The following is a 115,343-nucleotide window of genomic DNA, read 5'->3' on the forward strand; positions in this document are numbered from 1 at the left end:
ATACCAAGAAATACGCTGAAACTTAAGAGAGTCTCTCCACGGCTCACCACCGGCAGTTCCACCCTTGATGTAGGCATCCCCTTTCTTAACGAAATTCTTTGTCATATTACCGCATGAGAAAAGCAGAGCAATTAATATCAGATTTAAAAATTTAATTTTCATATAACCAATTATAAGTTTCTTTAAAAATAATGTCTTGTTTTTTTATCATTTTAATTGAATTCATCTCTGGAACCTCCACTTCATCGTGGAATTCGCTCATTAATGTCTCAAATATAATACTATTTCGATCACTGCTAAATATAAGATTTCGACATTTCATAAAGTAAATGTCTAATTGTACTTTCTTTAATAGCTTATTTAACGTGATTAACGACTTTTTTGTAATAAATCCATTTGCTGTTAAGTCACTACTTTGTTTGCGTAAATTCAGCTGAAGTTTAGAAATTGGAAGCGGTATGCTCTTGAATAAATCAGTTGAAAACTTCTTATCTAACTCAACTCTTAAGCGTGGATTGATAAATATATTTCCTGCAACATTTTCAAATAAAGTTGCATAATACAAGGCCACTAATGCTCCCTGATTAATTGATAAAGTATAAACTTCTTCTGACTGAGCAATCTGACTAGATGTGTGTAATTCTGTTAAGAAGCCTTTAATTTGCTCGATACTTTCAAAATGTCCACGTGTACCAGAACTTAATCCATGCCCAAGGTAATCGAATGTAACGACATTAATTCCTTCATCATTCATTAATGGAATTAGATTTTCAAAAGTATAATGGCCACCACCAATATCGTGAAAGAGAATGATATTTTTTTTCGATTTATTATTACGAGGCTCTTTAGTCGCGTAATATTCTCGAATATAAATCGAACTCTTCATAAAGGATTAGCCTACATACTTTTGAATCGAATCTTCAGCTTCATCTGAAAGATTAACAAATCGTAAAGCAAAGCCTTGATTATCTCTTAAATGTCTTACAACTAGTCCTGAAGCAACAAAGTGGTAATTTGAATTTTCTGGATGCACATTTAAAGTAATTTCATCACCAACATTAAACGGAAAATTAGAGACAAGAACTTGCATTCCACCAACTGAAATATCGCGGCAAACACCTTCAAATACTTGTTGAGAATCATGAAAGAACATTCTTGCAACAAATGGTTTACGACGGCTTTCTCTTCTTTCATCATCACTTTCAGTAATTAAAGGAGGTGCTTTACCAAAGATTTTTTTTGCAATTGGAGTATTTGCAATATAAGACCATTCGTTTTCACCAGGAATATAAGCAAGAGTTTTTTCATTAATACGATTTTGCTGATAGGCCCTTTGAAGATCAATTATACTAAATGGGCCATATTCGACTTCTTCATCAACGCCACGGTCTTGGCCAATTTTAATTGTAATAATCTTTTCGTCTTCTTTCAGATCATCCCAACTATAAAGCACGACATTTCGATCATCAATGACTGGCGGCATATCTAATTCTGGAGGTAGCGCATCTTCTACTTTTTCATTCAAAAGATAACCAAGCTCAGTTGCTTCTGAGATATGCTTCCAATTATCATAACCTTTTGTCCAAACATAACTTTCAGCATTAAGCTTTCCACTATTGAAAAGGTTTTCAATTTCGCTATTTTCAACGGGGCCTACCCTCTCACCTTTTTCAACGTAATACCATTGCGCCATTTAAATCTCCATTTTATTAGACTTTTCTATTTTAACCTCTTGATATCATTAACTAAATTCATGACAAATATTGCCGTTTTCCCACCATTAAATGCTTTTGAATACTTAAGTAAAAGGGGCCGAAATTTTCTTTAAGTTTTCTTAAACTAAAACCGATAAGTTAGTTGATGAAAAAGTTATTAATGGTTGTAACATTTATTTTAATGGCCTCATGTGCAAAAGAAGAATTCGCTACACCAAAGAATTCTAATGGTTTTAGCACTCCACAAACAGAGACTGGAGCTGGCACAGTTGGAACAAGCTTTACTTACGTTCAACCACCTGTTGACCTACTCTTCGTATGGGACAACACATCTAGTTCAACATTCATTAATAACAATACAAAAGCGGCCCTAAATAATGTCGTAAATAATATTTCAGAAAGATTTGATTATCATGTCATGCTTGCCCCGCTTGTCTCAAGTGGTGGAGTTAATGCCGGGACATATTTCTTTTCAAAAGATGGAACCTCACCAGGTGGCGGTGTTCAAAATATTTCGAAAGATCAAGCCTCTACAGTGATTGGTCAATTTCCACCAGCAGGTGGAACAGGAGAGGCCGGTCTCCAAAGAATCAATGACCTTATTAAGAATAATCAATCAAATGGTGTCTTTAGAGACGAAGCCTATACATTAATTATTCTCATGTCTAATGAAGATAGTAGTAATTGGAATACGACAGGTTATAGCCTTCCAGGAAATCATCCTGTTGCAGAAGAATATATGAAAGGTAAAGTACACGACCTACTTTGTATGCGTGGAAATTATGATGGCTCTTTTCATTCAGGGGCAAAAAATCCAACTTATAATGCTAGCTGTAGTGGAGTTGGAAGCTACCGTCTAAATTCAACAATGATGAGATTAATTTCAATTACAGCAGCTGCTGAGCCTGGTTCATCATCTTGTCCACAAGTTGGAGATGGAGAAAAGAATTGGATTTACCGAAAAGCAAGTCAATCTGTCTTAAGTACGGCCTATACAAACTTAACGGGTGGATATCCGTTTATTCCTGCTTCAGTAACAAATGGTGATCAAGTAGATATTTGTAATACTAGCTTTAGATCGTTATTTAGCTCTGTTAATAGCGCTATTGATGATGCCATTATTGCCCATAAGTATAACTTCATTAAAATTGCAGATCCTAATAAATTAGTTGATCCTGATACAATTGTTCTGACAAAATCAGGTGTAAATATTCCTGAGTACACAGGTTCCGGAAGTGGTTTTACATATCGCGGTGTTATGACGAATAAAGATACTCGTTATGAACCAACAGCGGGAGAGCCTCAGACAGGACATATGATTCAACTACATGGAAATGCTAGACTTACTTACCCAGAATCAATTCAATACTACTATGAAGCACCTAAGAAATTTTATGGTTATGTTCACTTGGATGCAAAACCACAATTAGGTTCGATATCATTAAAGATTAATGGCAGTACAATTTCAGAGAGTTCCTCAAATGGTTGGAAGCTTATGATGAATGGTTCAGAGCCTCAATACTTCTCAAACTTTAATATTAGAGTCGTTTCTGAATCAGATACAACTCCAGCATACCCTTCTGTAATCAAATCGGGTTACTTCCTAAAACTCTACGGAAGTGCAGTTTATAGTGATGGTGCTAATGTTGAAGTTAACTTCTACCCAACTGGAGAATAGTTTTAGTAACTATTGCCTGACTTCTCTTCATTAATTCTTTGCCAAGCATCTTGAAAAACAAGACCAGGAAGTATCTTAAAAAGTGAATCAACATTTACCATATTTGTCATATTACCTTGATCATCAACAAGAATATCTTCCACAATACCAGAGACAATGGCAGGTTTTAGATCACCTGAATTTACAATGGCCTGTCCTTCTTTTAATTCATCAATGATGGCACTCAAATTTACAGAAGCTTTTCCGCTTGTCACATTCTTAGCAAGAAGCTGGGCTTTCATACGAGAAAGGATCATATTACACTTACGTGTGGTTTTAGTTTTCTTATCATCTGTTTTAACTTTTTCACCATTAACATAAGCAACAATAAGCCTTAATGAATCAAGATCAGGAATTTTCACCAATTTTTCTTGGCCATCTTTATCAGCTTCCATCACTATAATTCCCTCACGCTTTAGAAGCTCTATCATTTCTTCAAACTTAATCTCAGCAACACCAAAAATATCAAATAGGTAGTAGCGAATCGAATTCATATGAATTCGATGTGCACCGTCTTCACCCTTTTGTGCATGTACTTTAGAAGAAAGATAAATTCCCGCAAGAATTCTCAATACATCAGTTGTATGAAAGAAAACATACTCACCGACTTTTCCATCTTTTCCAAAACCGACAGAATTAGTTTCAAGTTGCTTAACACGATCATTTGTTTTTCTTAATCGATCTGCAAGAGTATTAACGATTGTTTTAAACCAAGGATTTAGGCCTTGCATTGTTTTATCAAATGCTGCAAAGGTTACACGAACAACATCTGTAGGTACTATCGCAGCAGCAGAACAACTACGACGAGAACCCTTTTCATCAAAGTATGCCATCTCACCAATAACTTCACCTGCGCGAAGAATGGCAATTTCAACAAAACCCTGTCCCTTTGGGATATAGAGTCTAATTTGACCTTTTTGAATAATGTAGAGTGAGTCTGCTGGATCGTTTTGGTTGAAGAGAACTTCACCTGCTTTGAAACGTACGATACCAGATTTATGTTGCTTTTGCGTTTGGGCCATCCATAGTCCTACTTAAAAAGCAGGACTATGAAAGTCCTGCAAATTTATTTAATTTTTTCTAGTATTAATGATAAGGCTTCACCGCCCCCAATGCAAATAGAAGCTAGTCCGTATTTTGCATCTTTATTTTTCATTGCTGTCATAAGTGTCACAACAATACGTGTTCCAGAAGTTCCAATTGGGTGTCCAAGAGAAACACCTGAACCATAAATATTAAGTTTGTCGTGTGGAATCTTCAGCTCTTCCATTGCGGCCATTGGAACTGCAGCAAATGCTTCATTGATTTCAAATACATCAATATCAGAGATATTTAATCCAGTTTTTTCAAGATTCTTCTTCATTGCTTCAATTGGAGCAGTTGTAAACCAAGTTGGTGCTTGAGCGTGTGATGCCCAACCTACGATTTTAAAATCAGCTTGGTCCTTATATTCTTCACCAGCAAGAACAACAGCGGCAGCTCCATCATTAATTGTTGAAGCATTAGCAGCAGTGATTGTTCCATCTTTTTTGAATGCTGGCCTAAGAGCAGGAATCTTATCGAATTTTGCTTTAAATGGCCCTTCATCTTCAGAAACAACAGTATCACCTTTACGGCCCTTAATTGTTACTGGAGCGATCTCATCTTTAAAGATTCCAGCTTCGATTGCAGCTTGTGCTCTTTTAAAAGATTCAATTGAGTAAGCATCTTGAGCTTCTCTTGAAAGGTTATACTTTTCTGTACACTCTTCAGCACAACTTCCCATTGGTTGGTCAGAGTAAACATCCCAAAGTCCATCCCACTGCATAGCATCTTTAACTTCTGCAGCACCAAACTTTGCAACACCAGTTCTAGAGTTCATTAATAAGTGAGGAGCTTGTGACATATTTTCCATACCACCAGCAACAACAACTTGGTTATCACCTGTCATAATTGATTGAGCACCAGAGATGATTGTCTTCATTCCCGATCCGCATACTTTATTAATTGTCGTACATGGAGTTGCTTCACTTAGTCCTGCAAAAATAGCAGCTTGGCGAGCAGGAGCTTGACCCACACCGGCCTGAACAACGTTACCCATAAATACTTCATCAACTTTATCTTTTGCGATACCAGCTTTCTCAACTGCTGATTCAATTGCAGTTGCACCTAGCTGAGTCGCTTTTACTTGTGCTAGCGAACTTAAAAAGCTTCCACTTGGAGTTCTTGCTCCAGAAAGGATATAAACACTCATTATTGTCTCCTTTGATTTAATCTTATTTAAAGTCCAGATATATTGACACACAAATAGTGCGTTGTTAATTATCTTCTATTGATTTAATACTTATTAGCACCCTACTCAAAGGATATACGAATGCTTTCAAGAACAAATGGGCCGTTTTTAATTGATCTACCAAATGAATGGGCAGATTCAGTACTTGAACTTCTTCAGGATACATATCGCAATGAGTTAGTCGACGCCAGTAAGGTTTTTGAAATATATGGCCAATTATACAAAGGTGAAGTTCTTGTTATCGCTTCCCTTGTTGATGCTACAAATGAAGCGGCACCTGCAACAACATATTTTGCGTCGATGGATCTAGCTGATGACGCAGATCATACAAAGCTACTAGAAGGCCTTGTGGATTCTATCGGTGCATTCTTTGACCAATTCTTTGCAGATAGTGAATGGAATGACTACCAAGACATGTGGAAAGAAGAGCAATTTAAAGGCACAAAAATATACTGCAAGGTGACAAGAGAAAACGTTGGTCTAACAATCAAGGCCGATCGACTTCTTAATCAGTAAGGTATGCGTCATAGAGTTAACTCAGGTTTACTTGCCATAGTTTTAAAACTCTCCTAGCATTTTTATATAAGTTATTTTGAATAAAGAGGGACTTTTATGAAAAAGCTACTTTGCCTAGCACTACTACTTTTTCTCACACAAAAAATCTGGGCCCAAGAAGAGCGCCATCGCGTAATTGATGGACAAATTAATTGGGGACCATTTGTAAATTGTGAGATTTATAACGATTCACATAGACGTATGTCTGTTATCGACTATCAATACACAATTACATACACGAATGGATTTCAAAGAGTATTCAATTATAAGTGTCAGTTCGGATGTGAAGTTCCAAGCTTTGATTTTCAACGATTCTCAGGACCTAGGAATCATCCAAATATCATGCATGCAAGTTGTCTTGCACATGTCTTTAAAGAAAGACGCCATCGTAGAAACTAATTATTCACAAATAAAAAAGGCCCTCAATCGAGGGCCTTTCTTTTCTTAGCATTAGGAAGTATTTTGAGTATTATTAGCCTTTGATTCTGAAGATCTCTTGCATCATTTTGTCTGCAGTTGAGATCGTCTTCGCATTAGCTTGGAAGTTTCTTTGAGAAGTCATTAAATTAACGAATTCACTTGCGATATCAACGTTTGAAAGCTCAATCGACTTTGAAAGAACTTGTCCACGTCCCGCTTCACCTGGTTTCCCCATTGCTGGTTGACCAGAGTTTTTAGATTCTTTGAAAAGGTTTTTCCCCATTTTGAAAAGACCTTCATTATTATCAAATTTTGCAATAGCGATTTGAGCAATATCTCTTGTTTCACCATTATCATAAACTGCTGTAAGGATACCATCATCGTTGAATGATAGAGATCCAAGAGTTGCTGCTGAAGCACCATCTTGAGTGTGTCTTGCAACAGCTGAACCAGAACCATACTGAGTAGAAGCATCTGTACCATCTCCACCTTCAGAGATTGATTCACCCCATGAAAATGAAATTTTCTGATCTTGTCTTGCACCTTTATTAAAGTTGAAAGAGTTAGATGTTTCGATTTCTTCTTGTAATTGCCCTTTGTCATTGAATACAAGTTGACCTTCTGCCATTTGTACCATTGTTCCAGCAACACCACCTTGAGCATCCGCACCGTCTGCCATAATTCTATATGTCCAGTTGTTATCTGCTGTTTTATTATAGTATGCAGTTACAAGACGAGCTGTACCTACATTATCGTATACTGTAATTGAAGAAGAAAAGTTTGAAGTTTCCTCTGGATTATTTGGATCGAATTCTTTTACTGAAGCTCTTGAGTCTAGGTTCATTGAAAGCTTAACCTTCTCTGTTGCTTGAGCTGGGATCGTTGTATTTCCAAGCTTGATCTCACCTTCTTTGTTTGTTAGAACACCATCTTCATTAGATTTGAAACCAAGAACTTTATAACCATCACTATTAACAAGCTCACCGTCTTTGTTAAAGTGCATTGATCCATCTCTTGTAAACCCATTTCCAAATGGAGCTTTAACTTTAAAGAAACCATCACCTTGAATTGCAAGGTCAGTAATTGACTCAGTTCTTGCAACATCACCTTGAGTCATCATTGGCTTAATGTGAGCTAGTTTTGTACCAGCACCAAATTGGTCACCACCCTCAATACCTTTAAGAGAAACGGCAAGTACATCTTGGAATTCTGCACGTGAAGCTTTGAAACCATTTGTTCCAGCGTTTGAAATGTTATCTGAAACAACGTTCATTCCCGCTCCTGAAGCGCTTAAACCAGATACACCAATGTTAAAAGATCGTAAAATACTCATTCGTCCCTCCTAGACTAAAAACAAAATCTAAATGTTTAGATCTTAAGACGACTAAATGGAGTGAAGATTTTTTGATGTGCTTACAACGACAGGCAAACACTAAGCTTCCGTTAGGACCAGCTAATTAAATCTTAAACCAATACAGTCGAATCAATTTTTGTAAAAACGTTACTCTCTATACTTCCTTTATCGATAGCCGTAACAACCTTCTTGCCTGGTACGTCAACGATATAAGCTGCTTTATCTGTAATCACTAAAGAATCTTTTCCACCCTTACTTTGAAGTTTCTGGAAAGCATCCTTTAGCTTAAAAAATTCATTTGAATCAACGTGAATATTTCTCTCTTGTAGTCTCTTGGCTGCATGAGTAGATAACTTGATTCCATGTTCAGCTTGAGTTTGTGCAAGCTGATCAATTTGGTGGGCCCTATTAATCTTTTCGTTTGAGATCTGATCGTTTAATAAGTTCTTAAACTCAGATTGAGCCGCTTCGTTTCCACCAACATTACCAAGACGGTTACGAAGATCAACTTTCTTCGAACCAGGGACCTGGCTTACATTTGGAATATGAAAATTTGAAATGTCTTTAGTTCCCATTTATTTCCAATTATTGGTTAGTGGATTCGTTAATATTATTATAATTTTTTAACATTTGTTTTTGCAACGCGGCAGAATTTGTAGCACTTTTACCAAGCTGCCCATTATTAGGGAGCTTAAAGCTATCTACGTCACGAAGAAAAACTTTATTTCCATTTTGTAATGTAAAAACAGTCTCACCATTTTCAAAATCAACACCGTTTACAATACCAGTCGATTTAGTTTCAGCTTTAAATTTATTCATGTCCTTATCAAAGGCCCAAACTTCAAGACGATAGTCGCCTTTAGCTGCTCTGGTATTATCAAGTTGACGGCCATTCCATGCAAGAGTGTGTTGTCCTCTTCCAAGATTTTCAGCTTCAACTTTTCCAATGAGTTGTTTATTTTTATCGTAAATATTTACGATTACATTCTTTGCTTCTTTGTCGATAAAGAAAGGGATATCTTTTGAAAAAGACTGCCCATCATAACTAACAGAGGAACCTCTTGTTAAAACTTCTTTACCAAGAAAACTTGCACCAAAAAACTTTAGCTCCTGTGGGTCATTCTTACCCATATTATCAAGCTTTTGATTCATATTTGTCATCTGCTCTAATTGAGAGAATTGTGCAAGGTCAGCTGAAAGTTGTTTTTGATCCATCGGCTTCATCGGATCTTGATGTGTTAACTGATGAGAAAGAAGTTTTAGGAAACCTTCTTGTCCCATTTTATTGTGTTCTTTTGCATCAACGAATTTTTGTTCACCAACATCATTTCCGGCTATGCGGTTAAGACGCTCACCTACATTTGCGTTGGCATTTGTATTACCAGAAGTCTGGCGTGGGGCCATTCGCACCTGTGAAAATGAATTTCTCTGTTGTGGTTTTCCAATTTCTGGCATTATGCACCTATTCGTTGACTATATTCTTGCCATCTTTGTTGACGGCGCTCTCTAGCATTCTTATCAAATGTTAAAGAATCTTCACTATCTAATTGTCTCGCAGAATCAAACTCATTTCCACTATTTTCTAAAGTGGAGATTTTGTCCGCTTGTGCATCAAATCTTCTTTCAGAGTCTTTTTTCTCTTTATTGAAAGAATCAGATTGTGAAGCTGTGTCACTCATTTGTCCTGATGTTGCTGTTTGAATTTTAAAATCTGCAACACGGATACCTTTCATATCTAGGTTTTTAAGAAGCTTTACTTCATTCTCTTTAAAGAACTCTTTTGCTTCTACTGATTGCGCTTCAATATTTAGGGCAACCATTCCATTCATCTCTTTATTTGCTGTGATATTAAAGTGACCTAATTGATCATGCTTAACTAACATTTGAAGAGACTTTCCATTTTCAATGCGATTCATTTCAATGTAATTTGTCACTTCTTGAATAATTTGATCCGAGTTTGTTACTGCTGATAAATCAAGGACCTCTGGAGCTTTTGCAAGATTAATCTGGGCCTTAAAGTTTGAAGCTGAATTATCTGCTCCAAGTGCTCCTATTAGATTATTTTGAAGAGAACTAGAGCGGTTTTCAGACTTTGGTGTTTCTTGGCCTAGAATATCCTCAAGAGAAACAGAATTTTGTGAAGACTTCATTGTTTCAGGTTTTACTTTGATTAATGAGTCATTCTTAAGGTTCGCTTCTTTTGAAAACTTATTTAAGCCAATATTATTGGCCATATTCTTAACTTGATTATTTCCAGCAAAAGAGCGGTTTGCAACAAATGCATCTGATGTTTGATGACTAAGGTTAAGCTTTGATGCTTTTCCCTTTTCAAGGCTCTTATTTGGCATTCTTAAAAGTACATCATTTTTAACAGATGAATCCGTTTTTGAAATATCATCTAAGACGGCCTTAGTATTTGTTCCAAGCTCAGCCTGAGACTTGATCCCTTTTGAAGCAACTCTAGGTAAATCTTTATCTGTCAGTAATGTTTCTTTCTGGCTTCCCTGTGTTTTGCGATTTGCTAAAACAGTTTTGGCCTTTTGTAATGAAACAATATTCTTAGTATCAAGAACGCTATCAATATCACTTTTTGAAGCATTTGCCTGATTACTTATAGTAGAAAATAAAGACTTTGGTGTTGATTTTAGAGCAGAATTAGCCTTTTTAGAAAGCTGATTAAGTGATTCAGATTCTATGCCCTGTTTAGCATTTTGAGCTAAATTGGCCTTACTTGAATCTTTTAAATTAGGACGAATTTCTTTTGCTACATTCGTGGCCAAAAAGTTATTTTGTCCTTTATTTTTTCCCCTAGGTTGACCCTCGTTAAGAAGTTTAGAGAACTCCTTATTCAACCCTTTTTTCTCTTGTGCTGTTAGTCCCTTACCTGACTTATCCAATAAGTTAGACGCTTTCAGAGAGTTTGCATCATTAGCACCCTTTCCTTTGCTGGCCTTAACCTGTGAATTTTGTCCTAGTAAGTTTTTAAGCATTATATTCCTTTTTCAATTAACGCTTTGCAATATCTTTACACAAAATTAGAAAAAAATTAACCAAGGAAAGTTTTACCCTACTTCTTCATGGTCATGTATTGCTTTTGAAGACGTGCCGAGATCTCTTTATCCATCATATTAAAGATTTTCGATACCTTAACTGGATCAAGTTCACCTAAAATCTTTATCGAAATCGATGGGTCTTGTTGTGACAATAGATCAGCTGCTGTTTGTGGTCTCATATTTGAAACAACATCAACCATATGGATAACACGCTTACTCTCATCTGAGTCTTTCTTATCAAGACAAGATAAGAAGTTTGTTTGGTATTTTTTAAACTCTTGAATACGCCCTTCAAGCTCCTTCTGATTAACAGCAATTTGATTCTGTTGATTCTTTAAGGCCTTTTCTCTTTGTTCAAGATCCTGTTCTTTTTTGAGAAGTTCTTGAGAAAACTCAACGAGCTTACCACGTCCAATTCTTTTCATTTTCTTTTCAATAGCTGCATCAAGAGCTTTATCGAACTCTTCTTGAGTGTAGATCTTTTTATCTTCAGCTTTTGTATTTAATGAAAAAACTAATAAAGTACTTAGTAATAATGCTTTCATTTATAGTTCTCCGGCCAATTTCTTAGAGTGTCTTTTGGCCATCATTAATTCATCAATGGCCTCTTGGCGTTTCTTTTCGATTTCTTTATTTTGTTTTGTTTCAAAGTCTTGTTTTAAATTATCAATAACTTTAACTTCACCTTTTGCAACTGATAGCTCTTTAATCTTTTCTTGGTAAGCTCTATCAACAGCGTGAAGCTGGTTTTCTAACACTTTAATTTCTTCTCTTTTTGACTGAATAAACATTGGGAAGAATTGTGCATTTCTACCAGGAGTATATGTTTCTAAAAAAGCTTCTTGAGCTTTATAGGTTTCTTCAATATCCTGCTTACATTTAGCAATCTTTTCAAGAAGTCTTCCTTTTTCACTATTAATCTGCCCTAGTTCAAGCTTAACTCTTTGCTCGTTGAACTCTCGTAGTTTTAATAGTCCATCTAATTTAAACTTCTTACGACGCATTTATTTATTCCTCATCATCTGACTGATAGGCTTCTTCAGCGTATTTAGCTAAACCTACCATCGAATCATAAAGTTCTTCGATCGTTTGATAATGATCCTCACCCTGCATTTGTTTAAGTAGATCATTTAATTGTTCAATTATGATCATTGCCTTATCCACTTTAGGGTTTGAACCTCTAGCGTAGGCACCAACATTAATAAGGTCTTCATTATCACGGTATGCAGACATTAGATCACGCATATGACCCGCAACAACTCGATGCTCACTTGTCACAACTTTATTCATTACCCTTGATAATGATTGGAGAACATCAATTGCCGGGAATTGGTTCTTGGAGGCAAGTTCTCGAGAGAGAATAATGTGTCCATCACTAATACCACGAACAGCATCAGCAATTGGCTCATCCATATCTCCACCTTCAACAAGTACCGTATAAATACCAGTGATTGATCCTGCATTAGCTTTCGTTCCCGCACGCTCCATTAGTTTTGGTAATTGAGCAAATACTGTTGGAGTATAACCTTTCTGACCTGGAGGATCTCCAGCACTTAAAGAGATTTCACGAGAAGCCATCGCAAAACGTGTAATTGAATCCATCATTAATAGTACATCTTGATTCTGATCTCTAAAGTATTCAGCAAATGTTGTAGCGACATATGCAGCTTTCATACGAATAAGAGCTGAGGTATCTGATGTTGCAACAACAACAATTGATTTTTTAAGACCTTCCTCTCCTAAATCATGTTCAATGAATTCACGTACCTCACGGCCACGTTCTCCAATTAGAGCAATGACATTAACATCGGCCGAAGACTTTTGTGCAACCATACCAAGTGTTACAGACTTACCAACACCTGAACCGGCCATAATGGCAAGGCGTTGTCCTTTTCCAGCTGTCATAAATGCATTAATTGCATTAACACCTGTATCAAGAACTTGACTAATAGGTGGCCTCTCTAACGGATTTATTGGTTTCCCAAAGATTGACCTTACTTCATTTGATTTCTTAATTGGCCCTTTTCCGTCAATAGGATTTCCTTGAAAATCAATAACGCGACCAAGATATTGCTCACCGACATTTACTTTAGTCACAAGCTCTTTTAAAAATACTTTTGTTTCAGAATTGATACCTGAGATTTCAGAATAAGGCATTGTTAGACACTTTGGCCCATCAATAGAGACAACTTCTCCTAAACAACGATCACCAAACTCTGTTACGAATTCGACATTAGAACCAATAACAGCACGAGAAAGGTTCACTTCGTATAGCATACCTTTTGATGCACAAACCTTCCCTACCTTTTGGTAAGGTGTGGCATATTCATAGGCCTTGTGAATGGCCTCTAAATCTAACGATTCAAATGGACTATTCTGATTCATCTGAGTCAACCTCTTCGCTTGCAAGCCCTACGGCTTCAAACAACTTATCAAGACTCTCTAATTGAGTTTTGAGACTTCCATTAACAATTCCATTAGAAGACTCGACAATGATCCCCGGTGCTTCAATATCAAAGTCAATTTCAACACGGGCATTTTTAAGCTCTCCTACTTTTTCCTGAACAACTTCTAATACCTCAGGCATTTGCTCAAAGTGTTTTTCATTAACACGTATAAGTAGGTTATCTCGAGTTTGGGCCTCGACAATAAGCTTCTCAAGTAAACGGACAATATATTCTCCATCATCCTTGAGTTCTTTTAAAACAACCCATTTTGCAATTGTTCTTAATAGATTATAAGTTTGCATCTTTTGGGCAGATAGTAACTTAATTCGAGAACTTAAGACTTCAGAAACCATATCATTTAAAAGCAAGATTTTTTCTTCAGCACTAGCTGATAATTCTTCTCTTACTTCTTTGCGACCTTCTTCCTTTCCTAGCTCAAGTCCTTCTCTATATGCTTCTTCTTTTACTTGTTGAATACGTTTTTCAACTTCTTCTCTAACGGCCTGCTCAAAGTCACTATCTTCTTGCGCTCTAATACCACGTGCTTCATGAACAATAGGATTAAGGTCGAAACCTGTCTCTCTTGCTTGCTGTCTTTCAACGCGAATGACCTTTTGCTTCTCTTCGATCTCACGTACAGACATTCCCTCAAAATCTTGGAACTCAAAGTCCTCAACTTCCGAATTCATCGGTTTCTGAGAAAATGATTGAAATTGATAGTCTTTTACTTCTGTGGTCATTAAGCCGCCATTCTAATTAAATTATTATTAAACAAGTGCGTCGCCGTCTCCACCACGAGAGATGAACGCTTTTCCTTGTTGTTCAAGTTCTTTACATTTATGTACGATTTCTGCTTGAGCTTTTTCAACATCTGAAAGTTTTGTTGGACCAAGAGCATCAAGGTCTTCTTGTAGAAGAGTTGCTGCACGATTTGACATATTTCTAAATAGCTTTGAACGTATTTCTTCTGGTGCAGTTTTAAGTGCAATAACAAGCTTTTGTTGATCAACTTCCTTAAGAAGCGCCTGAATACCACGATCATCAACGTAGACAAGGTCTTCGAAAACGAACATAAGCTTACGAATCTCTTCAGCAAGTTCAGGATCTTTTTCTTCAACTCGACCCATGATGTTCTTCTCAGAATTCTTATCCATAAGGTTAAGCATATCAGCGATAGGCTCAACACCACCAAGTTGATTTGTATCAATTGTTCCAAGAGTAGAAAGTTCAGTCTTAAGAACATCATCAAGTTGTGCAATAAGCTCAGGAGAAACGAAGTCTAGGTTTGCAACCCTTAATACAACTTCGGCTTGAAGTCCTTCTGGTAGACGTCTTAGAACATCAACCTTTCTCTCGGCCGATAAGTGAGCGATGATAAGAGCAATCGTTTGCGGATGCTCATTAATTAAGAAGTTTGCAAGTGTTCTTGTATCAACTAGCTCAAGAGATTCAAGAGTTTGATTTGCACCAACATCAATAATCTGTCCAAGTAGTTGCTTTGCTCTATCTTCACCAAGAGCATTTACGATAAAGTCACGAGAAGAGTTATCAGAGAATAGTAGATCATTTTCTTCATTAAGTTCTGAGTAGAATTCCTCTAGAACTCTCTTGATCATCCAAATAGGAGCTTTCTTAACATTAGACATTGCATTGATAAGACGCTTTACATCGTTATCACGCATATGTGAGAAAATTAGTTGTGTTGTACTTACACCAAGAGAACTAAGCAGAAGTGCTGCTTTGTCTTGTCCTGATAGTAGCGAGTACTCTACATCTGGGTCTAATGATTGATCGGCCACTTTTCTCTCCTCTTCCTTAAAGGGCTCTTTTCCTATTAATTAACATCATACTAAGCAATCGACTTATCCGATTCCTGTGCATGAATCATATCATGTACAATCTGTGCTGCTTTTCCAGGATTAGTCTCAACAAGTGAGATAATCTTTTCACGTAGCATATTTCCTTCAATCTTCTCAGGATTGAGCTTTTCTTCAATTTGTGGAAGAGCATCCTCAAGTCCAGGAAGTTTTTGGTTCGCTTGAACCTTCTCTAATTCTTCAAGAGTTCTTGGTAAGAAATCCTCTACTGTTTCAACTGCGTTATCTGTAACCCACTGAATAAATGGTCTAACAACAACGAAGAAGAAAAGAGAGATCGTTAAACCAATTGCAAGATACTTAAAGATATTCTTGATTAGCTCTCTGTTTTCACGCTCACGCATTAAAGCATCAATTGCTTCAAGATCTTCTTGTTGGAACTCCATATTCTTAATCGTAATCACATCTCCACGACGATCATCGATTCCTAGAGTTGAAGCAACGATTGCTTGAAAGTTTGCAATATCAGCTTCTGACCACGGCTCATACTTTGTAACAGTCTTACCATCAACAGTTTGTGTAACTCTCTTTCCATCTAACATAACTGCAGCTGAAATTTTTCTAACACTTGCTGTTGGCGATTTAGAACGCGTTACCTTCTTAGGTACATTGTAATTACGTGTCGCTAACTCTTTTTTCACGTCATTTCTTGTTTCAGGAACACCTGGCTGAGGCTGTTCACCTGGAAGGTTTGATCTCGCTCCAGGAATCCCCTGTGGAGAAGGACGAGAACCTTGTAAATTCTGTGTATTTGTTACTTCAGAAAGAACGGCCTTATTTTCAGAATCATAACTTGTTTGTGTTGATACACTTTCAGTAAAGTCCATATCAACAGATACTTTAGCGATAACCTTACCGGCACCAACTACTTTTGTTAAGATATCCTCAATTTGGGCTTCATACTTTCTATTAAGTTTTGATTCAAGAGCAAGACGATTTGCTGTATTTGCCGTCATTGCATCTCCGATATTCTCAGATAGCTTCTTTCCTCTATGGTCAAGGATTACAACACCAGTCGGTCTCATCCCTTCAACAGATGAAGCGACAAGAGAAGAGATCCCCTTGATTTCTTGTTCCGTCAGAGTAACACCACGATTTAATTCAAGTACAACAGAGGCACTTGGTGGTTTCTTCTCAGATACAAATGGTGATGATTCAGGAATATTTAAGTGAACACGAGCTCTTTTAACACCTCTAAGGTGCTTAATTGTTTTAATGAGCTCACCTTCTAGTGCTCTTTGCTTATTAACTTTTTGAACAAATGAAGTTGTTCCAAACGATTGGTTATCAAAGACTTCGTAACCAACTGTACCAGAGAACGAAAAACCAGAAGTCATCATTTTTAGACGAACAGTTTCGATCATATCCTCAGGAATACTAACCGTTCTTCCATCTGCTGATGTTTTCTTTTCTACATTATTTTGACTTAAGAAGACCTCAACCTTTGTCATATCCTCTTTATTTAAGTCTGAATAAAGTACCTTATAATTTGTATGTGTGGCCCAAAGGACAACACCTAGTAGGAAGACTAGAATAACTCCAGTTACAGCAAAGAGAGAGATCTTCTTTCCTGCATCGAGCTCACCATAGAACTCTTTGAAGTTTCTTAGCATTTTGTCGAAAAAATCTTTCACGTATCCTCCTGACACCTGAAGCTCTTAATTCATCCTAAATTAAGAGATCATTAACTAGTTATCAACTAGACTTGCATTCTCATTACTTCTTTATATGCATCAATTACTTTACTTCGAACTTGATTCATCGTCTTAAAAGCAATTTCAGCTTTCTCTACGGCCAGCATCGTTTCGTGGATATTCTTACTTTCACCACTAACTAATTTCTCAATTGCCGTATTAGCTTCTTTTTGTAGTTTATTTACATCCATGATCTGATTAGCAAGAAGTTCAGAAAAACTCTGACTCTTTTCAGAAGGAGCAACCTTTGCAATTTCATCAAATCCTTCTAGCTTAAAATCTCCACCTGGCTTCTCTGCTCCACCAGCTGGGTTTGTCCAATCACGCATTTTCTGTGAGTTAAAGACGTCATTCATTGTTGTTATATTATTGATCGCCATGGTTTAACCCCTATTCCTAGTTTCCACTACCAATTTCAAGCGCTTTCATCGCCATACTCTTAGTTGTATTCATTACATTAATATTAGCTTCATAACTTCTTGAAGCTGAAATCATATCTGCCATCTCTTCCATCACATTGATATTCGGATAGGCAACATACCCTTGCTCATTAGCATCTGGGTGATTTGGTTCATACTTTAAAATTGGAGGTCTATCACTTGAGATAACCTCTGTTGCATGAACTGCTTGGGCCTGCTCTTCAAGCTCACCCTCTAGTACATCTGAAAAGCTATCGCGTGCAGGCTCACTACCAAAAGCAACTTCTTTCTTACGATATGGGCCACCTTCAGCAGTTCTAGTCGTTTGAGCATTAGCAATATTTGAAGAAATCGCGGCCATGCGCTTCTTATTTGCAGCAACTCCTGATGAACTAATTTTTAGGCTGGTTAATAAATCCATTTATTCCCCCTACTTCTCAGAGTTAATTGTATATTTCAGCATCCCAAGTTTCTTATTAAGTAACTTTACAGATGCATCGTATAAGATTTTATTTTCGGCCATTTTGGCCATTTCAGCGTCTCTGTCGACAGTATTTCCATCTTCAGAGACGATTCCATTTGGATCTTCATAAATTTCAGGTTGAAGATTATCAAACCCACCATTGCCAACGTCAAAGTGTTTCTCGTCAGAGGTCAACATCTCAAGATTCCCATCAACGTCTAAAGCTCTTTGTAGTGCTTCTTCGAAGTCTACACGTTTTGCTTTATAACCTGGTGTATCCGCGTTAGCGATATTTGAAGTTAAGATCTCATGTCGGATCTGTCTTAAATTCAAAGAAGATGCTAATGCTTTTAATGTTTTGTCCTCAACCCTCATGAATCACCTTATCTTAAGTTAACAAAGTATGAGTTACCATCACCGCGGTACTCATTGATTTTATTTCTAAGAGTTCTAATTGAAACACCTAGAATCTTTGCAGCTTGTGTTCTGTTTTCTGAAGTATGAATAAGTGCCTTCTTGATAAGTAACTTTTCAGCTTCTTTAAGAGACATTAATCTGATCCCTTCTGAATCGTCTTCAGAGATAACATTAACTGCTTTCTTCTCACCGATTTCTAAATGCTCAGCTGAAACTTCATCACCTTCAAAGTTTGCAAGAGCATTTTCAAGAACTGCTTTAAGTTCTTTAACATTATGAGTCCAGTAGTGAGAAAGAATCTTATTCATTGCTTCTTCTTGAACTGAAACTTCTTGACCATCAAGAGTCGTCTTAATAATGTTTCTTGCGATATACTCAAGATCACCAACTCTTTCTCTTAGTGGAGTTAGAGTGATTGAGTTAGACGAGATGAATGTATAAAGGCCACGGTAGAAACGTCCTGCTCCTACTAGCTTTGATAAATTCTTAGTTGTTGTAGCAACCATTCTTACGTCAATTTCGTAATCTTGTAATTCACCTAGAATTTTGTGTAATTTCTTTTGAAATGTATCTTCAAGACCATCTACGTTTACTAGAACTACTGTTCCACCATTAGCATTTTCAAATGCACCTTTGATAAAACGTCCAGTTTCTGGATCTCTGTAACCTAAGATTTCATTTTCAACTTGGTTTGACTCATTTGAACAATCAACTGTTACAAATGGCTTACCTTGTCTTGTCGAGTTTTCGTGAATGAAACCCGCTAGAGTCTTCTTTCCAACACCTGCCTCACCTACAATAAGCACTGGTGCTTTTGTAACAGCAACATTGTTTGCAACTTTTAAAGCTTTAACAATTTTAGGATCCTGTCCAAAAAGTTCTGCTGTAAACGTATTCATTTGACCTCCTGTCTGTCATGCCCGATCCGTGGGCAAAAATTAAAGTGTACGTTTCTTTAAATTAATAAGTGTTAATTCACTTCTAACTAATTCTTTTAAATATTCCTTCGCATCTTTGTCATTTAAGATCTCATTTAAAAGCTTCTCACCAAGTGTGAAGTTGTTCTTCTTTAGGCTTTCCTTTCCTAATAAGAACTTTACGCGATTCTTATATAATGACTTATCGAACTCAGTAAGAAAGCTTTCTGCTTCTGCTGTTGCCCACTTACTATTCTTATTAAATAAAATTTCAACTCTTTGATAATTAACCTGCTCTCTTAGACCTTTTGCAACGCTTTCCGGAACATGAAATTCACTAGCATCTTTAAGAAGGGCCTGTGAAACCTTTAGGTACTTATCATACTTCTTGCTTTCATAGATTGATTCGAGATAGAACTCGATTGAGTCGATTAAGTCTTTTGCATCAATAGTGTTCGCATTTGCACCACTTGCATAAAACTTTTCATATTCTTTTTCTGCCTTTGCATACTCACCCTTTTTGTAGTGAGCTAGGGCCTTATAGAAAGTGATTTTTTCAAAGTTTGGATATGATTTTTGAGTACTAGCAATTATACGATCAACAGATGCATAATTTTTTAACTTCAAATTTCTTAGGATTTGTAATTCGTTCTTGTATAAGTCCAATTTCTTAACTTCCTTGCGTGGAACCCATAGTGGAAATGTGTGAGCAGTTTCCTTTTTGCTCGCTAACATTTTCTCATACATTTTTTGAAATCCATCCCAGAGTGTAAGATTTATATACGATTTTGCGATAATAAATTGTATTTCTGGATCAGCACCTATCTTTTTGAAATATGTATTCTTATAGATCTCCCAAGCACGGATTGCACGAGCAAATTTCCCCTCTGCAAAATTTGATTTAATGATCCCGTACACAATTTCTGCACCATCTGCTTCAAATACTTTCTTTTCACTAATCTTCATTGCTGCAACTGGAAGAGCTGTCAGAAATGTCAGAGCTTCCTCATACTTACCGTCAACGATGTAGCTACGAAGACGTGTTTGCCATAAGAGCCTCTCTAAGTTAGCGTTAAGCTTCTTATCTGTTCCCTTATCTAGGAATACTCTCGTTTCATTATCCTGTTCACTTCTCTTGTTCTTTCTAATTGTACGAAGACCAACATAGCGAATACGGGCCTCAAGACTAACATCTTGATTCTGTGCTCGATTAATTGCATTCTTGTAAAGCTCAAGGACTTCATTTTTTGGACGGTCCTGAAGGTCTGCAATCAAGGCCATACGTAACCTTGCCTGTGCTGACTCGCTCATGAAAGAATATTTAGAGATAAACGTGTCATAAATTCTAAATGCTTTACTATAATTTGCTTGTCTAAAGTATGCTTCAGCAGCGTTATAGTAAATAGAACCTAAGTACTCTCCCTTAGTAGACTGTTCAAATGATTCAAAAGCCTCAATAGCCTTTTCTTCATCATTTTGTCTTAGGTATGTATAAATCTCATAAGCCTTAAGCTTTTGTTTAGAGATTATCTTAATTAGAGTTTTGTCATTAATAAGGTTTTTTACTTTATCAACTTGGTTTAAATTGGCCAATGAAGCTAAGATGAACTCACCCATATATTCAAGTTCTTCATAGTCAAAGTTTTCTTTTGCATCACTAAAGAAGCGCTTAGCGTATTTTAAAGCCTTTACGTAATCTTTTCTTTCACGATAGAAAGTAACAAGATACTTATAAAGACCTTTTCTCATTTCATAATTATCAGTACGATCGACAATATTCGTATACATTGAAACAGCTGTATCAACAGGCTTTAGATCACCTTTTTCTAAAGTTTCACGTAATAGAGCATTTGCCTTCATATAATCATTGTAGGCATTGTAATTATTTGGAAACTTCTTCTCGTAAAGCTTAATTGATTTATACATCAATCCCCATTTAGCTTTTCTGTACAAGTTCAAAGTAAGTTGCATATGGGCCTGAGAATCACTTTTTTCATAATCAAAGTTCTTGATTGGAAAGAAGTATTCTGCAGTTTTTCTATCGAGTCTAATTTGATTTTTCAACTTTGGAGCTAAAGGCTCATAATTCCAAATGAAAGAAGCTCCATATCTGAAGTCTTTATATTCTTTTTCTTTCTTAGGAGCCTTCTTAACAATTTTCTTTCTTACTTTCTTCTTAGGCTTTTTCTTTACCTGTGTTGAAGCCTTTTTAACGAACTTAGGTGTCGACATCTTCGCTTCATTAGTATCTCTTTTTACTAGTTTAGGAAGTGTCTTTATGGCAGCTTGTTTATTACTAACTTGGCCATCTTTCCAAAAGTCTACGTAGTAAGCACGATCACGATTTTTATAAAAAGAGAAAACTTCAACATTCTTCTTTAGAGAGAGAGTAATTGTAAAAACATTATTTCCAGAAGTTGGCTCTGTGTAAGAAACTCTCTTTATATACTTAGATGAAGAAAAGTTCTTAAGCCCTTCTCTTACTTGCGTATAGACATCTCCATCAAGAGTTGAAAACGATACTTCAGTACTAGACTTAGTTACATTTACAAGCTTCTTATCTAGAAAGAACTTAACTCTTAGAAAATCATTATGAATTTCAGGTGTAACAACATTTGCGGAAGCTGTACTAAGGATAGCAACACTAAAAAAGAGTGCTATAAAAGATAAGAAATTTTTGAAATTAAAATCTTTCTTCATGATGGTAGAAACTTCCTGTTTCAAATTTAATAACGTCAATTATTTGGCAATTTCTTCTTCCTGAAGCATGCCCTAACCTATTTTACTATATTTTGAGTTATTTCAAAGGAAAATTTTTCTCATGGGACAATTTTTCCGTGTCAAAGTAATGTCATGACAGATAATCAGTGATTTAAAAAGCCGACTATGAAAGTCGGCTAAAGTATTGGTGTCAATTTGGCATTGAAACAATGTGATTTATTGTTGAATTGAAAAATCTAAATTTCGCTTCTTCATTTTTTCGATTAATGTCGTTCGATTCATCTGAAGAAGTTTAGATGCTTGATTCTTATTCCCATTAGTCTTTGTAAGGGCCTGACGAATTAAGGACTCTTCTACTTCACTCATGAAGTCTTTAAGATTAAGTCCATTATCAGGAAGATTAACAAGATCTTCTGTATCTATTGCACTACGGTTTGTTAATGCAAGGATCTTAGGAGGTAAGTCTTGTGGACGTATTTTATTTCCACCTCTTAAGATTACTAAACGCTCAATAAGGTTTTCTAGCTCTCTTACGTTTCCTGGCCATTCATAAGACATAAGAATTTCAAATGTCTCATCATCGAGCTCAATATCATTTCTCCCATCTGCACTTACAAAGCGAGATAAGAAATAAGAAATTAATAATGGGATATCTTCTCTTCTATCTTTAAGAGCTGGAATCTTTATAGGAATTACATTTAAACGGTAATAAAGGTCTTCTCTGAAGTTACCTTGCTGTACAGAATCTTCAAGGTCTCTGTGTGTCGCTGTAATAATACGAACGTCCACAGGAGTCGTTACAGTAGATCCAACACGTTCAATTTCTCTTTGTTGTAAAACTCTTAATAATTTAACTTGTAAAAGGAGTGGCATATCCCCAATTTCATCTAAGAAAATTGAGCCTTCATTGGCCGCTTCAAAACGTCCCATTCGACTTGAAACTGCACCTGTAAATGCTCCCTTTTCGTGGCCAAATAGCTCACTTTCAAGAAGCTCACCAGGAATGGCCCCACAATTAACGTTAACAATCTTCTTAGACTGGCGTTTAGAGCATTGGTGAATGGCCCGTGCAACAAGCTCCTTCCCAGTACCAGAAGGACCACCAATTAAGACAGTAGAGTTTGAGGCTGCAACCTTCTTAATACGCTCAAAGATCTTTTGCATAGGTTTAGAGCGTCCAATCATACCGCAGAAAACATCTTCTTCAGTTGGCATCTCTAACTTATAGCGTTTACCTAGCGATCGTTTTTCATTCTTTTGCTGAATATTATTACTAACCTCAAGGCTTTCACGATATTCAAGCTTATTCATCAGTGCCTTCACAACAAGATCCTTAAGATCTTCTAGTTCAAATGGCTTTGTTAAATAATGAAATACACCCTTCTTAGTTGCAGCAATGGCCGTTTCAATAGAAGCGAAGCCTGTCATTGCAATTGATGCAAATGTCAGTCCTCTCTCCTTGAGAAGGTCTATCAGATATAAACCATCTGAAGAACTATCTTCAAAACTTATATCCGTAATCAAGCAGAAACGATTTACAGAGTTTGCTGTAATATGCTCTATTGCTGAATTTGGAGAGCTGAAGCTAAAGACTTCAAGATTGATTTTTTTACTAAGATATTTTGTAATCATCGCAGAGAGAGTTTGATCATCCTCTACGACAATAATGACCGGTTTTAGTGATTGGTCGATTTTTACTTCATTTGCTGACTCTTCGTTCGTGAATGTATCAGTCAAAAAATTAAAATCATTTTTCATGTGTTGTTGCCTCTCATCTTGAGCGGTTAAAAATTGTCCCAACAAAATGGTATCGAACAATCTGTAGACGTGTCAATTTTTTAACACCACAACATTTCTGCCACACAACGGTTAAGTGCCTAATTTTATTGATTTTTGTATCTAAAAGTTTCTTACAGTCCGTGAATAAGTTCTAAAAAGTAGTGAACTATTTTATCAGGACCTCCTGCCATCACCCAAAGAAAGAGAAAGAATGTTGAGATAGCTGAGAGCATAGCAAAGAATAGCGGCGGAATGGTATAGCCTCTTAGCCAGTAGTAATAGGCAAAACGGCCACCTATGATCATAATAGGTATCGACCAAAATGGTGTGTATCGTAATGTGAACATGAAGAATTCATTCATAGGATAAGTATAATCGCATTTGAAAAAAAAGAAAGGCTCCTTTCGGAGCCTTCTATACTATAAGCAAAGTGCTTTAAATTTTTCGACATAAGATAATTCTTCCCAAGGGACATCCTGCGGCAAAAGTGCCCCAAAGGGCAGTTTTGAAGCTGAGATGGATGTGACTCGAGAAAGCTAGCCTAGCGAAGCGATGGCGCGGCTTTCGGTTAAAGGCAAAGAGCTTTTAACTTCTCCACATAGCTTAATTCTTCCCAAGGAAAGAAACCATCTTTACTTCTACCAAAGTGCCCGTAAGCAGCAGTTGGAGAATAGATTGGTCTTAGAAGATCAAGTCTTTCGATAATCGCCGCTGGCTTCATATCAAAAATTTGATTAACAGCATTGTTGATCTTAGCAACATCAACTTTTTCTGTACCAAAAGTATCTACTAGAAGTGACATTGGCTCAGCTACACCAATTGCATATGCAACTTGAACTAGAGCTCTCTCAGCAAGACCTGCGGCAACGATATGCTTTGCGATTTGTCTTGTTGCGTATGCCGCTGAACGGTCAACTTTTGTTGGATCTTTACCAGAGAATGCTCCACCACCGTGTGCACCGTGACCACCGTATGTATCAACGATAATCTTTCTACCTGTTAGACCACAGTCACCCATTGGCCCACCAATAACAAATTTACCAGTTGGGTTGATGAAGTATTTTGTGTTGTTATCAACAAGTGATGCTGGAACAACTTTATTAACAACTTCTTCTCTAACTGCTTCTTGAACTTGTGCAAGAGTCATTTTGTCAGAGTGTTGAGTTGAAACAACAATTGCATCAATACGAGAAAGTTTTCCATCTTCATACTGAGCAGAAACTTGTGTCTTACCGTCAGCTCTTAGTTCACCAAGAGTACCATCTTTTCTAACTTCAGAAAGTCTCTGAGCAAGTTTGTGAGATAGATCAATAGTCATTGGCATGTAGTTATCTGTTTCATCACATGCGTAACCAAACATTAGACCTTGGTCACCTGCACCAAGCTCAGTATAAGTTCCTTCACCTTCGTTTACACCTTGAGCGATATCTGGTGACTGCTTATCAAGAGCAACCATTACACCACAAGTGTTAGCGTCAAAACCTTTATCTGAGTGATCATAACCAATCTCTCTAATTTTATTTCTTACTGTTTCTTGAAAGTCTACGTTTGCTTTAGAAGTAATTTCTCCAGCAAGTACGACTAGTCCAGTTGTTACCATAGTCTCACATGCAACACGTGATTTTGGATCTTGTTCTAACATTGCGTCTAGAACAGCATCACTAACTTGGTCAGCAATTTTGTCAGGGTGCCCTTCTGTTACTGATTCAGAAGTAAATGTGAAATCTTTTAGCACTGCCTCTTCTCCTAGCTATAAATAATTAATACACTAATAATTAATTGAATATACTGCTAGAGAGCCGTTTTAACAAGCTTTTTGACAACTATTTTCAAGTAGTTAGACTCAATAAAAAACTAGTAGTCGCTCTTTTTGACGAAGTATTTGAAATAATGTGGATTTCGATACTTATAAAACTTATCTTGTTTCACTGAATGTACATAAACTTTATTTTTATACTTATACACATCATAGCTATCACCTTCGACATCTTTAAATTCATAAAGAAAATCGAGGTTTTTACGCTTTAATAAAGTATTTAAACGTTTTGTGTCGTGAATTAAAGGTCCTGTTCTCTCAGGCATACTTTCATACTCATCCCAAAGGCTCGACATATCAATACGACCAAGCATTGATGCACGAGAAAAATAACGAGTTGCTTTAAAGTCTTCGTCTGGCCTTCTTAATTCTTCTAAAACCATCTTTAAGTTTTTGGCCCTTAACTTTCTAGCGGAACGTGATTGATCCGGACAAAAGATTCCTTTTGAAGCTGGAATAAAGAAGTAAGTAAACGAGAACTGTCCTCGTTTAAAAAGAACATTCAACCAAGGATATTGTTTTGTTTTAGAAACTCCATTTTCTATAAGTGCATCAAAAAATGGTTCATTAGGTTCAATCGTATTATATTCTGGGTTATCCACTCGATTGATAACGACTTTGGCAACGTCACGTCTTTCACTTCCGTAACTATCATCAAGGCGGCCGACTTCATGAATTAGAATTGTTTCAAGTGCATATAGCTTTCGATAAATTTCTTTTTGCTTTTTCCAAAACTTGTAAACAAGAGCTGACTTGTCATAAACATAGTGACTAAGGGCATATCGGGCCTTGCTCTTATCTTCAAAAATCTTCTTTAAAATATCACTCTTGGTTTTACTCTTCTTAAGAAGATCAACGTAATAATTTTCACGCTCAATAATCTTCTTCTCCCAATACTTTATCCGCTTGTATGTTTTCTTATGACCACGACGTAAGACACGATCAAGTCGATCGATAAGATCTGAAATATCATAACGTAAGTCTTCAGTAAGAAACGGCTCATCAAAGCCAATAATACGTAAATAAACACTATCAATTAATGAACGAAGAGAAAGGTCAGAGCGTCCTCTTTTGGAATCAACACTTCCATCTTCTACAATCTTTCTTAATAAGTAAGTTGAATTAGATTTAGCTTTTCCTTCAGGTGTTTCAATATCTTTATATTTATCGTATTCAGATCTCAAGTGAAGATGATCCACTGGGAACTTAAATGACTGAAAGAAGTATAGACTTCCAAGATACCTTTCAAAGTCTTTTAGAAACTTCTTTATCTCTACTTTTGACTTGATCGCTAATGTAGACTTTTCATCTAAAGTCTTTGCATAGCGATAGTGATAGTTGTGTTGCATCGCTTTTTCAAATTGAGATTTAATTTCTCTATTTCTTGCCAAGACTTTTCTAAATGAGCGCATTTTAGATAATCTTTTTTTGATATTAGCAATCCACTCTCTTTTTTTCTTCATTAGAGGCAGGTGCTCACTAATGGCATCATCATCTAATTGGCCATCTAACTTGAAAGGAATAAAGATTCCATCACCCAGAAAGTCTTTATAGAGTTTTTTCGATTTGTTATAGACTTGCATATTACAAGTTGCTTTGTATTGTGCTCTATGAAGACTAAGATAATTTTTAATTACCTCTGAATCACTTGGTCCCTTAGCAAAGATCGTGCTGACTAAGAATAGGATGGAAATGGAATACTTATAAAGTTTTAACAAACTCGCTACTCCATAATCCAAGACATGAGCTATTACTCATAACAAGCTGGATACTATCTTTATTAGAATTCTCTTTAATTAATGAAATCAGCATATCTAATTCAGTTACAATTGATGTTTTTACACCGATACCATCGAGATCTGCTTTAAGTTTTTCAACATCAAGATCCCCCTGTCCCTTGGCCGTAGTAGGTCTCATTGGTTTTATGATAGTTGCGCTTGCAACATCCTTAAGAGAGTCAACAAAACGCTCTTGAAAAAGATCACTTCTTGCTGTCGCAGAGCCCGGTTCAAGATATGCGTGAATCTTCTTACCTGGATACTTAAGAGAGATCGCACTTACAGTTTCTGTAACGGCAGTTGGGTGGTGGGCAAAGTCATCAATGATAGGAGATTCATTAAACTCACCTTTCACTTCTTGTCTTCTTTGCACCATTTTCAAATCAAGAATTCCTTCTTGTATTTCATCAACTGTTTTCCCAGCTTTTAATGCAACGATGATAATAGATGTTAGATTTAAAATATTATGCATTCCCATAAGATTGGTCTTAAAGGTATGCTCCCCTTGAGAGCATTTCATGCTAAAAGTAGATAATCCATTTTCAACATTGATAATTTTTACGTTCTCACGACTATATTCTGACCACGACTTATCGGCCGTTTTAAGATCTTTAATACTTTCCCACTCTGAACAAGCGATCACTTCATCTACTTCAGGTAAGATCGCCTTAAATTCATCTTTAATATCTTCAATTGATTCAAAGATATCAGCATGATCAAATTCAAGAGATGTAATAATTAATGTATTAATAAAGTATGAACGAAACTTAGAATACTTTTCAAAATATGCTGAGTCATACTCATCAGACTCGATAAAGAAATACTCTCCTTCACCAGTTCTTGCAGGTGGCCTCTCATCCATTACCCCACCAATTAAATAACCGGGATTCATTCCAAGCTTTTCAAATAATTGAACTCCAAAATAAGTTGTTGTTGTCTTTCCATGTGTTCCAGACACACCAACAACTTTCTTATTTTTTAAAACGAAAGCACCAATAGCAGCCGGAAACGAACAGAATGGAATACCAAGTTCTTCAAGCATGCGAGCATCATCAGATTGTCTTGCTACAACATTACCTACTACAATCAGGTCATAACCTTTAATAATGTCTTTTAAGTTTTCATCTTCGAGATTAAAAATATCGATTCCAGAAGACTCTAGATAGGTACTCATTGGAGGATAGAACATACGATCGGCGCCGGCCACTTCAAGGCCAGACTCTTTTAATAGACAAGCTGCTGCTCCCATACCTGTCCCACATATGCGATAGAAGAAAACCTTCTTCACATTTGTAACATCCTGTAATTTCGTAATATCCATATAATTAGCTAAATTCATTAAAATCTCCAAGTGGCTAATATTGTATCTCTTTATAGAAAAAAAATTAAGGCAAATAATATTCCTGACGAAAAGAGATAAGTATTACATTGAGGGAATTGATGAAGATGAATTTTTATAAAATGAACTTACTTTACCTAATACTATTATTTGGTTGTACAAGTATTAATTTTACTCAGACAACACTTAAGAGAAACCCATCTTCAATCACAGGAATTGAAAAAGAGTCTTGTCTACGTGCACTTTCAAGCTTCCTTGATGTGAATTCAAATAGTGTCGAAGTTGAAACCTTAGAAAATGCGTTAAATTATAAATACACTGGCAAAGACCTTTCTGCCATGAAACTAGGGATAGAGTCCACATACTTTGTTGATTATGAACATACAGCTCTACATTTAAATAAAATATACAATGGTGATACTACCTTAAGAAATAGTGATCATCCTTATCAGTATAATGGTGAAAAGAAATTACTACGTGCTGCTATTGGTGGAAAACAAAATCGAAAGAGCTGGAGTGAGCCTGCTATCCATAACTACATGGAAACAAGAAGTTATCTAATGGAAGAAAAGCCAGACTTTAACTTCGATGAATACCTAAGAGCACATGCCAGCATGATGAAGGATGGAATAGAAAGTGTTAGAGAGGATCAATTAGGTAGTGTTCGTAAAGAGTATTGGTATGGGAATGAAATGGGTTCAGGAATATCAGAACAGGCCCTTAAGAATATTGAATATAATCCTTATCTAACTTTTGAAAAGGCTCCAGCAGAGGGCATGGGCTATATGGCCGAGGAAGGGAAAGTTAGAGGAAAGATCCACTACCCTCAGGTCGAAAAGCTAAGTGATACAGCGAAAGAAAGACTTGAAGCCTTTGCACCTGAAACGGCAGCTAAAGTAAAAAAAATACAGGAAAGAAATGTTAAGGCCACTCCTGAGCTAATTGAAGAAGTTGTTAGAAAACTTTCAGAAGAGAGATTTGATTTTTTTGCAAAAGAAAGAGAAAAGATTGGAGCAATAGATACAATTGAAAAAGCTGAAGAATATATTGAATTGGTTGCACAATTACAAAGAGATATTGTCTCAATCCATCCAACTCCAAATGGAAATGGAAGAACCTCAAGAGTCTTTGCTCTTAATTATGCTCTAATGAAAGAAGGTCTACCTCCAGCAAGATTAGCTTTCCCAAGTAATGACTTATACATGTCAGACGAAGAATGGGCACAACAAGTAAAAGAAGGGATTCTAAACACAATTAGACTTTATAAAGATTTAAATTATAGAGTGAGTTCAGGTATTCCATTAGAGGGATCTCCTCAACTCGCTTTCCCAAGTGCACCGAAGTTTACAGATATTGATTATAAGAAATATTCTTCACCAGATAAAATTGAAGACTATACAAATGCTGCTGTCGATATCGGTCAATATGCACAATACCTAGAACAAGCAAAAGCCTTAAATGGAAATACGCGAATTACGAAAGAGCAACTTGCAAAGATCAATAAAGACTTTGAAGAGTTCTTTAAAAAGAATAATATCTTTTATCGCCATAAGAAAGAAGGTGATCAACTTGTAAGTCTAAATTTTGCAGACACAGACTTTAGAACATCTTTTGGTAGTCGCTCATATCGTTCAAAAGAAACATATGATTATAAAATGGACCGATGGTACTCTGAAGATATTGTTTGGCGTGGACTCTCAAGAAAAAACCAAGAGATTCAAGAGGAAGAGATAATCGGAATGTTTGAATCATTTCATACTCAAATTCTTTCAAATAACGTTGTAAGAAAAGTTAATGGAAATTCAAGCCAACAACAAATCCGAGATGCTATTTTTACTGATTTTAAACAATACAATGATGATTTATATTCGCAAAATGGAAAGTTAGTTCAAATGGCAAAGGATCATTCTGAAACTGGTCCTCTGTATGGGCAAAGCTATGGATACTCAACATCAAAGAACCGAACAGTCGGAAAAGCTTTTGCGATGGGTGCAATGGTAATTGCAGAATATGGACAACACCACGAACTTCAGCACCTATTGAAATCTAGAGTCCTTATCGGAATGCGAAGAGCAAAGAAAGATGTCGATTTAGGTAGACTTAAACAAGTACGAAATGACTTTTCTTATATGTATGGACGTCAACAAGAAGTTATGGGAATCGGTGGAGCCGATCCTGATTCAGTAATGACAGTTCAATTAATTGATGAAGAAGGAAAAACAATCAAGACATACGTACGTGATGTTAATGATCCAAAACGAATACTCTTACTAGATGGAGATGTTGAAGACTTCTATAATATAGATGAATCTAAGATTGAAAAGGTTATTGAATTAACGAGTGATGATCCAAACATACAGTTAATTTCAATGTTTATAGACCTAGAATTCCAAGCTACGGCGTAATGCATTTAATTTGGCACGATCATTCCAATAACCGAGAACCTCATTGCACAGGAGAACAACTCCTGTGTTTGTTTCGGGAGTAATCCACATTGATGTTCCAGTAAATCCGAGATGCCCAAATGTATTAGTTGTTGCACCACTTCCAGCGAGCGTGTTTGAAGGATTTAAAACACTGTCCCAACCATTAATAAAGCGATGATCACTTTGTCTTTTCGTATTTTGAATTAATGAATAACTCTCTTGTGCCTTTAGTAATGTTCGACATACTCCATCGATTGTACCAAAGAGTCCTGCGTGAGAAACCTTCTCCCCAATAACATATGCATTGTCATCGTGCACTTCACCATCGATTAGCTGCCTTTGTCTTCGACCAGTGGGAGCACAAATTTCATCTTCGATATCAAGCCAGTGGACAATCTCCTCATCCCACATTGGTGAAACTAAGTCGTAGAGATTTTCTTTTTTTTCAATTTCTAACTGAAGCCTTAGAGCACCAAAGTCAGAATAGACGGTATCACTTTCTTTAATTGCATAAGATGATACTTGCTTGCGCCAAGAATCACGTGAAAGCCTTCCCCATGCCTTTAGTCCTCCACGATGATTGAGTAGGAGTTTCATGTCATCATTAAAGAATTCGGGGCTTTTTAAATAAGAGAAGCCTAAAGTAAACGGCTTTGTAAGAGAAGCGAGATCAAAATAAACTTTTTGGCCTTTCAAAAAAGGGTTATCGTATAAAGAATAACTCTCATATGATTTCTTTTTAAAGTCTATATGAGCAAGAGCAAGGCAGTTAAAATTATAACTGCCAAACTCATTTGCTACATTATTTATGATCTCTTCTAAATTCATTATTTGTTGCGTATTACTGCTTGAGCTGCAGCTAAACGTGCAATTGGAACTCGGTATGGTGAGCAAGAAACATAATCAAGGCCAATTCTATGACAGAAGTCGATTGATTTAGGCTCTCCACCATGTTCTCCGCAAATACCAACGTGAATTTCTTTATTGGCATTTCGGCCTTGTTCAGTTGCAAATTTAACAAGATAACCAACACCTTCTTGATCAAGTGAAACAAATGGATCACTTGGAAGAACTGATTTTGAAATATACTCAGTTAAGAAACGTCCAGCATCATCACGAGATAATCCAAAAGTAGTTTGAGTTAAATCATTTGTTCCAAAAGAGAAGAAGTCAGCATGCGTTGCAATATCGGCTGCAGTAATGGCCGCACGAGGAAGTTCAATCATCGTACCAAGCTTATAATTAAACTCTTTATCACCTCTAACTTGTTCAATCGTTGCAACTAAGATCTCTCTAAGAATTGATAATTCTTTTGCTGTTGCGACAAGAGGAATCATTATTTCAGGTCTTACATCGACACCTTCATCAATTGATTCAAGTGCTGCTTGTGTAATGGCCGTTACCTGCATTGTATAGATCTCAGGATAAGTAATTCCTAAACGACACCCTCTATGCCCTAGCATTGGATTAAATTCGTGTAGTCTTTCACAACCCTCTTCAATCGTCTTTAATTCAACATCAATATACTCTGCCAATTCTTTTTTATCTTCTAACTCATGTGGAAGAAATTCGTGAAGAGGAGGATCTAGAAGTCGAATATTTACAGGTTTTCCATCAAGGGCCTTAAATATTCCTTTAAAGTCCTCTTTTTGATATGGAAGTAATTTCTTAAGTGCTTTTTCTCTATGAGAAGTTGAATCTGCAAAAATCATCTCACGAACGGCAAGAATTCTTTCTGGTTCAAAGAACATATGCTCAGTTCGACAAAGGCCAATTCCTTCAGCACCAAACTTAACAGCAGTCTCACTGTCTTCTGGATTATCAGCATTAGTTCGAACTCTTAAGGTTCTAATTTCATCGGCCCACGCCATAAACTTTGCAAAGTCTGCATTTATTTCAGCGTCAAGTGTTGGAACTTCACCTTCAATAACTTCACCAGTTCCACCATCAAGTGTTATGAAGTCACCTTCTACATATTTCTTATCACCAACAATCATGGTGCGATTCTTACTATCCACTAGAATTTCTGAACAACCAGCAACACAAGGTTTTCCCATCCCACGAGCGACAACGGCCGCGTGAGAAGTCATCCCTCCACGAGCAGTTAGAATTGCTTGAGCTGCGGCCATTCCCGCAATATCTTCTGGTGAAGTCTCTTGGCGAACAAGAATAACTTTTACACCATTTTCATGCATACTAGTTGCATCATCAGAATGGAAAACAATCTTTCCGGCACCAGCACCAGGAGATGCTGGAAGACCTTTAGCAATGATATTCTTCGTTGCATCTGGATCAAGTCTTGGGTGTAGAAGTTGATTAAGCGCTTCTGGATCGATTTGCATAAGTGCTTCTTCCTTCGTCACAATCCCTTCTTCCTCAAGATTTACAGCTATTTTAAGAGCTGCTGCTGCAGTTCTCTTACCATTACGAGTTTGTAGAAGATAAAGTTTATTAGCTTCAATCGTAAACTCGATATCCTGCATATCTTTATAATGCTTTTCAAGTTGCTGATAAAGATCTGTTAACTCGGCAAATGCCTTTGGCATATATTCTTCAAGTGTTTTTTCACTTCGATTAGAATCATTCTTTGAACATTCATTAATTGGAGCCGGCGTTCTAATTCCTGCAACAACATCTTCCCCTTGTGCATTCACAAGATATTCACCAAAGAACTTCTTTTCACCATTAGATGGGTCACGTGTGAAACAAACACCTGTTGCACAATCGTCTCCCATGTTTCCAAAGACCATGGCCTGAACATTAACAGCTGTTCCCCAATCTCCTGGAATTCCATTTAACTGACGATACTTAATTGCGCGAGGGTTATCCCAAGATCCAAAGACTGCTTCAATAGCAAGCCAAAGTTGTTCCATTGGATCTGTTGGAAATTTCTTACCTGTTTCTTGAGCAATAATTTGTTTATAAACTTTAACAAGGTTTTTAAAATCTTTTGCATCAAGTTTTGTATCAGAGTCTACACCTTTTGCTTCTTTCAAATCTTCTAGAGTTGATTCCAAAAGAGAATGACTCATTCCCATAACAACGTTTGCATACATCTGTATAAAACGACGGTAAGAGTCCCAAGCAAATCTTTCGTTATCAGACTTCTTACTTAGGGCCTCGACTGTTTCATCATTTAATCCTAGATTTAAAACAGTATCCATCATTCCAGGCATTGATACTCTTGCCCCTGAACGTACAGAGAAAAGCAGAGGATTATCTCCACCTCCAAAAGTCTTACCTGTTGAAGACTCAACAAGCTTTAATGCTTCTTCTACTTGCTTTTTAATATCGTCATTAAACGACTTAGTTTTTTGATAATCGATACAGGCTTCTGTTGTAACAGTAAAACCTGGAGGGACCGGTAATCCAAGAGAAGACATCTCAGCTAGGTTGGCACCTTTACCACCTAGAAGGTTTTTCATGTCTTTGTTACCTTCAGTTTTTTCTTTTGAAAACGAGTAAACCCATTTACTCATAACTGCGCTCCTTGCTTAGTATAGAAAAAAGGCCACGATCAATGTGGCCTTTTACAAAAAATTAAATATAGATACGATCTCTTAAGTAGTTTTTAAGTTGATCAATCGCTACGCGCTCTTGATTCATTGTATCGCGGTCTCGAACTGTAACCGCATTATCTTCGAGAGAATCAAAATCAAAAGTTACACACATTGGTGTTCCAATTTCATCTTGGCGACGATAACGCTTACCGATTGAACCTGCGACATCATACTCTGCTTTAAATTCTTTTTGCAGGTCATGAAATAATGCAGTTGCTTGCTCGTTTAATTTCTTTGTCAGTGGAAGAACTGCTACTTTTATCGGTGCTAGAGATGGATGGAACTTCATTACCGTTCTTTCATTCTCTTTATCACCTTCATTTTCAATTCTGAATGCATCACAAAGAATTGCTAGTAGTGCACGATCACAACCAACAGAAGTTTCAAGTACATATGGAAGATATTTTTTATTTCCATCTTGAACATCAGTATATTTTAAATTCTTCCCAGAAAACTCTTCGTGCTTTCTTAGGTCAAAGTCAGTTCTTGAGTGGATACCTTCCATCTCATCCCAACCATGAGGGAATTTATATTCAATATCCTCAGCTGCATCTGCGTAGTGGGCAAGCTCATCACCAACGTGTGGATGCCATCTTAAGTTTTCAGGACGGATACCATTTGAAATATGCCAATTCCAACGAAGTTCTTTCCAGTCCTCCATCGCCTTCATTTGCTCACCTGGTTTTACAAAGTATTGCATTTCCATTTGTTCAAATTCACGAGTTCTAAAAATGAAATTTCCAGGAGTAATTTCATTTCTAAACGCTTTACCAATTTGAGCAATACCAAATGGAAGCTTCTTTCTCATTGTCGATTGAACATTTAGAAAGTTTACAAAAATTCCTTGAGCTGTTTCAGGTCTTAAGTAAACATCTGCTGATGAATCTTCAACAGGACCCATTTTAGTTTTAAACATTAGGTTAAAATCACGTGGTTCTGTGAATTCACCCTCAGCACCACAATTTTGACATGGAGCTGATGTATCGATTTTATCTTCGCGGAAGCGAGACTTACATGCCTTACAATCAACCATTGGATCATTGAAGCCATCAACGTGACCAGAAGCTTTCCATACCTGAGGGTGCATGAAGATCGAAGCATCAACACCAACGATATCTGAGCGGAAAGTCATTGCCTGCCACCACTTATTCTTTAAATTTCTCTTTAATTCAATTCCATATGGGCCATAATCCCAACAAGATGAAAGACCACCGTAGATCTCAGAACTTTGAAAAATAAACCCACGACGTTTAGCTAAACTAACAATCTGCTGCATGTCCTTAATATTGCTTTCTGACACATTGCCCCCTACTCTTAAATATAATTGGTGAAAGTATACCTTTTTGTACTCTAATCGGCTAATTATTTTGACCATAATTTTTTCCTAATTGCCTGATTTTCCTTGTATTTTCGACACTTCGTGCTACAACCCACAAATGAAGAAAACTGAGATTTTGGCCCCTGTGGGGAATATGCAAATGTGCCTTGCTGCCATCCATGGTGGCGCTGACGCAATTTATGTGGGAATGCCCGGATTTAATGCCCGCGGTAGAACACATGATCATTCTGTAAATGAGTTAAAAGAGATCATCGATATGTGCCACCTCTATGGTGTTAAGGTTCATGTGGCCTTTAACATACTCATTTTCGAAGAAGAGTTGCCGGCGGCAATTGCTAAACTCTCAGAAGTTGTTGCATTAGGACCTGACGCTCTTATCGTTCAAGATATCGGCCTAGCAAAGATTATTCGTGAGACATATCCTGATCAAGTCATTCACGGCTCAACTCAAATGACAGTAACAAATCACGACCACATAACATTTCTTGATGACCTCAATATTGAAAGATTTGTACTAGGCCGTGAAAACTCAATTCCTGAAATTAAAGAAATCAGAAAAAATACAGATAAAGAATTAGAAGTCTTCACACACGGTGCTCTATGTGTCGCCTATTCAGGTCAATGCTTTACTTCTGAAAGTATTGGAGGACGTTCTGCCAATCGCGGACAATGCGCCCAAAGTTGCAGGTTTTCTTATGAAATGTTTGTGGACGGTGAAAAGAGAGATCTGACAAAAGACGGAAATAAAATGAGCTATCTTGTTTCTCCTCAAGACCTTTGTGGAATAGAGGAAGCAAATGAACTTCAAGATATTGGTGTCGATTCACTTAAAATTGAAGGCCGTCTTAAAGCACCATCATATGTTTCAACTGCTGCAAGTGCTTTTAAAGCGAAGCTAGAAGGAAAGCCTCTTTCTCAGGCAGACCTTGATAAAATGTCTCTAACATACTCTCGCGGCTTCTTTTCTGGCTGGCTCCACGGAGTTGATCACCAAAGATTAGTGAAAGGAAATTACGGAAATCACAGAGGGATTGAAATTGGTAAGGTAAAAAAAGTATCCAGGCCAACAATTGAAATTGATACAGACCGTAGCTTTGAAAATGGAATGGGTATTGTTGTTTGTGATGACAATAAAGAAATAGAAGTAGGCTCATCTATCTTTGATGTAAAAAGAAAAGGAAAAAGAGTTACTCTATCACTTGCACACGATATTAAGTGGCAACAGCTTCGCCCTGGAATGATGCTTTATCTAAATTCTGATCCAAACGTCATCAAAGAAAGTGAATCTCTTGTGACAGATATTAACAAGCAAAAACGAATCCCTGTCAAAATCGAGCTAAAAGCAATTGTTAGTGAAAAGCTTTCTTATAAAATTGATGATGGAAAGAATACTATTATCGTTGAAAGTGAAGATATCGTTGAAGAAGCTAGACGAGAAGCAGATATTGAAAAAGTTAAAAAAGATGCATCCGCTCTTTCTCGAACAATTTATTCAGTAGATGATTTCAAACTTACTCTAGGAGAGAAGTCTCCATTCATTCACTCAAAGACATTAAAGAAGCTAAGACAAGATGCCGTAGCTAGACTTAATGAAAAACGTCTTGAAGTGAAAATACCAAAAGCATTTGAATATCAGCTGACAAAAAAAGAAGTTAGTGAAATAGATATCACTCTTAATTTCCTACTTCGAGATATTGACCAAGTAAAAGAAGCCTTCGATATTTTAAAAGAATGTGAATATGATGCGCTTAATATCACATTAGATTTTGAATTTGGTAAAGACTACAAACCATCTCTTGAGCTTTTAAGAGGACTTAAGAATTGTCGTGTAGGAGTTGCAACTAATCGAATTCTTAAACCAAAAGAATACCATCATCTAAATGTCCTAACTCGACTTGCACCAGACTTTATTCTTTGTCGTAACCTAGGTTCATATCAATATCTACGCTCTAAATGTGACATCCCTTTAAAAGGAGATTTCTCATTAAATATTTCAAACTCTCAAACCGCCAATTATCTGCTTGATAAAGGTTTTGAGACACTGACTTCATCTTATGATCTCAATGCAAAACAACTTGAGAACCTTCTGGTCAACACTGACGCTGGGAAAATAGAAGTCAATATTCACCAATATATGCCAAGCTTTCATATGGAACACTGTGTATTTGCTGCATTCTTATCTGAAGGTTCTTCATTTAAAGATTGTGGAAAACCATGTGAAGAACACCATGTGGAATTAAAAGATCAATTTGGAAATATGCACTTTATTAAGGCCGATCAAGAATGTCGAAACACGATGTTCAATGCCGTTGCCCAAAGTTCAACAGACCTTGTGGATGAGTTAATGGCAAAGGGTGTCTCAAACTTTAGAATTGAACTATTAAATGAGCACGGTGAAACTCTAAAGACAAAACTTGAAAGCTACCTTAATTACTTCAATGGTAAAATCTCAACTGGTGAGTTAAAATCACTTCTAGGCACTCAAGAAAAGTACGGTATCGGTACTGGGATGCTTATGAAAGACGATACATACCAAGCGAGAAAGAATTAATGGCAAAAGCCGACAAATGGTTTGTTTATATTATTGAAACTGAAAATGGAAAGCTCTACACGGGGATTACAACTGATGTAGAGCGACGATTTGAAGAACACAAAAATGACCCTAAAGGTGCAAAGTTCACCAAGGCCAACCCTCCTAAAAAAATTCTCTTTACAGAAGAACATCTAGATCGCTCAAGTGCCAGTAAACGAGAAGCACAGATAAAAAAGCTCTCACGTCCTCAAAAGCTGATTTTAATCAATAATAAATAGTACACAAAAGCTCCTTGTTCTGTTGTGAAATCGGCTTAAGTTTTATATAAGAACTTCATGAAAACACTAATTCTTCTACTGATCTCAAGCATGGCCTTTGGTGCACTCAGTGAAATACGCTATGATTTTTCATCACATAAAGAAAGAGCTATTTCCACATCTAAAGATAAGAAGAAAGTTCTTATTTTTCTTTCTCCAAGTTGCCCATGCTCACAAAAACAATTTGATTATATTAACTCACTCGCTAAGAAATTTGATAATGTCGAGTTTATCGGCTTCAGTTCTAATAAGCACATAAGTAAAGACTCCGCTTTAAAATATTTTGATCAATTTAAAATCAACTTCCCTATCTTTATTGATAAAGACTTAAAATATGCTAATAAGTTTTCAGCATTTAAGACACCACATGTTTTTCTAATCGATGAGAATGAAGAAGTGATGTACCAAGGTGCTGTGACAAATAAGAGAAGCCCAGAGCTTTCAACAAAGTTCTATTTGAATGATGTTCTAACTGCATTAAAAGAAAATAAGAAATTACCATATACACTTTCAAAAACACTTGGCTGCTATATCGCGAGGTAAAAATGTTTAAAACAATTATTGCACTACTGCTGACAACTTCAATCATTGCCTGCCCATATCAATTTGAATCACAAAATCTTTGTGTTGATATGGAATGGACGAACGGGCCATTCGATGGAGCTCCTTCAAATTTTGAAGCCGTAGTTTACGATAAAGATTCAGGAGAGAAAATAGCTCCTGAAAACTTAAAAGTCTATGTATGGATGATGATGGCTAACGGTCATCAACATGGTGGACCAGCAATTGAATGGGCCTATGGTGAAGATCAAGTAATTGATGGAACAGCAAAATTCTTTATGGGTCGTATGAAAGGGTACTGGCAAGTACGTTTTGAGCTTAATGAAGAAATCGTTGCTGTTGATGTGGAGCTTAAGAAGTAATGAGGTTTTTCTCATTAATCCTACTTTCACTTTTTGTCATAAGTTGTGGTGATTCACCATTCACTGGAAAGCTATCAGATCCATTTAGAGGTGATGATAGTATTACAACGGACCTTCGCTTTGAAACAGAATCCCTAACTATTTCACGGGAGTGGAAAAAGGGGCCACTCCTGTATGATAGCTCAAAGATTACAATATCTTTAACTGACAGTGCTGGAAATTTCACAGACCCAATTGGTAATTTCAAGGCGTATCTATGGATGCCAAATATGGGACATGGATCTTATCCAATTTCAATAAATAAATTGGCAACAGGAATCTATGAACTAACAGACGTCTACTTCACAATGGGCGGTCTTTGGGACTTCCATTTACAATTAGAAGAAAACGGAAATATTTACGACTCAGTATCATGGCCACTTACACTTTAATCCTACTCTCACTTTTCTCTTTCCAAACATATGCATCTTCTTGCTGTGGTGGAGGAGCAAATATTCCAAATATTATTCTTGGGGATCACCAGTGGGAAGCAAAGCTTGCTTATACAAATTCAACAATTACAAATGAAGCACTAGCAAGTGGTAAAATTGAATCTGTTAATTCTAAGAATGAAATTACAGAAACTATTTCTTTTAAAGGAAGTTACTTATTTGATAGTTACTATCAGATTGCGTTTGATTTACCTATAAAGAAGAGAACAGTTGAGTCAACTTCAACAGAATCGAGTACTACTGAAGTGGTTGATCCCAGTATTCAGTTCACTTGGGAGTTCTTACCAGAGTTTACCTACAACCCGCTAAAACCCCGTGGTTTTATTTTCTTTAAACAATTATTTCCAAATGGAAATTCAATTTATAATTATGAAGATCCTCTTCTATCAGACTCACTCAGCCGTGGGGTCTTTGAATCAACAATTGGTTTTGCCTTCTACAAATTAATTTATGATTTTGATTACTCGCTAACTCTTGAAGGACATTACGGATTTGAAAGAGAAATTGATGATAAAGAAGTGGCCCCTGGCTTTGGTTATTCAACCTCTTTTGGTCTTGGCCACTCTCCAAACTCAAAGCTTCGCTTAGGAACTTCACTTACCTATTGGCAAGATAGTGCTGTTTCTATTGATGGTATCAAAGGCGAAAATAAGTACTATCTCTCAACAAGCTTCAACCTATCCTATATGCTCACGAGAAGCTCATTTGTCCTAAATTATTCAGATGAAACTCTTTTTGATGTAGCAAAGAATACAAATCTAGCGAAGTCATTCTCATTTACTTATAAAATATTCGAGGATTTATAAAAGAAGAGAAAGAGACTTATAATGTTCTCTTGTTGTGTGCTGGTGATAGCAAATATAATTAACTAATTTATTTAAAATACTCTTAGAAATATTTAACTTTTTTGGACAATCAAGATACTTACTTGAAGCAACTCTAAGCATCTCAGATCTTAACTCTCGACCTTCATCTGTACTGATAAGTCTTTGCTCTTCTGGACTTAAGTGGTCATAGTGAACAAAGCCACCTTGTTCAATAGATAAAGAGACATAATCGTCATCACTAATCTCGACTCCAGAAATAGCACAAGTCTCAGTACGAGGAAAAATTCCAAGTTCAACCATTGCTTTAACTAAGAATATAAATAACTCGAAATTAGGATCATATGTTGGCTTTATAACTTCAGCATCAAGACGAAAGATCGCATTTGAAAGAAGTCTAAAGGTTCCTTCATGTGTGCGCTCTTGTAGGTCTAAGTCATCTTTTTGCGTGATTTGAGGAGCAAATGATTGTGTCAATTCACAATAGAAACACAGAAGATAAAAGGCCATTGGATTATGAGAAATATTCTTATGATACCACTTTTCCACATGCTCTTTAGAAGTCATGATTTCAAAACTATCTTTGATACGTCCAAAGCTCACCTTAAATAGGTAACCCACCTGTAAAACAGAAGATACCTTCCTCTTTCCTCCACCTTGTCCGCCATAGAACATCACAGAAATTTTATTTCCATTTCGAAGTAAGAGATTCCCTATCAAGTGTTTGTCTTGATATGGAATTTTATTTACAAGAATACCTTCTAATTCAACCATAGTAATACGTCCTTGGTCATTATAAAGAGATAATCACATATCTTGTAGTGAATTCTTGCAATCCAAGAGTTTCCGACTTCTTTTGTTCCAACGTATTGGAATTCTTCACCAAAACGTCCGCCTCTTCCTATCATTTGGAAATTTGTCGACTCATTTGGACAATAGCTTATATAAATATTTTCAATTCCTCTAAGGTTTACTCCATGACTTAAGGCACTTGTTGCTATTACGATTTGAGCGGGGGCCTCACACTCTCTGGCTATAAAGTCTTTAACTTCACCACCGACACAATAGTCACAAGATAGACCTAAACGAGAAAAGAAACGATTCCACATAAAAACCTCTTTTCTTGTTGAGCAAAATAATATCGTTCTTCCCTGAGAGAAGAAAAGTTGTCGCCAGAGAAGCTTTAACAAGAGCAGGGGCCTTATTACGACATCCTTCTTCTTATACATATTCTTCTTTTGAAAGTTACCAATATTTAAAAGACAAAAGTGCTTAAAATTATTTTCAACATCCCTTTCAATGATACGATAAAGCTCATCTGTTATTGTCGCACTTAAGCCGATCACCTTGGTACTTGATGAAGATATTTTATATAAGAACTCAAGAAGCCTTGGACGAAATGTCTCCCCCCATTCATAGAAGAGATGAAATTCATCCAAGACAAAGAGCGAGTTTGACCTCAAAGCAAAGTCTAGATCATTCTTAGAAAAGGACTCCACAGTTGTAAGAAAGACCCCTTTATCAGAAATATTATTCACAACACAATCTCTATCTTTTAAATCTTCCAGGATTGAACGTAAGGGAGAGACAATAATAATTCGATCAAAGTCCTCAACAAACTCCCAAATAAGCCTTGTTTTCCCCCACCCCATTGGTGCCATAAGTAGCGTGAATGAGTGCTCTCTATTGACGATCTGTGACAAAGTTGCTTTAAAACTCATACCCATTAGGTGCAAGTAGTGGTAAAAGATTGATAGCTATAACTAACTAAAATTAAAGAAAATGAATTCAATCATACTTAGAAAAGATCAAATTCAAGGTAAAAAAGCTGTTCTCACTTTTGAACAAAGTGAACATTTACGTAATGTGATCAAGGTTGAAATTGGCGACGAACTGAAAGGAACAATCCTTGAAGAAGGCCTAACAACTTTAAAGGTCTTTACCCTAGGAGAACAAATTGAAGTTATTGTAGGTGAAATCTTAGCAGGTAAACACTATCCAATAACTCTTTCAATAGCGGCAAGTCGACCTCCAACAATGAAGAAGTTATTTGAGCATTGTAGTGCAATGGGAGCTAGCCGATTTAAAATACATAAGGCAATTCTAAGTGATAAGAGCTACTTAACGTCTAAAATATATGAACGTTTTGAGGAGCTGTCCCTTCTTGGCCTTAGTCAATCAGCAGTTTTTTATAAGTCACCTGAACTACATAAGACCTATCAATATGAACAAAGTCTTGCTCAAGATGAACAAAGAATTATTCTTTCACCATATGCACAAACAAAGCTAAAAGATGTTAAGATAGATATAGAGCGACCATTAACAATTGCCATCGGCCCCGAGCGCGGTTGGACAAACCAAGAGATTAAGGAATTTGTCGATCGTGGTTTCCAAGAAGTAAATATTGGGCCATCAATCATGCGAGTTGAAAATGCGGCAATTTCGATAATGGGATATTTAAATCAATTAATGGAATAGGATATAGTTATGATTAGAAAAATTGAAAAGCTATTTGATGAACAAGTGAGACCAGCTCTTGCCGCTCATGGCGGAGATATCGAGCTAGTTGATTACGACAATGATAAACTCTACGTCAAAATGACTGGTGGTTGCCAAGGATGCTCTGCTTCTCAAGCAACTCTTACAGATGGTGTTGCAAGATTAGTTAAGCAGCACTTTCCAGATATCGTTGATATTGTGGATGTCACTGATCACTCAAAGGGCGATAACCCATTTATGTAATAAAGAGGGCCACTTAATAGTGGCCCTTATTTTTTGTAAATTTCAATGTATTTAACTATGCGACTTTTGTATGCTCTTCAAGCTCAGCTTCTCTGATTCCATAGTCGTCTTGAGTATGAGAAATATGTTTTTGCATATTATCTTCAGCTTCCCAATAACTTAAACCTGAAAGAATAATATTTCCACTGGTGGCAAGTGCCATGACAACAGTCACAAGCGTAATTTCTAATAATTCCATATTTGCCTCCTAAGCTTTATCTTAGACTCTTATCGGCAACTAATTATGAAAATCCACAAAATTATATTGTTTCTTGAATGATTTCAGTAAATTAGACTATAGAATTACTCTCGAACGAGTTTCTGATATCTTACTTTTTTTGAGTCTTTTAATAGACACTCCTTCAAGTTCTTTGAGATCAGAAAGCACTTCTCCCCAAGGATTAATAACCAAAGAATGGCCAAAAGTATGGATACCAGGGTTATTCTCTCCTGTTTGTGCACTTGCAACGACATAGCATTGCCCTTCGATAGCGCGGGCCCTTAAAAGCGTATGCCAATGGGCCATTCCAGTGGGAACTGTAAAAGCTGAAGCAAAGGTAATTAGATCGACTTTCTTATCATAATAATATTGAAGAAAGCTTGGGTAGCGTAGATCAAAGCAGATTGCAATTCCAATTTTCCAACCAAGGACATCAATAATGAGAGGATCATTGCCTGCAATATAAATATCCCCTTCATTTATTTTCTTATGCTTTGTATTTCCTTGTTCATCTACTGTTGTGATGTCACAAGAAAATAAATGGCACTTGTCATAGCTACTAATAACATTACCTTGAGGATCAAAGTTAATGGCCTTATTAAGAATACCTTTATCAGTTTTAAAAGCAACAGAGCCCCCAATAAGGAAGAGCCCAGAATCAATGGCCAATTGCTTGATGTTATCAAAGTGTTCATTGTCCCACTCCACAAGATAAGGGCTTGGCGCTCGACCATTGGAGATCGAGTAAAAACACTCAGGCAAGAAGGCCACTTGGGCCCCCTCTTCTTTTGCTTGAGTTAAGTATGTTTTAATTTTTTTTAGATTTGATTTGTAATCAAGAGTTGAAGATACTTGAATATTGGCAACGACCAATTCATTCATTATATTTTCTTTCCTATTGCATAGTAAGTGAAACCTTCATCTAAAACTTTCTGCGTTTTAAAAAGGTTTCTAGCATCAAAGATCACTTTTTCATTTAAGCGGGCCGAGATTTCTGAAAAGTCAGGAGTTGAGAATTCTCTCCACTCTGTCACTGTAACCATTGCATCACAACCACTTAGACAGTCATACTTATTAGACACTTCTTCAATTGATTTATGATACTTTTCACCAACGGCCTTCATAAAATTTGGTCCACCTTCAGGATCAAAGAAGCGAACTTTTGCACCAGCATCGATTAGATCTTGTGCCATATAAATCGCTGGCGACTCTCTTACATCATCGGTATTTGCTTTAAATGCAACTCCCCAAAAAGCGAAAGTCTTTCCACTTAAGTTACTACCGTAATGTTTTTTTATCTTTGTTGCCATGTATAGCTTTTGCTCATCATTAACATCTTCAGTTGACTCAACAACTCTAAGTGTATGGCCATGTTCTTTTGCTGTATAAATTAAAGCTTTAACATCTTTTGGAAAACATGATCCTCCATAACCAGGTCCTGGATAAAGAAAGTGAGAACCAATTCTTCTATCACTTGAGATACCTTGGCGAACTTCATTGATATCCGCTCCAAGAGTGTCACAAAGTCTTGCAATATCATTTATAAAAGAAATCTTAGTTGCTAAGAAACAGTTGGCCGCATACTTTGTCATCTCTGCCGAAAGATTTGACATCATATAGATAGGGTTCCCCTGCTTAACTAAAGGCTCATAAAGTTCTTCCATAGCATTTGCAGCTTCAGGATCATTATGACCGATAACAACACGATCAGGTCTCATAAAGTCTTCAATAGCTGAGCCCTCTTTTAAGAATTCAGGATTGTTAACAATGTGAAATTTCTTGTTTGTATTTTTAGCAACAATCTCTTTAACTTTTTCACAAGTTCCAATTGGAACAGTTGATTTAATAACAATGATTGCATCATCACTAATATTTTTTGCAACATCTTCAGCTGCTTGAAATAAATATGAAAGGTTTGCACTGCCATCATCTCCAGAAGGAGTTCCCACAGCTAAGAAAATAGACTTTGAATCTTTTACTGACTCAAGTCCTGTTGAAAACGTTAATCTTTCTGCCTTAATATTTCTTTCTAAGAGATCATTTAGACCTGGTTCAAAAATAGGTGATTCACCACGTCTCATCATGGCAACCTTACTTTCATCAATATCAACGCAAGTTACAGTGTGACCAATTTCAGCAAAACATGTTCCACTAACGAGTCCAACGTAGCCTGTTCCAATAACTGTAATTTTCAAGTTTCTTCCTTTTTAAAAATTTATACTAGATTAGCACTATTTATGTTAACTTTTAAGCCTTAAGAGGGAAATTAAAGAATATGCTCAAGGCGTCATATAAGACAATTCTAAAAATCATTTTTGCTGTGGCCATTCTCTACTGGCTGGCCAAATCCGATAAGCTCGATCTTAGCTTAATTGGGCAGGTCCTTAAAAATGGGCCATGGGCCCTGATCGCATTCTCTCTTTTAATTCTAGGTTCATTCTTGGCCGCTTTTCGCTGGTCAATGCTACTGAAGACAAAGAGTGAAAAGATTCATATTAATAAGATCTATCCAATTAATTTAATTGGGCAATTTTTTTCAACTTTTCTCCCGGGTGTTGTTACAGGGGACTTTCTTAAGCTTCTCTATGTAAGAGACTGTGATCCACTTTTAAGGAAATCATTTCTTTTAAGCACTGCTTTAATCGATCGAATCATTGGACTTATTGGACTCATCATTGTTGCAGGACTATCTTCAATTTACTTTTATGGAGATCTCGTTAACCTTTCACCTAAAGTGAAACCTCTTATCTCATTTAATATTATGCTTCTTCTTGGAGCGAGTGTTTTTCTCATTATCTTATTTATGCCTAAGGCAATTAAGAAACATGTCATTGAATTACTTAAAATCTTACCTGTCATTGGAAATAAGCTTTCAGATATTACTGAAACATTCTGGCGTATTGGTGAAAATCGACGCGTAATTATTAAGACCATAACTCTTTCCATTCTTATTCATATGATTGCGATCACAGCATTTTGGAGTCTCAGTCACTCTTTTCTAAATACGAATATCGGAATTAAACAACTTTTCAGTATTGTACCAATCGGACTTATTTCGATTGCAGTACCTGTATCACCTGCAGGTGCAGGAGTTGGACACTTAGTCTTTGAAGAATTATTCAAGGCATTTGGACAAGAAAAAGGCGCCTCTTTTTTCAACCTATATTTCTTGGTCAATATCACAGTTAATCTTCTTGGTGTAATTCCCTATGTTCTTTGGAAAAAGAAGCATACTTTCAAAGAAGTTGAAGCACTAGAAGAAGCTTAACTCTATTTAAAAATAAAAATTTTCTTTGGGTCGATATGGCCATACTGACGCCACTTCGTTTTAAGGGCCTCAATTTTTAAAAGAAATTGCATATCTCTTTTTCGGTCATTGAGTTTTCTAACCTTCTTCGACTCTTTTACAAGTGGACCCCTGGCATCGTAAGGAAGAACAGAGATATCATCAAGTAACATTGTCTTGCCTTCATGAGTGATTGTTCTTGCAATGAAGAGATCATCCTTTACAAGCTGAAGAGTGAATTCATCTTTTGGGATATAGAATTTTGAATTATGAAGAATGTCTTTAAAGACATGTTTCTTAAAAAGATTTTGACCACGATACTCAAAGAGAGAATGATTAATTTCAAGCATCGCTTCTTTCTTAGAGTCATCAATCGAAATATCTGAAAGATAATTTTTAATTAAAGGACCTGCTGAATCTTGATCACGTTGAGTGATATACCAATAAACGAAACCGTTCATACGTGATTCATAGTCTTCGTCTTCTTCTGATAGCTTACCTGTTAACTTGAAATACTCTTCTTTTGCTGATTTTAACTTTTCGTAATAATCATTTGAAGAATATCTCTGAATAGCTTCATCTAATATATTTCTAAGCTCATCCATTTTTATTTTTTCCCACCAGCATCTTCATCAGTTGAAAGAACAGCAAGGAATGCTTCTTGAGGTACTTCAACAGAACCTACCATCTTCATTCTCTTTTTCCCTTCTTTCTGTTTCTCTAAAAGTTTTCTCTTTCTTGAAACGTCACCACCATAACATTTTGCAAGAACGTTCTTACGAAGAGCTTTAACCGTTTCACGAGCAACAATTTTAGCACCAATAGCTGCCTGTATGGCAATATCAAACTGCTGACGATCAATGATTTTTCTTAGACGCCCAACTAGATCACGTCCTTTGTAGTAAGCATTATCTTGGTGACAAATGATTGATAGTGCATCGACTTTCTCACCATTTAGAAGAACATCAACTTTTACAAGCTTAGAGGCAGCATAGTCCTTAAACTCGTAATCCATTGAAGCATAACCTTTAGTATAACTTTTTAGTTTATCGTAGAAGTCGTAAACCATCTCACTTAAAGGAAGATCATAAGTAACTTGAACTCTCTCTTCAGTGATATATTTCATATCAGTTTGAATTCCACGCTTCTCTTCACATAGACGAATAATTTTTCCAACAAACTCATTTGGTACGTGAATAGCGATTGAAACCATTGGCTCAGTAATTTCTTCAAAAGTTCCTGGCTCAGGCATTGTTGATGGGTTTTCAACGTCAACAATTTCACCATCAAGCATTTTTACTTTATAAGACACAGAAGGTGCAGTTGAAATTAGATTTAAACTAAACTCACGCTCTAATCTTTCTTGAATAATATTCATGTGAAGAAGGCCAAGGAATCCACAACGGAAACCAAAACCTAGGGCCTGAGAAGTTTCAGGCTCATATGTGAAAGATGAATCATTAAGGGCAAGCTTCTCAAGTGCATCTTTTAAAATTTCATAATCAGTTGAATCAACAGGGAAAATACCACAGAAAACCATTGGTTTTACTTCTTCGTATCCACCTAAACTTGGCGTATCTTTCGCTTTGGCATTAACAACAGTATCTCCAACCTTTACGTCACGGATGTTCTTAATACCACAGATAACCATACCTACTTCACCAGCACCCAGCTCTTTTACCTCAGTGAAAAATGGTGTGTTAACAGCAAGCTTTAAGACTTCATATTCTTGATCTGAATTTTTCAGATAAATTTTATCTTTCTTTGAAAGTTTTCCTTCAACAACTCTTAGCAAGAAGATAACTCCTTGATATGGATCAAACCATGAATCAAAGATCAGTCCCTGAAGTGGTGCATCTGGATTCCCTTTTGGAGAAGGGATTTTTGCAACAATTGACTCTAGTAAGTCCTCTACACCAAGACCTGACTTAGCAGATACTTCATCTGCTTCTAAAGCTTCGATCCCAACAACGTCTTCAATCTCCTGCTTTACACGGTCAGCATCTGCGTGAGGAAGATCGATCTTATTAAGAACAGGCATGATCTCGAGATCATTTTCAATGGCCATATAAACATTTGCAAGTGTTTGTGCTTCTACACCTTGAGATGCATCCACGACAAGAAGTGCACCATCACATGATGCAAGTGAGCGCGATACTTCATAAGAGAAGTCAACGTGACCTGGAGTATCGATGATATTCAGATAGTAAGTTTGACCATCGCGAGCTACATAATTAAGACGAACCGTTTGGGCCTTAATTGTAATACCACGCTCTTTTTCAAGCTCCATATTATCAAGAATTCGATCTGACTTTTCTCTGTCAGTAATGGAACCTGTCTTTTCAATTAAACGATCCGCAAGGGTCGACTTCCCGTGGTCAATATGGGCAATAATAGAAAAGTTTCTAATAAATTTACTATCGATCATTGTAACTATAACTCCGCTAAATTCGTTGATCATAGCATAGATTTTTAAGGATAACTATTATATTAGAGGGGTTTTGGGCCCAGGCGTCATAAATTTTATGATGCCTGAACCTCTTTAGTCATAACCATAAGGTAATAATCTAGTGACGACTCGCGTCCACGAATAGGTATTACAGAAGCATAACCTTCGTAAACGTATTCAATAACTTCTTCGACTTCTTCACTTTGCTCAGCAGCATCTGCTTCATCACCTTCGATATCAACCTTTACTGAAATCTTATCACCAACTTCTTTATCTGATTTTTTAGTTTCATCACGTTTAGCAATCTTAATCTCTTGGTTTTCAATCTTCGATCGACGCTTAATGGCAAGTTCATAAGTTTCAATAATGCACTGTGGAATAATCGAATCAGTCATAACCTTACCAATCGTATCCTCAGACTGAACTTGTAGGAGTTGATAAATCTGATTATTCATATACATCAGCTCCCCTTTTGCATTTGCTAAGAGAACTGGCCTTTTAACCATATTGGCCAAAACATCAAACTTTCTATTTTCAACGACAATCTTATCTGCTCTTAATTCTTCAAACTTTTTGAATGAGTGAATCATTTTATTCATCTCTTGAGCAATCTCACCAATTTCATCGTCTTGAGAATAATAAATGGAAACATCAAAGTTACAATCCTGTAGCTCTCGAATTGCATCCTTAATTTTCTTAAACGGTAAGGCGATCTTTCCTGGGATGACCAGACCTAAAATAATTGTCCAAAGAAAAGCAATAATTAAAGTAATCATCATCTTACGCTTTGTCTCGTTGATGATACTTTTGATCTTCTCTTCTCTTTCTACATTTTGATAATATTGAATATCTTGAAACTCAGAAAATGCATCTAGAATTTTATCGGCCAGCTCCCCAATAGAGGTCATACCAATATTATTTCGATGAAATAATGAAGCTTTACTTAAGATAACCTTCAATGAGTCAGTATAAGATAACATCTGACCAATGATCTTCTTCACCTCTGGCTCATCGTAGTGAGCATCAAGTCTTTGCAGTTGCGAAGTAAATGATTCACAAAGGTTTAAAATTCTTTCCACCATCTCTGGTGTCGGCTTCTTCGTTAGAATTCTTCGTTGATTTTTTAATATTTGAACCGCAGAAATTCTAACCTCATCAGTAATAAGTGTTACTTTATTAGAGCGATCAGTAATTGATTCAATCTCTTTATTCAAATTATTTAAATGATAGAACACGATAAACGCAAGAAGTATGACCACTGCTGCGGCCAATGAGAAACTTGTTGCGACTCGGTTTCTTAATGATAAATTCAAAATTATTCCCCTTTATGCGTCTTCTAAATCCGCAAAAAGCTTATTAAAATTCTTCTCACTACCTACCAGAACAACGATGTCATCTGACTCGATAATATCCATCGGCATCGGACAATCGTTAATCTCCATACGATAAGCAGACTTACCGTCTTCAGTGATATATGGAACTTTCTTTTGAAGAGCGACAATATTGAGTGAGTAATTCTGACGAATCTTACTTTCAACAAGTGTCTTTCCTTCAAATTTCTTTCCTAACTTAAGTTCGACAATAGAATAACCAGCAGCAAAGTTATAACGTTGAAGAACGTGAGGTGCGATGATTTTTGAAGCGACAATCTCCCCCATCTCCTCTTCAACCTTAATAATTTCAGAGGCCCCAATTTCATGCAAAACGTGCTCATGTAGTTTTGAAGTGGCACGAGCAATAACTCGACCAACACCCAGTTTACGAAGCATTGTTACGGCCATAATTGACATTTGAATATTATCCCCAATGGCAACTACCGCTGTATCAACATCGGAAATATTTACTGAACGTAGAGATCTTTCGTCTGTTACATCAAGTGAAACAGCGTGAGTTGTACGGTCTTTAATCTTATCAACTAATTCATCATTCTTATCAATTGCAATAACTTCTGCGCCTTTTTCAAAAAGACCAACAGCAGTTTTTGCTCCGAATGTTCCTAGCCCAATTACAGCTACTAGCATGTATATTCCTTTATTCTAATAAATTCTATTTTAACCAATCATTATTCTTCCGTCAGGATAGTCTAATTTACCTGAGTATTTCTGTCTTTCACCAATTGCTAAAATTAATGTTAATGGACCAATACGTCCAATTAGCATGAGAAATGAAATTGCCAATTTCCCTGCCATTGTTAAAAACGGTGTAACACCTAAAGTAAGCCCGACTGTCCCACCAGCACTTAGTACTTCAAAAAATAAAGGTAAGAAGTTTTGATTTGGTTCAATTTTCATCATAATAAAGATGAAAGCTGTTGATACAACAATTGAAATAAACATCAGGGCCGTTGCACGAACAACAACTGGGCCAGCAATCTTACGATCAAACATCATAACGTTCTTATCACCTTTAAGTGTCGATATAATTGATTGAACAAGAATTGCAAGAGTTGTGGTCTTAACCCCACCAGCAGTTGAACCAGGCGATCCACCAATGAACATAAACATGGCCATCATATATATTGTATATGAATGTAAGTTTGTTAGTGGAATTGTATTAAATCCAGCAGTTCTTAATGTCACAGACTGGAAAGTTGCAATCTGGATTTTTTCCCAAAGATTGTAACCATCTAGTGCTCCAAGGAATTCTCCAAAGAAAATAAAGATAGCACCACCAACAGTTAAGGCAAAAGAAGTAATTAGAACAACTTTTGTGTGCATTCCAAGACGGACAATTGTCTTTTCTCGAGTCACAACTTGTTTAAGTTCCTTTAGTGCAATAAATCCAATCCCACCTAAGGTAATCAAGATTGAAATCGTCCCATGGATAAGAGGATTCGTTGCATAATTTTCTAATGAGTTATCAAAGAGAGCAAATCCAGCATTACAAAATGCCGAAATACTGTGGAAAAACCCATTATATAAAGCATCTCCAAATTCAAATCCTTCAAATGTGAAACCAATCGTTAAAATGATGGCACCCCATAATTCGATAATGAATGTGTATTTAACAATACTAATAATCATGGCCACAAGTTCTTCTAAAGATGAAACATCTAAAAGGTCTTGCATGATGATACGATCCTTCATTTTTAAAGATCGCCCTAGCACGATGGCCATTGAAGAATATAAAGTCATGATGGATAGACCACCAATTTGAATGAGTCCTAGAATTATAAACTGCCCAAACATACTAAAGCTTGTTTTAGTACTAAGAGTGGCCAGTCCCGTAACACAAGTAGCTGAAGTTGCCGTAAATAGCGCATCTACAAAACTAATCGAATTACCATCAGCAGCGGCCATTGGAAGCATTAATAAGAATGTACCAACTAAGATAACTCCACCAAAGGTAAAGAGAACCCACTGGGCAGACGTTAGTTTTATCTTATTCTTTATTGCTTCAAAGCGATTAGCATAAACCCGAGGGGCCTGTTCTCCCCCATCATCATATAAAGATAAAATTGTTGATAGCAAGTGAGCACTTGCGAGTAAATATGTAAACTCAACATCTCCCCATGTAATTAAACAGGGAATGAAAACTAAAAGGGAGAAGACGTAGCGCCTAAAGAAGTCCTCTCCGTTTTTTGATTCAATAATATTTTTTAAAACAGTAAGAGCAATAGCAATAGGAACAACCCAGACCATGAGGTCTAGAGTGTTAGTGATAAACTTTTGATTCCAAGTAGCCGGTATCTTCTTATTACTATATAAGGTGTATAAGAGGATAAAACTTCCATTAAAAAAAAGTTCAAACAAGAATGACAATTTTTGTAATAATGATGCCATATTATTTAATAATATTACTAATTTAGCTAAGTTGATACTTATAGCAGATTGAGACATATTTTCCTATGAAGAAAAGAACGAAACCCAACAAATCACTCAAGTTTCAAAAATTTGATGTGAATTTTAAAGTCGAACATATCGACTCTATTGGACAAGGTGTTTCAAAACTCGAAGACAAAATAACTTTTATTCAAAAATGCCTCCCCAATGAAGAGGGTGTCGCTGAAGTCTATAAAGCAAAAAAGAATATTCAATTTGCAAAGCTAAAGCATATTGATAAAGCTTCTCCAATTAGAGAAGAATCCAAGTGTCCCTATTTCAACGAATGTGGTGGATGTCACTTCCTACACACTAGTTACGACGATGAACTAGAATTTAAAAGACAAGCATTCCTGGATAATTTTTCACGTCAGTATAAGATTGATTTATCTCAATTTCTCAAGGTTCATAAGGCAAGTGAAAGGTATGAATATCGTAATCGTATTCAACTTCACTATAATAAGAAGACTAATTCGCTAGGTTTTTTCAATGAGGACAATACTAAAATCATCTCTATTGAAAAATGTCTCATGGCCAATGAAAATGTAAACAATGCCCTATTCTCTCTTAAAGAAAATTGGCAAAAAGAAGCAAACAGACCCAAAGGGCATGTCGAAATTTTTGAAAGAGATGGTAAAGTCTTAAAAACATATGACTCAAGATATTCTGCTCAAGGATTCTTACAAGTTAATCCACCAATGAATCAGAGACTTCTCGAACTTATTGAAGGGCACATGAGACAGTTTACAGACTCGAACTCAATAACTGTCGATCTATTTGGTGGAAATGGTAATTTAACAAAATCACTAAACCATAGAAGTATTGTTATTGATGCAACACCAGCTAAGTATATAAAGCTTCAAAACCAAAAGACTCAAGAATATCATGAAGTTGATATTTACAACTCATCAGCAATAGAACAATTAAAGAAATTGAATATTGAAGAGGTCGATCTCTTAGTAATAGACCCTCCCAGAAGTGGACTTAAGAATATCGATGAATACACTAAGTTATTTAAACCAAAATATATCATTTACGTAAGCTGTAACAATCAAACTCTTGCTCGAGATACTGCAAAAATTTTAGCAGAATATGATGTCCAAGAGGCCCATCTATTTGACTTTTTCCCAGGTACCCGACACTTTGAATCGGTTAATATTTTTAAACATAGGAAAGCTTTGTAAGTTCTTAGATTAACGTTGTAAAGAATCGTTAAAACAATTACAATTAAAGTAGTCTAACCACGATAACTATTAACATTTGGCGTATTTATGAGAAAAAGAAATTCCCTACTTTTCATTGTAATTAGTTTAGTTTTTCTGATGACTTCATGTTCATCAGGACAAAAAGATAATTCAGATAAAAAAGCAGAACTTTTTTATACTTATGGAACTCAAAAAATGATTGATCAGGAATACTCTCAAGCATTAGAAGCTTTAGAAAATGCCAATCAGTTAAAACCAAATGATACCAAAACTCTTAACAACCTTGGACTAGCCTACTTCTTCAAAGATCGTCCAGAAAAAGCAAAGAGATTAATTCTTAAAGCAATTGAAATTGATCCAAAAAATTCTGATGCAAGAAATAATCTTGCTTCAATCTATTTTAAAGAAGGAAAGATTGATTTAGCTGAGAAGCAATACAAGGAAGTTTTAAAAGATCTAGTCTATCGCTACACATACAGAGTTAAGTACAACCTTTCATTAATTGAACTTAAAAGAGGAAATAAGCAAAAGGCCAAGGACTACCTAAAAGAAGTTCTGGGCTACACACTAGACTATTGTCCTGCTCCTTATCAACTAGGTATTCTATTACATGAAGAAGGTAAGATTGCTGAAGCAATTAAAAACTTTAATATTGCTAAGACTGGGAAGTGTAAAGACCAACCAGCAGCATATTTTGAGTTAGGAAAGGTTTATCAAACATTAGGTGAAGAAGAGAAAGCAATTGCTGAATTTAATCACATTATTGAAGCATTCCCTCGCACACAATACGCCAAGAGAAGTTTAAAATTTAAAAATAAATTAATGAAAAAAATCTATTATTCAAAGAAAAATAAGAATAACAATCTTTAAAAAGGCGTTATATGGAACAGGATGTTGCAAAAGAAGCCCAGACAAATGAAGAGATGAATAGAGATACTTTAGGCTCTTATCTCAAAAAAGCCAGAGAAGAGAAGAAGCTAGGAATTGAAGCTGTCTCAAGTCATACACGTATTAATATCACAAACCTTTCTGCACTAGAAGCTGATGATGTTAATCGTCTACCAAATATTGCGTACGTACGTGGCTTTGTTAAAACTCTTTCTAAGACTTATGATATCGACGAAAATAAGGCCATTAATCTTCTTGAAGAATTATATGGCCAATCATCAAGTAGTAGTAAACAACAATTAGAAGCAGAAGACTTTCCTCAAGCACAAGTTGAAAGGAAACAAGACTTAAAACCAAAGAGTTTTGAGTTCTCTGACTCATTAAAATATAAAGTTATTAGTCTCGTTGGTTTAATTTCAATTGGTATTTTTATCTATATCAATATCAATAAGAGTAAAGAGGTCGATTCTCAAGATACTTCAAAAGAAGTTGTCCTTAAAACTAAGGCAATTGAAACAACACAAGAGCCGCCGGTAGAAGAAACTCCTCAAGAAGAAACTCAAGTTGCTCAAGAAGAGACTGCGGCCGTTGAAGCTAATGTTGAAGAGAAAGAAGAAGTTGCTGCTGTTGAAACAAAGGTCCCAGAAGAAGAAAAAACGACTGAGAAAAAAGAAGAAGCGCCAAAAGAAATAAACTTCTACAACTTACCTTCTCCTCTTTTTGGATTTAAAGAAATTTCAGATGAAGAAAGAAATGAGTTAATTCCTGAAAACATAAGAAACTCTTACGAAGACGATATGCAAAATGTCTTTTTGAGATCAACTTCAGGTGATTCTTGGGTTGTTTACAAAAAAGATGATGAGCCTATAAAAGCATTTACACTTAAAGAAGGTAGATATGTTTTTATAAAAGGCCAACGCGTGATTGTTAGACTTGGAAATATCAATGCTATGCACGTATTTTATAATAATGATCTACTTGGCATGACATCTCGTTCAGGTGTAAAAAGTTTAGTTTTTCCTGTAGAAATTGCAAAAGAATATAAGCTACCACTATTCATATTTAATAAAGACGGATCATTTCAAACATCTAAAGAATATATTGAAGCTCAAAAGAAGTCTGAAGAGTAATCTTCAGGCTTTTTCATTAACTCTCCTAAGAATTCCAATCTAGCTTTTTATAAAATCTCATTCCTATAAATGCTGTAATAATAGCAGGGGTGAATAGAATAAATGGTATGGCCACATCTGATTTTTTGGCCAATGAAATACCTGAAAAATATAGGCCATAATAAAAAATCGTAATAAATAAGGCCATAGCACTAGTATTCTTAGTTGCACCACGCCCTTTCTTAACTCCAAAGACGAAACCTAATAGAGCAAAGACCACACATTGAATCGGAACAGTGAAGCGTCCCCAGTATTCAATATAGCCCTTTCTTAAATCACTTGAGAGATTATTACGAACTCTCTTATTCTCTGTCTTATTGCGCTTATTCTTTAGCTTACGAAGATGTCTTCTAAGTTCTGTTGAAGACATCATACTTGCTTTATTTACTGACTTAACCGAAAAGCTTGAAACAATTGGATATTCATATTTTTCAAATAGAATTTTTTCGACTTCATTACCATCTTTATCTAAGGTGACAATACTTCCATCATAGAAATCAAATTGAATATTCATCGACTGAGCAGCATCAGACTTTGGCTTATTTAAAATCCCTTTTTTTGCCATAATAAGCTTATCAACATCTTTATTAGAAGTGATTTTAAGAAAGACACCATCTAATATCTTCCCATCGTCTTGCACATCTTCAGCAAAGAGAATAACTCCTGGAATATCTGTAAAGAACTGCTCCTTCTTAATGTCTGTCAGAACACCCTTTGACCCAAGTTGACGAAACTCATTTCTAAAGATCTTCTTAGAGGTCGGTACTAAATTCGTATTTAATACGACAACGGAACAAGCTATGAGAATAGAGATAATAAAATAAGGAAAGAATATTCGATGCTTATTAATTCCCATCGATCTTAATGCAACAATCTCACTATCTTCACTTAATTTATTGAGTGTATAGATCATGGCAAATAGAATTGATAAAGGAGTGGCCATTGGAATAAAACTCATAGAGATGTGGCCCAATATCTCCATAAACTGCATTATACTTACGCCTTTCTTAGTAACAACTCTCATAAATCTAAATAGTTGGGTTGTTAAAAGGAAGGCCACAAAGAATGTTAGACTCATTGCAAAAGGGACAATAAAGTTTGACGCAAGATATCTTTGAAATATCTTATTTGGAATTAGGTCTTTAATGCGAGCAAACTGATTCATGAACACCCTTGCCGACTATTGTCATTCTTTGTCTTTTTGTATACTTACTGTTAGTTTATACCCTCTTAATTCACTTTGAAACCCCTTTAAGGAGCAAATATGAAATTCACTTTGAATTTAAACACTAAAGAAGTTTCAAGTGCTGATTGTTATGTTATCGGTGCTTACTCAAAAACAGAAACTAAAGGTAAAAAAGATGTATCAACTGTTGTTCTAACAGGTTGGCCAAAAGAGCTAAAAGCGACTTTTGAATCAATGAATAGTTCAGCTGATTACACAGGATCAAAAGGTTCAACTTATTCATTCAACCATTATGGAAGTGATGTTCTAGTTGTTGGCCTTGGTGACAAAACAAAAGTTACAACAGAAGACATTAGAAAAGAATTAGCAAAAGCATACAAAGCAGTTTCAAAATATAAAAAGGTAGCTGTTGCATTTGATACTTTCACTTTTAAATCTAAAAAAGAAGAATCTCTAGCAATTCTTGTTGAAGCATTTGAGATGACTGCTTATAAATTTGATAAGTATCTTTCAAAGTCAGAGTCTGCAAAATTAGAAGAAGTAATTCTTGATTCAGCAGATAAGGGAACTAAGAAAAAAGCTTTCCAAAAAGCAATCAAAGATGCTCAGCATGTAGCTGAATCAGTTAACGTTGCACGTGACTTTGTAAACGAGCCACCAAATGTTCTTCGCTCTACAGCTTATGCAAAAATGGTTCAAAAAGATGTAAAAGATATCCCAGGTGTAAAATGTAAAATCATGGGTAGAAAAGAACTACAAAAAGAGAATATGAACTTATTCCTTTCAGTAAATGATGGTTCTGCTTACGATGCTCAACTTGTACACCTAACTTACACTCCATCAAAAGCTACTAAAAACACGAAGCATATCGCTTTCGTTGGTAAAGGACTTGTTTTTGATACTGGAGGATATTCACTTAAGCCAGGTGGATCAATGATGAATATGAAGTTTGATATGGCCGGTTCTGCAACAGTATTTGCTGCATTCAGAGCTGCTGCACTTATGAAGCTTCCAGTAAAAATCACTTGTATCCTTGGTATGACTGATAATGCTGTAAACTCAAAAGCAACGATGCCAGATGCAATTGTAAAAGCAAGAAATGGTAAAACAGTTGAAATTCTAAATACAGATGCTGAAGGACGTTTAGTTATGGCAGACTGTCTAGACTATGCATGTGACCTTAAGCCAGATGCACTAATTGATGCTGCAACTCTTACTGGAGCATGCCTAATCGCTCTAGGAACTGAAGTTTGTGGGCTTATGTCAAATGATGAAAAACTAGCAAGTAACCTACTAAAAGCTTCAAAGTCTGCGGATGAGTATATGTGGCAGCTACCAATCATTCCTGAGTGGGAAAAAGATATGAAAGGAACAATTTCAGATCTTAAAAATATTGGTGGATCACGTTGGGGTGGAACTGCAAAAGCAGCAGCTTTCCTTCAAGAGTTCATTAAGAACGATGTAGCTTGGGCACACCTTGATATCGCAGGTGTTGGTGATTCTCAATCCCACCTACCATACTGTCCATCTAAAGGTGCATCTGGTGTAATCGTAAGATCACTAGTTGAGTTCTTAAAGCAAAACTAAGAAGTGAGTAAAGACGCAATTTTTAATATTGTTCTATATGCGCCTGATATTCCTGGAAACACTGGGAGTATTGGGCGCACTTGTATTGCCCTTGGTGCAAGACTTGTTCTCATCAAGCCTTATGGGTTTGAACTAACAGAAAAAGCAGTAAGACGAGCAGGGCTTGATTATTGGAAATATGTTGAAGTTGCAGAATATGAAAACTGGGATGAGTTCTACGAGAGTGAATCTCCTAAAGATGAAGAGCTCTTCTTTTACACAAAAACTGCAAAAGAAAATCATTTCTATAATCGTGGTTATTCTAAAGGCTGCTACTTAGTTTTTGGTTCTGAAACAAAGGGCCTTCCAGAACATATCTTTAATAGCTTCCCTAATCGCTTATTTTGTCTTCCGATGTTTTCAGAACATGTGAGATCTCTAAACCTCTCAAACGTTGCTACGGCCGTAGCCTACGAGGCCCTAAGAGTTATTTCCTACTAAAAAGAAAATCCCGCATCAACAACAAACTTAAATAAGTCAATTTCATTTGATGTACCAGAGATATTAATATCTCCGCTAATTAACTTTTCAAACCCTAAAGTAATATCAAGTCCTTCTTCACGATAACCAAAGTCTAAGTTTACAAAGCTATTAGTCACTTCAGAATCATTCAATTCTGTCTTATTCAGTTGAAGTTCTTCTTACTTCCAATATCTGAATCATTTTCTGAGTTTCGATAACCTGGCCTAAAGGAGAACATATCAACTGGTCTAAAACCTAATAATAAAGTTGCTTCCCGACGATATCCCACTTCAGTAAAAATTGGTTCTGTTTTACCGAAACTAGCATTTTCACTATAACTAAACTCTGCATTGTAGATACGATTTCCAAAAGTAGATGCCGATAATAAAAGTCCAATAAGAATAAAATAAGCCTTCATAAAACCTCTTATATTTTATTTTAGGCTCTTTTTTTACGATTAATTTTTAATATTTCCTTTTTAATTTCTTTAAGCTCTTTACCAAAATTTACTATTTCGTTATCAACGAGCTCTCCCTTTGCTACTTTATAAAGAGTACTGTTTATGAGCGTTTGATAAGGAATACCTTGACGGTCTGCTTCTTTTTGAAAGTAGTTTAGAACTTCTTGCTCTAATCTTAAGTTAATCCGAGCAGCTTTTGTTTTCTTTGCAATTTCTTTAAAGTCTCTATGATCTGAAGCCTTCTTAAAATCACCTGCTGCAAAATTGTCTGCAATGGTTTTTTCTTTTTTAGATAATTTTTTATTCATCTCTCTCTCCATCAATAAACTTTTTAAAACGTCTATCTGGAATTATCGTCTTAAGAAATATTTCAGTTTCTGTTTCAACAAAGGGTACGATACATGGATAATTATTAATTACAACGAGAAGAACTTTTTGATTTTTGAAGTTTCCACTTGGATTACTAAATACCCCATAGAACTTATCATTTTCTATAGAATCCAAAACATCTTCAAACGAAAGACCACGCTCATTTTGTAACTTCAAATTCTTTGTATCGTTCCAATTGAACAGCTTATCTGTGTACATTGTACACCACTCCTTCTTGCATAACAACACCCGTTGATATGCAACAAGAAGAAATATTGTCAGACCCTTAAATTGCTGAAATTATTGAAACAAGTAATAAGAAAAAGTATATTTTAAAAATATTAGAATAAATAAGCGATATTCAATCCAAAACCTAGGCCATCGTAATCGACTTCGTTTTTCTCACTAATGAAAATATAATCCACGGCCAGGCTCGCATCTAGCTTAGCGTTGCGAAATCCAAAGTCACTTCCTAATTTAACTAAAGATGTATCCTCTGAAACACCAGGAGCATTACTTGATGCATAAGAAAGTCCTGGAGTCACATAGAAGTTATTTAAGATTAGAAATTCTCCATCAATATCAAACTCTAAAGACGTAAAGTTGTTTCCATCTGTCGTGCCACCATCATCTTTATAATAGTTTCCAAAACCAAATTTAAAACTTCCATCAATTTCAACGCTTCCAACAAGTTTTGTCATATTACTAAAGACAGAAAAACGCTTTCCTCTCGTTAGATCATCAGATCCTTCTGTCATTAGCTGAACTCCAGCTTCAACGACATCATTCTTTTCTCTTTGTCCCATTCCGGCCGTTAAAATAAAGTATCCACCTTCAAGTGTTTTATCATCAACTTCACGATAAGCAACGGAACCACCAAAGAGGACTCCATCAAAAGTAAGAGTTCCACCAGCTTCTAGCTTTTGCGCATCAACACCTGCATCGAATTCATCTTGAGTATATCCAAGTCCTAATGTCATCATCTTATTAACTCGGTAACCAGTTAGAAGAGAAGCGATATGAGCACTAGAGTTCTGATCATCAATTTCTGTCTGGGAAAACTTCGTTTCTAATTGAGCAGAAAAACCTTTTGCACTAAATGCACCAAATGCTCCAGGTGTCGATATATCGTATTCAATAGAGCTATCGTCATCTTGTTTAAACATTGAAAGATCGTAAGTTGCCCCTGCAAAGTTTCGTGCTTCTCCAGAAACTGCAAGAACAGAAGTATTTAAAGTCTTCCCATCACGAGATATCTCCGGCAAGAAGAAGTTAGCATTGGCATTAATTAAAGGTAACGATAAGGCAGCAATTATAAGTATATTTTTCAACTTTCCCCCAAAAAATAAGGGGAGACTTTTGTCTCCCCTATCTATCTTCAATAATACATATTTTTCTTCAATTAGAAAACGTAACCTACATTAATTCCCCAACCAAGGCCATCAACATCATCTCCGCCAATATCACCACTAAGAACATATTCTAATCCAAAGGTTGCATCGAGCCCTTGAGAATTTCTAAATCCAACAAAACCATTTAAACTAACAAGTTCTGTATTATCATCAGAATCAGGGTAGTCAACTGAAGTATAGTTAACACCTGGAGTAATATAAAATTCTTTGTTTAGAAGATATTCAGCATCAAATTCAATTTCAATACTGCTATAATCATTATCACCAGTTGCTTCATTTAAGTAATCGCCAAAAGTATAATTAAATGATCCATCAAATTCCCAGGCGCCAGAAATTTTAGTGGCATTACCAAAGATACCAAGACGAGCACCAGTGTTTAAATCACCGCTTCCTTCCATTTGATAAGTAATACCTGTTTCCCAAGACATATCTTTTGTTGCCGAACCAAAAGCACCTGTTAAAAGAATAAAGTCACCTTCTGCTGAACCAAGCTCATATGTATGACGTGCGATCGTTCCACCAAGAACAGTTCCTTCAACAAGTAACGTTCCTCCAAAACTAATACCAGTGTCATCAACACCATTTAATAGCTCACTAGTTTCAAGCCCTACACCTAGTGTTAATCTTTCATTCACTTTAAATCCGGCTAGGATACTAATGTCTTTAAAATCTTCATCTGCTGATCCTACATCCCAATTTGCATTATCGTAGCCAATTTCCATTGTGAATGACTCTGCTGAAAATCCACCATAGACAGATGTTGTAGTAATATCGATTTCATTATTAAAATCATCTTCAAGATTAACTGTAGATAACTGCCCTGCAATGAAGTTACGAGAGGACTGAGATACTGCCATTAAGGATTCATTTCTAGTTTTTCCATCTCTAGAAATTTCTGGCATTAAAATATTAGCGTAAGCTGATAGTGATAGTGCTGCAATTACAGCAAGTTTGAAAACTCTCTTCAAAACTTTCTCCTTAAGTTAACTCAATTAAAATAATAGTTAAATTATACGTAAAGTTTTAAAGAAAACAAATGAATCAGAAAAAATAAGCAGCATTAATTTTCCACTGAATGCCATCACGCCTGTCGTTATCAGAAATTACATAATCCAGACCTGCAGTTGCATCAACTTGGTTAGCTCTATAACCAAAATCCCCCGATACTCCTAGGTAGTCATCATCGTTATTTCCGACTTCCCTATAATTAAAGAAAACTCCTGGAGTAACATAGAACTCTTTATGTACGAGGAATTCTGCATCAAGATTAAGATCGATCTCTGTGAATTCATCTCTTGTTTTAAACTCAATATCTCCATCTAGCTCAACATTATTTACTACTCTTGTAGCTCCAGCAAATAGTCCGAGAAGATCATCGTCGTTATCATTAAGATCATATCGAATCCCAGCTTCCCAACTTAAGCTCTTTTCATCCTGCCCAAGTCCTGCTGTAAGTGTGTAGTTATCATCAGCATTATCTCTAATATTTGCAGTGAATGAGCCTGCAATAATTAAATTATTTGAAATAGTTGATAGCCCAACTTCAATAGAAGGATCATCCACAAAGTCTGTTGCAGCGACACCGAGGGCCAACGCCATATTACTAGCAAATCGATAACCGGCCTTCACATCGTAGCGATCGTCATCTAATAAATCATCGTCAAAGTCTACATCTGCTTGAAAAGAAAATTGATCAACAAAGGCCCCTCCAAATAACTGAATATTCTCACCTTGATAATCACCATCATGAATTTCACCACCAACATAATTTCTCTTTTCAAAAGCTACTGCAAGTGCCGATCGATTAAGGGTTTTTCCGTCACGAGAAATCTCAGGAACAATAGTATTTGCAAATGCTGATGTGTAGAACAATACAATTAATAGAGGCCATGACTTTTTCACTTTGTACTCCTTAGATGAACTACTTTTCATTATATACAAAGGATTCGGACTAAAAAGTTAAATTATTCTTTAGAGATATTATGGATACATACAAATAAGAAAGGGAGACCTAAGTCTCCCTTCACGTATTTCTTAATTTTAAATTAAAATTAGAAGTTGTAAGCTACGTTAACTTTCCATGCCATTCTATCCATGTCTTCTTCTGAACCAGTGTTGTAGTTAGAAGCAAGGTCATAGTCGATACCAAATGTTGCATCTACCTTATTTGCTCTATATCCAAAGTCAGCTGATAATCCCATGATAGTATACTCATCTAAACCAGAAAGAGCTTTATAGCTAGCACCTTCAGCTGAAGTATAGTAAAGACCAGGTGTTACGTAGAACATATCTGTTACTAAGAATTCAGCATCAACATTGAAGTCAAGAACAGAGTAATCGGCAGGATTTGTTACTGTCGTATCACCAGTTGTATAAGATAAGTCAGCATCGATTTCGATGTTGTTCACAACCTTAGTCATACCAGCAAATAAACCAAATCTTGAGCCTCTATTTAAATCGTCTTCTTCTTCCATGTCATAAGTAAGACCTGCTTCCCATGACATATTGTTAGCATTTGAACCAACACCAACAGTAAGTGTATTATAAGAACCATCAGTAGTTCCGTTATCACGTGAGTTGATTGCAAATGAAGCACCTAGCATTAGGTCTTTCATCATATAAGATCCAGCAAGTTCGATTTTAGAAGTGTCTGTGTCTGCGCCTGTTGTTGGCTCCTCAGTACCCATCTCATAACCTAGACCTAAAGCAAATTCCTTATTGATTCTATAACCAACCTTAACGTCATAGTTAGATACATCTGTTGCTGAATTAGCAGTATTCTCGTCTTCTTGCTCTGACATAGAAAGATCAGCTTCTACTGAAACCATCTTGTTAGACCAACCACCAAACACACTGAAACCAGAGTCTGTTAAGTCTTTAGCATTGGCTACATCTGGCTCAATTGTTTCGTTCATATACTCACCAGCAACAAATGTTCTCATTTGTTGAGTTACAGCGATAGCTGAAGAGTTTTTAGTTTTTCCATCACGTGAAGTTTCTGGAACGATTGTGTTTGCGAATGCTGCAGAAGAAAGTACTGCCATTGCAATAATACCTGTCATTTTTTTCAAAACTTACTCCTTGTTTTGTTTTTATTTTAACTAGTAATCTAGTTCGTTTGAAAAAATTATTAATTAAATTATACCGTTTTTATTTTTCTGTGCAATTTTTTTTTGCTCTTTTTATAAAAGCCGTGGTTTTTTTCACCCACGGCCTTCTTAATCATTTGTTAAAATTACAAATTAAAAGTTGTATTTAACTGCAAATCTTGTGTAAGCATTATCAGATACAGAACCTACAAGAGTATCTACGTTAATATCATTCCATGTAAGTGTTGCACCTAAGTTTACTGTTGTAGAGTTTTCATATGAAATCTTTCCATCTGAAGCAAAGTTACCATTATAAGCACCAATACCAGCAGCCTTTAGACCTGCACTATCATCTCCACCAGATGCACCAATGATACTACCTAAGTTAGTAGAGTCTGCTTCACCAAAGATAGTCTGAGAAACTGAACCTCTAAGAGTTAGCCACTCATTTGCTTTCGATTCAAAACCAACAATTAATGGAATATTAAGTGTACTTAGTTCCGACTTTGTTGAATATTCAACTTCAATATCAAGCTTAGTTAACTGAGCTCTTACAAATACCATTGTGTCAGTTGAAGCTGTATATTCTTTACCTGCACCTAAATCAAGACGTGTAAAACCACCATCAATAGTTGCTAGAGTGTTACTAGTAGCATCTACTGATTGAGTTTGTTCCCAATCAAACATCTTATATGAACCATACACTTTAAGGTTTTGATTAAAAGTATAAGAACCACCAAGTTGAAGGCCTAATTTTCCATCAAATTTATTTCCAGTGTCTTTGTTCTCTGATTCAGAGTTTAAAGATACGTTTGCATATGCATCCCAGTTGTCTTTATTAACACCCATTCTGATAGCCATTGCACTATCTTCTAATTTTTCTGTAATACTATTTTTTCTGTCTGATGATGCGTAAATAAAGTCAACACCCCAGTTAATACCAGCTTGACCACCAAAGAAGATGTCGATCTGGTTATCAGAAGTAGCAAGGTATCCATCTTTATCATCACCGTCTGAAGCGATAATTCTTAGAAGAGATGAAACGTTTGATTCATTTCCTAAGTAAGCACCGTAAGTAAACTTTCCATGCTTCTTAAGGAAACCTCCCATTGCTTTTGGATTTTGGTCTGTATCAAGAGTAGTATTTGCAGCTTCGGCCGTTGTGAAAGCCGTAGCATAAGATGTTGCACCTTCCGAACCGTGCTCATAAACAACCATGTCTGCAAAGTTGTTAATATAAGATGCGTTTGTGAAAATGTAACGATCATCCATTGTGTAGTAGTTGTCTTCAACTTCGTCACCAAGAGCAAGTAGTCTTGCTTTAGTTGCGTAAGCGCTTGTACTTAAAAGTGCTAGCGTAGCTGCTCCTAAAAATACCTTTTTCATATTCCTCTCCTTGAGTGAGTAAAAATCCGTGTGTCGTCTTTATATGAAGAGACACTGATAAAAAATGTTAGTTATTAAATTTTCAAGGCAGTTGAGATGAATGTCAACACCCCGAAATTGCATAAAATTCAGCGATTAAGGGGTGTTTATAGGTTGTTTTTATTTTATTTTTGATTGTACAGCAAGGCCTCTTGCAAGGAATTTTGACGACATCCAGGAATCTACGAATGTACTATCTTTTACTGCTGATTGCTTAAGAGGAGCGTTAAAACTAAAGAAAATTAAATGATCTTCATTTAAAGACTCCTGTGTAATCTTTGAATCGTCAATTTCTGGACTATAAGAATAGTCACGAAGTATGACGCGCTCCTTTGACTTATTTACATCAAAAGCGTCGAAATTTTTCGCTAAGTTTTTTTTCAGAAGATTGATTTTTTTAGAAATATCTTCTTCTGTACTCTCTTCTTTATCGATGAAAGTAACAAATTTAGCTGTTTGAGCATATCCTTCGCTTTCTGCTTCACCAATCTCACCAATGAAATGTCCCCATTCATGTGTAAATGAAAGTGGAAAAAAGTATGTCTTTTCATCATCAGTAATCTTCTCTTCAAGATCGAGGTGAACATATAGAGAACAAGGTGTTTTAGTACTTTCGCAAAACTCGATAAACTCGGTAGAAAGTGTTTTCTTATCCTTGAATAAGTCTAAGAAAATGGCAGGAGACTCTCCCCAATAAAGGTTCTCACATTCAATAATTAAACCGTTCGTTAAGTACACTTTCCAGTGGGCCTGATCAATTAACTCCTCAGGAGTTGTACGATAAATTTCTTTAATTCGTAGGCTATAACTATTTTCACGAATACGCTCTAAAAGCCCTTCTTTAGTAAGAGAAGGAAGAATATCAGTTGGACCAACTTTAATATGTTCATCAATATAACTTTCTTCTCCCCATAAAAGAGGCATTGGCTTTGTACGTGAACCAAAATCATGAAACTTAGAGTCCTTATAAAAGCATGAGCTCAATGGATTAGCTTCTTCAATAATCCCAAGGTCACGCAGGACTGAAATATTATTTTCTCCTCTAACAAGAGACGGTCCCATGATCTTAAAATTATCTTCAGTAACTTCTTCTTCAGTTAATAATTTCACTGAAGTTGAGTCCTTTTTATAGAGATGGTCAAAGAGATCCATTGCAAAAATATCATTACCAACAATGAGATTTTTAATGAATACCTTTTCTTCGTTTTTAACTTCGACTTTTTTAAGCTTTAAAATATCGCTATAGGCCATAGTTTGAATTTCCTCGTGTATACGTGTGTTGTGTTCGTGAGGAATACAATAGCTTATTTTTTTTAGAATTAAAATAGCGAAACCACGCATTAGAGCGTGGTTTCAATATGTTTTACTATTTTTTTCTTACATTTTTTGAAATTAGCGAATCACTAGGCGGTCACCTGCACGAATTTGTCTCTTCTTAATGATTTTTAGGTTAGAGACAATTAGTGTATCTAGGCTAACTCCCGTTTTACGAGAAACAGACCAGAGAGAATCTCCTCTTTTCACAGTGTAGAATTGTGATGGATTACTGATCTTTTTCCCACGTCTCTTAGCGACACGGATACGGTTACGATATTTTCTTTTACGAATGACAGACTTACGAGGTTTATCATATAGGTCCGCATACATATTATCTTTCTTACTCTGTCCAATTCTAAATGGAAGAGTCACATAAGTTCCTCTTGGAACACGAGAGCGGTGAGACTTGTAATTATCATTTAGCCAAGTAAGAACCTTCTTATCTTTGATTTTAAACTTTCTTGCTACATCATCAAGACGAGTTTTACGACCTCTTACACGATATTTTTGAAAGACTTCTTGGGAAGCAATATACTCTTCTTTTTTAGCTGAACAACAAGCTGCCCACGTCTCTCTTTTTCCTACAGGAACTCGAAGCGTATATGTTTCATGCGTTGGTGGTGTAAACCATCTTTGAATTTCTGGATTTAAATAATGAAGATCATCAAATTCAACATTTAAATCTTTTGCAATTTTAAATAAATCCGCTCCGCCAGGAACTTGAATTTCTTGAAAATCAAGAGGCTCATGCCAATCGATTTCTTCAAAGCCAAATGACTTTAAGTTTTTACCAATAATGGCCAATGCCATAATTTTTGGAACATAATTCTTTGTCTCAGGCTTTAGATATCGACCTCTTCTTATCTTCCAAAAGTTTTTTGTTCGGTATCTTCTTATCGCTCTTCCCATCTTACCTTCACCTGCATTATAAGATGCAGCGGCAAGCTCCCAAGAACCAAATTGCTTATATAATTTTTTTAAGTATTTTGATGCTGCGATTGAAGACTTAATTGGGTCTCTTCTTTCATCAACATACCAATTTACCTCAAGGCCATAACGACGACCTGTATATGGCATGAACTGCCATGGGCCAACTGCTTTTGCCCAAGACTTTGCTTTTGTTTGAAATCCTGATTCGGCCATTGCTAAAAAGATTAAGTCCTGTGGAAGTCCATTGTCTTTTAGAACTTTAGAGAGGATCGGCGCATATCTTCCGGCCCTTCCTGAATATCTTTGAAAGAAGCCTCGTCCTCTTCCTGTGAAATATTTAATCCACTTCTTAACAGCGGCATTATAAACAACAGGAATATCAAAATAATTATTTTCAAGATTTAAGTGCTCAGCACCATATAAGAAATAAGTTTTGATTTCGTGACTTGCAGGGTGCTCAATAACAGCAGAACCAACAATTTGATCACTAGAAAACTCTGCACCATGTTTTGCAGTTCGAGCAATGATCTTTTCTTCAGAGAAATCAGCACCATCGAGATTCTCATCTTCAGTACTAAATGACTCCGTAATCTCTTTTGGACTTGGAACGTCTTTTTCTGTACTGATGCACGAAAAAAGTAGTTGGCCTAGAACCAGTAACAACAATCCGTTTTTTCTCATTGATCTTCCTTATATGTGTTCAATTCTCTCTTTACGAAAAAGGGCCCCAAAAATGGGGCCCTAATATTTTTTCAAATTGTGGTGTCTGAGTCAACGAGGAAAAGATTTTTTCGAGTTAAGAGCTCTATTAAAATCAATAACTTATATTTTACCTATGAGTTTTTCCTAAGCATCGAGTCAACAACTACTGTCCCCATAGCATCCCCAAAAACGTTCACAGCTGTTCTGAACATGTCCAGTACTCTATCAACTGCTAAAATAAGCCCAATCCCCTCAATAGGCAGTCCTACGGCCGATAGAACGATCGACATCGTAATAAGCCCTGCGCCAGGAATGGCCGCTGCACCAATTGCTGCCAAAGAGGCAGTCATAAATATAATAATTTGATGAGTTATCCCTAATTCAATACCATAGGCTTGTGCAATGAAGATTGCCGCAACTGACTCATATAGTGCAGTTCCGTCCATATTTATTGTCGCTCCTAGTGGTAACACGAACTTAGCCGTATCTTTATCAACACCTAGGTTCTCCTCAACATTCATCATTGTAATCGGTAAAGTTGCCGCTGACGATGCAGTTGAGAAGGCCGTAATAATTGCTGGACCAATTCCCTTTAAGACTTCTAAAGGAGACATCTTTCCACGGATACTTCCGACAATAAGTAGAAAGATTCCATGACATAGAAGACCTAGAATAACTGTAAGCATATACTTTGATAGTGAGACAATCGCACTTGTTCCAGACTTTGCAAGTACTCCAGTCATTAGAACAAAAATACCGTAAGGAGCTAATTTCATAACTCCCATTGTAAGTTTATTTGCAAGCTCTTCTAATGCACCTACAAATTTAACAAAAGGTTCACTCTTTTTAGGAATAAATAAAGCTGTCATTCCCATTAGGATTGAAAAGACAATTACTTGTAGAATATTACCTTCAGCAAATGCACCAAATGGATTTGTCGGAATTGCACCTAAGAGAACTTCTTTTATAGAAGCAAAAAGCGAAGCCCAACCTCCAGAATTTCCTGCAACCTTTGATTGCATCGCTTCTGATAATCCTTGAACACCTGCTGAGCCTAAATCTGCTCCGATTCCAGGGTTGATAATATTAACAAAAATGATCCCGAATAATACGGCGATACAAGTTGTGAAGAAATAATAAGCAACGGCCCTTACTCCCATTCTTCCAAGAGACTCCGGAGTCCCAAGGTGATACATGGCCATAAAGATAGAAGAGAAAACTAATGGGACAATAACCATTTTTAGTAGGCCAATAAAGGCATCACCAATTGGAGCAATATATTGAACATAAGCTCCTTTCCCAAAATAATGTAGCACTAGCCCTAGAACTAGACCTAAAACCATCGCAATACCGATCTTCTGTGCTTCCTTCTTTGCTGCTGGTTGCATTAAATTCCCCTTTTAAATATAAAAATCTAAATCGTTTAAAATAACGTATGTTCAAAAAAACTCTAAAAAAATTATTAACTAGTTCATATATTCTCTTATCATTTTGCATATTTATCAATACGGCAAAAGCTAAGGTTGAAGAACCAAATTATAATTTTACCTTTGATAAATTTAAGCCGTTTCATCCCGGACAAAAACTATCAGATATTCAAAAAGAATATAAGGCCATGAGACTTATCAATAATGGCGAAGTAGTAAAAATTTATGAAATACAAATTAGACATCAGAACTATTTCTTTCCTGTTTTTGTTCACATAAAAAACTCGGATAATACTGTCTTAGACTTCTATGCTCGACTACCAAATTACTTTCTTCACAATACATTTCATCAGTCATTAATTAACCGTTATGGAAAGCAAGACCAATTCCTTAATCGCGATGGAACCTCTGTTTACATTTGGAAAGACGAGGAAAATAAAAGAGTAACCTATTCAGGAGCTTGTACCATAACATGCTTTCCAATCTATATTCATATGATTGGAAAAGATGAATTTGAAAATCCAAATAATTTTCTAACCCAATTACTTAAGGCTAATTCAACTCCTGGGAAAGATCCGAAATAGCAAATTTATAGCTGTGAAAATTCTTAGCGATAGTGGCCACAACTTGGCGAATTGCTAGCGGCATCCCATTGGCACCAAAGTAAGATGAATGTATGGCCAAGAAAGCCTGTGCATCTTCAAATCTCATTCTAGCTGGTGATGATTTATGAAGAGGGTCAATTTTGATAAATACTTCAGAGTTTTTAAGGCTTATGCTTTCTCTCTTAGAAAATAAGGTTCTGTTTCTTACATCAATAAATACAACTTCACCCTTTACTTCATTCATGCGTCCAAGAACGATTCCTTCCTTAAGTTTTCTTCCCCAGAATCCAGCAATACCCATTGGGGCAAGGGCCCAAGATAAGTAGCGGTTGATTACGACTCGACACTCATATTCTTTATTTGTGTGACCAAATTCAGGGAATGTTCCCATTAGCCATTCATTTGATGCGAGTGAGAGAACAATCATCGCCATATTCTTATATCGATAAACATTATATCCAGGTTTTTGGACAATACTTTCCATTCCATACTTATCATCCTGGAAGTTTGAACGAATTTGCGAGGCAACCATTGGAGTGGCCTCATCTATCGTTAAAACCTTCGCCATCTGACTCGTTGCTATAATCTGCTGTGCAGACTCCCCTTCTTTCTCACTTAATTCCGTAAAGTTCATTACCTGTAAGAAGCCTACAACCTCCGGATCAAACTCAGCGACCCTCAATCTGATATAAATAGGAAGCGATTGCTCCTTAGCAAATTGATAATACGTGTATTTTTCATTACTTACAGATTGCATCTGATACCTCCGTCTTCCTAACTTTTCGGCTTTTGAAATATCTTTATGAGCAAATGACTCACTACGACAGGAGCTAGGCAAAAAATCCTCAAAAAGCTGCGTGTAATTGCGTCTAAATGCTTGACAACAGGCCCAATTTTTCATAAAAATCCTAGTTTCATAGAGTTAATATTTCAGTCCGAGGGAAGGAAGTGTTGGAGAAAACCTCTGGCCCCCAAAGATTGCCTTTTATAGGAGAATTTATGTACGGAGTAGTAGAAATTCAAGGTCACCAGTACAGAGTAGAAGCTGGTATGACTATTGACGTTCAGAAGTTAGATCAAGAAGCTGGATCAACTGTAGAATTTGATAAGGTTCTATTTGTTGGTGGTGAGAGTGCAAAAGTTGGTGCTCCAACTGTTGATGGTGCAAAAGTTGTAGCTGAAGTAGTTAGACATGATCGTTCAAGAAAAGTTATCGTTTTCAAAAGAAAGCCAGGTAAATACCAGAAGAAGAACGGACACAGACAACACTTTACAACTTTAAAAATCAAAGAAGTTAAAGCTTAATCAATTATTAATTTTAGGAGTTAAATATGGCACACAAAAAAGCCGGTGGTTCAACAAGTAACGGTCGTGATTCAAACCCGAATATGTACGGTGTTAAGAAATTTGGTGGTGAAGCTGTTGTTCCAGGAAACATCATTGTAAGACAAGCAGGATCTAAATTCCATGCTGGTAAAAACGTTAAAGTAGGAAAGGACTATACTCTTTTTGCAACAAAAGAAGGTAAAGTTCAATTCGGTTTCTACAACAAGAAGAAGCAAATTGTTTCTGTTGTTGAAGCATAAGAATTATTAAATCTTACACTATTAATTAGTTGTAAATATGAAAGGGAGCCTATACATAGTGCTCCCTTTTTTTATATAAACGCTCTATAAAGAGTGAGAAATTATGAAGTTTATTGACGAAGTAAAAATAACAGTAATCTCCGGAAACGGTGGTAACGGATGCGTAAGCTTCCGCCGTGAGAAGTATATCCCATTTGGAGGCCCAGATGGTGGTGACGGTGGAGATGGAGGAAGTGTCTTCTTCGAAGCAGATGAAGGGATGAATACTCTCGTCAACTTTCGTGGAAAGAAAATCTATCGTGCTGAACATGGTCAGCAAGGTGGTGGCCGCCAGATGTGTGGCCCTTTTGGAGACGACCTCACAATCAAAGTACCAGTTGGTACCATTGTTCGCTTACAAGAAAATGGTCAGGTCATTGCAGACTTAACTGATCACGGTATGCGAATCAAAGTAGCAGAAGGTGGCCGTGGTGGACTTGGTAACTTACACTTCAAAAGTGCAACAAACCAAGCGCCAAGAAAAGCAACGGCCGGAAAAGAAGGGCAAGAACTTGATGTTGAATTAGAACTTAGACTTCTAGCAGATATCGCATTGGTAGGTTTACCAAATGCTGGTAAATCAACATTAATATCTTCAATTTCAGCGGCAAAACCAAAAGTCGCCGACTACCCTTTTACGACTTTAGAGCCAAACCTAGGTGTTGTTACCCTAGGTGAAGAAGATTCTTTTGTTGTTGCTGATATCCCAGGCCTTATTGAAGATGCTTCTGAAGGAAAGGGACTTGGAATTAAATTCTTAAAACATATAGAAAGAACAAAATCACTTGTTCATCTTGTTGATGTTTCTTGGTGTCTCGATGAATACGAGGCCTTTGAGCAATATGTAATCATTCGCCAAGAACTTGGTAGATATAACGAAGACCTTTTAAATAAGAAAGAAATCGTTTGCTTAACAAAAATTGATGCAATGACAGATGAAGAGATCAAAAAGTTTCAAGTCTTTTTTGAAGAGCAAATTGATCGCAAGTGCTTACCTATTTCTTCTGTTTCAGGATTAAATATTGATATATTAAAATCACTAATGCTTAAAACGATAAAGGACGAATAAATGTCACAAAACGAGTTTATTAATAAAAATGTTGATGAAATTGCAGATAATAAGGAATTAGAATTTCCATTAAATATTGCAATGGCAAGTGCATGGATTCTAGGAAACTTCAAAGGTATTAACCTTAAAGTTCTTGATATGAGAAAGACAACATCTCTTGCTGATTACTTTGTTCTTGCTTCTGCAACGAACTCTGCAATGGCAAATGCGATGTCTGATGAGATTGGTAAGCAAATGAAGCGCAAGGGGCAAACAATTGTCTCTAAAGAAGGTCTTCACCAGTCAACAGATTGGATTCTTATCGATGCTGGAGATATCATTGTTCACATCTTTGATGAATCATCTCGTGAAGCTTACGATATCGACAATCTATGGTCTGTTCCTTCAGTTGATATTCCAAACGAATATTATTATTCAGATGAAGCTGAATCAACTTCAGGTGATGAAAAAGGTTATTTCTAAACCTTCAAGTTATGAAAGACTTTCATCTCATCGTCATTGGGAAGTTAAAGGATAAGAATCTCATCGCCCTTGAGAACGATTATCACAAACGAATTAACTTCCCAAAACTTCACATCCATGAATGCAAGGGCCACAAAGAAAATATTGATCTCGAATTAAAAGAACTCTTAAATAAAGTTGAATCCATTAAGGCCAAACATGGAAAGCAGCATATTGTTGCACTTACTGAACATGGAAAAACCTTAACAAGTGATAAACTTAGCCAATATGTTTATGAAACGATGGAAAATAAACAGTGTGGAATTTGTTTTCTAATTGGTGGAGCAGCTGGCTTTCCTAGAGAGTTTTTAAAAACTGTTGATTTCCAACTATCACTCTCCCCTATGACATTTCCACATAAGATCGCTCGACTTGTTTTTGTTGAACAACTCTATCGTGCTCAAACAATTAAACAAGATCATCCTTATCATAAAAATTAAATCTTAGTTTGAAACACCAATTGCTTTTTTAATGCGACGTAGATTCTCTTGAGCAATAGGACGTATCTTAGCAGCACCATCAGCTAAAATTTTATCAATCTGAGACTTATCTGCCATTAATGCATCATACTTCTCACGCATTGGTTTTAGCTCACGATTAACAACCTCAAAGAGTTCAAGCTTGGCATAACCCCAGCCAATTCCTTCTTGGTATCTTTTTGCAAGTGCATCTTGCTCTTCTTTTGTTGCAAAGAACTTATAGATATCAAAGATTAGAGAGTCATCTGGATTCTTTGGTGCCTCAGGAGGTGTCGAATCAGTAGTGATCTTATTAATCATTTTCTTAAGCTTCTTCTCTGGAATGAAACATGGAATATGATTATTATAAGACTTACTCATCTTACGTCCATCAAGGCCAGGTAGTAACTTATTCTCTTCTTTGCTAACAATTGCTTCAGGAAGAGTTAGAATATCACCATATTTATGATTAAAACTTGAAGCGATATCACGTGCGATTTCAATATGCTGAAGTTGATCTTCACCAACAGGAACATACTTAGTATTCATGAAAAGAATGTCAGCGGCCATTAATACAGGATAAGAAAATAGTCCCATATTAATTCCATAATCCTCATCGCGTTTTTCTTCTGCGTTCTTATCCTTCTTTGCCTTGTAAGCATGTGCTCGATTCATTAATCCTTTCGATGCAAAACAAGAGATAATCCAGTTGAGTTCAGTAATCTCTGGAATATCACTTTGCTTGTAAAGAACGGCCTTTTCTGGATCAAGGCCAGCTGCTAACCAAGTAGCGGCAACTTCATAAATGTCGCTTCGAAGCTGCTCACCATCGTGAACTGTAATAAGAGAATGATAGTCAGCAATAAAGAAGTAACCTTCCATATCAGAGTTTTTCACATTTTCTATTGCTGGTTTAATAGCACCAATGAAGTTACCTAGGTGTGGCATTCCTGTTGGCTTTACACCAGTCAAACAAATCTTCTCATTACTCATTCTCAAGCCTATTGATAAAAGTTCACAGTCATTTATAGCTAATTATTAGACAAAAAAAAAGGGCCTTAGGCCCTTTCTTATATTCAGAAATTTTTTATTCTTAATTATCGTATTTAACAACAGATGATGATTCCATCAATTCTGTTAATGCTTCAATAGCAAATTCTAAGGCCTGATCGCCATAAGGGATAGAAGAGTCTTGGTGACAAAAACGAGATTGCTTAACAAGTGAAGCACACAAGCGCATTGTTTCGGCCGTTCCATCAAAGAAGTCGGCTTCGTCTTCTGTTGTAATAATATGTGCCATTAGCATATTGATTGTTTTGATAGCTCGAAGTTGCGCTGGAGTAAGCTCTGTTGTATCGATATCAATAGTTAGCTTACTGTGGTTTTGCATTTCCATTGTTTAATCTCCAAAAAATTTATTTTTTCACATCCCTCATACATAGTTCATATCGGTAGCAACTCAAGGAATTTTAGTAATTTATGTCTGACAATTTTAATTTGACATAAGGAGCTTTCGATAATATATTGATTTTACTTTGTCGCGGGGTGGAGCAGTTGGTAGCTCGTCGGGCTCATAACCCGAAGGTCATAGGTTCGAATCCTATCCCCGCAACCAATTCATAATTAAAAGATACCAACTAAATAGTTGGTTTTTTTGTTTCTGGGGAACCTATTGACCTTCGGGCAGGCCCTCAGGCTGGACCCTCCTTAAGGTCGGCTCCAGAGGTATCGAATCCTATCCCCGCAACCAATTCCAAACTAAGCCACTGTTCATAAAACGATACTTTCTCTAAGATATTTCACTTTAAAGAATCGATTCTAAGTATTATCTATAAGTTATACTTTAAAACTTTAACTACCCTAAACAAAAGTAGTTAAGCGACTGAATTTAAAGACTTTTTACCGTAAATAAATTTCAATAAGGCTAGATAATTCAAGGAAATTAAGTTAGTCTCCCGCAATGAATTTCAACACAGACAAAGAGAATAAGATTGAGGGATTCCTACTCATGGCAACAATGCTCATGGTGGGAATAAGCTATCTCTATTACTTCATATATTTTCCACATATAATTTTTGAAGTTGTTTCAAAAGAGATGTTTTATTCGATAGCTGCTCTACAGTTTATTGTTTTCATCCTTGCTAAGATTTTAAAGCTTGATCATTTAGAGAAATTCACATGTGTTATTCCATCAATCCTAATGATGAATCTATTGATCTTCTCATTTGGAGGATTGAATTCTCCAGGTGTTCTTTGGATTACTGGTACCCCAATCTTTATGGGCGTCTTCTATAAAAGAACAGGTATGCTAACGGGACTTTTTGTCATGTTGTGTGTCTTCACTTTCTTTCTAGTATTCGACTACCATATTTTAGAGTTGGTTAGGCCATTAACATCAATTGAATACAAGTCTTTACTTCGCTCAAATATTATTCAATTTTCAGCGTTAACAACCGTTTATTTCTCTTTTTATATTTGGCTTGAATCAAATCATCGAACGCGTCTTATATATACAAATAAGCAATTGGACACTCTTTTACATGTTGTCCTACACGACTTATCTAATCCAATTACGATTCTAAAACTTAAGATCAAAAACTTATCTAGGAAGCATGATCTTGGGATGAAGTCGGAGCAACAAATTAATAATTCATTTAGTAAAATCGAAGAGATCATTAAGTCTGTTCGTACTTTTCAACTTGATACAGATAACCTAACTTTTCAAAAAGCTGAGATCTCACCTGACTTCATTCATAGTTACTCTAAGAGATTTTTTGAAAGTCATAATACAAAAAACCTTAAGCTACATTTTGATATTGATACTAATAAATCATTCCTATGTGAAAAAAGAGTTCTGACGGATCATATCCTTGGACATGTATTAACTAACGCCATCAAATTTAGTCATGATGGCCAGGATATTTTAATTAAAGTCTATAATGATACACAAAAGCTATATATTGACGTTATCGATAAGGGTGTTGGTATACCTAAGAATTTAATTAAAGATATTTTTAAGTTTGATAAGAAGTCAAAGCGCATTGGTACACATGGTGAATCAGGAACGGGCTATGGACTTCCTATTGTTAAATACTTTACTGATTATTCAAATGGGCGTGTAGCAATTTCATCAGAGCATAAGATTGGAACTAGAGTTTCCCTTGCCTTTAATCTTGCTAAGAAGTCTTAGTGGAGACCGGCAGGAGGAAGCATTAGTAACTCTTGCCAATGGGCCAGATGCTTTAATCCACTTTCATTTAGAAGGTGCTTATCTTCGAGCAATTCACGGTAGCAATTTATCCAAGTTTCAATTATCTTCTCAACGACTTCAACAGGAATAACTTTCGCTTCAATAAGAGGAGCATCCACATGTCTCAGAGACGAAAAATAAAAGATATCATTCACACGTGAGCGATTATTTGTACAATACTCAAGTGCTGTAAATACCTTTTGAATATATGAATGTGAATAATTGAAACTTCCCATAATTAACTCCATCTCTATCTTCCCAGCTCTTCGGAGTTGGGTAAAGAAAAAGTTAATTATGAACAAGTTTTATGCAGATATTTGATTGAAACGTTCAATGGCAATATTGAAACGATCCTTTAAGAGTTTTAAGCGTATTTCATTTTTTTCAGGGAAACGACTAATCCCCTTACTTAATAAAGTAATTTCGGCCTGAACGTAGCGCTTCTTTAATTTTGTGCCACGTACACCCTTTAATTTTCCAAGATAATTTATATTGGAAGAAGTCATATCGTTCATTTTTAGAATGATTGATTTTTCGACGACTTCACGACTTTGCTCAATTTCTGCTGATTGCAAGTGTCTTTCAATCAACTCAAGTTGCATAGTTAAACGGCGAATTTCTCTCGAAAGAGAGTCTGTAGGTAATTTCTTAGTAGTCACGTCTTACACTCCATAATCAAAAAGACATAAACTTTATACCCTAGAACAGGTTCTAAGTTATTGAAGATTGTAAGAATGATTAACGTGTTAGGATTTTAGACAATGATTGGCCTAGTTAATGAACTAGGCCAATTTTCATTATAATGATTCAATAAATTCAATAACTTGTGTTCCTGAGTTAACATCAGGAGCACCACCTTGGGCGAAATTTGGGCGTCCACCACCACGTCCAGAGACTGGCTCTAGGATCTTCTTTAAGAAGTCACCGGCTTTCACATCTGAGTTAGACCAAACAAATGATTTCATCCCTTTCTCATCTTTTGTTAAAAGACAGATTAGTTGATAATCGCCTTTATTAATTAGGTTATCTCCGACTTCTTTTACGGCCTTAGCGTCTGCTTCCATAGTTGCAGCAAATAACTTGAAGCCTTCGTAATCACGTTTTACTTCTTTTTTAAATTCAGTTGATCCACCTTGTGCAGCTTTTGCTTGTGCTTCTTTGATTTTCTTTTTCATCTCAGAGCGCAGATCTTTGATACGGGCAGGAACTTCAGTCGGTTTAGTACTTAGCTCTTTGGCCGCAGCATTTAATAATGCCGATCTTTCCTGCATAACTTTAATTGCAGCAGATCCAGTAACCGCTTCAATACGACGGATTCCTTTAGCTACAGATGTTTCCGAAGTGATAACAAATAAACCAATATCACCTGTGCGGCCAACGTGAGTTCCCCCACAAAGTTCAACACTATCTTTTCCAAAGGCAATAACTCGAACATCACTATCGTATTTCTCACCAAATAGTGCCATCGCTCCACTATCTATTGCTTCTTCATATGAACAAAGCTTTGTGGTACGTGAATCATTTTGCATAATCCACTTATTAACAAGGGCCTCAACTTTTATTAATTCTTCATTTGAAACAGCTTGTGGGTTTTGAAAATCAAAACGTAATCGATCGGCTGTAACCATTGAACCTTTTTGAATTGCATGTTTTCCAATTACTTCGTGAAGAGCTGAATGAAGTAAGTGAGTCGCAGAGTGATTTCTCATTGAAGCTTTGCGATTATCTTCATTAACAATTAATTCAATTTTCTCACCTGTTTCAATTTCTCCAGAGATAACTTTAGCAACGTGAACATGAACATTCTTAACTTTCATCGTATCGAGAATTTGTAACTCACCCGTTGCAGTTCTAGCAGTTCCAATATCACCGGCCTGTCCACCTGACTCACCGTAAAAAGGCGTGTGCTTTGTTGCAAAGTATGTAGTTTCATCGTCACGATATATCTTTAAAATTTCACTATCAGTTTCTAGAGAATCGTATCCAGTGAACTCTGTATCATCGACTTCGATAAACTCAAGCTCAATTCTTTCTTGATCTGCTGCCACCCCGCCTTTTCTCGAAATAACTCGAGAAGCTTTTCTATGGGCTTCATAACATTCGTTATATTCAATTTCAGCAAACTCGATATTCTTTGAAGCAAGCTCTGCCTTAATTACTTCTAAAGGAAGCCCATGAGTCGTCACAAGCTCAAATGCGACATGACCAGGAAATAGCTCTTTAGATTTAGGATTCGTTGAAAGCTCCTCTTCAATTTTTTTAAGGCCATTTTCAACAATAGGAACAAATTCATTAATTTCTTGTTCCATATTATAGATGATTGCTTCACGAGCAGACTTAAGCTGTGGATAGTAATCACCGAGCATCTCAATTGTTTTTTGAATATGCTTTTTAAAGACTGGTTTTACGCCTCTTGAGATACAAGCCGCAACACACTTTCTAATTAAACGTCTTGGAATATAACCTTGGCCTTCGTTTCCAGGCATAATCCCTTCACCAAGGATCATAATACTTGCACGCATATGATCAGAGATCATACGCTCTGTTTGAACATCAGTATTTTTGCCTAATAACTCTTTTGAAAGTTGCATTAGAGGAGCGAGAAGATCTGTTTCATATACTGAGTCACATCCATTCATAACCATAGCAAGTCTTTCAAGACCAGAACCTGTATCGACAGACTTAAGAGGAAGTGGTTCAAAAGTACCATCCTTCTTCTTATTAAGCTCCATGAAGACACCAGCGTTCCAAATCTCAATGTAACGACTTACATCATCAAAATGTCCACCTGGTTTATATTCAGGGCCATATTCAGTACCAGTATCATAGAAAACTTCTGTACATGGCCCACAAGGTCCATGGTCCCCAGCTGGTCCCCAGAAATTATCATCACCTAGAACAACAATATGATCTTCAGGAACACCGCACTTTTTCCATGCTTCAATTGACTCCGTATCTGGCTTAATACCAAGGTCTTCATTTCCACCATAAACAGTGAAATATAGGCGTTTTGGATCAAAGTCCAATTCATCAACAAGTAGGTCATATGCAAGCTTACATGCTTTATCTTTGTAATAATCACCAATTGACCACGACCCTAGCATTTCAAAGATTGTTAAGTGATGGCGATCTCCAACATCATCAATATCTTTAGTTCTAATACAAGGTTGATAATTTGCTAGCCTTGGTGATGGTGGCGTTTCTTTTCCAAGAAAGTAATTCTTTAATGGCGCCATACCTGAATTTATAAAAAGCAGTGTCGGATCATTTTGAGGAACGATCGATGAAGCACCGATTTTTAAATGGTCCATCTTTTCAAAGTATTCTAAAAATTTCTCTCTAATTTCTCGAGACGAAAGTGGCTGCATAATTTTTCTTCCTTATATTTCTTTGCCAGTATTACTACTCGCATCATTCGTTATGTGTATAAGTCCCCAAAATATACTATAAAATCGAGCTTCCGACTACTTCTAGCGTTAAAAAATATGACCAGATTTAGGATAAAAACTGTTATCAATGTGGGTTAAAAAGCATATATTTATACCAAAGAAGAAAGAAACAACATGTGCGCAATATTACGAACAGGAGATGATGTATGACTCAATTTTATGCAGACATGGGAATTAACATGGAGCGCCCAAATAATAGAATATTTGTGGACTCACCACGTAGTTTTTTAATCCAAGAAACAGTTGCTCGTGGCATTGGAAAACTTACTAAAGATGGAGCACTTGTTGTCGAGACAGGAAAGCATACGGGACGAAGCGCTAATGACCGCTATATCGTTCGCGATGAAGTTACAGAAAACACTATTTGGTGGGAAAATAACTTCAAAGAAATGACACCTGATACTTTTGCTAAGCTAAAGAGTCATATCATCAACTACCTAAATCAAGATCGTGACCTATTTATTACAGAAAGAAGTGTTGGAGCTGATGAAGTACACAATCTTGGAGCAAGACTTGTGACAACAAATCCAAATCATGCACTTTTCTCAACTCACTTATTTAGAGATAAGGTTAGAGACTTTAATGAAAATGATTTTACAATTCTTCACGCACCAGAATTACAACTAGACCCAAATGAGTTTGGTCTTCGTTCTGAAACTGCTGTTGTTACTTGCTTAAAATCAAAACTAACAATTATTGCAGGTACTCTTTATGCAGGTGAAATCAAAAAGAGTATGTTTGCGGCCATGAACTACCTTCTGCCAGAATCAAATATTATGCCGACTCACTCAGGTGCTTCACGTCTTGAAAATGGTGAAGTTTCAGTATTTTTTGGTTTATCTGGAACAGGGAAAACAACTCTTTCAACTGATGAAGGAACATTCCTAATCGGTGATGATGAACACGGAATTAGTGAAGCAGGTACATTCAACTTTGAAGGTGGTTGTTACGCAAAAACATATAAGCTTTCTAAAGAAGGTGAACCTGAAATTTATAAAGCTTCTAATCGTTTTGGTTCATTACTTGAAAACGTTATTCTTGATGAGAATACAGGACTTGTTGATTTTTATGACAAGACTCTTTCAGAGAATGGACGTGCATCATATCCTCTAGAATTCATCGAAGAATTAGAAACATCTTCACGTGGAGATATTCCTAAGCATGTATTCTTCCTATCTGCCGATGCCTTTGGTGTTCTTCCGCCAGTGGCAAAGCTTACAAAAGAACAAGCAATGTTCTATTTTGTTCTAGGATATACTGCAAAGCTTGCAGGTACAGAAATCGGTGTAAAAGAGCCAACAGCTACTTTCTCATCATGCTTTGGTGCACCTTTCATGCTTCGCCACCCAAGTGAGTACGCAAAACTTCTTGGTGAGTATATTGATAAATTAGGATTTAACGTTTGGATGGTTAACACTGGTTGGACTGGTGGTGCATACGGTACTGGACAACGTTTCCCACTTAATATCACAAGACAGATCATTAGAAATATTCAAGCAAATAATCTTGATAAAGTAGAAACAGAGCAAGACCCAATCTTTGGTCTACATATTCCAAAGATGGTTGGAGAAATTCCAAGCACGATTCTAAATCCACAGAAGTCTTGGGAAGATCAAGAAGCTTATACAAAGAAAGCTCAAGAACTTGCTGATAGCTTTCATAAGCAAATGAGTACATTTGGGAATTTCTATGAAGAAAATATCTCAGGTGCTCCAACATTTGGAAAGTAATGACTTACGAGTATTTAAAAGCTTTCCATTTAATTAGTATTGTTTGTTGGTTTGCAGGACTTTTTTATATTGTTCGCCTCTTTATTTATCATACAGAGGCACAAGACAAGTCACAAACTGAACGCGATATTTTAAGTGCACAATTTAAAATTATGTCACGTAGGCTATGGTATGGAATTACTTGGCCTGCGTGTATATTTACAATTATTTTTGGTTTAGCATTAGTTTATACGACTTATTGGCCATTAACAGGACACTACTGGCTTCACTTAAAACTGACTCTTGTACTCTTACTTTTAGTCTATCAATTTAAGTGTCATCGTATTTATAAAGACTTACAAAATAATATTTTTAAGCATTCTAGTTCTTTTCTTCGTATCTGGAATGAAGTGGCCACTCTCTTCCTCTTTGCCATTGTCTTTCTTGCAGTACTAAAAACACTACAAGGAATCTTTTATGGAATTGGAGCGATAGTAGGTCTTGCTGTGGTTCTTATGATGGCCATTAAATTTTATCGTAAAGTGAGGAAAGATTAATGAAAGACATTGTTAAGGGTGGACTATACCAACACTACAAAGGAATGAATTATATCGTACACGATACAGTGAGACATTCTGAAACACTTGAAGAATTAGTTTATTATGAATGTCTTTATGAAAACGATCTTGGAAAGCTTTGGGTAAGACCAAAAGAGATGTTTTTAGAAACTGTTATCATCGATGGTGTTGAGACACCACGCTTTAAATATATTGGTGATCAAAAGGCCAATTCCCGCCTATGAAACATATTAAGCTTAAGAAGGTAAAGCGTCTGTCTTCGTGGAGAAAAGTTTCCATCAATACTTGGAAAATGCCTGTTGACCCATCGACTTATGGACTTCTTAAGTTTAATGCCAAAAACTTTGAAAGCTTTGCAAAAGAGAATGGAGTTACACCAACTCACTTATTTACAAAAGTCATCGCACAAGTGTTTCATGAAAATCCTGAGATAAATCGAATCGTAAGAGGTGCAAACCTCTACCAACGAGAAAGTGTTGATATCTTCTTACAAGTATCTGTCGATCACAAAGGACATGATCTTTCCGGAGCGATTATTCGAGATGCCGACAAAAAGTCAGTATTTGAAATAAGAAAAGAGCTCATGGAAAGTGCTCAAAATATTAGAGACAATAAAGATAAGTCTTTTAAAAAAGTAAAAAAGATTGTCTCTCTCATTCCTAATTTCCTAACTCGTCCCCTTCTCTATTTACTTGATCTTGCAATGTATCGATTCAATTTCTACTCACCGCTATTTGGTGTAAAGAATGACCCGTTTGGCTCATGTATGATTACAAGTGTAGGAAATTTTGGTGCCGAGTTTGCATTTGCTCCTATCCCAACGATATCTCATGTACCAATAGTTCTGAGCTTATTTAAAGTTAAAAATGAGCCTATTGTAGAAGATGACAAGGTCATCATACAGAAAACACTTAGCGTTGGTGTAACTCTAGATCACCGAATTATTGATGGAGTTTATGCCAGTCGAATTATTGCAGGCATTAAAAAGTATGTGGAAAGTCCACAACTACTTTAAATTACATCTGTCTTCCAATTAAACGGCCCAGTAGAATTTTCAAACTTCAATAAAAAACCACGAGTCTCACTTAAACTATATCTATGTTAAAAAAGAGCCTCATTCTATTAAGCTTAGCTTCGTCAGTAATGGCCCAGATCCCTTTTGGCGATACTCCTTATGTTATCGATCTTTCTTCTAGTGAAAGAGATAATTACATATACGAAAAAGACTCTTACGGACGTCTACAAAACTCACAATGGTATGAGCTAACTTGGTATAAACTTCAAACCGATTTTAAAATAGATATTGATAAATATATTGAATTCTATAATGGCCAAACTTTTAATGAGGCGAAAATCAACTATTATTCTCAATTCGATTTTTCAAAAGAAGAAAGATTCCATTTAACAGATACTAGACCTCTTAGAGAATGGGGATTCTTAAATCATCCACCATTGCTAGAAAAACTAGATAATTTATCGAAGTTTTCAAAGAACTATCATCAAATTGATTATAAGAACTTAAATCATAGATTTTTCACTGAAAGCTTTAACAAGAAAATGGATAAAGTTTCAAAGTCTGAATTGAGTTTTGGAAATAAGATAGAAGTTCTAGAAAATACAAATTCATATCAGAGGAAATTAAGTCTAATCAAAAATGCTAAAGATGAGATCCTTATGTCATCGTTAAGCTTTGTCTGTGATTCATCTGTAAAGGTTCTTGTTAGCGAACTTATTAAAGCAAAGAACAGAGGCGTTGAAGTTTATGCAATGGATGACAGTATGATGTCTAAGCTCCTTGGTCATAGTGAATGCCCAAAGAGACTTAAAAAAGCCGGAGTACAATTCATCAGGGCAAATGATTTTTGGCGCCATGAGGGAAGAACAGTTTATCACCACAAGAAATTGATTATAGATGGAGAGATCGCAATAGTTGGAGGACAAAATCAACTCAATGCAGATAATCTTTCAATGGGAACAGACTTTAAAAACAAAGATATCGATATTCTCATAGAGGGACCGATGGTTACTGATATTGCTATTGGCTTTTTAAAAGACTGGCAATATTTTAAAAAGAAGAAAACACGCCCAATTAGAGACCACAAAAGGCGTATAGTAAGGTACACAGGAAAAGATATTCACAATCTTTCTCATAAGCTTAGTATGTATGAAACGAAAAGAGATGAAGAAAGATTACTTCAAAAGCGCGGTCAAGAGTATTACAGAGAAATTCTTAATGATTCAGATAGAAGAATGAAAGGAGTATGTCGCTTCATTCAACAATCACCATATGAGAATCAAAGAAATATTGGAGAGGCTTATCTTCTGGCACTGGATAATACAAAGAACTACCTAGGTATTATGGACCCAATTCGAACAGACACATACTACCCTTCTGTTTTTAAGGATGCTCCATTCATTGAGAAGCTCGATTCATTTAAAATGTTTAATAAACTACATTTTAAAGTTAAGAGTTTACAAGAAAGAGGGCTACCAGTTGACTTCATTACAACAGGAACAGATATGACTGGTAATGAGATCATCGACTTCAAAAATCAAGAAATAAGAAAGTTATTAGAAGATTATGATTTATCTGAAAAAAAACGAAATAAGAAAATAAAAAAGAAAGTCAAAAGTATTGATAAGTGGAATGACTATTTTGGAGTTGCACACTTTAATAATCTAATTAATGACTACGCAAAATATGATACAACGAACGTATGGCTTCATTTAAGCTTTCTTCATTCAAAAGTATTCTATTTTGATCGCATTTTATCAAGTATTGGAAGCTATAACTTTCAACATAATGCCACAGACCACTCTTATGAAAATACAATCCTTTGCCTTGATGAGCAGCTTAATAAAGAGCTAGACGAGGTTTTTGTAAGGGATATGGCCAACTCTGTTCCTCTTAAATTTAATAAAATCAAATAATATCCGATAAATTAGTCGTACTAATACTTTCATGGGTGGAAAGGATGAATAGATTAAGGATATTATTTATTATAGGATTATATTTTTCTATGTTTTCAACGAGCGTCTCAGCAATGACTATCGACCTCGGGAGAAGCTTCTTTCCTAAAAAAGACATTATTATCGATGCAGATTCACCAAATGAGATCACTGTTAAATACAAACTACGATACTATATCAGTGACGGTTGTGCGTACGATATTGTGACATCTTACAAGCTTGGTGGATGCCCTCGAAAAAAATATAAGACCTATGAAGAAGATAGTAAGTATATTTTAAAAATCGACAAATCAAGTGCTAAAGCTGGCCATGGAGCCCAGGTTCTTCGTCTTTCTGTAAAACAAAAAGAGCGCGGCTCTTTCGATATTATTCCAGTTGTTGAAATCTTAGAAGGAAATGAGGATACCATATCTCATGATGACCCATGGTTTGGAGCAGCTGAAGTTAAATTAAAGTCAAGAGATCGTGTTGTAAACGAAACAAGAGAAAACCTCAAAAAATCACCTCAACAATACAGCGGCGAGAAGGCCAGAGAAACGGCAATAAGCCAGTAATATTAAAAACTTACATTCCGACAACTCCTCTCAAGTTCTGTCTAACTCCTTCCGATAAGCCAAGGGAGTATTAGAGAGAAGGAACTAATTGTGAAGAGACAAAATTCAAGAAATCGACTGAGGTTTGCTAACGTCATCTCAAAGATTAGCGTACTTAGTTGTATATTAATTTCCCAAGTAACAAGTGCAAATAGCAGTACTGACTTCATTCAACAAATTGTTGATGGACATTCATATAGAAAAGAGAATGTACACGGTAGTCAAATTAATGTTCTTGAATCAACTGCATATCAAAGAAACTATTATCTTCACTTAAGAAAGCTCTTACAAAATAGAATCATTCAAGTAGTAAGTCCTTATATTGAAGAACAAAATCAACTAGCGGCCCTTATTGAAAGTGGTAATGCTACTCAAGAACAAAGATCGAGACTCGCACAAATTGAGCAAAAAATAGAGTCTATCAAAAGTAGAGACTACGTATTAAATCTACACCAAGAAATCAAAGAGTATGAAGATCAGAATATGGATTATTATTGTTACGATAATCAAAAAACGACATTAAGGCTCATGAAAGGTGAAGACTTTGATGTGCGTTGTATTGATAATCAAAGTGCACAAAGAATCGTAGATGTTGCAACTAATGATCCTCAAAAGGCTAACGAGATAAGTGTAGAGACATCATCTGGTAAAGCTCCTCAACCAGAAGGAAAGCTTTATTTCTGTTATCAAAGAGATAAAAGCATTCTTACAAAATCAAAGAGCTGTAATCCTAAAAAAGTCAGATTAACTGATGATGAACTTGAAAAAGTTGGTAAGTCGAATTGTTATCCAATTAATCAAAACTATACATATAACGAAGCAGATGGTTTCACACCAATTGCTAGGCTATATTCTCGATGTCGTGATGAGATTTGTACAAATGCAACAGATCAAATAGACTTCGAAAACTTTCAAATGATTTCATTCTCACAAAATCAAGCTGGTCAATGCTTAAATGACAATAGTGAGTCTAGAGTTTGTGCACAAACTTATACATGCCAAAACAAAACATACCAAGTTACTTGTCAATTTGATGATGAAAAACCAGTTGATAATAACAAATGTAATGTTCAATCAATTAATGAAGATACAATTATGAATAAATGTACAATTGTTGAATTAGGAACGGAGGTGTAATGATGAAATGGTTAATCGCATCTCTGTTATTTATCAATACAACATTGGCCCTAACTGTACCTAAGGTTTACAACACAGGTAAGCTTATAAACGTAACTAAGGACCATTACTTAATACAAACTAAATCAAAGAAAATGATTAAGGTAAAACCATTTTTGAAAAAACCAAAAATTGGTGTTCAAATTAGTTATCCGGTTTCAAACACTGAAATCAAGGTTGATAAAGGCTTTATCCAACAACACGCCTTGAAAATGTTGTCACAAGAAGAATACACGTCTGACATTATAGAAGCCTATCTTCAAACCTTATCTGATATATCAAAGAACGGGTTATACAAACAAGAAAGTACTACTGGTTCAATGTATTCATCATTGTTCTTAGATATGTTAGCTCCTAAACTTTGTGCTCATGAGAGTAGTTGCGATAATATGTGCTACTTTGGAGGTTGGGCATCAACGAGAAAAGGAGGCTACTGCCAGGCTCCTTGGAAAACAAAGAATGATGCAAAAGTGAAAGCTGTTGATAATGAAGTATATTCAAGAGACTACAGCTGTGGTGGTAAGAACCGTTTTCGTTGTAACCCAAAGATCTTCGGTCCATATGACTCTAGCTTAGATCCGGTACAAATGGTTGATACAAGTGATTCGAAAAGAAACTCTGCCGCAGGTATATGTATAAAGGTTAGAGGCTCATATAAGTATGCAACAGCACAATGTTTAGAGGCTTCGTCAAAGATACCAAATTTCAAAGAAGCACTTAGAGAACGCTATAATAACAATAAAGAAACATTTGAGCGCATTATTGATAACGTAAATTGTTTCTGTGATGCTCAAAAGACTGATAAGAGAGAGTTTAGTTGTAACGCTCTTAGATCGCGTTTATCTAAAATCTTTGAAGAAGAAAAAGAAGTTGTGGAAGTTGCTCCTGAAGTAGAAGAAGTTCAAGAAGCGCAGGAAGTTGCCACACCTGCGATAAAGGCGATCCCACCACCTAGAGGTGATAAATCAATTCCAATTCCTCGTGATGATGACGGAAAAGAAGAATTCGTACTTGATGAGCAAGAAGAAGAGCCTCTTCCTGAAGATCTTATCTACTATAATTGTAACTTCACTGATACAAAGAATCTTTTTAAAGGAAAGAATGCTCAATGTGCAAATAAAGGTGTTTGCTTAAAGAAAGTAACCTGTGAATCTTATTCAAAAGAGAAAAAGCAATACGATATTAAAGCAAAAATACTAGCATATTGTTCATGTGATGAGAGTGATGCCACAGAATGTGCTAATGCTATAGCAGATAAAGCCGTTGTGACTGAGAAGGATAATTCTCAAAGCACTGAATCAACACAACAATAATTACAATAATTACAATAATTCTAATAATTCATCTATTTTTGCATTAACTAGCTCGAGCTCATGGCCCGCGCTAGTTATTGCATCGGTATCACCTGCTGCTGAAGCATTTTGAATCTTTTCTTCTAACACAGATTGATACTTCTCTAGAGTTTCAATCTGGGCCATAACTTCTTCCTCGCGATACTTATTTCCGCTAGAAGTCTCTTGTGTTTTTTCTGGCTTTTTCTCTTTTTCAACGGCCTTCTTTTCTTTCTTTGTCTGAGGAGTTTCCTCCCATCCAATCTTTTCTAAGAATTCATCGTATGTACCTTCAAAGAACTCCGCCCCATCCTGTCTAAAAATAACAAGCTTATTTACACATGACCTAAGTAGATCCTCATTATGGGTTACGATCAGACATGCGCCGTCGTATTCATTAATAGCTTCACCTAGAGAGTCAATACTCTCCATATCCAAGTGATTTGTTGGCTCATCTAAAAAGAGCAGGTTCGTTTTCTGGGCCAAGATCTTCCCAAGCATTACTCTGGCCTTTTCTCCCCCTGATAAAACAGAAATCTTCTTATCAGAATCCTCTCCAGTAAATAGCATTGTTCCCGCAATTGCTTTTACTCTAGTGATATTTAGATCAGTATTTACTTCCTGAATCTCTTGAGTAATTGAATTTTCAGGATGTAGCCTTTGGACATTAGTTTGACCAAAGTGACCTAGAGCAAGACTTGGATGCTCCCAAATCTCTCCTGTGCGCTCCTTTAGCTCGTGGGATAAAACATTTAATAGTGTCGACTTCCCTTTTCCATTTTTTCCAATAATTCCAATACGATCTTCACGATCGACTTCAAAAGTCACACCTGAAAATAAGTTCTCTTCAGTGTAGCCGAAACTTAGATTCTTAACTTTCATAATCTGCTTTCCAGGACATGGAGTATGATTAAAAGAAAAGTCTAAATCAGCGATCTTATCAAGTTGCTGCATATCCTGCATTTTCTCAATGGCCTTAAGTCGAGACTGGGCCTGAGAAGCACCCCTTGCACTTACGCGGTATTTATCCACGTAATCCATCATATGCTTTATCTTCTTTTCTTGATTTATACGTGTTTGCTCGTAAACAATTTCATCTTGTTCCAATTGCTCATAATATTTCTTTGTTTGACCTTTTATTTTTCGAAGCTTTCCACGATGAACACCCATCGTATGTGTTGTCACTGAATCCATAAATGAACGGTCGTGAGTGATGAGAATAACTTCTCCGTTAAAAGACTTGAGAAATGACCTTAGCCATTGGAGGGAGACAATATCGAGGTAATTTGTAGGCTCATCTAAGAGCAAACAATTGGGTTCAGTTAATAAAGTTTTCACTAAATTGATACGAATCTGGTATCCACCGGAAAAACTTTGGGGATCTTTTTCAAAATCTTCATCTGAAAAACCAAGCCCTGTAAGTAATTTCTCCGCTCGATAAGTCTCATATTTAAACTCTGGGCCTAAAGCAGACATACACTCATCCACAACACTTTTGTGAGTGAAGTGAATATGCTGATCTAAGGTACCGATTTTATAAGACTTTGGTATCTTCACATCACCACTATCATAGGGCTCGACGCCAGTGATGATTTTAAACAAAGTCGATTTACCTGTTCCATTTCTACCAACTAGGCCGATTATTTCACCACTTCCAAGAGAAAACGTCACTTCTTCAAAAAGCGTTCGGCCACCAAAAGATTTAGTTACATTTACAAGCTGAATCATATATATTGTGTAACAAATAAATTCATTATTAGAAAGTAGATTAGACAGACAGGAAAGGGCACAAAATGAGTCAATTTGAGAAATTAAAAAATATCGCAGTAGTTGCGCACGTTGACCACGGTAAAACGACGATGGTTGATGAAATCTTAAAACAATCAAACACTTTTGAAGAAAGAGCTGAGATTGTAGAAAGAGTTATGGACTCTGGTGAAATCGAAAAAGAGCGTGGGATTACGATCACTGCAAAAAACTGTTCTTTCTTTTATAAAGATACAAAGATTAACCTACTTGATACTCCAGGCCACGCGGACTTTGGTGGTGAAGTAGAAAGATCTCTTATGATGGTTGATGGTGTACTTCTTCTCGTTGATGCTTCAGAAGGTCCTCTTCCACAAACTCGTTTCGTACTAAGAAAAGCGCTTTCTCGTGGTCTTAAGGTTGCAGTTATTATTAATAAGGTTGACCGTCCAGATCAAAGAATTGATGAAGTTAGAGGTGAATGTGAAGACCTACTACTTGAGATTGCAACAGAGCTAGAAGTTGAAGACTTTGATATTGATATTCCATTCATTTATGCATCAGCTAAAAATGGTTGGGCAGCAATGGAGCCAGGAGTTGTTCGCGAAGATATGATTCCTGTTCTAGACTTCATGGTTTCGGATTACTTCCCAGAACCAAAACAAGACATCGAAGCTCCACTGCAACTTCTTGTATCAAACCTTACATATTCTAAATTCCTAGGACAACAATTCGTAGGGCGTATTCACCAAGGAAAGATTGTTAAGAACCAACAATTTACTTGTATTGGTGCTGACAAATCAAAGAACTTTAAAGTTTCAAATATCCAAACTTATTCAGGACTTCAAACTGTAGAGGTTAACGAAGCTCATGCAGGTGAGATTGTAATCTGTGCTGGTATTGAAGAAGTTCATATTGGAGATACAATCACTCCAACAACTGATCAAAATCCACTAGAGAGAATTGAAGTTGAACCACCAACAGTTGCTGTTAACGTTTCCGTTTCAACATCTCCAATGAGTGGTCAAGAAGGTGAATACCTTACTTCAAGAAAGCTTGAAGAATTCTTACAAGATGCTTGTCGTCTAAATGTTGCTCTTAAATATGAAGCAACTGACGATGCAAAAGTATATAAGCTAAAAGGACGTGGAGAGCTTCAAATCGCTATCGTTTTTGAAGAGCTTAGACGTAAAGGATTTGAGCTAATGGTTTCAAGACCAGAAGTACTTTTCCAAGAAATAGATGGTGAGAAACATGAGCCGTATGAACTTGCTGTTCTTGATGTTCCTGATGATTTCACAGGTGTTGTAACAGAGAAGCTTTCAATTAGAAAAGGGATCATGTCTTCAATGATGCCAATTGGTGAAGGTCGTACAAGAATTGAATTTGAAATTCCATCACGTGGTCTAATTGGTTACCGTGGTGCTTTCATGACAGATACTCGTGGTGAAGGAATCCTTTCTACTGAATTTCTAGGTTACCGTCCATACGCTGGTGATATGCTTGCTCGTCAAAATGGTGCAATCATCTCAGATAGAGCTGGTAAGGTTACTGGATACGCAATCTTTAACCTACTCAACAATGGTGAGTTCTTTGTTGAACCTGGTGATATGGTTTACGAAGGAATGGTTATTGGTGAGAGCAAGAAAGAAAACGACGCTAACGTAAATATCTGTCGTGGTAAGCAACTTACATCAGTTCGTACAGCAGGTAAGGATGAAAATATTATTCTTCCTCCAGTAAGACCTAGAACTCTTGAGTGGGCCCTAGACTGGATTGATAATGATGAATGGGTTGAGATTACTCCTCAAAATGTTCGTATCAGAAAGAAAGAACTTGCTGCAAATAAGCGTTCTGTAGTTAGAAAAGAAAAGAAATAAGTTCAAAATACTACTTAAGAGGCCTCTATAAGCCCTTTTTAGAGGCCTTTTAAGTAATTAATATCATAGAGAATTTTAAAATTTCTCCCAAGAAACGCACTGCACATATATTCATATTATTGACGACGCCCCCTCTCATCCTATAAAATCAATATGTTATTGATGAAAACTAAAGAAGTTGAATTATGTCTAGATTAAGCCGATTAAAGAAACCACATGTAACTATTGTCGACGATGACTCTGATAACTTAGAAAATTATCAAGACCTTTTGGAAGATGATTTTGATCTACAGTTAATTCAAAGACCTCTCGAACTACTTACTTTTCTAAACACTAACAAAACTGACATTATGGTTCTTGACCTTCATATGCCAGAACTAAATGGTTTTGAACTTTACGAAAAAGCGCGACTTCTTGCCAAAGAAGACTCCTGTTATTTTCTTAACAGGTGACCCATCAGAAGAAGCTTGTGTTAAGGGCCTTCAAATTGGAGCAGAGGACTTTATTGTAAAACCTGTAACGATCAATGAGTTAATTGCTCGTATCAAAAATAAAGTTGAAGCAAAGAAGAATCGTCACCGTCGTAAAAAGAAGAATGAAATTAGATTTGAAGAGCAAGGCTTTAATATCGATCTTGACCAGCAATTAGTGTATCTAAATGAAAAAGAAGTTAAACTGACTTCAACAGAATATAAGATTATTACGCTATTGGCTTCTAATCCAAGTAAAGTTTTTCCAAAAGAGCATATCTCTCAAGTCGTTTGGGCCGAAAGCAATAACAACGCCCAAAATATTGATACTCACCTATCAAACTTACGACGCAAGCTAAAACCGTTTTCAGAATATATTAAAACAATAAAATCTCGTGGAGTCCTACTTAGACTGTAGGACTTCATCTAGAATAATTTGAGTTGCATGTTCACGGTCCTGTGGAACACTCGAGCTTGGAATCTTTTTGAGCTCTTCTTCGATTGAACAATTCTTAAATTCATCTTCCTCAATAACAATGGAGCCTAATACGCGATGTGCTTCCATGGCATTGTGATATTGTTCATTCTTTTGAGCAATTTTTAATGGAATAAAAAGACTTGGTTTTCCAAGAGCAATAAGCTCGGCAACTGTACCAGCACCAGAGCGCGAAATGATGTAGCGAGAAGCTTTCATTAGATCTGGCATTTCATCACCTAAGAAGGCCAAAGGTATATAGGTTTTACTACGAAGAGACTTGAATTCATCGATAGACTGACTACCAACTTGATGAATGACTGTGAATTTTTCACATAATGAGTCTAAGTTCTCTTTGATTTTATCATTAAGTAATTTTGAGCCATTTCCTCCACCAGTAACAAATAGGATTGGCAGAGCAGGATTTTTTAATTCAACGCCTTCAAAAGTACGAATATTGAGCTGAGTTGTTTTAAACTCTTCTCTTACTGGATAACCAGAATATCGAACCTTATCTTTTGGGAAATACTTTAAGGAATCTTTGAAGCTTACAAAAACGCGATAAGCAAAAATCGATGCGATCTTATTTGCAAGACCAACACGTGATGTTTGTTCATGGACTATTATTTTATAACCAAGAACTTTTCCGGCCATGACAGTGGGAACACTAACAAAGCCTCCCATCGACACAATAGTACTGGCACGAGAACGTAGTAGAAGTAGATGAATAAAAGATTGAAATAGACCTATTATTAAACGAAAAATATCTGTGAGATTTTGAAAATCTATATATCTTCTAAGCTTACCAGTAGAGACTCCAATATAGCGATCAACCTTACCTCTTGTCAGATTTGATTCAATCCCTTTATAAGATCCAAAATACACTACTTTGATATTTGATTTTCTTATTTCACTAATTAGAGTTAGTGCTGGAACAACATGTCCCCCACTTCCACCACCAGTGAATACAACGGCCTTTTTATTTCTATCAATTAATTCATTTTGCATGCATTAATTATACATACTTTGCAGCTACATAGCCAGAAGACCAGGCCCACTGGAAATTGTATCCACCAAGAAGTCCTGTTACATCAAGAACTTCACCTATAAAGAAGAGATTTTTTTGAAGTCGACTCTCCATTGTTTTTGAACTTACTTGATTTGTATCAACTCCACCACGTGTTACTTCGGCCTTACGATAACCTTCTGTACCGCTAGGGATAAATTCCCAATGATGAAATACTTTAACTAAAAGCTCTTTTTGATCACCCGATAGCTCGGCACATTTTCGGTTAAGAGGTAGCTTAAATAATTTTAACCACTCTTCAACAAAGCGAATTGGAAGCTCTTCTTTTAGAGCATTAAGAAGTGTCTTCTTATTTTTATCTTTTAGGATTTGGTAAATATCAGACTTAGGTAAGAAGTTAATCTTTACTTTACTCTTAGACTCCCAATAGAGAGAGGCTTTTAAAATCGATGGCCCACTTAGTCCCTTATGTGTCCATAGGATATTTTCGAGGAATTTCTTATTACCGACACATACCTCAGATTCAATAGCAACACCTGCTAAGTTCTTTAAGACATTCTCTAAAGTAAATGGAACAAGAGCTGGTGTTGTTTCAACCATTTTGTGTCCAAACTGCTTTGCGATACGATAACCAATATCAGTGGCCCCTAATCCAGGAAATGAAAGTCCTCCGGTGGCAACGACTAGGCTATCTGCTTGGAAAGAATCTCCATTAGTAAGACTAACTTTATAGTAGTCTTCATAAGATACCTCATTCACTCGACTACTAACCTTTAACTCACAATTTGAAGGAATTGATTTCAAAAGTCCTTCCAATATTCCTCGTGACTTTTGGTCGCAAAATAATTGGCCAAGTGTTTTTTCATTATATGTTAAATTCAATTCGGAGATAAAAGAAATAAAATCCCAATTCGTATACTGGCTTAAAGCAGATTTACAAAAATGAGGATTTTGAGAAACGTAGAAATTTGGTGTGATATCAAGATTTGTAAAATTACAACGTCCACCACCAGAGACTAAGATCTTCTTTCCAGGGCCTTTGGCACCTTCAAGAATTAATACCTTTCGCCCTCTTTTGGCAGCATGGATGCCACAGAATAAACCTGCAGCACCCGCACCAATAATTATGACATCATATTTACTCATATTTAATTAATAACGGCTTTGACGAGAACTTCCTCTACTTCCACCGTTTGAAGAGCGTTTGTTGCCCCAGCTTTCATTTCCGCCACGACTTCCACTGCGACCGCTACGACCACCACGATTTCCACCGCGTCCGCCACGATCTCCGCCGCGACCACCGCGTCCACCACGATCTCCACCACGCTCACGAGTAGCTTCAAATCTTAGCTTTTTATTTCCAATGAAAACCTGCTCTTGTCCATCAATTAGAAGCTTACCTGTTTCAAAAGGAATATCAACAAAAGAGAATTTATCCTTAAGTTGAACATTACGGATTCTTCTTTGATCAATATTTAGCTCACCTGCGATTGCATCTAAGAAAGACTTAATCTGAGCACCGTCTTCACGTCCGTAATTTACGAAACAACGAATATTACCACGAGCATCAGCTCTTACTTCTCCACGAGGTCCACTTGCTCTTTCGCCACGGCCCTTTGGCTCAAGGTCGATTGTCGGGTTCATTTCAAAGCGCTTTAAGTTATCCGCAAATAGAGACTTGTACATTGCTCTTAGAACTTGTTCTTTTTCAAGATGATCGAAGTTCTCCGCAAAAGTTGCAAAAGAATCATCAAGATCGTCACTTTCCTCTAATTCTTCAAAAATCTCAGCAAAGTGATTAAGCTTACGACGTACCATCGCACCTTTAAGAGTATCAACAGAAGGGATTCTCTCTCTTTCAATCTTTGCTTTTGTTAGTCTCTCAAGTGCTGAAATCTTTCTTATTTCACTTGGTGAAACAACAGAAAGTGCTAAACCTTTCTGACCAGCACGACCTGTACGACCAATTCTGTGAACATAAGATTCAAGATCTTGTGGTAGTCCAAAGTTGAATACGTGAGTTAAGTGATCAACATCAATTCCACGAGCAGCAACATCTGTACAAACAAGAAGTTTTACTTTCTTATTTTTAAACTTCTTCATCGTCACATCGCGATGCTTTTGATCCATGTCACCATGAAGAGAGTCTGCAAGATAACCTCTTAGGTTTAGCTCATCACAAAGAGAGCTTGCTTCAATTTTTGTCTTAGTGAAAATGATCCCGTAGTAGTCTTCAACAGCATCAAGAAGACGACAAACTGCTTCACGCATATATTGATCACGAACAAGATAGAACTTCTGAGTGATATTATCATTTGATAAAGTCTTCTTCTTAACTCTTACTATTTCTGGGTTATCCAGGTAATTCTTAATAAGATCAAGAATTGCCGGTGGCATTGTTGCTGAGAACATCCACGTTTTCTTATTTTCCGCTTGTGCTAAAATTTCCTTAACATCATCAAGGAAGCCCATATCTAGCATTTCATCTGCTTCATCAAGAACAGCATAATTAACTTCAGAAAGCTTTAGAACACGTCTTCTAATAAGATCAAGAACACGCCCAGGTGTTCCAACTACGATCTGAGGCTTAATCTTTTTTAAGTTTCTAATTTGATTATCAATTGATGTCCCACCATATACAGACATCGTCTTAATATTGTCATGTGTTGATAATTTTTTAATTTCATCACAAATTTGATTTGCAAGCTCTCTCGTTGGAGAAAGAATAATTGCTTGAATCGACTTACTATTAGTATCTAATAAGTGTAGAAGCGGAAGTGAAAAGGCCGCTGTTTTACCAGTTCCAGTTTGGGCCTGACCAACAAAGTCAGTGTTCTTTTCGATTAGTAGTGGAATTGCTTGAGACTGGATATCTGTAGCAGTTTCGAACCCTCTCTCTTCGAGTGCACGAAGCAGCGATTCCTTAAGTGGAATTTCGTTAAAATTCAATTTTGACTCCTTAAACGCAAGCCTAGAATGCAGGCCACGGATGTATTGCTCTCACTGAGCTGAAATAATGACTTTGTGACCGTCATTGATAAATAGGCGTATTTTCATATTTTCAGGGAATCTAACATGCTAGATGCGGTGTTTCAAGGGCCATTGAAAAAGTTCTATGGTGTTCATTTTTTTAATGTATTAAATTCTGATCTTAGATTCTGGGCCATATCACTAAAGAATTTAGAGACGGTTATGGATTTATTGAGTAACCAGTGATCAGTAGAGCATGTAAAAGTATAGGTATAACGTGTTTTTCCCTTCCCTTCAGGAAGTATAAAGTAGGTACCACCAGAGGTTTTCATCACACTCTTCTTATTTAGAGGAGTTGAGATATACTTCTTAGAGGTAGTATCATCAAGCATCTCCATTGTTATCTTATAGCCATCTAAATAGCGAAAGACCCTGATTAAGTCGTTGTAAGTATAGACTCCATGGTTATATGAACGTCTTTTAACAATGAATCGATTAACTTCATTCTTTGCGAGATCAGCTACTTTTAATTTTTTAACGATGACTGACTCTATTAGGGAGTCACTATTATAAGGACAATCAATACTCTTATCAGAGATCTGGCGCTTATCCTTATACTCATTATTACAGCGCTTATCAAAGGCCAATACTGTCTCTAAGACAGCTTCTACAGGTCTTTCTATTACGTCACTGATTGTTCCTTGATAAAGGCGAATTCCATCTTTCTTTCCAGATAGCATATGGACGCCGAATTTCTTCGACTTTTCTCTGTAATCAATATCAAACTTTTTAATATTGATGGCCATTGAAGATAATGACATAGAGATCGTTAGGAATGAGTATAAAATGCACTTCATAACAGATTATTTACCATTAACTCCCAAATTGAGCAAAAAGTAGATGACACTCTGAAGTCTATACAGGGTTAGACTAGTTAATAGATTAAACCTAGTAGAGGACAAACCAATTACTTTCTTTTATTTTCTTTAAAGAAACGATCGATAACTTCTTGTCTTTCAAAGGGTGTTCTGAGATTTTACAATTCACCACTTCTCATAAGTAGCTAATAATACTAATGGAGTGAAACGCGAAAAATCTCATCTTCGATAAGTTCACCAGTTTTAAAGTTCTTAAACCAGATACGAGCAGAAACCGTTTTATATGTAACCTGATGCTTAATATCCCAGATTCCATCATCTAAATTGGCAATCTCTAAGGCCATGCGCTCACACTCCTCTAGTGAGATATTTTCAACAATCTCTCTACGACTCCATTCACGATAATATGAGGAAAGCTTAACTCTAATAGGTAGATTCTCCAGAAAGATACCTTGAAGTACACAGGCCGTAGTGAATTCGATCTTGATATCATCTTCAATAACCTGAGTATCGTTATCTTTAATATCATTTCCCTCACTAGCAAAAGTGAGTGATGAAAATAGAATGGCCAATATTAATAGATTTAGCTTATGCATAAGAAACTCCCCCTAACTCTTAAAATCATAATAGGGGAAGCTAGCAATTGTTCTTTATGTTTTCAATTAGCCTAAAGACATCTTTAGAAACATTAAGTAAAAGTTAACCATGTTTAAGCTAGAAGCTTATCAATTTCTCCAAGTTTACTTCTTAATGTCATTTTTGTGAAAGGCTTAAGGATGTAATTAGATGCTCCACTCATAACTGCTTCCATAACGATTTCTTTCTCATTTTCAGAGCTGAGCATAACAACGGGGATATCGACAAAGCGCTCATCGCTTTTCAACTCTTTTAATAACTCAATCCCATTCATATTTGGCATATTGATATCTGAGAAGATGAGATCAATTTTCTCATCACGTCCATAAAGTTCCTCTAATTTCTTTAGAGCATCTTGGCCATCAATGGCCTGATAGATTCGACCAAACCCTTCCTCTCGTAAGTGGGAAACAATTGTCTCTCTTAAAGTATTTAAATCATCAATAACAAAAATTTTCTTATCTTCGTAACTCATAATCAACATCCTTAGAAATCAGTTAGTGGAGAAATTGGAAAAATAATCTCAGATATATCCGAATATTTTGAGCCACTTCCCCAATAGTCTATATATTTATAACGGAAAAAATATTTACCATCTCGATTGCTTCGCCAACAAAAACTAGAGCTATTTGACCAAATCTCTCTTACGATCTTAGTCATTTGTACATCACGATAGATTTCAACGAAGTATTTACTAGCAGTTAAGTAGCTAGGCAATGTTACTCGGTAGCATAGATTCTTTGAATCATATTTCATGACATACTTCTTAACTTCTTCAGGGTTTATATTCTTTGGTGGTTTTACTTTAAATTCTTTTTCACCAAGTGCTTTCTTCTTTCCCTCTTCAATCTTAGAGACTTTAATCTTGTAGTCACTCATATCCTTACTTTCAAAATCAATACTATTTTGTTTTACTTCTTTTTTCATAATCAAAGAATTTGCAGTATCAAAGACTTCGACAATATATGATTCCTTATTTTCAGATTGCTCTAAAGGCTTTGACGAAGTGTCCGGACTGTCCCAAGAAAAAGAGCTAACAATCACATTTTGCTTATTTTTAACGGTCTTCTTCTTAATTAAAACAGCTTCATCAATTTTAATTTCCTTGGATAAAAGTTTTACTTTTGACTCTTCATTAACAACAGCTAAATTATACTTTCCACTTTTTAAATTTGTACTTTCAAATCCACCATCTTTACCGACAGAAAGTGGAACTAGTGCACCACTTGCCTTCTCAACCAATTTCACAGTATGACTTGGGGCAATCAAAGGACGGTTTATATTAATCGATGTCACAATTTTATCCTCAAGTGACTTAGATTTGATTTCTTTTAATTGATACGGGTTCTCAAGCTTCAAATTTAACTTTTTCTCATAAGCTAGATTACTTGAAATACTTTTTGCATTAGGAGAAGTATTTGCTGTTGATATATTGGGGATAACAGATGCGGCTCCAACTGAGACCAGTGGTAGTACTGTAACGTTAATATTTTCTTGATCAAATGATGGAAAACTAAAGTCATTATCAGAAACAACATACTCAGTTTTTTTCTTAATATCTGGGTACTCGATAATTACTTTAGATTTAATACCTTTTCGTATATTAAGTTTTACTTCAACAGGCTTCTCATAATCAATCGTCTTACTTTTAAGTGCTATTGGATCCATCTTATTGGCAACGACATCAAGACTATCAAATTCGCTAAAATCAGGACTTGTTGAAACGATATATTTCCCAAAGCTTAAGCTGCTAATATCAAAACTTCCATTTGTTATAGGTAACTTTGAAATCTTAGTTAATACATCTGATCCTAGACTTGTAGACTTAAGATAGATATGTGAAGAGTCTAATTGAGTAGATTTTTTCTTTAAAGTAACCTTGTCCTGAGTGAGTAAATCAACTTCATCAGTTTCTAAAAATGAAGTATACTGCTGAGTCTCTTTAACACGACTACCTATATCGTCGTTACTTGGAAGGATATCAAAACTATCGATGGCCTTAAATGCTTGTGTAGTAGCTACTATATACTTACCAGACGCAAGCGTAGTTATATCAAACTTATTTTCTATTACGCTTAACTTTATAGGAGCTAAATTACTATTTGCAGGCTTAACAAACACATGAGTAGGTTTCTGTATTTGAGAAATATCATTAAGCTCTACTTTTGTTGATTTTTTAGTATCGACAATATCCTGTGTGACAATTTTTTGATTTGCTACATTATTACTTACATTAATTACTTCCATTGATTGGAAGTTCGGCGATGAAGAGACAATATAACTTCCAACTGCCAATTGAGATAGATTAACAAGTCCATCTTCTACTTTTATTTTCAAAGGTGCTTCACTATTATTTACTGAACGTATATAAATCTCATCTGGTATTTTTTCTGATGTCATCAAATTAGGATTTAAAGATACTTTCTTTGTATCTGCTAAATTAATTTCATCATCAAAAAATAGAGATCTACTATCTATTTTATCTATTGCTCCAATGACTTTGAAAGAATCAACTTTCTCAAACCCTGGACTTGTGGAAATTAGGTACTTACCTGACGCTAGAGGTGCAGTAATAAAGCTGCCATCAGTAACTTTTAATTTTATAACATTTGTTCTTTGCCCTGAAGGCTTAAGATAGACTTCACTGATATTTTGCGAAATCAAACTCTCATCAAGCTTGACTCTATCATTCTTTGATATATCGATTTCACTAGACTTTATAATGGAAATAATCTCAACTTTAACTTTAGAATCAGAAATTTCAAAACTATCAATAGTTTGAAAATCAGGAGACGTTGAAACAAAGTACTTACCTGCCTTTAACAAGCTTACGTTAAACCCTTTGTTCTTCACATCAATCACAAAAGGTTGTGCTGAATCATTAACTGCTTTTACATAGACTTGTTTAATTTTTCCAATATCAAATTTTTCGTTGAGCTCTATCGTTTTCTTCTCTTCACGCTTAATTTTAGGTGTAGCAACAAGACGCTCTCCTTCAGCTAAACTTATTCCTTCTGGGGTAAATGAAGGAGAATTAGAATTTACTAAAGTTGACTCTCCTTCTTTTAGGTCTAACTTAGCTTTATGTTCATCTAATAAGTTTATAACGGAAGCCTCTCCTTTTAGAAGTTTAACTCCGTAATTCTCTTCATTAAGCTTTTCTAGTTTTACAACCCCACCCTTTGCAACTTCAACAACAGAGTTTCCACGGTTAATTCTTAGAACTTGTTTTGTTTCACTAGCATCTACTTTCAAAGTTCCTTGATCGATATTTAAATCAAGTCCCTTTGATTCATTGATGACAACTCTAACGAGGCTATTTGGATTTATTTCAAGAGAACTCTTATTCTCTAGTAATATATTGAGCGTCTGATTTGAACTGGTAAAAATCTGATCATTATTAAAAACCGTTTCTTGATTATTAATTTCAGACCATGAAAAACTTCTCTCAGTCTTTCTCTTGGCCCTTCCATCTGTTGTATCACCAACAATAATTAATTCTGATGAAATCTGATCCACTTTCGATAAATTCTGACTTAAATAAATACCCAATAAGACGAGTACACTACCTGATACCGCAAGCATTATTTCAAAGGCATTAAAGTGAGAAGATTTTAACTTGTTCATAATTTTGTGTATTTAGTCTAACATAGAAACAAAATTAATTTTATATAGGATAAAAAATGCACTTTTTTAATCTTCGAAATAAGATTCTTTCATTTGGCTTAATCATTTTAATCTTGGTTACTTCATTTAACCTCTACTATACCTACAATGTTTTTGAGGAGGATAAGGAATCATATATTTTCGAGAATGTTCTCAGAAGTACAGAGTTAATCGATCGAGAGCTTGGTAAGTTAATTAGTCAACCTGACAAAGTTAAGCTCCAATTAAAGACTCAAGCTTTTAGCGAAATTAAGTCCTTAATGGAGTCAGACAAGATATTTTCCTACGTTATAAAACACAAAGACAAGATTATCTTTGGAGAAGATAATTTATTTAACAAAACTGAGATAACAAGCTCTTCTCATCAAGCAATGGTAAAAGAGATAAGTTTTAATGAGGCTAAATATTTGGCCGGTATCGTGACTAACAAAACAAATGGAATCACTACAATTGCCTATATTAATAAAAGTAAGGCCTTTGCCTCCCTTGATTATCTAATAAAGAAGAATATCTACTTCGCAATTATACTCTTTGGAATAGTTCTTATTTTAACAATATTTTTTGCAAGAAGTATCACGACACCAATTCTACAGATCATTCAAAGAACTGTAGATATTTCTAATGGCGATTATGACAATAAGGTTGTTGTAAAAACCAACGATGAGCTTAGGATACTTGGGGATAGTGTCAATACAATGTCCCATGAGATTAAGACTCTTCTTGATCAAAAACAGGAAATGATCGTCAAATTAGAAGAGGCAAATAAGCAACTCGATATCTACAGTAAAGACCTCGAAAAACTTGTTGATGAAAGAACAAAAGACTTAAAGGATGCGAATTCATATATTACAGCAATGCTAAATTCTCTTTCACAAGGTTTATTTGTTATAAGACCAGATGGAACATGTTCTGACTTATATACAAACTCTTGCTTATCAATTTTTGGAAATTCCCCAGAAAATAAACGATTTGCGGAATATATTAAGTCCGAAAATGACTCAGCTACACAGAAGTGGCTAGAGCTAACTTTTGCACAGAAGATGCCTTTTGAAAGCTGTGCACCACTTGGACCAGATAATTTCCAACAAGGTAGTCTTGGAGATGAGAACTTTAAGTATATTAATTTTGACTACTACCCTCTTATGCTTGATGAGACTCTTAGTGGCATTGTTGTTTTAGCAACGGACTTTACAGAAAAATTAGTACTTGAAGAAAATATTAAGAGGAAAGAAGCTTATATTAACAATGTCACAGAGTATGTCCTCAATGAAGAAATCATAAAGAATCTAGTATCTGAAGCAAATAGTCTTCTTGACGAAATTATTGATTCACCTGCTAGTGACAGCTTTTGTGATCGCGCCCTTATGGTATTTCATACATTAAATGGTGGTTTTGGTACATACTCATTTAGTGATATTCAACAATATGCAATTGAATGTGAAGAATTCATTCAAACAAATGAGTCCAATCCACAAGTCGTAAACGACATAAAGATTCGTGCCGCATCTGCAAAGGAGCTTATTAACGAATCAATTAACGAGTTAGATGAAAAGTTTTCAAATCATAATATTATAAGCTTTGAAAAAGACGATATCGACTATCTATCAAGATCATTAAGCTCTCTTGGTAGCGAAGGTAAAGAAGTTCTTGAGAACTTTCTACATAAGAAATCGATATCAAGTATTTTTAATCCATACCCTAAATTAGTTGAGAAGATATCACAAAGCCTAGGAAAGCCGATGAAGGACTTAATCATTCCACAGTCAGACTTTCGTATAGCACCAGAAAAAGTTCAAGAATTTTCCAACTCTCTAGTACATGTTTTCAAAAATAGTATGGATCACGGTATAGAGCCAAGTGATCGAAGGTCAGAACTAGGAAAAGAAGAAAAAGGTGAAATTAAAATTGATATTCAAACTAATAATGATCAAATTAAAATATTAATAAGTGATGACGGAGCTGGACTCAATACAGAAGCGATAAAGGAAAAGCTTTTACAAAAGTATGAATCTGATGAGGTTGAAAAGCTAAGTGAACAAGACTTGATGGCAAAAATATTTGATCCCAACTTCTCCACAAGAGATAGTGTCTCCGAGTTCTCTGGACGAGGAATAGGAATGAGTGCAGTTAAAGAGGCCATTGAGAAGCTTAATGGATCAATTTATGTTGATTCCAAGAAAGGTCATGGCACACGCTTTGAATTTAATTTAAAGGTTTAATTCTTTATTGAGCTAATATCTCTTCTCTTCGGATTTGAGAAGTCGTACTTTTTTCGTACTTCATGGTACTCTTTTCTCACAGTTTGGTAATCCTTGTAATATAGAGTAAAGCCAGGAAAAATTAAATCATAATCATCAATAACTTCTTTATTATTATCCCAGATATTGATCCAATAGCGACTACGTCCATCATATACTTTTTGCGAAATTCGTCCTAATGTATCATCCTTTTTAATTAAGTATGGATCACCTTCAGGTCTTGTATAATCTAAAACTTCTGGAACAACAGGAACTTTAATTTTTTGCCCTGTAAATAAATTAGTCGTACCATTTAATCTTTTAATATCCTTCCATCTTCTAATATCTTTATATAAGTAAAAGGCAATCTTCATGGCCGTATCATGTTGTTTTACGACATAGTAGTCAAAGGCTTCTTCATCTGCAGAAGCTGGGCCTCTTTTAATATCGTTAAAGCTTATTTCTTTTTCTATTAGTTTTGTTTTTGGTACATCTTCAAAAATCGAATCAGATCTAAGTATAGAGTGTTCCTTTTGAGCTGTGACTTCTCCAAGATCAAAAACCATTTCATCTTCAGAAACAACAACTTCTTCACTCTTACTCTCTTCCATTCCTAGTTGTTCAACTAAATTATATGAATCAAATGAACATGACTGAAGAGTTAATAAAATGACAATACTTGATAAAATCGAATTACTTTTCATACTAAATACCTCAATAACTATTCGGCACTAAGTAAAAAAAGTTTAAAGATTATTAAAGGATATATCCGAAACCTAACCCCAGTCTAAGTGTTGTGATATCAGAAGGACCACTCATCCAATGGTATTTAAATAAGCTATGAGCAAAGAAACTATTTCCAAGGTTTTTAAATAGATAAAATAAAACCTTACTACCTGAAAAGGTTTCATTATACTCAGAAGCTGCGAAGCTATTATCTCTACTGGAAACAATTGAGTGTGAATAACTTAATTTTGTAAAAAACTTATGGCCGAGAATATCAATAGACCTTGAAGCTCCAACTGTTAAATAGATAACTTGATTTGTATCAAAAGTAACAAGAGCATTTTTTTGTAAATTTTCAAGATTAAAGGTATTAAATTTCTCAAAATCAAACCCTGTATACCACGACATCTTTGGTGACTTTAATTTATAAGAAAAATAAATATTGCCTCCAATTTCTGGATCAACTTTTACTTCATCATCTGTTTGGTCAATCAAGGCAGTCGTTAAGTAAGAATAATAAATGCTCCCCGCAAAGTTATAAGGCTTCTCCTTTGGATAATAAGAAACACTTAAACCTAGAGAGATGGGTGAATTTTGTAAAAAAGTTACATCTGCATGGGCCGGATTATTTTGCGTAAAGCTTCCATATGATGCCATATAGAAAACAGAGGCCCTCAAGGGAGACTCACTTAATTCTTCTTTCAGTTTATCGAGCTTTTCCTGAGTTGTTCTTTGGGACTTCTTTAAATTAAATTGAAACTTTGAAAGCTTATCAAAATCCAAAAGATCAACAGAGATATATAGCTCAAAACGAGAGTTAGCTTTTAAGTTATTAAAATTGATTCTCTTATTATTCTTAATTGTTTTCTCAACCATAGGATGATTGATACTTACAATCGAATCGTCTTTGATAAACTTCTTATAAATTTCAGATAAACGCTCTTTATCCTTACTTACTCGGTAAGGAAGCTTAATAAACTTGACCTTTTTACTCTTGATAATTTCTTGGAAATCTAAGGGTTCTGCGCCTACTGGCAATAAAAAGACACAAAAAAGAAATATAACCTTAAGAAATCCCACACTTACCCACTTAAAGAGTTAAACTATTTTTAATTATAGCAAAAGCTGTAACTCGTTCAATAAACAAGGAATGAGTACAATTCTGCCTCCATAACTACCTAATATTTGTTTAAGCGAGATAATAAATATTATTGGCAATAATTTACCCCTATAAGAAAAACTAAACAAGATTTAAACTAATTTAACGGGATAACGCGTTAAACGTTAACAAATGAAACTAATATCATGGGGTTAGTAGAATAAGTTTATTTAATTTATCAATATATTCACTTGTGATTATATTCCTTTTTACTGGGTGTTCAGATCCCTTAAAAGGCCGCATCGATATTAACTCAATCACTGAGTACGATAAAGTTCCACCTGAAATTGACTTTGTTACCACTGCCGGCCCGATGAACGGTAATAATGATTTTACACTAAACTACACACTAACTGATGATAACTCTGGTGTAGCAAGTGCCAAGATTCTCTACACACCAGATTTTAATACAACTAATTATTCTGAAGTTACAACTGTTACAGGTGGTAGCAATCAAATAAAATTCTGTGTTCCTAATAAGAATCACCCTGCCCCTGCTTTTAAAATCATTGCTAGAGATGAAGCAGGTAACGTCTTTGAAAAAGAGCTCGGAACTAGTGGACCAAACTTTTCAATTAACTTAGATACTGACCCAACTATCCCAAACTTAACTTCATCTCTAGGTACACTGACAAAAGATCAGCCTACAACCTTAAATATTGATAGTTGCTCACTGAATGCCTGTTCAGGTGATGCTGTCTATTTTGAGCCTCCAACTCAAACAAAGTATGTCTTTGCCAATACGACAGGAACCACTCCTAGTGTCGGTGATGCTTGGGTAAGCTGTGAAACCGCTCTCTCAAGTGGTTATTTACAAAACAACTTTCCAAGTGAAGGACTTAATACTTACTATCTATGGACAAAAACAGAAGATGTAGATGCAGATAGTGTTACTCCATTGAATTTTATTTCAAGTGCTAACACAACAATAGATATTACATACGATAATACTGCTCCTATTGATAACACTGGAACTGGTTTTACTTTTGATAATGATGTTGAAATTGTTGGTGATAATATCCCTGTTCAATGGAGCCTTTTTACTGATCAACAAGTCGTCGATCATCGCATTGAATTATATACTGATAATACCTGTAACCCATTAAATCTCTATAATAGCTATACGACTTCTAGTGCCGCAATAACCGATAATACGAATGTTGATGGCCTTGTGGATGGACAATACTGGGCAAAGGTCATAGCAATCGATCATGTGGGACTTGAAGGCTCATCCTCTTGTTCACTCGATAGTGTTTTTGTCGATGCAACTGCACCTGTTGATAATGGAGCGGACTTACAATTTATCGACACATTAGATAATGACGGTGATGATCTTTCTATTTCATGGACAGCATTCAGTGACTTAACACTTACAAATCATCGTATTGAAATCTTTAGTGACTCAACATGTTCAACATCAGTAGGTACATTTCTTACTGGAAGTAGTACTAATTCTGACAGTGCTGCTGTGGACGGATTAAATACAGGAGACTACTGGGCAACTGTTACAGCAATTGATGGAATAGGAAGTGAAACAACTTCAAACTGTTCTACAGATACCATAAGAGTCGACAAAGACTCACCTATTGATAATGGAGCAGATTTACAATTTACTGCAGCTACTGATATTGATGGAAATAGTATTGCTGTTACTTGGACAGCATTTTCAGACCCTGATGGTGTTGTCGACCACAAACTTTATACATACACAAATAATACTTGTACGCTTGGTGAAACTGACCATGGAGCAACTTCAAGTGGTACAAATTCCAATGCCACAAATATTACTTCTCTTGCCGATGGCCAATACTGGGCAATTGTTGAAGCATTTGACCCAGGTGCAAATAGTACTAAGTCTGCATGTTCAACAGATTCAATTATAGTTGATTCAACTCCACCACTAGATAACACGGCCAGTGTCCAATTTAGTGCAACACATGAAAATACAGGAAATAATATTGCTGTTTCATGGACAGCTTTTACAGACTTAACTCTAAGTGATCATCGACTTTATACCTACACTGATTCAAGTTGTACTTTAGGCATGGTTGATCACGGGTTAACAGGCTCAACGACGACTTCATCTAGCATCATAACTGGACTGGCCGAAGGTACATATTACGCTAGAGTAAGAGCTTATGATGCCATGGGCTTTGATACTCTATCAGCATGTTCTACAGATTCAATCGTAATTGATAAAACAGCTCCTGTTGACAATACTGCTGATGTTCAATTTACAAACGATTACAATAATACCGGTGACAACGTTAATGTGTCTTGGACAGACTTTTCTGATACATATTTAAGTGATCACAGAATTTATACTTACACAGACTCTGCATGTACTTTAAATGAAGTCGATCACGGCTTAACTGGTAGTGCAACGAGCACCAATGCTGCAATCATTGATGGATTAAGCGATGGTACTTACTACATAAAAGTAGTTGCCTATGATTTAGCTGGTAATGAAACAACAAGTGCTTGTTCCACTGATGTAATTACCATTGATACAACCGCCCCTACCGACAACACAGCAAACCTCATCTTTGCAGATACTCATGATATTGATGGTAATGATCTAAATGTATCATGGACGGCATTTACAGACACAAATGGAATAGCTGATTATCAAGTTCTAACTTACACAAACTCTTCTTGTACATTAGGTACAGTAACTCATCCTTATATAGGAAGTAACGCTTTAACTGATTCAACTTCTATTGATGGCCTTGCCGACGGAACTTATTATGCAAGAGTTCGCGCAATGGATAACGCAGGAAATACAACATTATCAGCTTGTTCAAGTGACTCGATCATTGTTGACTCAACACCGCCGCAAGATAATACTGCAAATATCCAATTTACACTTGCTCATGAAAATACTGGAAATAATATTGCCGTTACTTGGACTGCGTTCTCTGATTTAACATTAAGTGATCATGAAGTTTATACATATACCGACTCATCTTGTTCTCTAGGAGAAGTAAATCACGGACTAACAAGCTCCACAGCAGCATCTGCAAATAATATCACAGGTCTTGCCGAAGGTATTTACTACGCAAGAGTTAGGGCCCATGATCTCATGGGATTTGATACATTATCTGCTTGTTCTACTGACTCTATCGTAATCGATAAGACGCCACCAACTGACAACACGGCCAATATCCAATTTACAAATGACTACAACAATACAGGAAATAATATAGATCTTACTTGGACGGGTTTCACTGACACTTATTTAAGTGATCATCGTATTTTAACTTATACAGATGCTGCTTGTAGCTTAAATGAAGTAGACCATGGACTAACAGGAAATACGACAGTTGCTAATAATACGATTGTTGATGGACTTACTGATGGTGTTTATTATGCAAAGGTTGTTGCAATTGACCTTGCAGGAAATACGACAGAATCAGCTTGTTCTACAGATACGATTACAATTGATCTTATTAATCCAACAGATAATACGGCCGATCTTCAATTTGCTGATCTCTATGATAATGATGGAAATGATATTAGTGTAAGCTGGACAGCCTTTACTGACCTCAATAGTATTGCTGACCATCAAATCTATACATATACAGATGCAGCTTGTACTTTAAATGAAACAATACATCCATTAACAGGAAGTGGCACTAACTCTGATGCCGTAACAATTGATGGACTCACAGATAATATCTATTATGCAAAAGTATTAGCTTTTGATAGCGCAGGTAATTCAACTCTTTCTGCTTGTTCTACAGACTCAATTGAAGTCGATACAACTCCTCCGACAATTGGTGCAAGAGAAGTTGTGGGAACAGTTGTTACAGGACAACCCCTTGGTCTTTTCAACCTAAGTGATTGTAACGATGTAACTCATGTGAAAATCACAAAAGGACTTGGAGCTCCACCACTTGCCGCAGACTCAGGTTGGCAAACTTGCGATACTGTAAATTATTCGATGACATTTGATGATCTCGATGTTGGAGCAAATAATCTTCAATTTTGGATTAAAGACGTTGCAGAAAATGTGCAACCTTCATTTATTGCCCATCAAGTTTTCTTTACACCACCACAATTAACGGTAGAAAATGGGCCAACAATTAATACAACTATTGCAGATATTTCCATTGATTACTGTACAGAAGCTGGAATAACTGAGGTTATTTTCAAAGACGTTGACGGACAACCTGCTGCGAGTGATCCTGATTGGCAAACTTGTACAACAGCGATTGGTGGACTTAAATCTTATACACTTACTCCAGGTGATCATACACTAAAAGTATATCTTAAATATGAAGACACAAGCATCTCTCTAAATGCTATTGATCTGCCTCTTCGATATGATCCTGTCATCAACTGGGTTGAGTCTCCAGTAATAAATAGACCTCATGTTTCATTTACTTTTGAAGCATGTGATGGGATTAGTGAAATTTTAATTAATCAAGGAACACAACCAGCACCAGGTGATCCACAATGGCAAACTTGTTCAACATCGGCCGGGGCCATTACACATACACTAACAAGTGATGGAGAACAAACTCTAAACTTCTGGTACAAAGATTTAAGTAGTAATGTTCTAACAGGTTACTCTCAAGTTAACGTAAACTTTGTACCTCCTAGTGCTTACTTAGCAAATGGAACTGATCTTGACACAAATACAGCTGCTATTTCAATTGATAGCTGTACTGATATTTCAAAAGTATATGTAAAACTCGATGATACAATGGAGCTTCCACCTTCAGTCGCAGACTTTACAACTGGCGATGGCCAAGACTGTACGACTGCGATGAATGCTATCACTTCACCAATAATTCCAGCAGAAGGGATACACACACTTGATGTATGGTTCTACTTTAATGATGGATATACATTAGATCCGTGGCATGAAAGACTTACTGTTCGCTATACTGCTGTTGATTCAACACCACCTCCAGTTTCTGGAGGAGATGGAGCAGCTGTTCCTTTGGCAATGACATTAAACAATGGAGATGCTAGCTCTCCGCCAATTTTATTAGATAATGCATCTCGTGCTATTTTTACTTTAAACACTTGTGAACCAAATCCTCCAGTTGCAATGACAGGGACAGTAGATATAACGGCATCGACAACTAGTGTAACTGGTACGGGAACGCTTTTCACAAGTGAGATCAGCGTTGGAGATTATATAAATATTGGAAGTGAGATTTTAAAAGTCGCTTCAATAACTAATGATACATCATTAGAACTAGTTTTCCCTCACACTGCGGGAGCAACTGGTCAAAGTATTACAAAAGAATACCCTGATGATGTAATTACAGACATGATCGTAACAAAGAGCTCAACGGCCCCTGATGCCGACAGTCCAGACTGGCTAACATGCTCTAATTCTGCAGAGCTTTTAAAATCAGCTTCACTTACTCCAGATGGAGTATATACATTATATGCATGGTTTAAAGATGCTAGTGGAAATGTTTCGACAACTTCTCTCACTCAAGATGTTGAAGTTCAAGCAAATGGGGATTTAACTCCACCTCCGAGGCCAGAAATCATAGTGGAAGGAGCACCTGAAGTTGCGAGTGCACCTGTTGGTATGACTGTAGTTGACTGTACAGATGTCGATCAGATTTATCTGAAGCCATCTGAATATCCATCTCCATATGTTGCACCAGATAAGGATCAATCAGGCTGGCAAGACTGTAGTGAAGCAGTTGGTGCACTGACATATCACGTTGACCTTATTGGATCTTATACAATATCAGCATGGTTTAAGGATGCTGCAGGTAATATAAATTCAACTCCAAGAGATGTATCATTCATCTTTAACCCAACTCAAGGAGCTTATCCAGACGCTATAGCATATTGGACAATGGATAACGTTCACAAAAAAGAGGGTCGTATTATCGACGCTCTAGGTGAAAACCATCTTGTCTATTGGAATAATGGCAGCGTAACAAGTACGGCCGGTAGAAGTGATGAAGCAGTTTCGCTAAGTGGAACTAACAGTTATCTATTAACAAAAAATACACCTATTCTAAAACCGACGACCGCTGTTTCTGTCTCAATGTGGGCAAACCTAACAAGTGGTGACACTGGAAACAAGGTTATCATGGGAAATATAGAAGAAGGTGTTGGTGGATATGGATTCAAATTAAATGGAGGAGACCTGCGTTTCTATGCTAGTGGACAATCGGTCTCAATTGCTACTTCTTCGTACACAACAGGTTGGCATCACATTGCTGGTACTTCTGATGGACGATTTATCAATATTTATATTGATGGACAACTACAGGCAACGACAGATTTAGGCTCTCCAGCAAATCTCCAATATGGATGTCCTACAATTCTTGCAGTTGGTACGGATGTTAATTGTACTGATCAGCCGACTATAACAAGTAATTTCGATGGACAATTAGATGAACTAGCAATTTGGGATAAGTATTTATCTGAACAAAATATTTTAAATCTCTATATTGATACATTCAACCAATTTAAGGTTAGTCAACATTCCACTAAGCCAGCAGATATAGCTTCTGCTTCTTTCTATGGTGAGACACTACAAAATACAAAATTAACTATTGATACTTGTGGAGATAATAAATTCATCTATATCGATGAAACGACTCACCCACCAACAGTAGATACACCACGTTGGCAACTATGCCGTGAAGTTATTGGTGCAGCAATTAACAAGAACCTAACACAAGGTCCTCATGAATTAAAAGTGTGGGGTAAAGATGAATACAATAATATCACTAATGCTTTTTACTATGTAGATACAGTTGTAACATCAACAAATCATTATGAA

At 36.1% G+C, this 115,343-nt stretch carries 105 protein-coding genes and 1 tRNA gene (2 of these 106 only partly in view); 39 read left to right on the top strand and 67 right to left on the bottom strand.

The genetic code is table 11. The annotated features are described in order from the left end of the window. The 3 genes in view from DAY19_RS02280 to DAY19_RS02290 are tightly spaced (at most 6 nt apart) and all read right to left on the bottom strand, a layout consistent with a single transcriptional unit that may run on beyond the window. Positions 1-162: the start of a hypothetical protein gene (locus DAY19_RS02280; RefSeq protein ID WP_114705565.1), read on the bottom strand. The gene continues 360 nt to the left of window position 1, outside the view; only the first 162 of its 522 coding nucleotides appear in the window; the start codon lies at positions 160-162; the stop codon falls past the left edge of the window. After that, positions 152-886, bottom strand: coding sequence for an alpha/beta fold hydrolase (locus DAY19_RS02285; protein ID WP_114705566.1), 735 nt, complete (start codon positions 884-886; stop codon positions 152-154). Before DAY19_RS02285 ends, DAY19_RS02280 begins: the two co-directional genes overlap by 11 nt. A gap of 6 nt (positions 887-892) precedes the next feature. Beyond that, positions 893-1,693, bottom strand: a complete 801-nt coding sequence (locus DAY19_RS02290; RefSeq protein ID WP_114705567.1) for a GYF domain-containing protein — start codon at positions 1,691-1,693, stop codon at positions 893-895. A gap of 167 nt (positions 1,694-1,860) precedes the next feature. On the opposite strand from DAY19_RS02290, the gene DAY19_RS02295 reads away from it, so the two are divergent. Further along, positions 1,861-3,393 (top strand): hypothetical protein, encoded by a 1,533-nt coding sequence (locus DAY19_RS02295; RefSeq protein WP_133296864.1) that lies wholly within the window; start codon positions 1,861-1,863, stop codon positions 3,391-3,393. Between the two features lie 2 nt (positions 3,394-3,395). Here DAY19_RS02295 and DAY19_RS02300 read toward each other — a convergent pair whose 3' ends face one another. Continuing rightward, entirely contained in the window at positions 3,396-4,454 is a 1,059-nt protein-coding gene (locus DAY19_RS02300) for a Crp/Fnr family transcriptional regulator (protein ID WP_114705569.1), read from the bottom strand. 44 nt (positions 4,455-4,498) lie between these two features. Then, positions 4,499-5,665 carry a thiolase family protein gene (locus DAY19_RS02305; protein WP_114705570.1) on the bottom strand — a complete coding sequence of 389 codons (1,167 nt, stop codon included), beginning with the start codon at positions 5,663-5,665 and terminating at the stop codon, positions 4,499-4,501. Between the two features lie 120 nt (positions 5,666-5,785). Here DAY19_RS02305 and DAY19_RS02310 point away from each other — a divergent pair, with 120 nt between their 5' ends. Continuing rightward, the gene (locus tag DAY19_RS02310) at positions 5,786-6,220 is read left to right on the top strand and encodes a hypothetical protein (protein ID WP_114705571.1); all 435 of its coding nucleotides are present in this window, start codon (positions 5,786-5,788) and stop codon (positions 6,218-6,220) included. A gap of 96 nt (positions 6,221-6,316) precedes the next feature. Continuing rightward, a complete protein-coding gene (locus tag DAY19_RS02315) occupies positions 6,317-6,658 on the top strand; it encodes a hypothetical protein (protein WP_114705572.1) in 342 nt (113 codons plus the stop codon). A gap of 73 nt (positions 6,659-6,731) precedes the next feature. On the opposite strand, the gene DAY19_RS02320 is transcribed toward DAY19_RS02315, so the two are convergent. The 20 genes from DAY19_RS02320 to DAY19_RS02410 all read right to left on the bottom strand — a co-directional run bounded on the left by DAY19_RS02320 (position 6,732) and on the right by DAY19_RS02410 (position 28,753). Next, positions 6,732-8,012, bottom strand: coding sequence for a flagellar hook protein FlgE (locus DAY19_RS02320; protein ID WP_114705573.1), 1,281 nt, complete (start codon positions 8,010-8,012; stop codon positions 6,732-6,734). A gap of 131 nt (positions 8,013-8,143) precedes the next feature. After that, on the bottom strand, positions 8,144-8,608 hold the full coding sequence (locus DAY19_RS02325) for a TIGR02530 family flagellar biosynthesis protein (RefSeq protein ID WP_114705574.1): 465 nt from the start codon (positions 8,606-8,608) through the stop codon (positions 8,144-8,146). 10 nt (positions 8,609-8,618) lie between these two features. Next, positions 8,619-9,488 (bottom strand): flagellar hook assembly protein FlgD, encoded by an 870-nt coding sequence (locus tag DAY19_RS02330; protein WP_114705575.1) that lies wholly within the window; start codon positions 9,486-9,488, stop codon positions 8,619-8,621. After that, positions 9,488-11,023, bottom strand: a complete 1,536-nt coding sequence (locus DAY19_RS02335) for a hypothetical protein (protein WP_114705576.1) — start codon at positions 11,021-11,023, stop codon at positions 9,488-9,490. The genes DAY19_RS02330 and DAY19_RS02335 overlap by 1 nt, the downstream gene beginning before the upstream one ends. Before the next feature lie 77 nt (positions 11,024-11,100). Further along, entirely contained in the window at positions 11,101-11,631 is a 531-nt protein-coding gene (locus tag DAY19_RS02340) for a MotE family protein (RefSeq protein ID WP_114705577.1), read from the bottom strand. Continuing rightward, a complete protein-coding gene (locus DAY19_RS02345; RefSeq protein ID WP_114705578.1) occupies positions 11,632-12,090 on the bottom strand; it encodes a flagellar FliJ family protein in 459 nt (152 codons plus the stop codon). A 4-nt stretch (positions 12,091-12,094) separates the two neighbouring features. Then, on the bottom strand, positions 12,095-13,471 hold the full coding sequence (locus DAY19_RS02350) for a FliI/YscN family ATPase (protein WP_114705579.1): 1,377 nt from the start codon (positions 13,469-13,471) through the stop codon (positions 12,095-12,097). After that, positions 13,458-14,273 (bottom strand): FliH/SctL family protein, encoded by an 816-nt coding sequence (locus DAY19_RS02355; RefSeq protein WP_114705580.1) that lies wholly within the window; start codon positions 14,271-14,273, stop codon positions 13,458-13,460. The genes DAY19_RS02350 and DAY19_RS02355 overlap by 14 nt, the downstream gene beginning before the upstream one ends. 27 nt (positions 14,274-14,300) lie before the next feature. Beyond that, the gene (gene fliG, locus DAY19_RS02360) at positions 14,301-15,332 is read right to left on the bottom strand and encodes a flagellar motor switch protein FliG (RefSeq protein ID WP_114705581.1); all 1,032 of its coding nucleotides are present in this window, start codon (positions 15,330-15,332) and stop codon (positions 14,301-14,303) included. A gap of 50 nt (positions 15,333-15,382) precedes the next feature. Beyond that, the gene (gene fliF / locus DAY19_RS02365) at positions 15,383-17,044 is read right to left on the bottom strand and encodes a flagellar basal-body MS-ring/collar protein FliF (protein WP_114705582.1); all 1,662 of its coding nucleotides are present in this window, start codon (positions 17,042-17,044) and stop codon (positions 15,383-15,385) included. A 65-nt stretch (positions 17,045-17,109) separates the two neighbouring features. Continuing rightward, positions 17,110-17,484 carry a flagellar hook-basal body complex protein FliE gene (gene fliE, locus DAY19_RS02370; protein ID WP_199506601.1) on the bottom strand — a complete coding sequence of 125 codons (375 nt, stop codon included), beginning with the start codon at positions 17,482-17,484 and terminating at the stop codon, positions 17,110-17,112. A 16-nt stretch (positions 17,485-17,500) separates the two neighbouring features. Continuing rightward, on the bottom strand, positions 17,501-17,944 hold the full coding sequence (gene flgC / locus DAY19_RS02375; RefSeq protein WP_114705583.1) for a flagellar basal body rod protein FlgC: 444 nt from the start codon (positions 17,942-17,944) through the stop codon (positions 17,501-17,503). A gap of 9 nt (positions 17,945-17,953) precedes the next feature. Then, positions 17,954-18,361, bottom strand: coding sequence for a flagellar basal body rod protein FlgB (gene flgB, locus DAY19_RS02380; RefSeq protein WP_114705584.1), 408 nt, complete (start codon positions 18,359-18,361; stop codon positions 17,954-17,956). 8 nt (positions 18,362-18,369) lie between these two features. Next, positions 18,370-19,302, bottom strand: coding sequence for a sigma-54-dependent transcriptional regulator (locus DAY19_RS02385; RefSeq protein WP_114705585.1), 933 nt, complete (start codon positions 19,300-19,302; stop codon positions 18,370-18,372). Between the two features lie 39 nt (positions 19,303-19,341). Further along, the gene (locus DAY19_RS02390) at positions 19,342-22,020 is read right to left on the bottom strand and encodes a tetratricopeptide repeat protein (protein ID WP_114705586.1); all 2,679 of its coding nucleotides are present in this window, start codon (positions 22,018-22,020) and stop codon (positions 19,342-19,344) included. A gap of 237 nt (positions 22,021-22,257) precedes the next feature. Next, positions 22,258-23,778: a sigma-54-dependent transcriptional regulator gene (locus tag DAY19_RS02395; protein ID WP_158536749.1), complete on the bottom strand. Its 1,521-nt coding sequence runs from the start codon at positions 23,776-23,778 to the stop codon at positions 22,258-22,260. A gap of 173 nt (positions 23,779-23,951) precedes the next feature. Further along, on the bottom strand, positions 23,952-24,182 hold the full coding sequence (locus DAY19_RS15125; RefSeq protein WP_133296865.1) for a hypothetical protein: 231 nt from the start codon (positions 24,180-24,182) through the stop codon (positions 23,952-23,954). A 206-nt stretch (positions 24,183-24,388) separates the two neighbouring features. After that, complete coding sequence (gene metK / locus DAY19_RS02400; RefSeq protein WP_114705588.1) at positions 24,389-25,555, bottom strand: methionine adenosyltransferase; 1,167 nt, start codon at positions 25,553-25,555, stop codon at positions 24,389-24,391. Between the two features lie 119 nt (positions 25,556-25,674). Then, positions 25,675-27,354, bottom strand: a complete 1,680-nt coding sequence (locus tag DAY19_RS02405) for a hypothetical protein (protein WP_114705589.1) — start codon at positions 27,352-27,354, stop codon at positions 25,675-25,677. After that, positions 27,338-28,753 carry a UDP-N-acetylmuramate--L-alanine ligase gene (locus tag DAY19_RS02410; RefSeq protein ID WP_114705590.1) on the bottom strand — a complete coding sequence of 472 codons (1,416 nt, stop codon included), beginning with the start codon at positions 28,751-28,753 and terminating at the stop codon, positions 27,338-27,340. The genes DAY19_RS02405 and DAY19_RS02410 overlap by 17 nt, the downstream gene beginning before the upstream one ends. A gap of 101 nt (positions 28,754-28,854) precedes the next feature. Between DAY19_RS02410 and DAY19_RS02415 the strand changes: the two genes are divergently transcribed. Beyond that, positions 28,855-31,158: a Fic family protein gene (locus tag DAY19_RS02415; RefSeq protein WP_199506602.1), complete on the top strand. Its 2,304-nt coding sequence runs from the start codon at positions 28,855-28,857 to the stop codon at positions 31,156-31,158. Here the strand turns inward: DAY19_RS02415 and DAY19_RS02420 are convergent. From DAY19_RS02420 to DAY19_RS02430, 3 genes are all read right to left on the bottom strand, one after another. Further along, a complete protein-coding gene (locus tag DAY19_RS02420) occupies positions 31,135-32,007 on the bottom strand; it encodes a serine hydrolase (RefSeq protein ID WP_114705591.1) in 873 nt (290 codons plus the stop codon). The genes DAY19_RS02415 and DAY19_RS02420 overlap by 24 nt on opposite strands. Beyond that, positions 32,007-34,658, bottom strand: coding sequence for a pyruvate, phosphate dikinase (ppdK, locus tag DAY19_RS02425; RefSeq protein WP_114705592.1), 2,652 nt, complete (start codon positions 34,656-34,658; stop codon positions 32,007-32,009). The genes DAY19_RS02420 and ppdK overlap by 1 nt, the downstream gene beginning before the upstream one ends. Before the next feature lie 61 nt (positions 34,659-34,719). Then, positions 34,720-36,039, bottom strand: coding sequence for a glycine--tRNA ligase (locus DAY19_RS02430; protein ID WP_148666853.1), 1,320 nt, complete (start codon positions 36,037-36,039; stop codon positions 34,720-34,722). Positions 36,040-36,175: 136 nt separating this feature from the next. Here DAY19_RS02430 and DAY19_RS02435 point away from each other — a divergent pair, with 136 nt between their 5' ends. Genes DAY19_RS02435 through DAY19_RS02460 form a run of 6 tightly spaced genes read left to right on the top strand, consistent with a single transcriptional unit; the run spans position 36,176 to position 41,148 of the window. Further along, complete coding sequence (locus tag DAY19_RS02435; protein ID WP_114705593.1) at positions 36,176-38,629, top strand: U32 family peptidase; 2,454 nt, start codon at positions 36,176-36,178, stop codon at positions 38,627-38,629. Beyond that, a complete protein-coding gene (locus tag DAY19_RS02440) occupies positions 38,629-38,889 on the top strand; it encodes a GIY-YIG nuclease family protein (RefSeq protein WP_114705594.1) in 261 nt (86 codons plus the stop codon). The genes DAY19_RS02435 and DAY19_RS02440 overlap by 1 nt, the downstream gene beginning before the upstream one ends. A 57-nt stretch (positions 38,890-38,946) precedes the next feature. Beyond that, positions 38,947-39,471 carry a redoxin family protein gene (locus tag DAY19_RS02445; RefSeq protein ID WP_114705595.1) on the top strand — a complete coding sequence of 175 codons (525 nt, stop codon included), beginning with the start codon at positions 38,947-38,949 and terminating at the stop codon, positions 39,469-39,471. Positions 39,472-39,473: 2 nt separating this feature from the next. After that, positions 39,474-39,851: a hypothetical protein gene (locus DAY19_RS02450; protein ID WP_114705596.1), complete on the top strand. Its 378-nt coding sequence runs from the start codon at positions 39,474-39,476 to the stop codon at positions 39,849-39,851. Next, positions 39,851-40,282, top strand: coding sequence for a hypothetical protein (locus tag DAY19_RS02455; RefSeq protein ID WP_114705597.1), 432 nt, complete (start codon positions 39,851-39,853; stop codon positions 40,280-40,282). Before DAY19_RS02450 ends, DAY19_RS02455 begins: the two co-directional genes overlap by 1 nt. Continuing rightward, a complete protein-coding gene (locus tag DAY19_RS02460; RefSeq protein WP_114705598.1) occupies positions 40,264-41,148 on the top strand; it encodes a hypothetical protein in 885 nt (294 codons plus the stop codon). The genes DAY19_RS02455 and DAY19_RS02460 overlap by 19 nt, the downstream gene beginning before the upstream one ends. Here DAY19_RS02460 and recO read toward each other — a convergent pair. Together recO and DAY19_RS02470 are read right to left on the bottom strand one after the other, a co-directional pair. After that, positions 41,143-41,940, bottom strand: coding sequence for a DNA repair protein RecO (gene recO / locus DAY19_RS02465; protein WP_114705599.1), 798 nt, complete (start codon positions 41,938-41,940; stop codon positions 41,143-41,145). The genes DAY19_RS02460 and recO overlap by 6 nt on opposite strands. Then, complete coding sequence (locus DAY19_RS02470) at positions 41,928-42,887, bottom strand: DEAD/DEAH box helicase (RefSeq protein ID WP_158536750.1); 960 nt, start codon at positions 42,885-42,887, stop codon at positions 41,928-41,930. Before DAY19_RS02470 ends, recO begins: the two co-directional genes overlap by 13 nt. A gap of 61 nt (positions 42,888-42,948) precedes the next feature. On the opposite strand from DAY19_RS02470, the gene DAY19_RS02475 reads away from it, so the two are divergent. Both DAY19_RS02475 and DAY19_RS02480 read left to right on the top strand, forming a co-directional pair. Further along, on the top strand, positions 42,949-43,644 hold the full coding sequence (locus DAY19_RS02475) for an RsmE family RNA methyltransferase (protein WP_114705601.1): 696 nt from the start codon (positions 42,949-42,951) through the stop codon (positions 43,642-43,644). A gap of 9 nt (positions 43,645-43,653) precedes the next feature. Continuing rightward, complete coding sequence (locus tag DAY19_RS02480) at positions 43,654-43,908, top strand: NifU family protein (protein ID WP_114705602.1); 255 nt, start codon at positions 43,654-43,656, stop codon at positions 43,906-43,908. Between the two features lie 55 nt (positions 43,909-43,963). Here the strand turns inward: DAY19_RS02480 and DAY19_RS02485 are convergent, their stop codons facing one another. The 3 genes from DAY19_RS02485 to DAY19_RS02495 form a co-directional block, all read right to left on the bottom strand. Further along, positions 43,964-44,146, bottom strand: coding sequence for a hypothetical protein (locus tag DAY19_RS02485; RefSeq protein WP_114705603.1), 183 nt, complete (start codon positions 44,144-44,146; stop codon positions 43,964-43,966). A gap of 96 nt (positions 44,147-44,242) precedes the next feature. Next, the gene (locus DAY19_RS02490; protein ID WP_114705604.1) at positions 44,243-45,049 is read right to left on the bottom strand and encodes a nitrilase-related carbon-nitrogen hydrolase; all 807 of its coding nucleotides are present in this window, start codon (positions 45,047-45,049) and stop codon (positions 44,243-44,245) included. Beyond that, positions 45,049-46,362 (bottom strand): UDP-glucose dehydrogenase family protein, encoded by a 1,314-nt coding sequence (locus tag DAY19_RS02495; RefSeq protein WP_114705605.1) that lies wholly within the window; start codon positions 46,360-46,362, stop codon positions 45,049-45,051. Before DAY19_RS02495 ends, DAY19_RS02490 begins: the two co-directional genes overlap by 1 nt. Before the next feature lie 80 nt (positions 46,363-46,442). Between DAY19_RS02495 and DAY19_RS02500 the strand changes: the two genes are divergently transcribed. Further along, entirely contained in the window at positions 46,443-47,435 is a 993-nt protein-coding gene (locus tag DAY19_RS02500; RefSeq protein ID WP_114705606.1) for a lysylphosphatidylglycerol synthase transmembrane domain-containing protein, read from the top strand. Positions 47,436-47,437: 2 nt separating this feature from the next. Here the strand turns inward: DAY19_RS02500 and DAY19_RS02505 are convergent, their stop codons facing one another. From DAY19_RS02505 to DAY19_RS02525, 5 genes are all read right to left on the bottom strand, one after another. Further along, positions 47,438-48,058, bottom strand: a complete 621-nt coding sequence (locus DAY19_RS02505) for a hypothetical protein (RefSeq protein WP_114705607.1) — start codon at positions 48,056-48,058, stop codon at positions 47,438-47,440. Between the two features lie 2 nt (positions 48,059-48,060). Continuing rightward, positions 48,061-49,881 carry a translation elongation factor 4 gene (gene lepA, locus DAY19_RS02510; protein WP_133296895.1) on the bottom strand — a complete coding sequence of 607 codons (1,821 nt, stop codon included), beginning with the start codon at positions 49,879-49,881 and terminating at the stop codon, positions 48,061-48,063. A 95-nt stretch (positions 49,882-49,976) separates the two neighbouring features. Continuing rightward, entirely contained in the window at positions 49,977-51,215 is a 1,239-nt protein-coding gene (locus DAY19_RS02515; protein ID WP_114705608.1) for a HAMP domain-containing protein, read from the bottom strand. Positions 51,216-51,227: 12 nt separating this feature from the next. Next, the gene (locus tag DAY19_RS02520) at positions 51,228-51,923 is read right to left on the bottom strand and encodes a potassium channel family protein (protein ID WP_114705609.1); all 696 of its coding nucleotides are present in this window, start codon (positions 51,921-51,923) and stop codon (positions 51,228-51,230) included. 30 nt (positions 51,924-51,953) lie between these two features. After that, entirely contained in the window at positions 51,954-53,684 is a 1,731-nt protein-coding gene (locus DAY19_RS02525; protein WP_158536751.1) for a TrkH family potassium uptake protein, read from the bottom strand. A gap of 116 nt (positions 53,685-53,800) precedes the next feature. Between DAY19_RS02525 and DAY19_RS02530 the strand changes: the two genes are divergently transcribed. The 3 genes from DAY19_RS02530 (at position 53,801) to DAY19_RS02540 (ending at position 56,946) form a co-directional block, all read left to right on the top strand. Beyond that, positions 53,801-54,907: a class I SAM-dependent RNA methyltransferase gene (locus DAY19_RS02530; RefSeq protein ID WP_158536752.1), complete on the top strand. Its 1,107-nt coding sequence runs from the start codon at positions 53,801-53,803 to the stop codon at positions 54,905-54,907. Between the two features lie 87 nt (positions 54,908-54,994). Then, positions 54,995-55,798 carry a tetratricopeptide repeat protein gene (locus DAY19_RS02535; protein ID WP_114705612.1) on the top strand — a complete coding sequence of 268 codons (804 nt, stop codon included), beginning with the start codon at positions 54,995-54,997 and terminating at the stop codon, positions 55,796-55,798. Between the two features lie 11 nt (positions 55,799-55,809). Continuing rightward, complete coding sequence (locus DAY19_RS02540; RefSeq protein ID WP_114705613.1) at positions 55,810-56,946, top strand: helix-turn-helix domain-containing protein; 1,137 nt, start codon at positions 55,810-55,812, stop codon at positions 56,944-56,946. Positions 56,947-56,971: 25 nt separating this feature from the next. On the opposite strand, the gene DAY19_RS02545 is transcribed toward DAY19_RS02540, so the two are convergent. Then, on the bottom strand, positions 56,972-58,150 hold the full coding sequence (locus DAY19_RS02545) for an LptF/LptG family permease (protein WP_114705614.1): 1,179 nt from the start codon (positions 58,148-58,150) through the stop codon (positions 56,972-56,974). Positions 58,151-58,249: 99 nt separating this feature from the next. On the opposite strand from DAY19_RS02545, the gene DAY19_RS02550 reads away from it, so the two are divergent. Together DAY19_RS02550 and DAY19_RS02555 are read left to right on the top strand one after the other, a co-directional pair. Next, positions 58,250-59,758 (top strand): leucyl aminopeptidase, encoded by a 1,509-nt coding sequence (locus tag DAY19_RS02550; protein WP_114705615.1) that lies wholly within the window; start codon positions 58,250-58,252, stop codon positions 59,756-59,758. A 3-nt stretch (positions 59,759-59,761) separates the two neighbouring features. Beyond that, entirely contained in the window at positions 59,762-60,238 is a 477-nt protein-coding gene (locus DAY19_RS02555) for a tRNA (cytidine(34)-2'-O)-methyltransferase (RefSeq protein WP_199506603.1), read from the top strand. On the opposite strand, the gene DAY19_RS15195 is transcribed toward DAY19_RS02555, so the two are convergent. From DAY19_RS15195 to DAY19_RS02610, 12 genes are all read right to left on the bottom strand, one after another. Further along, positions 60,235-60,396: a hypothetical protein gene (locus tag DAY19_RS15195; RefSeq protein WP_158536753.1), complete on the bottom strand. Its 162-nt coding sequence runs from the start codon at positions 60,394-60,396 to the stop codon at positions 60,235-60,237. The genes DAY19_RS02555 and DAY19_RS15195 overlap by 4 nt on opposite strands. A gap of 26 nt (positions 60,397-60,422) precedes the next feature. Continuing rightward, positions 60,423-60,677, bottom strand: coding sequence for a hypothetical protein (locus tag DAY19_RS02560; protein ID WP_114705616.1), 255 nt, complete (start codon positions 60,675-60,677; stop codon positions 60,423-60,425). A gap of 20 nt (positions 60,678-60,697) precedes the next feature. Beyond that, complete coding sequence (locus DAY19_RS02565) at positions 60,698-61,027, bottom strand: CopG family antitoxin (RefSeq protein WP_158536754.1); 330 nt, start codon at positions 61,025-61,027, stop codon at positions 60,698-60,700. After that, on the bottom strand, positions 61,020-61,307 hold the full coding sequence (locus tag DAY19_RS02570; protein WP_114705618.1) for a toxin: 288 nt from the start codon (positions 61,305-61,307) through the stop codon (positions 61,020-61,022). Before DAY19_RS02570 ends, DAY19_RS02565 begins: the two co-directional genes overlap by 8 nt. Before the next feature lie 122 nt (positions 61,308-61,429). Continuing rightward, positions 61,430-62,419 (bottom strand): hypothetical protein, encoded by a 990-nt coding sequence (locus tag DAY19_RS02575; protein WP_114705619.1) that lies wholly within the window; start codon positions 62,417-62,419, stop codon positions 61,430-61,432. A gap of 71 nt (positions 62,420-62,490) precedes the next feature. Further along, entirely contained in the window at positions 62,491-63,468 is a 978-nt protein-coding gene (locus DAY19_RS02580) for a hypothetical protein (RefSeq protein ID WP_114705620.1), read from the bottom strand. 73 nt (positions 63,469-63,541) lie between these two features. After that, on the bottom strand, positions 63,542-64,402 hold the full coding sequence (locus DAY19_RS02585; protein ID WP_114705621.1) for a hypothetical protein: 861 nt from the start codon (positions 64,400-64,402) through the stop codon (positions 63,542-63,544). A 149-nt stretch (positions 64,403-64,551) separates the two neighbouring features. Further along, positions 64,552-65,562, bottom strand: coding sequence for a porin (locus tag DAY19_RS02590; protein WP_330220807.1), 1,011 nt, complete (start codon positions 65,560-65,562; stop codon positions 64,552-64,554). 180 nt (positions 65,563-65,742) lie between these two features. Further along, the gene (locus DAY19_RS02595) at positions 65,743-66,975 is read right to left on the bottom strand and encodes a hypothetical protein (RefSeq protein ID WP_114705623.1); all 1,233 of its coding nucleotides are present in this window, start codon (positions 66,973-66,975) and stop codon (positions 65,743-65,745) included. Positions 66,976-67,134: 159 nt separating this feature from the next. Beyond that, positions 67,135-68,265 (bottom strand): hypothetical protein, encoded by a 1,131-nt coding sequence (locus DAY19_RS02600; protein ID WP_114705624.1) that lies wholly within the window; start codon positions 68,263-68,265, stop codon positions 67,135-67,137. A gap of 141 nt (positions 68,266-68,406) precedes the next feature. After that, positions 68,407-69,942, bottom strand: coding sequence for a lytic transglycosylase domain-containing protein (locus DAY19_RS02605; protein WP_114705625.1), 1,536 nt, complete (start codon positions 69,940-69,942; stop codon positions 68,407-68,409). Positions 69,943-70,094: 152 nt separating this feature from the next. Continuing rightward, entirely contained in the window at positions 70,095-71,351 is a 1,257-nt protein-coding gene (locus tag DAY19_RS02610; protein WP_114705626.1) for a dicarboxylate/amino acid:cation symporter, read from the bottom strand. Positions 71,352-71,398: 47 nt separating this feature from the next. Here DAY19_RS02610 and DAY19_RS02615 point away from each other — a divergent pair, with 47 nt between their 5' ends. After that, positions 71,399-71,974, top strand: a complete 576-nt coding sequence (locus tag DAY19_RS02615) for a hypothetical protein (protein ID WP_114705627.1) — start codon at positions 71,399-71,401, stop codon at positions 71,972-71,974. Here DAY19_RS02615 and DAY19_RS02620 read toward each other — a convergent pair. Next, the gene (locus DAY19_RS02620; protein ID WP_114705628.1) at positions 71,943-72,752 is read right to left on the bottom strand and encodes a hypothetical protein; all 810 of its coding nucleotides are present in this window, start codon (positions 72,750-72,752) and stop codon (positions 71,943-71,945) included. The two genes, DAY19_RS02615 and DAY19_RS02620, sit on opposite strands and share 32 nt — an antisense overlap. A 242-nt stretch (positions 72,753-72,994) precedes the next feature. On the opposite strand from DAY19_RS02620, the gene rplU reads away from it, so the two are divergent. The 5 genes from rplU (at position 72,995) to DAY19_RS02645 (ending at position 75,630) form a co-directional block, all read left to right on the top strand. Then, complete coding sequence (gene rplU / locus DAY19_RS02625) at positions 72,995-73,300, top strand: 50S ribosomal protein L21 (protein ID WP_114705629.1); 306 nt, start codon at positions 72,995-72,997, stop codon at positions 73,298-73,300. 26 nt (positions 73,301-73,326) lie between these two features. Next, complete coding sequence (gene rpmA / locus DAY19_RS02630; RefSeq protein ID WP_114705630.1) at positions 73,327-73,581, top strand: 50S ribosomal protein L27; 255 nt, start codon at positions 73,327-73,329, stop codon at positions 73,579-73,581. A gap of 103 nt (positions 73,582-73,684) precedes the next feature. Continuing rightward, positions 73,685-74,689: a GTPase ObgE gene (gene obgE, locus DAY19_RS02635; protein ID WP_114705631.1), complete on the top strand. Its 1,005-nt coding sequence runs from the start codon at positions 73,685-73,687 to the stop codon at positions 74,687-74,689. Next, entirely contained in the window at positions 74,690-75,151 is a 462-nt protein-coding gene (gene rsfS / locus DAY19_RS02640) for a ribosome silencing factor (RefSeq protein WP_114705632.1), read from the top strand. A gap of 11 nt (positions 75,152-75,162) precedes the next feature. Beyond that, complete coding sequence (locus tag DAY19_RS02645; protein ID WP_114705633.1) at positions 75,163-75,630, top strand: 23S rRNA (pseudouridine(1915)-N(3))-methyltransferase RlmH; 468 nt, start codon at positions 75,163-75,165, stop codon at positions 75,628-75,630. A gap of 3 nt (positions 75,631-75,633) precedes the next feature. Here the strand turns inward: DAY19_RS02645 and DAY19_RS02650 are convergent, their stop codons facing one another. Both DAY19_RS02650 and DAY19_RS02655 read right to left on the bottom strand, forming a co-directional pair. After that, a complete protein-coding gene (locus tag DAY19_RS02650; protein ID WP_114705634.1) occupies positions 75,634-76,641 on the bottom strand; it encodes a tryptophan--tRNA ligase in 1,008 nt (335 codons plus the stop codon). Between the two features lie 100 nt (positions 76,642-76,741). Further along, on the bottom strand, positions 76,742-77,044 hold the full coding sequence (locus tag DAY19_RS02655; RefSeq protein ID WP_114705635.1) for a hypothetical protein: 303 nt from the start codon (positions 77,042-77,044) through the stop codon (positions 76,742-76,744). A 143-nt stretch (positions 77,045-77,187) separates the two neighbouring features. Here DAY19_RS02655 and DAY19_RS02660 point away from each other — a divergent pair. Then, positions 77,188-77,263: transfer RNA gene (locus tag DAY19_RS02660), tRNA-Met, on the top strand. A 345-nt stretch (positions 77,264-77,608) separates the two neighbouring features. After that, positions 77,609-78,838, top strand: coding sequence for a sensor histidine kinase (locus DAY19_RS02665; protein WP_114705636.1), 1,230 nt, complete (start codon positions 77,609-77,611; stop codon positions 78,836-78,838). Here DAY19_RS02665 and DAY19_RS02670 read toward each other — a convergent pair. From DAY19_RS02670 to alaS, 3 genes are all read right to left on the bottom strand, one after another. After that, on the bottom strand, positions 78,835-79,134 hold the full coding sequence (locus DAY19_RS02670; protein ID WP_114705637.1) for a hypothetical protein: 300 nt from the start codon (positions 79,132-79,134) through the stop codon (positions 78,835-78,837). The genes DAY19_RS02665 and DAY19_RS02670 overlap by 4 nt on opposite strands. Positions 79,135-79,203: 69 nt before the next feature. Then, positions 79,204-79,557: a hypothetical protein gene (locus DAY19_RS02675; protein ID WP_114705638.1), complete on the bottom strand. Its 354-nt coding sequence runs from the start codon at positions 79,555-79,557 to the stop codon at positions 79,204-79,206. Positions 79,558-79,695: 138 nt separating this feature from the next. After that, on the bottom strand, positions 79,696-82,266 hold the full coding sequence (alaS, locus tag DAY19_RS02680; RefSeq protein ID WP_114705639.1) for an alanine--tRNA ligase: 2,571 nt from the start codon (positions 82,264-82,266) through the stop codon (positions 79,696-79,698). 227 nt (positions 82,267-82,493) lie between these two features. Here alaS and DAY19_RS02685 point away from each other — a divergent pair, with 227 nt between their 5' ends. The 8 genes from DAY19_RS02685 (at position 82,494) to DAY19_RS02720 (ending at position 90,686) form a co-directional block, all read left to right on the top strand. Continuing rightward, positions 82,494-84,077, top strand: coding sequence for a phosphoenolpyruvate carboxykinase (ATP) (locus DAY19_RS02685; protein WP_114705640.1), 1,584 nt, complete (start codon positions 82,494-82,496; stop codon positions 84,075-84,077). Then, positions 84,077-84,613 carry a CopD family protein gene (locus DAY19_RS02690; RefSeq protein ID WP_114705641.1) on the top strand — a complete coding sequence of 179 codons (537 nt, stop codon included), beginning with the start codon at positions 84,077-84,079 and terminating at the stop codon, positions 84,611-84,613. Before DAY19_RS02685 ends, DAY19_RS02690 begins: the two co-directional genes overlap by 1 nt. After that, a complete protein-coding gene (locus DAY19_RS02695) occupies positions 84,613-84,858 on the top strand; it encodes a DUF1653 domain-containing protein (protein ID WP_114705642.1) in 246 nt (81 codons plus the stop codon). The genes DAY19_RS02690 and DAY19_RS02695 overlap by 1 nt, the downstream gene beginning before the upstream one ends. After that, complete coding sequence (locus DAY19_RS02700; RefSeq protein WP_114705643.1) at positions 84,855-85,649, top strand: 2-oxo acid dehydrogenase subunit E2; 795 nt, start codon at positions 84,855-84,857, stop codon at positions 85,647-85,649. The genes DAY19_RS02695 and DAY19_RS02700 overlap by 4 nt, the downstream gene beginning before the upstream one ends. Positions 85,650-85,732: 83 nt before the next feature. After that, entirely contained in the window at positions 85,733-87,565 is a 1,833-nt protein-coding gene (locus DAY19_RS02705; protein WP_114705644.1) for a phospholipase D-like domain-containing protein, read from the top strand. Positions 87,566-87,654: 89 nt separating this feature from the next. Then, positions 87,655-88,158 carry a hypothetical protein gene (locus tag DAY19_RS02710; protein ID WP_114705645.1) on the top strand — a complete coding sequence of 168 codons (504 nt, stop codon included), beginning with the start codon at positions 87,655-87,657 and terminating at the stop codon, positions 88,156-88,158. A 90-nt stretch (positions 88,159-88,248) separates the two neighbouring features. After that, positions 88,249-89,334 carry a CHASE3 domain-containing protein gene (locus tag DAY19_RS02715; protein ID WP_114705646.1) on the top strand — a complete coding sequence of 362 codons (1,086 nt, stop codon included), beginning with the start codon at positions 88,249-88,251 and terminating at the stop codon, positions 89,332-89,334. Further along, positions 89,334-90,686 (top strand): hypothetical protein, encoded by a 1,353-nt coding sequence (locus DAY19_RS02720; RefSeq protein ID WP_114705647.1) that lies wholly within the window; start codon positions 89,334-89,336, stop codon positions 90,684-90,686. The genes DAY19_RS02715 and DAY19_RS02720 overlap by 1 nt, the downstream gene beginning before the upstream one ends. Positions 90,687-90,695: 9 nt before the next feature. Here DAY19_RS02720 and DAY19_RS02725 read toward each other — a convergent pair whose 3' ends face one another. Next, positions 90,696-92,432 (bottom strand): ABC-F family ATP-binding cassette domain-containing protein, encoded by a 1,737-nt coding sequence (locus DAY19_RS02725; RefSeq protein WP_114705648.1) that lies wholly within the window; start codon positions 92,430-92,432, stop codon positions 90,696-90,698. 65 nt (positions 92,433-92,497) lie between these two features. Between DAY19_RS02725 and typA the strand changes: the two genes are divergently transcribed. The 3 genes from typA to DAY19_RS02740 all read left to right on the top strand — a co-directional run bounded on the left by typA (position 92,498) and on the right by DAY19_RS02740 (position 95,218). Then, positions 92,498-94,330 carry a translational GTPase TypA gene (gene typA / locus DAY19_RS02730; protein WP_114705649.1) on the top strand — a complete coding sequence of 611 codons (1,833 nt, stop codon included), beginning with the start codon at positions 92,498-92,500 and terminating at the stop codon, positions 94,328-94,330. Positions 94,331-94,515: 185 nt separating this feature from the next. After that, complete coding sequence (locus DAY19_RS02735) at positions 94,516-94,782, top strand: response regulator (protein ID WP_114705650.1); 267 nt, start codon at positions 94,516-94,518, stop codon at positions 94,780-94,782. After that, entirely contained in the window at positions 94,718-95,218 is a 501-nt protein-coding gene (locus DAY19_RS02740; protein WP_158536755.1) for a response regulator transcription factor, read from the top strand. The genes DAY19_RS02735 and DAY19_RS02740 overlap by 65 nt, the downstream gene beginning before the upstream one ends. Here the strand turns inward: DAY19_RS02740 and DAY19_RS02745 are convergent. From DAY19_RS02745 to DAY19_RS02775, 7 genes are all read right to left on the bottom strand, one after another. Next, entirely contained in the window at positions 95,204-96,283 is a 1,080-nt protein-coding gene (locus DAY19_RS02745) for a UDP-N-acetylglucosamine--N-acetylmuramyl-(pentapeptide) pyrophosphoryl-undecaprenol N-acetylglucosamine transferase (protein WP_114705652.1), read from the bottom strand. The two genes, DAY19_RS02740 and DAY19_RS02745, sit on opposite strands and share 15 nt — an antisense overlap. A gap of 7 nt (positions 96,284-96,290) precedes the next feature. After that, entirely contained in the window at positions 96,291-97,448 is a 1,158-nt protein-coding gene (locus tag DAY19_RS02750; RefSeq protein ID WP_114705653.1) for a BaiN/RdsA family NAD(P)/FAD-dependent oxidoreductase, read from the bottom strand. Positions 97,449-97,454: 6 nt separating this feature from the next. Beyond that, a complete protein-coding gene (locus DAY19_RS02755) occupies positions 97,455-99,251 on the bottom strand; it encodes a DEAD/DEAH box helicase (RefSeq protein ID WP_114705654.1) in 1,797 nt (598 codons plus the stop codon). A 173-nt stretch (positions 99,252-99,424) separates the two neighbouring features. Continuing rightward, positions 99,425-100,129, bottom strand: a complete 705-nt coding sequence (locus DAY19_RS02760; RefSeq protein WP_120405420.1) for a hypothetical protein — start codon at positions 100,127-100,129, stop codon at positions 99,425-99,427. 215 nt (positions 100,130-100,344) lie between these two features. Then, positions 100,345-100,746, bottom strand: coding sequence for a hypothetical protein (locus DAY19_RS02765; protein ID WP_114705656.1), 402 nt, complete (start codon positions 100,744-100,746; stop codon positions 100,345-100,347). A 113-nt stretch (positions 100,747-100,859) separates the two neighbouring features. Beyond that, on the bottom strand, positions 100,860-101,261 hold the full coding sequence (locus DAY19_RS02770) for a response regulator (RefSeq protein ID WP_158536756.1): 402 nt from the start codon (positions 101,259-101,261) through the stop codon (positions 100,860-100,862). Positions 101,262-101,272: 11 nt separating this feature from the next. After that, a complete protein-coding gene (locus DAY19_RS02775; RefSeq protein WP_114705658.1) occupies positions 101,273-104,413 on the bottom strand; it encodes a FecR domain-containing protein in 3,141 nt (1,046 codons plus the stop codon). A gap of 56 nt (positions 104,414-104,469) precedes the next feature. Here DAY19_RS02775 and DAY19_RS02780 point away from each other — a divergent pair, with 56 nt between their 5' ends. Beyond that, entirely contained in the window at positions 104,470-106,671 is a 2,202-nt protein-coding gene (locus DAY19_RS02780) for an ATP-binding protein (protein ID WP_114705659.1), read from the top strand. Here DAY19_RS02780 and DAY19_RS02785 read toward each other — a convergent pair. Together DAY19_RS02785 and DAY19_RS02790 are read right to left on the bottom strand one after the other, a co-directional pair. Further along, complete coding sequence (locus DAY19_RS02785) at positions 106,668-107,393, bottom strand: LysM peptidoglycan-binding domain-containing protein (protein WP_114705660.1); 726 nt, start codon at positions 107,391-107,393, stop codon at positions 106,668-106,670. The genes DAY19_RS02780 and DAY19_RS02785 overlap by 4 nt on opposite strands. Before the next feature lie 52 nt (positions 107,394-107,445). Beyond that, a complete protein-coding gene (locus DAY19_RS02790) occupies positions 107,446-108,495 on the bottom strand; it encodes a hypothetical protein (protein ID WP_114705661.1) in 1,050 nt (349 codons plus the stop codon). A 272-nt stretch (positions 108,496-108,767) separates the two neighbouring features. On the opposite strand from DAY19_RS02790, the gene DAY19_RS02795 reads away from it, so the two are divergent. After that, positions 108,768-115,343 carry the start of a LamG domain-containing protein gene (locus tag DAY19_RS02795; protein ID WP_114705662.1) on the top strand. It continues 11,454 nt past the right edge of the window, so 6,576 of the gene's 18,030 nt are visible here — the first part of the coding sequence; the start codon lies at positions 108,768-108,770; its stop codon lies beyond the right edge, outside the window.

Source organism: Halobacteriovorax vibrionivorans (assembly GCF_003346865.1).
In the GTDB taxonomy this organism is placed as follows: domain Bacteria; phylum Bdellovibrionota; class Bacteriovoracia; order Bacteriovoracales; family Bacteriovoracaceae; genus Halobacteriovorax_A; species Halobacteriovorax_A vibrionivorans.

Coding starts and splice junctions, on each gene's coding strand:
- DAY19_RS02520 (WP_114705609.1), bottom strand. CDS start 51,923: ATGCTAGTAGCTGTAATTGGGCTAGGAACATTCGGAGCAAAAACTGCT.
- DAY19_RS02775 (WP_114705658.1), bottom strand. CDS start 104,413: ATGAACAAGTTAAAATCTTCTCACTTTAATGCCTTTGAAATAATGCTT.
- DAY19_RS02735 (WP_114705650.1), top strand. CDS start 94,516: ATGTCTAGATTAAGCCGATTAAAGAAACCACATGTAACTATTGTCGAC.
- DAY19_RS02620 (WP_114705628.1), bottom strand. CDS start 72,752: ATGCAATCTGTAAGTAATGAAAAATACACGTATTATCAATTTGCTAAG.
- DAY19_RS02535 (WP_114705612.1), top strand. CDS start 54,995: ATGAGAAAAAGAAATTCCCTACTTTTCATTGTAATTAGTTTAGTTTTT.
- DAY19_RS02565 (WP_158536754.1), bottom strand. CDS start 61,027: ATGAATAAAAAATTATCTAAAAAAGAAAAAACCATTGCAGACAATTTT.
- recO (WP_114705599.1), bottom strand. CDS start 41,940: ATGGTTGAATTAGAAGGTATTCTTGTAAATAAAATTCCATATCAAGAC.
- DAY19_RS02460 (WP_114705598.1), top strand. CDS start 40,264: ATGGCCACTTACACTTTAATCCTACTCTCACTTTTCTCTTTCCAAACA.
- typA (WP_114705649.1), top strand. CDS start 92,498: ATGAGTCAATTTGAGAAATTAAAAAATATCGCAGTAGTTGCGCACGTT.
- DAY19_RS02350 (WP_114705579.1), bottom strand. CDS start 13,471: ATGAATCAGAATAGTCCATTTGAATCGTTAGATTTAGAGGCCATTCAC.
- DAY19_RS02605 (WP_114705625.1), bottom strand. CDS start 69,942: ATGAGAAAAAACGGATTGTTGTTACTGGTTCTAGGCCAACTACTTTTT.
- DAY19_RS02455 (WP_114705597.1), top strand. CDS start 39,851: ATGAGGTTTTTCTCATTAATCCTACTTTCACTTTTTGTCATAAGTTGT.
- DAY19_RS02525 (WP_158536751.1), bottom strand. CDS start 53,684: ATGGCATCATTATTACAAAAATTGTCATTCTTGTTTGAACTTTTTTTT.
- DAY19_RS02300 (WP_114705569.1), bottom strand. CDS start 4,454: ATGGCCCAAACGCAAAAGCAACATAAATCTGGTATCGTACGTTTCAAA.
- DAY19_RS02410 (WP_114705590.1), bottom strand. CDS start 28,753: ATGAATTTAGCTAATTATATGGATATTACGAAATTACAGGATGTTACA.
- DAY19_RS02340 (WP_114705577.1), bottom strand. CDS start 11,631: ATGAAAGCATTATTACTAAGTACTTTATTAGTTTTTTCATTAAATACA.
- DAY19_RS02710 (WP_114705645.1), top strand. CDS start 87,655: ATGTTTTCAACGAGCGTCTCAGCAATGACTATCGACCTCGGGAGAAGC.
- DAY19_RS02785 (WP_114705660.1), bottom strand. CDS start 107,393: ATGAAAAGTAATTCGATTTTATCAAGTATTGTCATTTTATTAACTCTT.
- DAY19_RS02355 (WP_114705580.1), bottom strand. CDS start 14,273: ATGACCACAGAAGTAAAAGACTATCAATTTCAATCATTTTCTCAGAAA.
- obgE (WP_114705631.1), top strand. CDS start 73,685: ATGAAGTTTATTGACGAAGTAAAAATAACAGTAATCTCCGGAAACGGT.
- DAY19_RS02290 (WP_114705567.1), bottom strand. CDS start 1,693: ATGGCGCAATGGTATTACGTTGAAAAAGGTGAGAGGGTAGGCCCCGTT.
- DAY19_RS02415 (WP_199506602.1), top strand. CDS start 28,855: ATGAAGATGAATTTTTATAAAATGAACTTACTTTACCTAATACTATTA.
- lepA (WP_133296895.1), bottom strand. CDS start 49,881: ATGATCGATAGTAAATTTATTAGAAACTTTTCTATTATTGCCCATATT.
- DAY19_RS02435 (WP_114705593.1), top strand. CDS start 36,176: ATGAAGAAAACTGAGATTTTGGCCCCTGTGGGGAATATGCAAATGTGC.
- DAY19_RS02500 (WP_114705606.1), top strand. CDS start 46,443: ATGCTCAAGGCGTCATATAAGACAATTCTAAAAATCATTTTTGCTGTG.
- DAY19_RS02645 (WP_114705633.1), top strand. CDS start 75,163: ATGAAAGACTTTCATCTCATCGTCATTGGGAAGTTAAAGGATAAGAAT.
- DAY19_RS02450 (WP_114705596.1), top strand. CDS start 39,474: ATGTTTAAAACAATTATTGCACTACTGCTGACAACTTCAATCATTGCC.
- DAY19_RS02545 (WP_114705614.1), bottom strand. CDS start 58,150: ATGAATCAGTTTGCTCGCATTAAAGACCTAATTCCAAATAAGATATTT.
- DAY19_RS02685 (WP_114705640.1), top strand. CDS start 82,494: ATGACTCAATTTTATGCAGACATGGGAATTAACATGGAGCGCCCAAAT.
- DAY19_RS02505 (WP_114705607.1), bottom strand. CDS start 48,058: ATGGATGAGCTTAGAAATATATTAGATGAAGCTATTCAGAGATATTCT.
- DAY19_RS02570 (WP_114705618.1), bottom strand. CDS start 61,307: ATGTACACAGATAAGCTGTTCAATTGGAACGATACAAAGAATTTGAAG.
- DAY19_RS02700 (WP_114705643.1), top strand. CDS start 84,855: ATGAAACATATTAAGCTTAAGAAGGTAAAGCGTCTGTCTTCGTGGAGA.
- DAY19_RS02590 (WP_330220807.1), bottom strand. CDS start 65,562: ATGACAGGTATTATTGCAATGGCAGTACTTTCTTCTGCAGCATTCGCA.
- DAY19_RS02550 (WP_114705615.1), top strand. CDS start 58,250: ATGAAATTCACTTTGAATTTAAACACTAAAGAAGTTTCAAGTGCTGAT.
- DAY19_RS02655 (WP_114705635.1), bottom strand. CDS start 77,044: ATGGAAATGCAAAACCACAGTAAGCTAACTATTGATATCGATACAACA.
- DAY19_RS02485 (WP_114705603.1), bottom strand. CDS start 44,146: ATGGAATTATTAGAAATTACGCTTGTGACTGTTGTCATGGCACTTGCC.
- DAY19_RS02780 (WP_114705659.1), top strand. CDS start 104,470: ATGCACTTTTTTAATCTTCGAAATAAGATTCTTTCATTTGGCTTAATC.
- DAY19_RS02705 (WP_114705644.1), top strand. CDS start 85,733: ATGTTAAAAAAGAGCCTCATTCTATTAAGCTTAGCTTCGTCAGTAATG.
- DAY19_RS02610 (WP_114705626.1), bottom strand. CDS start 71,351: ATGCAACCAGCAGCAAAGAAGGAAGCACAGAAGATCGGTATTGCGATG.
- ppdK (WP_114705592.1), bottom strand. CDS start 34,658: ATGAGTAAATGGGTTTACTCGTTTTCAAAAGAAAAAACTGAAGGTAAC.
- DAY19_RS02490 (WP_114705604.1), bottom strand. CDS start 45,049: ATGAATGAATTGGTCGTTGCCAATATTCAAGTATCTTCAACTCTTGAT.
- DAY19_RS02670 (WP_114705637.1), bottom strand. CDS start 79,134: ATGGGAAGTTTCAATTATTCACATTCATATATTCAAAAGGTATTTACA.
- DAY19_RS02285 (WP_114705566.1), bottom strand. CDS start 886: ATGAAGAGTTCGATTTATATTCGAGAATATTACGCGACTAAAGAGCCT.
- DAY19_RS02325 (WP_114705574.1), bottom strand. CDS start 8,608: ATGGGAACTAAAGACATTTCAAATTTTCATATTCCAAATGTAAGCCAG.
- DAY19_RS02315 (WP_114705572.1), top strand. CDS start 6,317: ATGAAAAAGCTACTTTGCCTAGCACTACTACTTTTTCTCACACAAAAA.
- DAY19_RS02600 (WP_114705624.1), bottom strand. CDS start 68,265: ATGGCCTATAGCGATATTTTAAAGCTTAAAAAAGTCGAAGTTAAAAAC.
- DAY19_RS02295 (WP_133296864.1), top strand. CDS start 1,861: ATGAAAAAGTTATTAATGGTTGTAACATTTATTTTAATGGCCTCATGT.
- DAY19_RS02765 (WP_114705656.1), bottom strand. CDS start 100,746: ATGCATAAGCTAAATCTATTAATATTGGCCATTCTATTTTCATCACTC.
- DAY19_RS02445 (WP_114705595.1), top strand. CDS start 38,947: ATGAAAACACTAATTCTTCTACTGATCTCAAGCATGGCCTTTGGTGCA.
- flgC (WP_114705583.1), bottom strand. CDS start 17,944: ATGGATTTATTAACCAGCCTAAAAATTAGTTCATCAGGAGTTGCTGCA.
- DAY19_RS02595 (WP_114705623.1), bottom strand. CDS start 66,975: ATGAAAAAGGTATTTTTAGGAGCAGCTACGCTAGCACTTTTAAGTACA.
- DAY19_RS02665 (WP_114705636.1), top strand. CDS start 77,609: ATGAATTTCAACACAGACAAAGAGAATAAGATTGAGGGATTCCTACTC.
- DAY19_RS02385 (WP_114705585.1), bottom strand. CDS start 19,302: ATGAATACGTTTACAGCAGAACTTTTTGGACAGGATCCTAAAATTGTT.
- DAY19_RS15125 (WP_133296865.1), bottom strand. CDS start 24,182: ATGAATGAATTCTTCATGTTCACATTACGATACACACCATTTTGGTCG.
- DAY19_RS02475 (WP_114705601.1), top strand. CDS start 42,949: ATGAATTCAATCATACTTAGAAAAGATCAAATTCAAGGTAAAAAAGCT.
- DAY19_RS02760 (WP_120405420.1), bottom strand. CDS start 100,129: ATGAAGTGCATTTTATACTCATTCCTAACGATCTCTATGTCATTATCT.
- DAY19_RS02440 (WP_114705594.1), top strand. CDS start 38,629: ATGGCAAAAGCCGACAAATGGTTTGTTTATATTATTGAAACTGAAAAT.
- DAY19_RS02770 (WP_158536756.1), bottom strand. CDS start 101,261: ATGAGTTACGAAGATAAGAAAATTTTTGTTATTGATGATTTAAATACT.
- DAY19_RS02745 (WP_114705652.1), bottom strand. CDS start 96,283: ATGCAAAATGAATTAATTGATAGAAATAAAAAGGCCGTTGTATTCACT.
- DAY19_RS02720 (WP_114705647.1), top strand. CDS start 89,334: ATGATGAAATGGTTAATCGCATCTCTGTTATTTATCAATACAACATTG.
- DAY19_RS02320 (WP_114705573.1), bottom strand. CDS start 8,012: ATGAGTATTTTACGATCTTTTAACATTGGTGTATCTGGTTTAAGCGCT.
- DAY19_RS02540 (WP_114705613.1), top strand. CDS start 55,810: ATGGAACAGGATGTTGCAAAAGAAGCCCAGACAAATGAAGAGATGAAT.
- DAY19_RS02725 (WP_114705648.1), bottom strand. CDS start 92,432: ATGATTCAGCTTGTAAATGTAACTAAATCTTTTGGTGGCCGAACGCTT.
- rplU (WP_114705629.1), top strand. CDS start 72,995: ATGTACGGAGTAGTAGAAATTCAAGGTCACCAGTACAGAGTAGAAGCT.
- DAY19_RS02470 (WP_158536750.1), bottom strand. CDS start 42,887: ATGAGTTTTAAAGCAACTTTGTCACAGATCGTCAATAGAGAGCACTCA.
- DAY19_RS02480 (WP_114705602.1), top strand. CDS start 43,654: ATGATTAGAAAAATTGAAAAGCTATTTGATGAACAAGTGAGACCAGCT.
- DAY19_RS02560 (WP_114705616.1), bottom strand. CDS start 60,677: ATGAAGGCTTATTTTATTCTTATTGGACTTTTATTATCGGCATCTACT.
- DAY19_RS02330 (WP_114705575.1), bottom strand. CDS start 9,488: ATGCCAGAAATTGGAAAACCACAACAGAGAAATTCATTTTCACAGGTG.
- fliE (WP_199506601.1), bottom strand. CDS start 17,484: ATGGCGATCAATAATATAACAACAATGAATGACGTCTTTAACTCACAG.
- DAY19_RS02335 (WP_114705576.1), bottom strand. CDS start 11,023: ATGCTTAAAAACTTACTAGGACAAAATTCACAGGTTAAGGCCAGCAAA.
- DAY19_RS02420 (WP_114705591.1), bottom strand. CDS start 32,007: ATGAATTTAGAAGAGATCATAAATAATGTAGCAAATGAGTTTGGCAGT.
- DAY19_RS02615 (WP_114705627.1), top strand. CDS start 71,399: ATGTTCAAAAAAACTCTAAAAAAATTATTAACTAGTTCATATATTCTC.
- DAY19_RS02750 (WP_114705653.1), bottom strand. CDS start 97,448: ATGAGTAAATATGATGTCATAATTATTGGTGCGGGTGCTGCAGGTTTA.
- alaS (WP_114705639.1), bottom strand. CDS start 82,266: ATGCAGCCACTTTCGTCTCGAGAAATTAGAGAGAAATTTTTAGAATAC.
- flgB (WP_114705584.1), bottom strand. CDS start 18,361: ATGAGGGTTGAGGACAAAACATTAAAAGCATTAGCATCTTCTTTGAAT.
- DAY19_RS02690 (WP_114705641.1), top strand. CDS start 84,077: ATGACTTACGAGTATTTAAAAGCTTTCCATTTAATTAGTATTGTTTGT.
- DAY19_RS02390 (WP_114705586.1), bottom strand. CDS start 22,020: ATGAAGAAAGATTTTAATTTCAAAAATTTCTTATCTTTTATAGCACTC.
- rsfS (WP_114705632.1), top strand. CDS start 74,690: ATGTCACAAAACGAGTTTATTAATAAAAATGTTGATGAAATTGCAGAT.
- DAY19_RS02345 (WP_114705578.1), bottom strand. CDS start 12,090: ATGCGTCGTAAGAAGTTTAAATTAGATGGACTATTAAAACTACGAGAG.
- DAY19_RS02310 (WP_114705571.1), top strand. CDS start 5,786: ATGCTTTCAAGAACAAATGGGCCGTTTTTAATTGATCTACCAAATGAA.
- rpmA (WP_114705630.1), top strand. CDS start 73,327: ATGGCACACAAAAAAGCCGGTGGTTCAACAAGTAACGGTCGTGATTCA.
- DAY19_RS02695 (WP_114705642.1), top strand. CDS start 84,613: ATGAAAGACATTGTTAAGGGTGGACTATACCAACACTACAAAGGAATG.
- DAY19_RS02305 (WP_114705570.1), bottom strand. CDS start 5,665: ATGAGTGTTTATATCCTTTCTGGAGCAAGAACTCCAAGTGGAAGCTTT.
- DAY19_RS02650 (WP_114705634.1), bottom strand. CDS start 76,641: ATGAGTAATGAGAAGATTTGTTTGACTGGTGTAAAGCCAACAGGAATG.